Origin of the sequence: Streptococcus sp. HMSC074F05 (assembly GCF_001808725.1) — a bacterium.
Classification (GTDB): Bacteria; Bacillota; Bacilli; order Lactobacillales; family Streptococcaceae; genus Streptococcus; species Streptococcus parasanguinis_I.
This window is the reverse complement of record NZ_KV794409.1, coordinates 109,148-202,304: the sequence shown is the minus strand read 5'-3', so window position 1 is coordinate 202,304 and position 93,157 is coordinate 109,148. Positions and strand designations below refer to the sequence as shown.

General features: G+C 43.6%; 81 protein-coding genes, 1 tRNA gene, 1 other RNA gene and 1 pseudogene. 65 read left to right on the top strand and 19 right to left on the bottom strand.

Annotated features, from left to right (window positions below):
• Positions 1-38 precede the first annotated feature (38 nt).
• From HMPREF2685_RS03245 to HMPREF2685_RS03235, 3 genes are all read right to left on the bottom strand, one after another.
• Positions 39-111 (bottom strand) — tRNA-Lys (locus tag HMPREF2685_RS03245).
• A gap of 5 nt (positions 112-116) precedes the next feature.
• Positions 117-309: non-coding RNA, 6S RNA (ssrS, locus tag HMPREF2685_RS03240), on the bottom strand.
• 66 nt (positions 310-375) lie between these two features.
• Entirely contained in the window at positions 376-1,647 is a 1,272-nt protein-coding gene (locus tag HMPREF2685_RS03235) for a replication-associated recombination protein A (RefSeq protein WP_037608262.1), read from the bottom strand.
• Positions 1,648-1,761: 114 nt separating this feature from the next.
• On the opposite strand from HMPREF2685_RS03235, the gene HMPREF2685_RS03230 reads away from it, so the two are divergent.
• From HMPREF2685_RS03230 to dtd, 7 genes are all read left to right on the top strand, one after another.
• Positions 1,762-2,232 carry a DUF3013 family protein gene (locus tag HMPREF2685_RS03230; RefSeq protein WP_003009881.1) on the top strand — a complete coding sequence of 157 codons (471 nt, stop codon included), beginning with the start codon at positions 1,762-1,764 and terminating at the stop codon, positions 2,230-2,232.
• A 12-nt stretch (positions 2,233-2,244) separates the two neighbouring features.
• Entirely contained in the window at positions 2,245-2,685 is a 441-nt protein-coding gene (locus tag HMPREF2685_RS03225; RefSeq protein WP_070465238.1) for an NUDIX hydrolase, read from the top strand.
• Positions 2,682-3,155 carry a GNAT family N-acetyltransferase gene (locus HMPREF2685_RS03220; protein ID WP_070465236.1) on the top strand — a complete coding sequence of 158 codons (474 nt, stop codon included), beginning with the start codon at positions 2,682-2,684 and terminating at the stop codon, positions 3,153-3,155. The genes HMPREF2685_RS03225 and HMPREF2685_RS03220 overlap by 4 nt, the downstream gene beginning before the upstream one ends.
• A 137-nt stretch (positions 3,156-3,292) precedes the next feature.
• Positions 3,293-4,243, top strand: a complete 951-nt coding sequence (gene prmA / locus HMPREF2685_RS03215) for a 50S ribosomal protein L11 methyltransferase (RefSeq protein WP_148130441.1) — start codon at positions 3,293-3,295, stop codon at positions 4,241-4,243.
• 1 nt (position 4,244) lies between these two features.
• The gene (locus tag HMPREF2685_RS03210; protein WP_070465233.1) at positions 4,245-4,988 is read left to right on the top strand and encodes a 16S rRNA (uracil(1498)-N(3))-methyltransferase; all 744 of its coding nucleotides are present in this window, start codon (positions 4,245-4,247) and stop codon (positions 4,986-4,988) included.
• A gap of 162 nt (positions 4,989-5,150) precedes the next feature.
• Positions 5,151-7,370: a RelA/SpoT family protein gene (locus HMPREF2685_RS03205; RefSeq protein WP_070465231.1), complete on the top strand. Its 2,220-nt coding sequence runs from the start codon at positions 5,151-5,153 to the stop codon at positions 7,368-7,370.
• 349 nt (positions 7,371-7,719) lie between these two features.
• Positions 7,720-8,163, top strand: a complete 444-nt coding sequence (gene dtd, locus HMPREF2685_RS03200; RefSeq protein WP_003004672.1) for a D-aminoacyl-tRNA deacylase — start codon at positions 7,720-7,722, stop codon at positions 8,161-8,163.
• A gap of 21 nt (positions 8,164-8,184) precedes the next feature.
• Here the strand turns inward: dtd and HMPREF2685_RS03195 are convergent, their stop codons facing one another.
• Positions 8,185-8,838 (bottom strand): metal-dependent transcriptional regulator, encoded by a 654-nt coding sequence (locus tag HMPREF2685_RS03195; protein WP_070465229.1) that lies wholly within the window; start codon positions 8,836-8,838, stop codon positions 8,185-8,187.
• Between the two features lie 124 nt (positions 8,839-8,962).
• On the opposite strand from HMPREF2685_RS03195, the gene HMPREF2685_RS03190 reads away from it, so the two are divergent.
• The gene (locus tag HMPREF2685_RS03190; protein WP_061455732.1) at positions 8,963-9,988 is read left to right on the top strand and encodes a DUF3114 domain-containing protein; all 1,026 of its coding nucleotides are present in this window, start codon (positions 8,963-8,965) and stop codon (positions 9,986-9,988) included.
• Positions 9,989-10,022: 34 nt separating this feature from the next.
• Here the strand turns inward: HMPREF2685_RS03190 and tpx are convergent, their stop codons facing one another.
• From tpx to HMPREF2685_RS03170, 4 genes are all read right to left on the bottom strand, one after another.
• Positions 10,023-10,517, bottom strand: coding sequence for a thiol peroxidase (tpx, locus tag HMPREF2685_RS03185; RefSeq protein ID WP_070465226.1), 495 nt, complete (start codon positions 10,515-10,517; stop codon positions 10,023-10,025).
• 87 nt (positions 10,518-10,604) lie between these two features.
• Positions 10,605-11,534, bottom strand: a complete 930-nt coding sequence (gene fimA / locus HMPREF2685_RS03180; protein WP_061455730.1) for a metal ABC transporter substrate-binding lipoprotein/fibrin-binding adhesin FimA — start codon at positions 11,532-11,534, stop codon at positions 10,605-10,607.
• Between the two features lie 11 nt (positions 11,535-11,545).
• Positions 11,546-12,388, bottom strand: coding sequence for a metal ABC transporter permease (locus HMPREF2685_RS03175; protein WP_003004302.1), 843 nt, complete (start codon positions 12,386-12,388; stop codon positions 11,546-11,548).
• Complete coding sequence (locus tag HMPREF2685_RS03170) at positions 12,385-13,107, bottom strand: metal ABC transporter ATP-binding protein (RefSeq protein WP_023919584.1); 723 nt, start codon at positions 13,105-13,107, stop codon at positions 12,385-12,387. Before HMPREF2685_RS03170 ends, HMPREF2685_RS03175 begins: the two co-directional genes overlap by 4 nt.
• A 192-nt stretch (positions 13,108-13,299) precedes the next feature.
• Here HMPREF2685_RS03170 and HMPREF2685_RS03165 point away from each other — a divergent pair, with 192 nt between their 5' ends.
• Both HMPREF2685_RS03165 and HMPREF2685_RS03160 read left to right on the top strand, forming a co-directional pair.
• A complete protein-coding gene (locus HMPREF2685_RS03165) occupies positions 13,300-15,195 on the top strand; it encodes a M13 family metallopeptidase (RefSeq protein WP_070448923.1) in 1,896 nt (631 codons plus the stop codon).
• Positions 15,196-15,563: 368 nt separating this feature from the next.
• Positions 15,564-16,655 carry a glycerol dehydrogenase gene (locus HMPREF2685_RS03160; protein WP_031574902.1) on the top strand — a complete coding sequence of 364 codons (1,092 nt, stop codon included), beginning with the start codon at positions 15,564-15,566 and terminating at the stop codon, positions 16,653-16,655.
• A gap of 315 nt (positions 16,656-16,970) precedes the next feature.
• Here the strand turns inward: HMPREF2685_RS03160 and HMPREF2685_RS03155 are convergent, their stop codons facing one another.
• The gene (locus tag HMPREF2685_RS03155; protein ID WP_070465223.1) at positions 16,971-18,293 is read right to left on the bottom strand and encodes a DUF1958 domain-containing protein; all 1,323 of its coding nucleotides are present in this window, start codon (positions 18,291-18,293) and stop codon (positions 16,971-16,973) included.
• 165 nt (positions 18,294-18,458) lie between these two features.
• Here HMPREF2685_RS03155 and HMPREF2685_RS03150 point away from each other — a divergent pair, with 165 nt between their 5' ends.
• The 3 genes from HMPREF2685_RS03150 to HMPREF2685_RS03140 all read left to right on the top strand — a co-directional run bounded on the left by HMPREF2685_RS03150 (position 18,459) and on the right by HMPREF2685_RS03140 (position 23,733).
• On the top strand, positions 18,459-20,435 hold the full coding sequence (locus HMPREF2685_RS03150) for a peptide ABC transporter substrate-binding protein (protein ID WP_070465221.1): 1,977 nt from the start codon (positions 18,459-18,461) through the stop codon (positions 20,433-20,435).
• 123 nt (positions 20,436-20,558) lie between these two features.
• Positions 20,559-23,060 (top strand): leucine--tRNA ligase, encoded by a 2,502-nt coding sequence (leuS, locus tag HMPREF2685_RS03145; RefSeq protein WP_070465219.1) that lies wholly within the window; start codon positions 20,559-20,561, stop codon positions 23,058-23,060.
• A gap of 259 nt (positions 23,061-23,319) precedes the next feature.
• Positions 23,320-23,733 (top strand): YjdF family protein, encoded by a 414-nt coding sequence (locus HMPREF2685_RS03140; RefSeq protein WP_049491036.1) that lies wholly within the window; start codon positions 23,320-23,322, stop codon positions 23,731-23,733.
• Positions 23,734-23,787: 54 nt separating this feature from the next.
• On the opposite strand, the gene HMPREF2685_RS03135 is transcribed toward HMPREF2685_RS03140, so the two are convergent.
• From HMPREF2685_RS03135 to cbiM, 3 genes are read right to left on the bottom strand one after another with little or no spacing between them, the layout of a single operon-like run.
• Positions 23,788-24,513 (bottom strand): energy-coupling factor ABC transporter ATP-binding protein, encoded by a 726-nt coding sequence (locus HMPREF2685_RS03135; protein ID WP_070465216.1) that lies wholly within the window; start codon positions 24,511-24,513, stop codon positions 23,788-23,790.
• Between the two features lie 12 nt (positions 24,514-24,525).
• Positions 24,526-25,314: an energy-coupling factor transporter transmembrane component T gene (locus HMPREF2685_RS03130; RefSeq protein ID WP_070465213.1), complete on the bottom strand. Its 789-nt coding sequence runs from the start codon at positions 25,312-25,314 to the stop codon at positions 24,526-24,528.
• On the bottom strand, positions 25,307-26,290 hold the full coding sequence (cbiM, locus tag HMPREF2685_RS03125) for a cobalt transporter CbiM (RefSeq protein ID WP_061591278.1): 984 nt from the start codon (positions 26,288-26,290) through the stop codon (positions 25,307-25,309). Before cbiM ends, HMPREF2685_RS03130 begins: the two co-directional genes overlap by 8 nt.
• A 256-nt stretch (positions 26,291-26,546) precedes the next feature.
• Between cbiM and HMPREF2685_RS03120 the strand changes: the two genes are divergently transcribed.
• From HMPREF2685_RS03120 to glmS, 7 genes are all read left to right on the top strand, one after another.
• Positions 26,547-26,996: a MarR family winged helix-turn-helix transcriptional regulator gene (locus HMPREF2685_RS03120; protein WP_061591279.1), complete on the top strand. Its 450-nt coding sequence runs from the start codon at positions 26,547-26,549 to the stop codon at positions 26,994-26,996.
• An 18-nt stretch (positions 26,997-27,014) separates the two neighbouring features.
• A complete protein-coding gene (locus tag HMPREF2685_RS03115; RefSeq protein ID WP_061591280.1) occupies positions 27,015-27,869 on the top strand; it encodes an SDR family oxidoreductase in 855 nt (284 codons plus the stop codon).
• Positions 27,862-28,590 carry an ATP-binding cassette domain-containing protein gene (locus tag HMPREF2685_RS03110; RefSeq protein WP_070465210.1) on the top strand — a complete coding sequence of 243 codons (729 nt, stop codon included), beginning with the start codon at positions 27,862-27,864 and terminating at the stop codon, positions 28,588-28,590. Before HMPREF2685_RS03115 ends, HMPREF2685_RS03110 begins: the two co-directional genes overlap by 8 nt.
• Positions 28,583-30,103, top strand: a complete 1,521-nt coding sequence (locus HMPREF2685_RS03105; protein WP_070465208.1) for an ABC transporter permease/substrate-binding protein — start codon at positions 28,583-28,585, stop codon at positions 30,101-30,103. The genes HMPREF2685_RS03110 and HMPREF2685_RS03105 overlap by 8 nt, the downstream gene beginning before the upstream one ends.
• A gap of 179 nt (positions 30,104-30,282) precedes the next feature.
• The gene (locus tag HMPREF2685_RS03100; protein ID WP_070465205.1) at positions 30,283-30,978 is read left to right on the top strand and encodes a gamma-glutamyl-gamma-aminobutyrate hydrolase family protein; all 696 of its coding nucleotides are present in this window, start codon (positions 30,283-30,285) and stop codon (positions 30,976-30,978) included.
• Positions 30,979-31,112: 134 nt separating this feature from the next.
• Positions 31,113-32,498 carry a glycoside hydrolase family 1 protein gene (locus HMPREF2685_RS03095; protein WP_070465203.1) on the top strand — a complete coding sequence of 462 codons (1,386 nt, stop codon included), beginning with the start codon at positions 31,113-31,115 and terminating at the stop codon, positions 32,496-32,498.
• A gap of 373 nt (positions 32,499-32,871) precedes the next feature.
• Positions 32,872-34,680 carry a glutamine--fructose-6-phosphate transaminase (isomerizing) gene (gene glmS, locus HMPREF2685_RS03090; protein WP_070465199.1) on the top strand — a complete coding sequence of 603 codons (1,809 nt, stop codon included), beginning with the start codon at positions 32,872-32,874 and terminating at the stop codon, positions 34,678-34,680.
• A gap of 58 nt (positions 34,681-34,738) precedes the next feature.
• Here the strand turns inward: glmS and HMPREF2685_RS03085 are convergent, their stop codons facing one another.
• A complete protein-coding gene (locus HMPREF2685_RS03085) occupies positions 34,739-35,596 on the bottom strand; it encodes a 5'-nucleotidase, lipoprotein e(P4) family (protein WP_003004374.1) in 858 nt (285 codons plus the stop codon).
• A gap of 427 nt (positions 35,597-36,023) precedes the next feature.
• Between HMPREF2685_RS03085 and HMPREF2685_RS03080 the strand changes: the two genes are divergently transcribed.
• The 19 genes from HMPREF2685_RS03080 to HMPREF2685_RS02990 all read left to right on the top strand — a co-directional run bounded on the left by HMPREF2685_RS03080 (position 36,024) and on the right by HMPREF2685_RS02990 (position 53,159).
• On the top strand, positions 36,024-37,034 hold the full coding sequence (locus HMPREF2685_RS03080) for a uroporphyrinogen decarboxylase family protein (RefSeq protein ID WP_398578090.1): 1,011 nt from the start codon (positions 36,024-36,026) through the stop codon (positions 37,032-37,034).
• Between the two features lie 17 nt (positions 37,035-37,051).
• Complete coding sequence (locus tag HMPREF2685_RS03075; RefSeq protein ID WP_003004502.1) at positions 37,052-37,252, top strand: hypothetical protein; 201 nt, start codon at positions 37,052-37,054, stop codon at positions 37,250-37,252.
• A 99-nt stretch (positions 37,253-37,351) separates the two neighbouring features.
• Positions 37,352-38,353, top strand: coding sequence for a uroporphyrinogen decarboxylase family protein (locus tag HMPREF2685_RS03070; RefSeq protein ID WP_070465197.1), 1,002 nt, complete (start codon positions 37,352-37,354; stop codon positions 38,351-38,353).
• A 26-nt stretch (positions 38,354-38,379) separates the two neighbouring features.
• Positions 38,380-39,258, top strand: a complete 879-nt coding sequence (locus tag HMPREF2685_RS03065; RefSeq protein ID WP_070465195.1) for a transporter substrate-binding domain-containing protein — start codon at positions 38,380-38,382, stop codon at positions 39,256-39,258.
• Positions 39,259-39,324: 66 nt separating this feature from the next.
• The gene (locus HMPREF2685_RS03060) at positions 39,325-40,017 is read left to right on the top strand and encodes an amino acid ABC transporter permease (RefSeq protein ID WP_003004525.1); all 693 of its coding nucleotides are present in this window, start codon (positions 39,325-39,327) and stop codon (positions 40,015-40,017) included.
• 3 nt (positions 40,018-40,020) lie between these two features.
• On the top strand, positions 40,021-40,707 hold the full coding sequence (locus HMPREF2685_RS03055; protein WP_023919541.1) for an amino acid ABC transporter permease: 687 nt from the start codon (positions 40,021-40,023) through the stop codon (positions 40,705-40,707).
• Positions 40,708-40,726: 19 nt separating this feature from the next.
• Positions 40,727-41,491 carry an amino acid ABC transporter ATP-binding protein gene (locus HMPREF2685_RS03050; protein ID WP_003016067.1) on the top strand — a complete coding sequence of 255 codons (765 nt, stop codon included), beginning with the start codon at positions 40,727-40,729 and terminating at the stop codon, positions 41,489-41,491.
• Between the two features lie 107 nt (positions 41,492-41,598).
• Positions 41,599-41,997 carry a DUF1310 family protein gene (locus HMPREF2685_RS03045; RefSeq protein ID WP_045759050.1) on the top strand — a complete coding sequence of 133 codons (399 nt, stop codon included), beginning with the start codon at positions 41,599-41,601 and terminating at the stop codon, positions 41,995-41,997.
• A 186-nt stretch (positions 41,998-42,183) separates the two neighbouring features.
• On the top strand, positions 42,184-42,579 hold the full coding sequence (locus tag HMPREF2685_RS03040; RefSeq protein ID WP_070465194.1) for a DUF1310 family protein: 396 nt from the start codon (positions 42,184-42,186) through the stop codon (positions 42,577-42,579).
• Entirely contained in the window at positions 42,569-44,164 is a 1,596-nt protein-coding gene (locus HMPREF2685_RS03035; protein WP_070465191.1) for a lipase family protein, read from the top strand. The genes HMPREF2685_RS03040 and HMPREF2685_RS03035 overlap by 11 nt, the downstream gene beginning before the upstream one ends.
• Entirely contained in the window at positions 44,143-44,523 is a 381-nt protein-coding gene (locus tag HMPREF2685_RS03030; RefSeq protein ID WP_070465190.1) for a type III secretion protein, read from the top strand. The genes HMPREF2685_RS03035 and HMPREF2685_RS03030 overlap by 22 nt, the downstream gene beginning before the upstream one ends.
• An 18-nt stretch (positions 44,524-44,541) precedes the next feature.
• Complete coding sequence (locus HMPREF2685_RS03025; protein ID WP_070465187.1) at positions 44,542-44,841, top strand: hypothetical protein; 300 nt, start codon at positions 44,542-44,544, stop codon at positions 44,839-44,841.
• A gap of 355 nt (positions 44,842-45,196) precedes the next feature.
• A complete protein-coding gene (locus HMPREF2685_RS03020) occupies positions 45,197-47,326 on the top strand; it encodes an AAA family ATPase (RefSeq protein ID WP_070465186.1) in 2,130 nt (709 codons plus the stop codon).
• 225 nt (positions 47,327-47,551) lie between these two features.
• On the top strand, positions 47,552-47,797 hold the full coding sequence (locus HMPREF2685_RS03015; RefSeq protein ID WP_003009969.1) for a hypothetical protein: 246 nt from the start codon (positions 47,552-47,554) through the stop codon (positions 47,795-47,797).
• 156 nt (positions 47,798-47,953) lie between these two features.
• On the top strand, positions 47,954-48,280 hold the full coding sequence (gene yajC / locus HMPREF2685_RS03010; RefSeq protein WP_003004444.1) for a preprotein translocase subunit YajC: 327 nt from the start codon (positions 47,954-47,956) through the stop codon (positions 48,278-48,280).
• A 154-nt stretch (positions 48,281-48,434) separates the two neighbouring features.
• Positions 48,435-49,184, top strand: a complete 750-nt coding sequence (locus tag HMPREF2685_RS03005) for an isoprenyl transferase (RefSeq protein WP_070465184.1) — start codon at positions 48,435-48,437, stop codon at positions 49,182-49,184.
• A 9-nt stretch (positions 49,185-49,193) separates the two neighbouring features.
• Positions 49,194-49,997 (top strand): phosphatidate cytidylyltransferase, encoded by an 804-nt coding sequence (locus HMPREF2685_RS03000; RefSeq protein WP_023919527.1) that lies wholly within the window; start codon positions 49,194-49,196, stop codon positions 49,995-49,997.
• A gap of 36 nt (positions 49,998-50,033) precedes the next feature.
• Positions 50,034-51,293, top strand: a complete 1,260-nt coding sequence (gene rseP, locus HMPREF2685_RS02995) for an RIP metalloprotease RseP (protein ID WP_049523159.1) — start codon at positions 50,034-50,036, stop codon at positions 51,291-51,293.
• Between the two features lie 15 nt (positions 51,294-51,308).
• Positions 51,309-53,159 carry a proline--tRNA ligase gene (locus tag HMPREF2685_RS02990; RefSeq protein WP_023919525.1) on the top strand — a complete coding sequence of 617 codons (1,851 nt, stop codon included), beginning with the start codon at positions 51,309-51,311 and terminating at the stop codon, positions 53,157-53,159.
• A 54-nt stretch (positions 53,160-53,213) separates the two neighbouring features.
• Here HMPREF2685_RS02990 and HMPREF2685_RS02985 read toward each other — a convergent pair whose 3' ends face one another.
• Positions 53,214-53,765 carry a hypothetical protein gene (locus tag HMPREF2685_RS02985; protein ID WP_023919523.1) on the bottom strand — a complete coding sequence of 184 codons (552 nt, stop codon included), beginning with the start codon at positions 53,763-53,765 and terminating at the stop codon, positions 53,214-53,216.
• Positions 53,766-54,242: 477 nt separating this feature from the next.
• Between HMPREF2685_RS02985 and HMPREF2685_RS02980 the strand changes: the two genes are divergently transcribed.
• The 16 genes from HMPREF2685_RS02980 to HMPREF2685_RS02910 all read left to right on the top strand — a co-directional run bounded on the left by HMPREF2685_RS02980 (position 54,243) and on the right by HMPREF2685_RS02910 (position 78,378).
• The gene (locus tag HMPREF2685_RS02980) at positions 54,243-54,530 is read left to right on the top strand and encodes a WXG100 family type VII secretion target (protein WP_049474440.1); all 288 of its coding nucleotides are present in this window, start codon (positions 54,243-54,245) and stop codon (positions 54,528-54,530) included.
• Positions 54,531-54,661: 131 nt separating this feature from the next.
• On the top strand, positions 54,662-57,685 hold the full coding sequence (esaA, locus tag HMPREF2685_RS02975; protein ID WP_070465181.1) for a type VII secretion protein EsaA: 3,024 nt from the start codon (positions 54,662-54,664) through the stop codon (positions 57,683-57,685).
• Positions 57,682-58,137 carry a type VII secretion protein EssA gene (gene essA, locus HMPREF2685_RS02970; protein ID WP_070465180.1) on the top strand — a complete coding sequence of 152 codons (456 nt, stop codon included), beginning with the start codon at positions 57,682-57,684 and terminating at the stop codon, positions 58,135-58,137. Before esaA ends, essA begins: the two co-directional genes overlap by 4 nt.
• Positions 58,138-58,380, top strand: coding sequence for an EsaB/YukD family protein (locus tag HMPREF2685_RS02965; protein WP_013904565.1), 243 nt, complete (start codon positions 58,138-58,140; stop codon positions 58,378-58,380).
• A gap of 1 nt (position 58,381) precedes the next feature.
• Positions 58,382-59,671 (top strand): type VII secretion protein EssB, encoded by a 1,290-nt coding sequence (gene essB, locus HMPREF2685_RS02960; RefSeq protein ID WP_070465178.1) that lies wholly within the window; start codon positions 58,382-58,384, stop codon positions 59,669-59,671.
• A 3-nt stretch (positions 59,672-59,674) separates the two neighbouring features.
• Positions 59,675-64,075, top strand: a complete 4,401-nt coding sequence (gene essC / locus HMPREF2685_RS02955; protein ID WP_070465175.1) for a type VII secretion protein EssC — start codon at positions 59,675-59,677, stop codon at positions 64,073-64,075.
• 16 nt (positions 64,076-64,091) lie between these two features.
• Positions 64,092-64,460, top strand: a complete 369-nt coding sequence (locus HMPREF2685_RS02950) for a hypothetical protein (protein WP_024054634.1) — start codon at positions 64,092-64,094, stop codon at positions 64,458-64,460.
• Between the two features lie 7 nt (positions 64,461-64,467).
• The gene (locus HMPREF2685_RS02945; RefSeq protein ID WP_070465170.1) at positions 64,468-66,528 is read left to right on the top strand and encodes a tachykinin family protein; all 2,061 of its coding nucleotides are present in this window, start codon (positions 64,468-64,470) and stop codon (positions 66,526-66,528) included.
• Positions 66,529-66,530: 2 nt separating this feature from the next.
• Positions 66,531-67,463: a hypothetical protein gene (locus tag HMPREF2685_RS02940; RefSeq protein ID WP_024054636.1), complete on the top strand. Its 933-nt coding sequence runs from the start codon at positions 66,531-66,533 to the stop codon at positions 67,461-67,463.
• Positions 67,464-67,484: 21 nt separating this feature from the next.
• Positions 67,485-67,874, top strand: a complete 390-nt coding sequence (locus HMPREF2685_RS02935) for a hypothetical protein (protein ID WP_024054637.1) — start codon at positions 67,485-67,487, stop codon at positions 67,872-67,874.
• Between the two features lie 272 nt (positions 67,875-68,146).
• Positions 68,147-68,701 (top strand): hypothetical protein, encoded by a 555-nt coding sequence (locus HMPREF2685_RS02930; protein WP_070465167.1) that lies wholly within the window; start codon positions 68,147-68,149, stop codon positions 68,699-68,701.
• A 3-nt stretch (positions 68,702-68,704) separates the two neighbouring features.
• Entirely contained in the window at positions 68,705-69,250 is a 546-nt protein-coding gene (locus HMPREF2685_RS02925; protein ID WP_315940844.1) for a DUF3592 domain-containing protein, read from the top strand.
• Positions 69,251-69,449: 199 nt separating this feature from the next.
• Positions 69,450-73,844, top strand: a complete 4,395-nt coding sequence (locus HMPREF2685_RS02920; RefSeq protein ID WP_070465163.1) for a PolC-type DNA polymerase III — start codon at positions 69,450-69,452, stop codon at positions 73,842-73,844.
• 17 nt (positions 73,845-73,861) lie between these two features.
• A complete protein-coding gene (locus HMPREF2685_RS10430; protein ID WP_003010006.1) occupies positions 73,862-74,011 on the top strand; it encodes a hypothetical protein in 150 nt (49 codons plus the stop codon).
• Positions 74,012-74,183: 172 nt separating this feature from the next.
• Positions 74,184-77,036, top strand: coding sequence for an AAA family ATPase (locus HMPREF2685_RS02915; RefSeq protein WP_070465246.1), 2,853 nt, complete (start codon positions 74,184-74,186; stop codon positions 77,034-77,036).
• A gap of 100 nt (positions 77,037-77,136) precedes the next feature.
• Entirely contained in the window at positions 77,137-78,378 is a 1,242-nt protein-coding gene (locus tag HMPREF2685_RS02910) for an aminopeptidase (RefSeq protein WP_049507627.1), read from the top strand.
• Positions 78,379-78,690: 312 nt separating this feature from the next.
• Here HMPREF2685_RS02910 and def read toward each other — a convergent pair whose 3' ends face one another.
• Together def and HMPREF2685_RS02900 are read right to left on the bottom strand one after the other, a co-directional pair.
• Positions 78,691-79,305, bottom strand: coding sequence for a peptide deformylase (gene def, locus HMPREF2685_RS02905; RefSeq protein WP_031576207.1), 615 nt, complete (start codon positions 79,303-79,305; stop codon positions 78,691-78,693).
• A 60-nt stretch (positions 79,306-79,365) separates the two neighbouring features.
• On the bottom strand, positions 79,366-80,052 hold the full coding sequence (locus HMPREF2685_RS02900) for a cyclic nucleotide-binding domain-containing protein (RefSeq protein ID WP_031576205.1): 687 nt from the start codon (positions 80,050-80,052) through the stop codon (positions 79,366-79,368).
• A 145-nt stretch (positions 80,053-80,197) separates the two neighbouring features.
• On the opposite strand from HMPREF2685_RS02900, the gene HMPREF2685_RS02895 reads away from it, so the two are divergent.
• The 8 genes from HMPREF2685_RS02895 to trxA all read left to right on the top strand — a co-directional run bounded on the left by HMPREF2685_RS02895 (position 80,198) and on the right by trxA (position 88,733).
• Entirely contained in the window at positions 80,198-81,361 is a 1,164-nt protein-coding gene (locus HMPREF2685_RS02895) for an MFS transporter (RefSeq protein WP_070465160.1), read from the top strand.
• A gap of 105 nt (positions 81,362-81,466) precedes the next feature.
• On the top strand, positions 81,467-82,618 hold the full coding sequence (locus tag HMPREF2685_RS02890) for an MFS transporter (protein ID WP_070465158.1): 1,152 nt from the start codon (positions 81,467-81,469) through the stop codon (positions 82,616-82,618).
• A 2-nt stretch (positions 82,619-82,620) separates the two neighbouring features.
• Positions 82,621-83,349 carry a pseudouridine synthase gene (locus tag HMPREF2685_RS02885; protein ID WP_070465155.1) on the top strand — a complete coding sequence of 243 codons (729 nt, stop codon included), beginning with the start codon at positions 82,621-82,623 and terminating at the stop codon, positions 83,347-83,349.
• A 220-nt stretch (positions 83,350-83,569) separates the two neighbouring features.
• On the top strand, positions 83,570-86,257 hold the full coding sequence (locus HMPREF2685_RS02880; RefSeq protein ID WP_070465152.1) for a Cna B-type domain-containing protein: 2,688 nt from the start codon (positions 83,570-83,572) through the stop codon (positions 86,255-86,257).
• A 401-nt stretch (positions 86,258-86,658) separates the two neighbouring features.
• Entirely contained in the window at positions 86,659-86,928 is a 270-nt protein-coding gene (gene rpsO / locus HMPREF2685_RS02875; protein WP_003004251.1) for a 30S ribosomal protein S15, read from the top strand.
• A gap of 421 nt (positions 86,929-87,349) precedes the next feature.
• Positions 87,350-87,994, top strand: a complete 645-nt coding sequence (locus HMPREF2685_RS02870) for a CadD family cadmium resistance transporter (protein ID WP_070465150.1) — start codon at positions 87,350-87,352, stop codon at positions 87,992-87,994.
• A 187-nt stretch (positions 87,995-88,181) separates the two neighbouring features.
• A complete protein-coding gene (locus HMPREF2685_RS02865; protein ID WP_070465147.1) occupies positions 88,182-88,406 on the top strand; it encodes a DUF4649 family protein in 225 nt (74 codons plus the stop codon).
• A 12-nt stretch (positions 88,407-88,418) separates the two neighbouring features.
• Complete coding sequence (trxA, locus tag HMPREF2685_RS02860) at positions 88,419-88,733, top strand: thioredoxin (RefSeq protein WP_023919472.1); 315 nt, start codon at positions 88,419-88,421, stop codon at positions 88,731-88,733.
• A gap of 165 nt (positions 88,734-88,898) precedes the next feature.
• On the opposite strand, the gene HMPREF2685_RS02855 is transcribed toward trxA, so the two are convergent.
• Both HMPREF2685_RS02855 and HMPREF2685_RS02850 read right to left on the bottom strand, forming a co-directional pair.
• Complete coding sequence (locus HMPREF2685_RS02855; protein ID WP_070465143.1) at positions 88,899-89,690, bottom strand: DUF2785 domain-containing protein; 792 nt, start codon at positions 89,688-89,690, stop codon at positions 88,899-88,901.
• Between the two features lie 11 nt (positions 89,691-89,701).
• Positions 89,702-90,034, bottom strand: a complete 333-nt coding sequence (locus tag HMPREF2685_RS02850) for a winged helix-turn-helix transcriptional regulator (RefSeq protein WP_006595586.1) — start codon at positions 90,032-90,034, stop codon at positions 89,702-89,704.
• 148 nt (positions 90,035-90,182) lie between these two features.
• Here HMPREF2685_RS02850 and HMPREF2685_RS02845 point away from each other — a divergent pair, with 148 nt between their 5' ends.
• Positions 90,183-90,572 carry a nuclear transport factor 2 family protein gene (locus HMPREF2685_RS02845; RefSeq protein WP_070465139.1) on the top strand — a complete coding sequence of 130 codons (390 nt, stop codon included), beginning with the start codon at positions 90,183-90,185 and terminating at the stop codon, positions 90,570-90,572.
• Between the two features lie 41 nt (positions 90,573-90,613).
• On the opposite strand, the gene pepF is transcribed toward HMPREF2685_RS02845, so the two are convergent.
• Positions 90,614-92,404 carry an oligoendopeptidase F gene (gene pepF / locus HMPREF2685_RS02840; RefSeq protein ID WP_070465136.1) on the bottom strand — a complete coding sequence of 597 codons (1,791 nt, stop codon included), beginning with the start codon at positions 92,402-92,404 and terminating at the stop codon, positions 90,614-90,616.
• A 154-nt stretch (positions 92,405-92,558) separates the two neighbouring features.
• On the opposite strand from pepF, the pseudogene HMPREF2685_RS02835 reads away from it, so the two are divergent.
• A pseudogene (locus tag HMPREF2685_RS02835) lies at positions 92,559-93,157 on the top strand (hypothetical protein); the annotation flags it as partial.

Genomic DNA, 93,157 nt, shown 5'->3' with positions numbered 1-93,157 from the left:
AGCCTTATAAATCAAGGCTTTTTCCTGTTGTATGTAGATGCCCCCTACAGGGCTCGAACCTGTGACCCATAGATTAAGAGTCTACTGCTCTACCAACTGAGCTAAGGAGGCAAATATAAAAAGCTGTATTGGTGCCGATACTTCACGATTTGTATTGAACCCGCGCAATTAAGCAGGTGGGCAACTCGCTCTGACTTAGCTGCTTCCGCGTGAAACGGCCTGCATACTGCCAGAAGTCTTTTGTTTCCCTAATAATACAAAAAATAGTCGGTCAACACTTAAGTGTGAAGTCGTACACCACAGCGTTTCTATATGTATATGATACCACATTTTGAAAATATTTCAAGGAAAAATCTCAATTTTTTGAAACCGATGTCACTTTTTCTTAAATTGATCAATCTTCTCCTTGGTGGCTCCGAGAGCACGCTCGTACTTGCCATTTTCATTGGGAATAAAGTAGGAAGCGTGTTTGAGCTTGTCTGGCAAGTAGTCCTGATTGACCCAGTTGCCAGGGTAGTTGTGAGGGTATTTATAGTTTTGCGCATTTCCCAGTTCCTTGCTTCCAGCATAATGACCATCGCGGAGGTGGCGAGGAATAGGAAGGTTGCCAGAACTTCTAAGATCAGCCAGCGCCTTGTCCATGGCAACGTAGGCTGAGTTGGATTTCGGCGAAAGGGCTAGATCGATGACGATGTTGGCGATGAGAATGCGGGCCTCAGGAAAGCCGATGCGCTCAGCTGCTTGTAACGCTGTCACGGTATGAATCTGCGCATCTGGATTGGCCAGACCGATATCCTCATAAGCGATGACAGTCAAGCGACGAGCTAGGCTGGGTAGATCTCCGGCTTCGATCAAACGAGCTGCATAGTGGAGACTAGCATCGACATCCGAACCACGGATAGATTTTTGCAGAGCAGAGAGCACGTCGTAGTGGCCGTCTCCATCTTTGTCCATGGTGATGTAGCTGCGCTGGAGACTGTTTTCCATGATCTCTAGCGTAATATGGCGAATTCCTTCTGCATTTTCAGAGGTCGACAGCACCGCCAGATCGAGAGAATTAAAGGCAGAGCGAAGATCTCCATTGGTTGAGGTAGCGATGAAATCCAAAGCGTCCTCATCGAGCACGACTGGAAAATCAAAGCCACGGTCGGGATCGTCCAGCGCCGTTTTTAGAGCTTGCTTGACCTCCTCCGTCGTCAACGGTTCCAGCTCAAAGATTTGTACGCGGCTACGAATAGCGGGTGTGACAGAGAAAAAGGGATTTTCAGTCGTTGCACCGATCATGATGACCAGACCACTTTCGAGCAAAGGCAGGAGAAAATCTTGTTTAGTTTTATCGAGGCGATGGATCTCGTCCAAGAGCAGGACCAAGCCACCAGAAAATTTGGCCTCCTCTGCGATTTCTTGTAGGCGTTTTTTACTGTCAACTGTTGCATTAAAGGTCCGAAAAGCATACTTGGTCGTTCCTGCGATCGCAGAAGCAATACTGGTTTTTCCGATCCCCGGAGGTCCATAGAGAATCATAGAGGACAGACGATTGGCCTCGACCATGCGACGAATGATTTTGCCTTCTCCGACCAGGTGCTGTTGACCGATGACTTGATCGATCGTTCGTGGTCGCATACGGAGTGCGAGATTGTCGGGCATTTCCTTCTCCTTTCTAGCTTTGTCTCCTTTCAAAGAGGCGTTTTTTATGGTAAGATTGTAGTAACTATTGTATCATATTCCGCTCTAATAGTGGGAAATTAGAAAGAGGACACTATGTCTAAATACGGATTTTTGGATGTTTTAGAAGAGGAGATGGACAAGGTTTTTCCCTTTGATTTTGAGATCAATTGGGATAAGAAAAACCATGCGGTAGAAGTGGCTTTTCTCTTGGAAGCGCAAAACACAGGCGGGGTTGCACTGGTTGATGAAGCTGGCGAAGAATCTGATGAGGATATTTTCTTTGAAGAAGCCGTGCTCTTCTACAATCCAGCCAAGTCTCATGTGGAGGAAGATGCCTATTTAACAGCGATTCCTTATGAGCCTAAAAAAGGTTTGTCTCGTGAGTTTCTAGCCTATTTTGCGACTTTCCTTAGAGATACAGCCGAGCTGGCCTTGGATGAGCTCATGGATTTCTTAGCAGACGAAGAAGCAGAGAGCTTTGAGATCGTCTGGAACCAAGAAGTTTTTGAAGAAGGCAAAGTTGGCCTAGAAGAAAGCACCTTTTATCCTTATCCGAGATATTAGGAGGGAAAGCTCATGCTTGAGGATTGCTTAGAAGCACGATTCGAATTTACGGGTTGTAAAATTGCTTTGATTTGTGAGGGGCAAATTTTGACCATCTTGCGCGATGATAAAGAAACGATTCCTTACCCTAATATGTGGGACTTGCCAGGTGGTGGTCGGGAAGGAAATGAGACACCTTTTGAGTGTGTGGCGCGTGAAGTCTATGAAGAATTGAGCATCCAACTGTCGAAAGAGGAAGTCATCTGGTCTGGGATCTATCCAGGCATCTTGGATGAGAAGAAACAGTTCGTTTTTCTAGTTGGCAATCTAGCCCAAGAAGAGTTTGAACACATTGACTTTGGAGACGAGGGCCAGGGCTATAAGTTAGTGAGCTTTGAAGAGTTTTTAACTTCGGATCGGGTAGTTCCCCAATTACAAGAGCGAGTGAGAGATTATGTGGAGAAAAGTTTATGATAACACTTGAACGAGCAGGAGCAGAGGATTTAGAAACCATTATTGCCATTCAAAGAGCTAGTTTTAAAGCGGTTTATGACAAATACCAAGATGAATATGATCCCTATCTAGAAGATCGCGAGCGAATTAAGTGGAAACTAGTCCAGCGTCCCAATAGCTATTACTACTTTGTAAAAAAAGATGAAGAAAACATCGGATTTTTACGAGTTCAGACCAATGAAGAGTTAACGAAAGCTTGGTTGGGAACGGCAGCGATTTTGCCCCAGTATCAAGGAAAAGGTTATGGCTCTGAGGGATTGCGCTTGCTAGAAGAGGAATTTCCAACCATCACACAATGGGATTTGTGTACGGTATTACAGGATGCAGGCATGGTCGCCTTTTACGAGAAAAACGGCTATCGTCAAACCCATATCGAGCCTGAAAAAGAAGGCATGGATATGGTCTACATGAAAAAATTGATAGAGAAATAGAAAGGATGGTTCGGTTAAATTTCTAAACTGAACCCGCCCTAAACACTGTGCCAAAAAGATAAACTTCTCTTAGACACAAGCGTCTTCAGAGAATTTCCTATTTTGGCTTTATGTTTTACGGGCTTGGTATCTTAATGATGGAAACATGGCAAGAGTTAAAAGTTACAGTCAAGCGTGAGGGAGAGGAGCTGGTCTCTAATCTCTTGATCGAGTTAGGTGCCCAAGGGGTCGCAATCGAAGACAGCATGGACTATGTGGGCAATGTGGACCGCTTCGGTGAGATTTTTCCTGATGTCGAGCAGCAGGAGGAAATCGTGGTGACGGCCTACTACCCGGAAACGGTTGATGTAGCAGCGGTTGAAGCGGACTTGCAGGCTCGCTTGGCAGAATTGACGGATTTTATGGATCTGGGTGAGGTCAAGATGGGGACGACTGCTTTGGCTGAGGAAGACTGGGCCGACAACTGGAAGAAATACTATGAACCAGCTCGCATCACCCATGACTTGACCATCGTGCCGTCATGGACAGACTATGAGGCGACTGCTGGAGAAAAGATTATCAAGCTAGATCCTGGTATGGCCTTTGGAACAGGAACCCACCCAACCACTAAGATGAGCCTCTTTGCCTTGGAACAGGTCCTTCGTGGTGGGGAGACAGTGCTAGATGTGGGGACAGGTTCAGGGGTTCTTTCCATTGCTAGCTCTCTTCTGGGTGCCAAGGAAATCTTTGCTTATGACTTGGATGATGTGGCAGTTCGTGTGGCTCAGGAAAATATTGAGCTCAATCCGGGAATGGAAAACATCCATGTAGCCCCAGGCGATTTGCTGAAAGGCGTGGAGATTGAGGCAGATGTCATCGTGGCCAATATCTTGGCAGATATCCTTATCCATCTGACAGAGGATGCTTATCGTTTGGTCAAGGACGAAGGTTACCTGATCATGAGTGGCATTATCAAGGACAAGTGGGACATGGTGCGTGAGTCGGCTGAATCGGCTGGATTTTTCCTTGAAACCCACATGATCCAAGGGGAATGGAATGCCTGTGTCTTCAAGAAGACCAAGGATGTCTCCGGTGTGATTGGAGGCTAGCATGCAGCAGTATTTTGTAAAAGGATTGGCTAGCTCACCTGTCACCATCGAGGACAAGGAAACCAGCAAGCACATGTTTCAGGTCATGCGCCTGAAAGAAGAGGATGAAGTGACCTTGGTCTTTGATGATGGGATTAAACGATTGGCGCGCGTGGTAAATGTAGAAGCCCGTAAGTTGGAGCTAATCGAGGAATTAGCTGACAATGTGGAACTGCCAGTCCAAGTGACCATCGCATCAGGCTTTCCCAAGGGAGACAAGCTCGAGTTCATCACTCAGAAAGTAACGGAACTCGGTGCCAGCCAAATCTGGGCCTTCCCTGCAGACTGGTCCGTTGCTAAGTGGGACGGCAAGAAATTGGGTAAAAAGGTCGAGAAACTAGAAAAAATCGCCCTCGGAGCAGCCGAGCAGAGTAAGCGAAATCTGGTCCCAAGCATTACCCTTTTTGAGAAAAAGGCAGACTTTCTGGCTCAGTTCGACCAGTTTGACCGGATCGTGGTGGCCTATGAAGAGTCAGCTAAAGAAGGCGAGGCGGCCGCTCTGATTCAGTCGCTGACAGGCTTAGAAGCTGGATGTAAACTACTCTTTATCTTTGGACCAGAGGGCGGTTTATCCCCTGCAGAAATTAAAAGTTTTACAGCTAAAGGAGCAGTCCTTGCAGGACTTGGGCCTCGCATACTTCGAGCAGAAACAGCGCCACTCTACGCCCTCAGCGCCGTGAGTGTTGTCACAGAATTAATGAACTAACGAAGTGAAGGAATCGCTTCGTTAGTTTTTTTACAAGAATGATGAAAGCAAGGTGGATCCCAGAATGATCTTCGAGAAGTATCCGTATATTAAAGTAGCTTCATTGGTTCCCATCTGCTTCTAAAAGTGTTAAAATAGTATCCAAGAAACTGGAGAAAATACATGCCGAAAGAAGAGAATTTAACAGGGGACCAAGTCGTTGCCCTTACAAAAAAATATTTATCACCTGAAGATGTTGCTTTTGTACAAAAGGCTTTGGTCTATGCGGTTGATTGCCATAATGGGCAATTCCGTCAGTCTGGCGAGCCTTATATCATCCACCCAATTCAAGTAGCAGGGATCCTTGCCAAGCTGAAACTGGATGCTGTGACGGTCGCCTGCGGCTTTTTGCATGATGTCGTGGAAGATACGGATGCGACTTTAGATGATTTAGAGCGCGAATTTGGTCATGATGTGCGCGTGATTGTCGATGGGGTGACCAAGCTCGGGAAGGTCAAGTACAAGTCCCATGAAGAGCAGTTGGCGGAAAACCATCGCAAGATGCTCATGGCCATGTCTCAAGATATCCGCGTGATTTTGGTTAAATTGGCTGACCGCTTGCATAATATGCGTACCCTCAAGCATTTGCGCAAGGATAAGCAAGAGCGCATTTCGCGTGAGACCATGGAGATCTATGCGCCACTCGCCCACCGTCTCGGGATTTCCAGCGTCAAGTGGGAGCTTGAGGATTTGTCCTTCCGTTATCTGAATGAAGTTGAATTCTACAAGATTTCGCATATGATGAAGGAAAAACGTCGCGAGCGAGAAGAGTTGGTCGAAGAGGTTGTCCACAAGATCGAGACCTATGCTGGGGAACGCCATCTGCATGGGAAAATTTATGGTCGACCAAAGCATATCTATTCGATCTATCGCAAAATGCAGGATAAGAAGAAACGCTTCGATGAAATCTATGACTTGATTGCCATCCGCTGCATCCTGGACACTCCAAGTGATGTTTATGCCATGCTGGGCTATATCCATGAGCTCTGGAAGCCAATGCCGGGTCGATTTAAGGACTATATTGCCAACCGGAAGGCCAATGGCTATCAGTCCATCCATACGACTGTATACGGCCCTAAAGGACCGATTGAGTTCCAGATCCGAACCAAGGAAATGCATGAGGTTGCTGAGTACGGGGTTGCGGCTCACTGGGCCTATAAAAAAGGGATCAAGGGTCAAGTTAACAGCAAGGAATCGGCTATTGGGATGAACTGGATTAAGGAGATGATGGAACTCCAAGACCAGTCAGGCGATGCCAAAGAATTTGTTGAAAATGTAAAAGAAGACATCCTGGCAGAAGAGATTTACGTCTTCACACCAGATGGAACCGTGCGCTCGCTTCCGAAAGATTCTGGGCCGATCGATTTTGCCTATGAAATCCACACCAAGGTTGGGGAAAAAGCGATTGGTGCCAAGGTCAACGGCCGGATGGTGCCCCTTAATACCAAACTTCGGACGGGAGACCAGGTGGAGATTATCACCAATGCCAACTCCTTTGGTCCGAGCCGTGACTGGCTGACCCTTGTTAAAACTAGCAAGGCGCGTAACAAGATCCGTCAGTTCTTTAAAAATCAAGATAAGGAATTATCGATTAACCGGGGTCGGGACCTCTTGATGGCCCAATTCCACGAGCATGACTTGGTAGCCAATAAGTTCATGGACAAAAAGCACATGGACAAAGTGCTACAAAAATCAAGTTACAAGACAGAAGAAGCCTTGTTTGCGGCGATTGGTTTTGGAGAGATTGGGGCTATTACCATCTTTAACCGCTTGACGGAGGATGAACGCCGGGAAGAAGAACGGGCTAAGGCACGCGCAGAAGCAGAAGAGCTAGTCAAAGGTGGCGAGGTCAAGGTTGAAAATAAAAAAGACACCCTCAAGGTCCGTCACGAAGGTGGCGTGGTCATCCAAGGTGCTTCTGGGCTCTTGATTCGGATTGCAAAGTGCTGTAACCCAGTTCCAGGTGATGAAATCGTCGGCTACATTACCAAAGGGCGCGGTGTTGCGATTCATCGTCGAGACTGTATGAACCTACGTGCCCAAGACAACTACGAGCAACGCTTGATTGATGTGGAGTGGGAAGATAACAACACGACCAAGGACTATATCGCTCACATCGATATTTACGGGCTCAACCGTGCAGGCCTTCTGAACGACGTGCTCCAAGTCCTCTCCAATACAGCTAAGATGATCTCAACTGTTAATGCCCAACCAACCAAAGATATGAAATTTGCCAATATACACATTTCCTTTGGGATTCCAAACTTGTCTATGTTGACAACAGTTGTGGATAAGATTAAGAGTGTGCCGGAGGTGTACTCTGTTAAGCGTACCAACGGCTAATTCGGCTGCTCAGAACTCTTTTATTGCTTGGTTAGCTCGTCTCGCCGTACTTAAGTACTGTCTTCGTCTCGCTGCCTTGCACTAAAAGCAACTGAACAGCCTTTACTTTTCAGATAGTGTGCCTGCGTCTCACTGCCTTGTCTGGAGCCGATTTTCTTTGAAGTAAGTAAGAACATGGTCAGAATTCTTTTATTAGTTGGTTAGCTCGCCTTGCTGCCTTGCTCTAAAAGCAACTGAACAGCCGTTGCTTTTCAGCTAGTCTGCCTGCGTCTCACTGCTTTGTCTGAAGTTGATGTTCTTTGAAGGTTAGTAGTGAATGCCCAATAGATTTATAAAATAGGATAGTAAAATGAAATTAGTGATTCAACGGGTTAAGAGTGCCTCAGTTTCCATTGATGGTCAAGTCTACAATGCGATCCAGCAAGGCTTGTTGCTCCTAGTGGGAGTGGGGCCTGAGGATGACCAGAAGGATTTGGATTATGCGGTCCGCAAGGTATCGCAGATGCGGATTTTCTCAGATGAGGAAGATAAGATGAATCTTTCGGTCAAAGATGTCCAAGGGGAAATCTTGTCGATCTCTCAATTTACCCTCTTTGCGGATACCAAAAAAGGCAACCGTCCTGCTTTTACAGGGGCTGCCAAGCCAGATATGGCCAGTCAGTTATATGATGCCTTTAATGATCAATTAGAAAAAGAAGTCCCTGTCAAACGAGGGATCTTTGGGGCCGATATGGCGATTGAATTGATCAATGATGGTCCAGTGACGATTTTGTTAGATACAAAAAATCCATAAGTAAGAAAACATGCAGTCGGTTTAGACTGCATGTTTTTCGATATAGAGTTGTTGGGCGATCACTTGGTTGATAGAAATTTCTTGTCCTTGGATGACTAAGTGATAGAGGCCTGTGTAGTCATCATATCGTTGAAACGCGATAGTATCCCCAATCTGGAGATGGATCTGGTCTATGAATTTTAACAATTCATAGGTGTCATGGACCCTTTGCAGAATATACAGACCAGGTTGGGTCGCTTCGCTGAGACGGTCTTGGTAGGCTTCGACAAGCCTTTCGCCTTTCTTTGGAATTGTCCCACCGTGAGGGCAGGTCTTAGGAGTTCCAAGCATGTGATCCAGCTGGTCAATGAAATGTTCAGAAACGGTATGCTCGAGAACTTCTGCCTCTTCATGGACTTCTTCAGTTGTATAGTCAAGTTTTTCCAGAAGAAATACTTCGATCAAGCGGTGCTTGCGGTAGAGATCAGAGACCAACTGCGATCCTAGATCCGTTAGTAGATACCCATGGGTCTTATCCTTCACCAAGAGACCCTCTGAGATCATGCGCTTAATCATCTCGGTCACAGCGGGTGGAGAGACCTGCATGCGACTCGCGATTTCCTTGTTGCTAATTTTTTCTACTTCTGTGCCAATTTCATAAATGCACTTGAGGTAATCTTCTTTGTTTGGTGTCATGCTTTCCTCTTTTCTTCGCTCACTTCTAGTATATCAAAAATCTCCTCAAAAACGCTAGTGGAGTAATGAGAATTGTCTCAAGATCCAAAAGATGGTAGTATAGAAGCATAGAAAGGACGGCACTATGAACAGACGGGAATTAGTGAGATTAGGCTGGAGAGAGAGTAGTTTAGCCTATCTAGAGAAGCACTTGCAGGGATTGAAAGATCCACAAGCCTACCAAGAACAATACCAGTCTGTCTTTTTCTTTGCCAGTCCTCTGTTTCAAAATATGTGGTTTCAAGAGATCAAAGATCTAACGGAAACGGCTGCCCAAGACTTGCTGAGGGGAGTCATGAAAATTCTTCTTATGCCAAGTGACCTGTCCGGAACTTGTGAAGAAACAGCCTTTCTTCTGAGTAGGATGGCTCCAGATTGTCCGCCAGGTTCCGACTTTTGGAAGGCTTTTTCACACGTCGTGCAAATCGCCTTTGAAAAGGATCCCTTAGCAGATCAGTCGGGAGATCAGCTCTTGAAACGCCAGGTTCACCAGTTACGCTACCTACTTTCAAGTTACCAAGCCCAGTGGATTCGGACGCATGAGGCCAGAGCTGGACAGACTGACGAGGAGGCCTTACAAGCTTACCTACAGGAGGCTAGAGCGGTCACGGTGGATGCTTATGCGGCTGCTCGCCTTCACAATAAGGTCTCCCTAGGGCCAGATGGTCACCTTCATTATCCATCAGGGACCTCCCAACAAGTCAATTTCAAGGTCTTGTTAAATTTCCATACGGAGTATATTCTCGATCAAGCCGGGCGTTTTCTCAATGAAGTCGATCCAGTAGAAGTTTCTGAAAATGGCATTGTCAATGGGGCTAGTTTTAACTACGGGCTGGCTAGGGGACGGACCCATAAGGACTTAGATATTGACCCCGTCAAAGCTTGGGATCCAGCCTTTCGCAAGCATGTCCTCTATCAGCAAGATGTTCGCTATCTAGCCCCTAAAAATGATCGCAGTGTCGAAGGCTACTGGAGTCGAAAAGGAGTCTTTGCACAAGGAGGCAAGAGCTACAAGCAACAAGTGGCACAGCGCGTGCGGAGTTTCCTCAGAGGCATCCCTCGCTTACGCTGGCGCGTCCTCCTACAGAATGGACTTCATCGGATTTTATAGCAATGGAAAAGAGGTCGCAGACCTCTTTTTTCATTTATCCAAGCGCATTGACGGCTTCGATTGCAGCGTCGTAATTTGGTTCGCTGTTGATATTGTCTAGGTATTCAACGTAAGTAACCTTGTTATCCGCATCTAAGACCAAGACAGCGCGTGCGAGTAGGTGCCATTCATTGATCAAGAGGCCGTATGCTTTCCCGAAGGAATGGTCGTAGTAGTCTGAGAGCATGATGGCATTGTCGAGCCCTTCAGCAGCGCACCATTTACTTTGAGCAAAAGGAAGGTCGACAGAGACCGTCAAGACGACAGTGTCTTCCATATCCGATAAGGTTTGATTGAAGTGACGTGTTTGCATCGAACAGATACCTGTGTCGATGGATGGGATAATGCTGAGGACTTTTTTCTTGCCAGCAAAATCAGCTAAAGATTTCTTCTCAAGAGCTGGAGTGATCAATGAAAAGTCATGAGCAGTATCGCCAACTTGAAGTTGAGATCCGGTAAAGGTAACAGGGTTTCCTAAAAATGTTGTCATAGCAAAGACTCCTTTTTTCTTTTCATTGTACATCAATGAAGGGGGAAGAGCCACTGATTTGTTTGAGAATCTAATCAGTTTGGAATCTTATTTGTTCAAACCTTCTGCGATCTTGTCTAAGTTCCATTTCATCATGCTGTAGTAGCTATCACCTTTTTCTCCCTCTTTGGCAATGGAATCAGTGAAGATCTTTGCATAGATCGGGATATTGGTATCTTTAGACACAGTTTTCATAGGACGTTCATCGACGCTAGATTCAACAAAGAGGGCAGGCACCTTGGTTTGCCGGAGCTTTTCTACCAGCGTTTTGATTTGGTCAGGTGTGCCTTCTTCTTCCGTATTGATTTCCCAGATATAGGCGGATGGGACGCCGTAGGCTTTGGAGAAGTATTTGAAGCAGCCTTCGCTGGTTACAATCATCTTCTTCTCTTCTGGGATATTGTTGAATTTTTGTTTGGCTTCTTGGTCGAGCTTGCTGAGTTTTTCAGTATAGGCAGCTAGATTTTTTTCGTAGAAGTCCTTGTTTTTGGGATCTTTTGCGATCAATTGTTTGGCAATGTTTTTAGCGTAGAGGATCCCGTTTTCGAGATTGAGCCAAGCGTGAGGGTCTTCTTTTCCAGCTTGGTTTTGGCCTTCCAAGTAGATGACGTCGACTCCGTCGCTAGCTGCGAAATAGTCTTTGTTTTCAACTTTATTGGCATTTTTGACCAATTTAGTAAACCAAGCATTGCCACCGGTTTCGAGGTTGATCCCGTTGTAGAAGATGAGGTCTGCTTGCGAAGTCTTTTTGACATCTTCTGGAAGCGGTTCGTACTCGTGAGGATCTTTGCCGACAGGAACGATACTGTGCAGCTCGATCTTATCCCCAGCTATATTTTTGGTGATATCTGCAAGGATGGAGTTGGTGGTGACCACTTTCAATTTATCAGAAGCTCCAGAAGAAGAGCCTTTGCTACAGGCCAACAGACCAAATAAGAGTGCCACAAAGAGGGCGAGGATAGAAGCGGTTTTTTTCATGTGTTTCTCCTTTAATGAGATGAAAGAGCGTGCTTATTCTTTCTCTGCTTAGGAGCGATAAAGAAGCTGATGAGAAAGAAGACAGCAGAAGTGAGGACAATACAAGACCCGACGGCGATGTTTAAGCTATAGCCAATAAAGAGTCCCAGGATGGATGCAAGAGCACCTAATCCGGATGAAAGGAGCATCATGGACCAGAGACTATTGGTATAGAGATAGGCCGTCGCAGCGGGTGTAATGAGCATGGCGACGATGAGAATGGTTCCGACACTCTGCATAGCAGTGACAGAAACCAAGGTCAAGAGCACCATAAGGAGGTAGTGATAGACCTTGACCCGGACGCCCATGGATTGAGCCAGAACAGGATCAAAAGATGTGAGCAGTAAGGGTCGAAAGAGTAGGACAATCACCAGCAAGACTGCAGCACCAACACCGATGGTTATCCACATATCCCGGTCTTGGACGGCCAAGATATTCCCAAAGAGGATGTGGAAAAGGTCGGTGGAACTTTTAGCGACTCCAATCAGGATGACTCCTAAGGCGAGGAAAGAAGAAAAGGTAATCCCAATTGCAGTGTCGCTCTTGATGATGGAGTTGCTCTTGATATAGGTGATAAGGACGGACGCCAGGAGGCCAAAGACAATAGCGCCAATAAAGAAATTGATGCCTAGGATAAAGGAGAGAGCCACACCAGGAAGAACTGCGTGTGAGATAGCGTCTCCCATGAGAGACATGCCTCTTAAAATAATGAAGCATCCAACGGCTCCAGCGACAATCCCGATGGCGATGGCTGTGATCAGGGCATTCTGTAAGAAGTGGAATTGCTGTAATCCATCGATAAATTCTGTAATCATCCGACGCCACCTCCTATAAAGAGTTCATGCCCATAGGCTGCATGCAGATTTTCTTTGGTAAAGGTTTCCTCTGTTTTCCCAAATGCAATCAGTTTACGATGAAGGAGGAGGACCTGGTCGAAATAAGCTGGGACCTTGCTGAGGTCGTGATGGACGATCAGAATGGTCTTGCCTTCTTGTTTCAAGGTCTGGAGGGTCTGCATGATGATGTCTTCGCTGACAGAGTCAATCCCTGCGAAGGGCTCATCCAAAAAAATGACATCCGCTTCTTGGACCAAGCAGCGGGCGATCAGCACCCGTTGGAATTGCCCTCCTGAAAGCTGGCCGATCTGGCGATCCGCTAGATCAAGAAGATTGACAAGTTTCAAGGCATTTTCCACTTTTTGGAGATCTTCTTTGCTTTTTCTCTTGAAGATAGAAAGGTGGGGATAAAGACCCAGTGAGATGCACTCTCTCACCGTGATGGGAAAGTGGAAATCAATAGCGGATTTCTGTTCGACGTAGGCCACCCGTTGAAGAACTTGGCTGAGATCTTTTTGATCGAGCTGGACCTTTCCCGCATGAGGGAGAAGTCCTAGCATGGCCTTGATTAGGGTTGATTTTCCAGCCCCATTGGGGCCAAGAATGCCTAGGATGGTTGGACCCTGGATGGTGAGGGAAAGATCCTCCAAGGCCAGTGTTTGCTGGTAAGCAACACTGAGATGTTCAATTTGAATCATGATTTTGCTCCTTTACCATTAATATACATGAATAAAAAAATTAAGTCAAGTTAATTTTTGAAATAATTATACACGAATAAAAAGTTAAGTCAAGTTAATTTTTAAAATAATTCAACTTAAATCTCTTGAAATCATTGAAAAAAGTTCCTATTTTTGATAAGGTTATTACAAAAGAATGAAAGCGAGAAGATCATGGTACGTTTACAAGATGATTTTTATGATTACGTCAATGGGGCATGGGCTGAGACAGCTGTGATTCCAGATGACAAACCGTCAACCGGTGGTTTTATGGACTTGATCCAAGATATCGAAAACTTGATGTTGGATATTACCGGAAAATGGCAAAGAGGAGAAGAATTGCCTGAAGATAGCATTCTGCAAAACTTTGTCAAATACCACAAAATGGTGGCAGATTTTGATGCACGGGAAGCAGCTGGTGTGGCTCCAGCTATGCCCTTGATCAACGAAATCAAGGCCTTATCTTCCTTTGAAGACTATACCAGCAAGTTGGGCACCTATGAGCTAGCTGGCAAACCAAATCTCTTGCCATTTAGCGTGTCACCAGACTTTATGAATGCCCAAATGAATGTCTTGTGGGGAGAAGCACTCGGTTTGATTTTGCCTGATACAACCTACTATGAAGAAGACAATGAAAAAGGACCAGAGTTATTAGCTGTTTGGCGTCAAATGGTTGAAAAACTCTTGGCAAAATTCGATTTCTCAGAGGAAGAAATCAAAGATATCCTAGATAAGGTCATTGCGGCTGATGCAGAATTGGCCAAATATGTCTTGTCAAACGAAGAAAAATCAGAGTACAACAAACTCTACCATCCTTATGAATGGGCAGATTTCAAGGCCTTGGTTCCAGAATTGCCACTCGATACTTTCTTTACAGAAGTGATCGGACAAACGCCAGATACTATCATCGTGCCAGAAGAGCGGTTCTGGAAGGAATTCGCACCAACATTCTACTCAGCAGCCAACTGGGAAACCCTTCATGCTAAATTGAAACTTGGTGCAGCTTTAGATTGGACGTCTTTCTTGACGGAAGAAATCCGTGTCTTGTCTGGTGAATATGGACGGATGATCACGGGGATTCCAGAAGCACGTCCGAAAGAAAAAGCCGCTCTGGCCTTGGCAGAAGGACCTTATAGCCAAGCACTTGGACTCTGGTATGCGGGCGAAAAATTCTCACCAGAAGCAAAAGCAGACGTAGAGCATAAAGTAGCGACCATGATTGACGTCTATAAGGAGCGCTTAGAAAAAGCAGACTGGCTCGCTCCTGAAACTCGTGAAAAAGCCATTGTCAAACTCAATGTCATCACACCACATATCGGCTACCCTGAAAAATTACCAGAAACATACGCCAAAAAGATCATCGACGAAAGCAAGACCTTGGTTGAAAATGCTCAAGCCCTTTACGAAATTTCCATTGCCCATACTTGGAGCAAGTGGAACCAACCGGTTGATCGAAGCGAATGGCACATGCCAGCCCACCTGGTCAATGCCTACTATGATCCGCAACAAAACCAAATCGTCTTCCCAGCAGCGATTTTACAAGCACCTTTCTATGACCTTCACCAATCATCATCAGCCAACTACGGCGGAATCGGTGCAGTCATTGCCCATGAAATCTCCCACGCCTTTGACACCAATGGTGCTTCCTTTGATGAGCACGGTAGCTTGAAAGACTGGTGGAAGCCAGAAGATTACGAAGCCTTTACCGCTCGGACTCAAAAAGTCATCGATCAGTTTGAAGGACAAGACTCTTACGGTGCCAAGATCAACGGGAAATTGACCGTTTCTGAAAACGTAGCAGACCTCGGTGGTATCGCTGCAGCCCTTGAAGCCGCTAAGAAAGAGGAAGATTTCTCAGCAGAAGAATTCTTCACCAACTTTGCTCGCATCTGGCGCATGAAAGCTCGGACAGAGTACATGCAACTCCTCGCAAGTGTCGATGTCCATGCACCAGGAAAACTTCGCACCAATGTCCAATTACCAAACTTTGACGAATTCTTTGAAACCTTTGATGTCAAAGAAGGCGACGGCATGTGGCGCGCACCAGAGGATCGTGTGATTATTTGGTAAACTAAGATAGGAGAGACGATTCGGTTTACCGAAACTTCCTGCAGAAAAATAGGAAATCAATGCCGCATTCCCTGAATGCCAATTGATTTATCTTTTTTCCAAAGGAAGTAGTCTCGACTTCAGTTAAGCAATTGATTGATTTTCTCAATACTTGTAAAAAAATAAAAATCCCCAAAGTCAAGTTTCAACCTACTGAAACTAGCTTTGGGGATTTTTGATAATAAGATTCATCAAATAAAAACGAAGCGCTTCCAATGACTGCGTGAACAGATAAATTTAATTGAGTGGTGCCTTGTATAATTCTTTGAATTTCATAGAAATAAATGCTACTATAGGTGTGAACTAAATAAATTTTAAAGGAGCAGACTATGAGAAATTTTGCAAGTCCGTCACGTTACATTCAAGGTGAGAATGCCTTATTTGAAAATGCACAATCTATTTCAGAATTAGGGAATCACCCTGTTTTGCTATGTGATTCAGTGGTCTATGATATCGTAGGGAAGCGTTTTGAAGAATACCTTGGTCAAAATGGGCTCACGGTTTTGCCAGTCTTCTTCAATGGAGAAGCTTCTGACAACGAAATCAATCGTGTGGTTAGTCTGGCAGAAGAAAATGGCTGTGATTTGGTCATTGGACTTGGTGGAGGAAAGACCATCGATAGTGCAAAAGCTATTGCTGATCTTCTAAAATCACCAGTTGTGATTGCTCCGACCATCGCCTCTACAGATGCTCCCGTTTCCGCCTTGTCGGTTATCTATACGGATGAGGGTGCCTTTGAGCGCTATATCTTCTATTCTAAGAACCCAGAATTGGTCTTGGTGGATAGCAAAGTGATCTCTCAAGCACCAAAACGTTTGCTCGCCTCTGGTATCGCAGATGGATTAGCGACTTGGGTAGAAGCGCGTGCGGTGATGCAAGCGAATGGAAAAACCATGTTGGGTCAACGACAAACCTTAGCGGGTGTCGCCATTGCACAACGTTGTGAAGAAACCTTATTTGCAGACGGTCTTCAAGCCATGGCTGCTTGTGAAGCCAAAGTTGTAACACCTGCTCTTGAAAACATTATTGAAGCTAATACCCTTCTCAGTGGTATTGGATTTGAAAGTGGGGGATTAGCTGCTGCCCATGCCATCCATAATGGCTTTACAGCCCTTACTGGGGACATCCACCATTTAACTCACGGTGAAAAAGTAGCCTACGGAACGCTCGTTCAATTGTTCTTGGAAAACCGTCCGAAGGAAGAATTGAATAAATACATTCGTTTCTATCAACAAATCGGTATGCCAACAACTCTGAAAGAAATGCATCTTGAAACTGCAAGTTATGAAGATCTTCTCAAAGTTGGTCAACAAGCCACCATCGAAGGAGAAACCATCCATCAAATGCCATTTGAAGTGAAGGCTTCTGATATTGCCCAAGCCATCGTAGCAGTAGATGCCTACGTTCAAGGTTTAGACTAAATCAATATCTGTCATTCACAGATAATGTAGACAAACTGATTTTTTACATCAAACAAACTAATGGATGCCTAAAAAATTAAAATTAGATACTTTTTAAGGCTCATTAAAAAATACTTAGGAACTTTCCGCCGTGAGAAAAGTGCCTGAAAACAATTGTTTCAGGCACTCGGGAGTTTTGAGACCTTAGGCTCAAAACTAAGTCATGGAACTTCTTCGAAGTTCGCTGACGTCCGTACTCACCTAAGGAAAGTTTCTAAGATGACTTTGTCAACAAACCAAGAACTCCCATACCTTATGGTAATGGGAGTTCTTTTTCTATTTTCTTCTTTTTGGATCGGTTTGTTTAAAGATCAGGTATAAAATTCCGGCAGGCAGGAAGCAGAAGAGCCACATAACATCTAGTCCCTTGCTTTTACTGCTAAAGGTCGTTGTTTTAGACTCATTGACGGTCACTCCCGCTTTAATACTTGGAGATACCTGTTGCAAGCCGTTCTGAACGACTAGGCGGTTGTCTTCCAGTTTAAGGGCTGGCTTCGTCCCCTTCTTAACGGTCGCATAGAAGTCTTGCTTCAAGTGAATGGTCTGCCCGTCGATGGTATGATCGCCTCCAGAAAGGATTTTTTTATACTGGTAGTCTGCGAACATTTTCTCAGCCAAGGTATTCCCGATTTGATTGCGGTAACTTTCGGCGATCTCGACATCGTAGTTTCCAACCCCCAAAATGACTTCGATAATCCGCTGTTTACCCCGCTTGGTTGTCGCGGTGTAGTTGTAGTCAGCAGTCGGGCTGGATCCAGTTTTGAGTCCATCTGTTCCTTTAAGGGCGAATTTTCCACCTTCGAGGGAAGTATTGTAGTTATCGTAGCTTTGCTCGTAGGGTGTTCCTTCCATGATCGTAGTGTGAGCTTGCTTGGTGTATTCCAACATTTCTGGCAGGTCGTTTACGATGTGATAAGCCAGAATAGACATGTCCCGCGCTGTGATTTCGTTATTCGCATTGACATCGTAGCGCTGAGGATTGTAGTAGCCCTGAAGGACCGAGATCATCGCCCCATTTGGATTGTGCCATTTGGTATGGCTCATCCCCATTTCTTGCGCGTACTGATTCATTAAGTCCAAAAACTTATCGGGATCATTGTCAGTGACGGCGTTGGCGAGCATAATCACGGCCGCACTGGAAGATGGAACAAAGAGCATCTTGATCAATTCCGATACCTTGTAGTCTACACCAGCTACAATAGGTGAATTACTTAAAAGGTTGTTTTCTGAGATGGCTTGGTCTGCCTCTGTTGCTGTGACCACGGTATCGTACTTGATCTTGCCTTCTTTGAGGGCCCGAAAGACAACATAGGCACTCATGAGCTTGGCCATGCTTCCTGAGTCCCGGACCGTGTCGATATTGTCTCCGTACAAAATAGCTCCAGTATTGGCGTCGATGACGATATCAGCCTTAGGCTTGTAAAAATCATCCAATACCAGTCCAGCATCAGCTGCGATTTTCATGACATCTTCTTGCTGGTAGATGTCGTCCGCAAAAGCAGTGGAAATAGTGCCAAATGCCAAGACTCCTACAAGGAGGGACAAGAGGCTGTGTTTTAGTCGTTTGTGTAAATGTCTCCTATAATTCATAGATTCCATTATATCATACAGGCCAGGGATTCAACTTGAAAAAATTCTAGAAAAAGAAGAAATTGAAAAAATAAAGAAGAAATAGAATAATTTCACAGTAAAAGCGTTTACATTTCCCTAGAAAGTGCTATAATTTAAATTGAGTATAACATTTTTTACAATGAGGTGATTTATATGAACAAAGGGAAGGTACTCTTAGCTACCAGCGCTCTGCTTTTATCAGCTGGTGTACTGGCAGCCTGCTCAGGAGGGAAATCTAGTAGCTCTGGTGGTCAGACCTATAGCTATGTCTATACCCAGGATCCAGATACCTTAGACTACTCGATTTCTAATAAAAAATCGACTTCCGAGTTTACAGGAAATGCGATAGATGGCTTGTTGGAAGTGGACAAGTACGGGAACTTGATCCCATCGCTTGCTAAAGACTGGACTGTTTCCAAGGATGGCTTGACCTATACTTATAAACTCCGTAAAGGGGTCAAATGGATGACTTCTGAAGGGGAAGAATATGGAGAAGTCAAAGCCAAAGACTTTGTCACAGGCCTCAAACACGCGGCAGACAAGAAATCACAAGCGATTTACTTGGTCCAAAAATCTGTCAAAGGCTTGGATGATTATGTTTCAGGGAAAACATCTGATTTCTCAACTGTTGGAGTAAAGGCTATTGATGATTATACCGTTCAATATACCTTGAGCCAACCAGAAAGTTTCTGGAATTCTAAGACTACGATGGGGATCTTGATGCCGGTTAACGAAGAGTTCCTGAAATCTAAAGGAGATGACTATGGTCAAGGAACTTCTCCGTCTAGTATCCTCTACTGCGGACCTTATTTGATCAAATCCATTACTTCGAAATCTTCTGCGATATTAGAAAAAAATCCAACCTACTGGGATGCGGAAAATGTCAAGATCAGTAAAGTCAAACTGACCTATTATGATGGTCAAGACTCCGAGTCTCTGATCCGTGGATTTGATAACGGTGACTATACAGTTGCCCGTGTTTTCCCAAATGGTTCCAACTATAAGAGTGTAGAGAAGAAGCATAAGGACGACATCGTCTATACTGACCAAGGTTCCTCAACCTATAACCTTTCCTTCAACATTGACCGTCAGGCCTATGAAATCACAAAGAAGACCACGGATGCTCAAAAGGCCTCTACCAAGAAAGCAATCTTGAACAAGGACTTCCGTCAAGCTATTATGTTTGCCTTCAACCGCAAGGCTTATGTAGCGCAAACTAACGGGGAAGCGGGTGCCAATAAGGTGATCCGTAATACCTTTACGCCACCAAACTTTGTCCAAATCGATGGCAAACAATTTGGTGATGCAGTAGAAAAAGATTTAGAAGCTTATGGGGATGAATGGAAAGGGGTCTCTGTCGCAGATGGAAAAGACACCCTCTACAATCCAAGCAAGGCCAAAGAAGAGTTTGCCAAAGCTAAGGCAGAATTGCAGTCTCAAGGAGTTGAATTCCCAATTCATTTAGACCTTCCAACTTCTTCGACTTATACGGAAGGAATCAAACAAGCCCAATCCTTCAAACAGTCGATTGAATCTACATTGGGAGCAGAAAATATTGTCATCGATCTGAATATGGTTTCTGAGGATGATCTTCAACGAGTGACTTACTTTGCTGAAAATGCTTCCCAACAAGACTGGGATCTAAACAATAACTTGGGCTGGGGACCAGACTATACGGACCCATCTTCTTACATCGACATCACCAGTGGTAAATCTGGTGAAAATGCCAATTCTTACTTTGGATTCGATGCTGGTACGGATAATGCGGCGGCAAAAGCAGCTGGCTTTGATGAGTACAATCAATTAATTGAGGACGCTCAAAAAGAAAACACTGATGTGAACAAGCGTTATGAAAAATATGCTGCGGCTCAGGCTTGGTTGACCGATAGCGCCCTCTTGATTCCGATTCATTCGGATGGGGCTTCTCCAGTCGTTCGTAAGACTGTACCATACTCTGCAGCCTTTGCTTGGACAGGCCACAAGGGTCAAACCTTTAACTATAAGTATTTAGAAGTTCAAGACAAGGTCGTAGCGGCGAAAGACTACGACAAAGCGCGTGAACAATGGAAGAAAGAAAAAGAAAAATCCAATAAAAAAGCGCAAGAAGAACTTGAAAAGCATGTGAAATAGACTTTTCTTGGAGAAAACAGGAAAGACAGGTCCCATATGGGACCTGTCTTTTTCTTCGTCTGAACCTTTAAAAATCGCCTAAAAATGGTATAATAGGAGCATCACGAAAATTGGAGAGACGCTATGAGTTTTTACAATCATAAAGAAATCGAGCCTAAGTGGCAAAAATACTGGGCTGACCATCACACCTTTAAGACAGGAACAGATGCTTCAAAACCTAAGTTTTATGCGCTGGACATGTTCCCTTATCCATCTGGAGCGGGTCTTCACGTAGGACACCCAGAAGGCTACACAGCAACAGATATCCTTAGCCGTTTCAAACGTGCCCAAGGTTACAATGTCCTTCACCCAATGGGATGGGATGCCTTTGGTTTGCCTGCAGAGCAATACGCTATGGATACAGGGAATGACCCAGCGGAATTCACAGCAGAAAACATTGCTAACTTCAAACGCCAAATCAATGCGCTTGGCTTCTCTTACGACTGGGATCGTGAAGTCAATACGACAGATCCGAACTACTACAAGTGGACGCAATGGATTTTCACTAAGCTTTACGAAAAAGGCTTGGCTTATGAAGCTGAAGTGCCAGTAAACTGGGTTGAGGAACTAGGAACAGCTATCGCCAACGAAGAAGTTCTTCCAGATGGAACATCTGAGCGTGGTGGCTATCCAGTTGTCCGCAAACCAATGCGCCAATGGATGCTTAAAATCACTGCCTATGCGGAACGTTTGCTCAATGACTTGGACGACCTTGATTGGCCAGAGTCTATCAAGGACATGCAACGCAACTGGATTGGGAAATCAACTGGTGCCAATGTCAACTTCAAAGTAAAAGGAACAGACAAGGAATTCACCGTCTTTACAACTCGTCCAGATACCCTTTTCGGGGCGACCTTCACTGTCTTAGCTCCTGAGCATGACTTGGTTGACGCTATTACAAGCCCAGAGCAGGCTCAAGCTGTGGCTGACTACAAACACCAAGCTAGCCTTAAATCAGACTTAGCTCGTACTGACCTTGCCAAGGAAAAAACAGGGGTTTGGACTGGTGCTTATGCCATCAACCCTGTCAATGGCAAAGAAATCCCAATCTGGATTGCGGACTACGTTCTTGCTAGCTACGGTACAGGTGCTGTTATGGCCGTACCTGCCCACGATGAGCGTGACTGGGAATTTGCAAAACAGTTTGGTCTTCCAATCGTAGAAGTCTTGGAAGGTGGAAATGTAGCAGAAGCTGCTTACACAGAAGATGACCTTCACGTCAACTCAGACTTCTTGAACGGTCTTAACAAAGAAGAAGCAATTGCTAAAATCGTGGCTTGGTTGGAAGAAAAAGGCTTCGGTCAAGAAAAAGTGACCTACCGTCTCCGCGACTGGCTCTTTAGCCGTCAACGGTACTGGGGTGAACCAATCCCAATCATTCATTGGGAAGATGGAACTTCGACAGCCGTTCCAGAAAGTGAATTGCCACTTGTCTTGCCAGTCACCAAGGACATCCGCCCTTCAGGTACTGGTGAAAGCCCACTAGCTAACTTGACAGACTGGCTGGAAGTGACTCGTGAAGATGGTGTCAAAGGTCGTCGTGAAACCAACACCATGCCACAATGGGCAGGTTCAAGCTGGTACTACCTCCGCTATATCGATCCACATAACACAGAAAAATTGGCCGATGAGGACCTCCTCAAACAATGGTTGCCAGTCGATATCTACGTGGGTGGTGCAGAACACGCCGTTCTTCACTTGCTTTACGCTCGTTTCTGGCATAAATTCCTTTATGATATCGGTGTTGTACCGACTAAAGAACCGTTCCAAAAACTCTTTAACCAAGGAATGATCTTGGGAACTAGCTACCGTGACCATCGTGGAGCTCTTGTGGCAACTGACAAGGTTGAAAAACGTGATGGTTCCTTCTTCCATGTGGAAACAGGGGAAGAGTTGGAGCAAGCACCAGCCAAGATGTCTAAATCTCTCAAGAACGTGGTTAATCCAGATGATGTGGTGGAACAATACGGTGCTGATACCCTTCGTGTCTATGAAATGTTTATGGGACCACTCGATGCTTCAATCGCTTGGTCAGAAGAAGGTCTGGAAGGAAGTCGTAAGTTCCTCGACCGTGTGTACCGTTTGATTACAAGTAAAGAAATCGTTGCGGACAACAATGGTGCTCTTGACAAGGTTTATAACGAAACCGTTAAGGCTGTCACAGAGCAAATCGAGTCGATGAAATTCAACACTGCTATTGCTCAGCTCATGGTCTTTGTCAATGCAGCTAACAAGGAAGACAAACTCTATGTAGACTACGCCAAAGGCTTTATCCAATTGATCGCCCCATTTGCCCCTCACTTGGCAGAAGAACTCTGGCAAACAGTCGCAGCAACAGGTGAGTCTATCTCTTACGTAGCTTGGCCAACATGGGACGAAAGCAAATTGGTTGAAGACGAAATTGAAATCGTCGTTCAAATCAAAGGAAAAGTCCGTGCTAAACTCATGGTCGCAAAAGACCTTTCTCGTGAAGAATTGCAAGAAGTCGCTCTAGCTGACGACAAAGTCAAGGCAGAGATTGATGGCAAAGAAATCGTGAAAGTGATTGCGGTACCAAATAAATTGGTTAATATTGTTGTAAAATAACCAATTTATTTGCTGATTTCCAACCTCAAACAGTTTCCCAAACTGTTTGAGCCAACCAAGCTTGTAAATATCGTAACGAAATAAATTTAAAAGTCCTTCAGAGCTAAGCTCTGGAGGATTTTTGTATTGCTATATGCTATAATAGTTCCAACTAAGATAAAAACACAGTTCTGGTTGGTAGTCCAGACGTAGGCAAGCCTATCAGTAACCTTCCTCCTTGGTTGTCCATTCTTAGGGATAGATTTAAGGAGGTGCTGTCGTGGAAACAATTTCAATTGGATTGACAGTTTATTTTGAAGATGGATTTTGGCATGGTTTGTTCGAACAAGTGTATCGAGAAACTTATCAAGTTTGTCGTGTGACATTTGGTCAGGAGCCAAAAGATGATGAAATTCTAGAGATCTTACAGACTCAGTTTACTCAATTATCTTTTAGTCCAGAAGCTATAGTTAAGCAACATGTAAAAATCAAGAATCCTAAACGATTACAGCGAATGGTGAAGAAACAAGTAAATCAGAAAGTTTCTTCCAAGTCGAAAGAACTATTGCAGTTGCAGTATGAGGAAAGGAAAAAGATTTCAAAACATCAATCTAGTGTCCAAAAACAATTGCTAAAACAAGAGAAATTCGAACGCAAACAGCAAAAACGAAGAGAGAAGCATAAAGGATATTAACCCTTATCTCTTTCATCAAAAAAGCCTCGGTAGGAAGAACCCTACCGAGGCTTTTTAACATGTTGAAAACGATTGTTGAATATCTGGATGATTTTCCCAATCAGCTCGATTGTAGCTTCCTGTAATGGTGTGCTCTTCAGAAAAGAGCAGAACCCGTTCCACAATCGGAGCGATTTGCTCGAAATGGTGGGAGGAAATCACAATCGTTTTTCCTGCTGTTTTGAGTTCTTGGAGCAAGGCGACAATCAGCTTCTGGTATTTTGGTGAGAGACCGTTAAAGGGCTCGTCAAATAGCAAGAGACTAGGATTCATGGTGAGGACACTAGCGATAGCGACTAGCTTCTTTTCCCCTCCGGAAAGATGGTAGGGAATACGATCTCTCAGGTGCTCAATCTCTAAAAGAGTGAGTGTATCATTGACGCGTTGTTCGATTTCAACTGCCGATAAGCCGAGTTGACGTGGGCCAAAAGCCAGTTCATCATAGACGCTTGTATTGAACAATTGGGTATCGCTGTTTTGAAAAATGAGTCCAACCTGCTGGAAGAGTTGCCCAGCACGATGGGGATCTTTCAAGAAGTCTTTGTCAATGGTCCAATCCTTGAAGTGGTACTGACCAGAAGACAGGGGCAAGAGCCCAACCAGAATTTTAAAGAGGGTCGATTTTCCAGCTCCGTTTGGGCCCATCAAGCCCACGGTTTCCCCTTTTTGAATCTGGAGTTGAATATCGTGGACACCAGTTTCTTCGGTATAGTGGTAATTTCCATCCTGAATGGTAATCATAGGGCTTCCTTTCTAGCCAAGTAAGGTCGTGAAGGTCGTGAGAACCGCCAATTCCAATAGGAAAAAGACGTCTTCCTTCTTCCAGTGGAAGGCTTCTTTGCGCTTTGTATCCATACCGTAGCCTCTCAGCAACATGGCCTCGTAGACCTCTTTGGTATGGTTCTTCGTTGATAGATACAAGAGACCCAGAAGAGAGCCAAAGAGATGGAGGTTCACTTTTTGACCAACTGTCCGGAGTTGGACGCACTCAATTTGTTGGTGAAGGTGTTTTCCCAAAATATAACTATATTTCAGTGTAATATCAATGGTCTGGACAAAGGTCTTGGGGACATGTAGCTGCCTTAGGGCCTCAACCAGTTGGATGCTTGTGGTAGTGGCTAAAAAGAGAGAAATATTGAGGACAATTATCCCTGCGCGTAGCAAAAAGAGTCCTCCATTTTGAAATCCTTGAAATAAGATGCTAGGCAATATCACAATTGTTGAAATCAACAGCACCTTGAACAGGACCTTAAAGAGGTGGAGTAGGACCTCTCCAGGAAGCATGGCAATGTGCATTAACAAAAGGATACCGATCAACCACAGTTGGATGGGATGGTGGGCAGTCGTAATGAGAATGGCTAAAATTAAGAAGGAAACGAGCCGCATCCAAGACGAAGTTTTGGCCTTGAATGCGGGCGTCGTTTGTTTCATTTTGCCAAGAAAGTGGCGCAATGTTTGAAGATTCATTTGTAAATAGTGATGGCTTTTGGATGCTTCAAGAATCGCTTGCTCTTGATGAAGCCAGTCAGGGAGTTTACGCATGAGAAGTCTTTTCTCCGTTCATTGATCGAATGATTTTACTGATGATATAGAAAATGAGAACAGCTGTAATGGCTGATAGAATATAGCCAATCGCAATTTTTGTTCCAGGAATGGTGTAATCATTGAACAAGGCTTCAAAAGAGAATCCATTTTTGATCCCTGTTGGGACTTTGCCATGAAGCAGGCTACCCAATTCTTCAGTAGACCATTCACCAAAGGCTGTCCCATCTGCGAGAAGTCCAAGTGGGCTGAGGATGATCAAAGCAAGGAGTACCCAGCGAATTTTTTTAACAAATGAAGTTGTATTGACTGTACTTGGTGTGTACAACTCTGTAGGAGCGACTTGTTTGACAAAACGGTAAATCACAACGGTGAAGAAGACTTCGACCCAACCTGCGACAAGGAGGTGAGCACCCAACATAGCAGGCACCGTGATACTCAATCCATAAGGATTATAGAGTGGCTGACCAGCTTCTGACGCGATGAGGGGTTGCAAGCCCAATTCAACACCAGCTAAGAAGGCAGCAGCATTGATCGAAAGGAAAGAACCGATAATAACGCCAAGCGTTTCCTGATGGTGCTTGCGGAACAAGTTATAAATAGCATAGCCAACAAAAGGCATCACAATGGCCATGTTGAAAATATTGGCCCCAAGAGCGAGAATGCCTCCATCTCCAAATAAGAAGGCCTGTAGGAGTAAGGCGACCGTCAGCGCTAGAGAAGCCGCATAGGGACCTATGAGAATGGCAAGAAGGGTTCCTCCGACAGCGTGAGCGGTCGTTCCACCAGGAACAGGAACATTAAACATCATCAATAAGAAGGACAAAGAAGCAGCGATCCCAAGCATCGGAGCTAGCTCTTTGTTTTCTTTTAATTGGACCTTGACTTTTTTGACAGACAAGACAATAACAGGAGCAGCAGCAACCGCTAAAACTGCACAACTTGCAGGACTAAGGTAATTATCTGGTATATGCATAACAAATTCTCCATTAGTATGATTTAATTTCGTTAACAGATTACCACATTATAAAATCAGGTGTCGTTGCAAAACGAGTCCAACATTTGTTACACTTGCTAGAAAGAGGGAGAAAAAACTAGTTTGAAGGGATAGAAAGGCTTTTTAAGGTGAATTTAGATAAAATTATTGGTTCCATATCGAAGCAGTTGACAGATGTAACGAACAGTGATACAATGGCTGTGATATTTCGATATAGAAATAAAAAGGAGACGAAATGGACAAGATGCAAGGGGGCTACCAAGCTTTACAAATACGCTTGTTAAATGGGCGTATCTTTCAAAAACTGCTGAGCAAGGAACCAGATGCCCAATACCGAAGTGAACAGGGGAAAATTTTAACGATTTTGTGGAAGCAAGAGTTGGGGTGCGCTACTGCGACCGATATCGCTCTTGCGACTGGATTAGCTAATAACACCTTGACCAGCATGGTTAAAAAATTGGAAGAACAAGGCTTGGTTACGATTCAACCTTGTACGCAGGATAAAAGGAAAAAATATATTTCTTTGACAGACCTCGGTTGGGCACAAAAGGAAATCGGAGACCGTGTCAGCAAAGAACTGGGAGAGATTTTCTATCAAGGATTTTCGGATCAAGAAATCCGAGAATTTGAGGCCTATCAAGAGCGGATTATCACAAATCTAAAAGCTAAAGAGAATGACATCTAGGGAAAGGAAGTAACAGTTATGATTGGTATTACAGGGGTAACAGGGAAATTAGGTTCTTATGTGGCTAATCTTGTAGATAAGAAAGGAATCGCTCCAGTTCATCTAGCACGAAGCCCAGAGCGTGCAAAAATCTATGCGTCAGCGGAAATTCGTAAAATAGTGTATGCCAATACACCAGAGGTGGTTGAGGCCTTAAAGGGTATTGATATCTTGTTGATGGTTTCTGCTCGGGAAAATCCAGAGCGTGTCAAGGAACACAAGGACTTTTTAGATGCTGCAAAGCTAGCAGGGGTAGAGCATATCGTCTATACCTCCTTTTATGGGGCAGATGAGAAGGCAACTTTCACCTTGTCTCGAGATCATGCCCAGACGGAAGCCTATATCAAGGAGTTAGGGTTCACCTACACTTTTTTGAGAGATAATTTTTACTTGGACTTCCTGATTGATATGGCGCTTGAAAATGGAGAGATTCGTGGTCCGGCAGGCAATGGTCTTGTGTCAGCTGTTGCCCGTAAGGACACATCTAGGGTTGCAGCAGAAATTCTTTTAAATCCTAAGGAGTGGGAAAATCAAACCTTGAATCTGACAGGGCCAGAGGATCTTTCCATGGAAGAAATCGTAGCGCTTCTCTCAAAAGAGACTGGTGACGCCATCGCGTATGTGGATGAAACAGTAGAAGAAGCTTATGAGTCACGGAAAAAATGGCCAGCACAAACTTGGGAGTACGATGCCTGGGTCAGCACTTATACAGCGATTAAAGCTGGGGAACAAGCTGGGGTTTCAACAGATATCGAAAAAGTCCTAGGGCATCCGGCAAGTAGCCTATTGGATACTCTTAGAGACAGAAAACTTATTGAGGAAGAATATGATTGAATATAAACATGTAGCCTTGCGCTACACGGATAAGGACATTTTAAAAGATGTCAATCTCCGTATTGAAAATGGAGAATTTATGGTGCTAGTAGGTCCTTCAGGATCTGGAAAGACCACCATGATCAAGATGATTAACCGTCTTTTGGAGCCAACTGATGGCAATATCTATATGGATGGAAAACGCATCAAGGACTATGATGAACGTGAATTACGTCTGTCTACTGGTTATGTGCTTCAAGCCATTGCTCTATTTCCTAATTTGACAGTTGCGGAAAATATCGCTCTCATTCCTGAGATGAAGGGCTGGGGCAAGGAGCGAGTGGCTTCCAAAACAGTCGGACTTTTAGAAAAAGTAGGTCTTCCAGCTTCTGATTACGCCGATCGCAAACCCCATGAGCTATCTGGTGGGGAGCAACAACGGATTGGCATTGTGCGGGCCATCATTGCAGAGCCAAAAATCTTACTGATGGACGAGCCCTTTTCAGCCTTGGATGCCATTTCCCGCAAACAGTTGCAGACTCTCACCAAAGACTTGCACAATGAATTTGGTATGACGACTATTTTCGTGACTCATGATACGGACGAGGCCTTGAAATTAGGCGATCGGATTGCGGTGCTACAAGAAGGAGAGATTGTGCAGGTGGCGGATTCTGAGACCATTTTAGCCAAACCAGTCAACGACTTTGTGGCAGATTTATTTGGAGGTGCTCACCATGTCTAAACTATTTGCAACCTTTCAAGAACGCTTTGGAGACTGGCTCACTGCATTAGGGCAACATTTGCAACTGTCGTTACTGACCTTGCTCCTTGCGATTTTTCTGGCGGTCCCTCTGGCTATTTATTTAAGTACACGCAAGAGAGCCAGCAACTGGGTTTTACAGGTAGCTGGAATCTTCCAGACTATTCCTTCCATGGCCCTTTTGGGGCTCTTCATTCCCATCATGGGAATTGGAACACTTCCGGCCTTGACAGCTCTCGTCATCTATGCCATTTTCCCCATCCTTCAAAATACCATCACCGGTTTACAAGGGATTGATCCAAGTCTAGAAGAAGCGGGAATCGCCTTTGGGATGACCAAGTGGGAGCGACTCAAGAAGTTCGAGATTCCCTTGGCCATGCCCGTCATTATGTCTGGGATTCGGACAGCAGCTGTGATGATTATCGGGACGGCTACCCTAGCCGCCTTGATTGGAGCAGGGGGACTCGGTTCCTTTATCCTTCTAGGGATTGACCGCAATAATGCCAGTCTGATTTTGATCGGTGCCCTATCTTCTGCCTTCTTAGCCATCGCCTTTAACCTTCTTCTTAAATGGATGGAAAAGGCCAAATTGCGGACCATCTTTGCTGCCTTTGCTGTCATGGTCCTGGGATTAGGATCTTCTTATACACCAAGTCTTCTTTCAAAACCAGAAAAAGAAAACCTGGTCATTGCTGGGAAGTTAGGACCAGAACCCGAAATTCTAGCTAATATGTATAAGATCTTGATCGAAGAAAATACAGATATGACAGTGACCGTCAAGCCGAATTTTGGAAAGACTACTTTCCTCTATGAAGCCCTGAAAAAAGGGGACATCGCTATCTATCCAGAATTTACAGGTACGGTGACCGAAAGTCTCCTCAAGCCAGCACCACAAGTTGGTCATGATCCAGAAACGGTCTATCAAGCTGCCCGAGATGGGATCAAGCAACAAGACGACCTAGCCTTGCTCAAACCCATGGCTTATCAAAACACCTACGCTGTCGCAGTGCCTAGGAAGATTGCCCAGGAGTATGGCCTTAAGACCATTTCAGATTTGAAAAAGGTGGAAGGGCAACTCAAGGCAGGCTTTACCTTGGAGTTTAACGACCGAGAAGACGGAAACAAGGGCCTGCAGAAGGTCTATGGTCTTCATCTACAAGTCTCCACCATGGAACCAGCCCTTCGCTACCAAGCTATCCAGTCTGGCGATATCCAGATAACAGATGCCTACTCAACAGATGCCGAGCTGGCTCGCTATGACCTGGTGGTCCTTGAAGATGACAAACAACTCTTCCCACCTTATCAAGGGGCGCCCCTCATGAAAGAAGCTCTTCTTAAGAAACATCCCGAATTGGAAGGTGTGCTTAATAAGCTAGCTGGTAAAATCACTGAGAGCCAGATGAGCCAGATGAACTACCAAGTCGGAGTAGAAGGCAAGCCTGCTGCTAAAGTAGCGCGTGACTTTTTGGTAAAAGAAGGGTTGATAAAAAATTAACAAACCATTCTCAAGTCTTTGCACTTGAGAATTTTTTAATAGAAAGCAATTTTATATCCTTTCAGCAAGCTTTTGGGGTAGAGGGAAAGACCTTCTCTTCAAAAAAATCTCCATTGAGTCTGGCTTGAAATTGTGTTACAATAAGCCTTGAAGATGAATGAAAGAATATGGAAATAAGCATGAAAATAAGACCAGTGATTGGAATTACAGGAAATGAAAGACCCTTCCCAGATGATCCAGACGCGAACATGAGCTATGCGGCGACTGGTTTTGTCGAAGCGGTCAAAGAGGCAGGAGGGATTCCCTTGATCTTGCCGATTGGAGATGCGGCCTTGGCCAAAGACTACATATCGATGATTGATAAGCTCATCATCACCGGTGGACAAAATGTCTTGCCCAAGTTTTACGGAGAAGAAATCACCATCGACAGTGATGACTACCTCTTGAAACGCGATCTCTTTGAGTTGGCTTTGATTGAAGAAGCGCGTGCGGCTAAAAAAGCTATCTTTACCGTCTGCCGTGGGACCCAGCTCTATAATGTCGCTCTAGGGGGAACTCTGCATCAAGACATTGAACACCACTGGCAGGACAATCCAGGTCAGTACACCAGCCAAGAGTTGGTGACCAAGGATCAGACGATCCTGCAAGAGATCTATGGTAAGAACAGTCGCATCAATTCTTTCCATCATCAAAGTATTAAAGACTTGGCAGATGGCCTAGAAGTGATCGCGCGGGATCCTAAAGATGACATCATAGAAGCTGTTCAATCCACAGATGAGAGCCGTTTCCTCGGCGTTCAGTGGCATCCAGAACTACGTTTTGACAAGAGCCCAGCAGATCGCAAGCTCTTTGAATATGTCGTGACTCAATTGTAAAGAGGACCAGCTCCCTTAGGAATTTTTCCTAAGGGGCTTTTTCTTTAATCTGCGTAAGAAAGACTGTAAATTGTGCCTAGGTTTTGGGGGAGGATGCGCTACAATAGAGCTAGTAGAATGAGGAGGATTAGGACATGTATCAATTTCCAAAGGATTTTTTATGGGGGAGTTCGACCTCGGGCCCTCAGACGGAGGGACGTTTCGCCCAAGATGGAAAGGGAGACAATCTCTGGGATTACTGGTATAGGATCGAGCCCAACCGCTTTAATCAAGGGCAAGGACCAGAGAAAACATCGACTTTTTATGAACACTGGGAAGAAGATCTGGACCTCTTGTTAGAAACTGGGCACACCGCCTTTCGAACCTCTATTCAGTGGTCACGTATTTTCCCAGAAGGACGAGGGGAAATCAATCAAGCAGGTGTTGATTTCTACCGCCGTGTCTTTGAAAAGATTAAAGAAAAAGGGATTCACCTCTTGGTCAACCTCTATCATTTTGATTTACCGATGGCTCTTCAAGAGCAAGGGGATGGTTGGGAAAATAAAGAAACCGCCTATGCTTACCAAGAATATGCGCGTTTTTGTTTCAAGACCTATGGAGATCTGGTCGATCAGTGGATCACCTTTAATGAACCCATTGTCCCTGTGGAGTTTGGTTATTTTTATGATGCCCATTTTCCTCATAAGGTAGACGCAGTAGCAGCAGTTAAAGTAGCCTACCACACCCAGTTAGCAAGCTCTCTAGCAGTGAAGGCCTGTCACGAGGTGGATCCTAATTTCCGTATCGGAATTGTGCTCAATTTGACACCAGCCTATCCTCGGAGCCAGCATCCAGAAGATGTGAAAGCCGCGCGCATTGCCGAGCTCTTTCAAGCCAAATCCTTCTTAGATCCATCTGTTCTTGGTCATTATCCTGAAGAATTAGTGGAGATCCTACGGGAGCGTGATCTCTTACCGGATTATGATCCCTTTGAATTGCGCTTGATCGAGGAAAATACGGTGGATTACCTAGGGGTTAACTATTACCAACCACTCCGTGTGGCAGCTCCTCGTTATGCTCCAAATCCAGCATCTCCCCTACTCTTTGAACAATTTTATGAACCTTATGTTATGCCAGGCCGCAAGATCAATCCCCACCGTGGTTGGGAAATCTATGAGCAAGGCTTGTATGACATTGCCCAAAATATCAAGGAAAACTATGGCAATATCGAGTGGATCCTGACCGAAAATGGGATGGGGGTTGAAGGAGAGGAAAAATTCCGCAAGGATGGCGTGATCCAAGACGACTACCGGATTGACTTTGTCAAAGACCATCTTCGTGAGCTCCACCGGGCTATTCAAGATGGTGCTAACTGTAAAGGTTATTTGATCTGGACCTTTATTGACTGTTGGTCATGGCTCAATGGCTACAAGAACCGCTATGGCTTGGTTGAATTGGATCTCGAGAGTCAAAAACGTACCCTCAAAAAATCCGGCCATTGGTTTAAAGAACTAAGCCAAGCCAATGGATTTGAAGACTAAATCAAAATCCGCAGCCTGTGTTCAATTCGTATGGAGACTCCTCAAATCGTCATATTAAAGCTTGGAGTCAAATAGTTCCCCGGACGATTTGACTCTCAATCATTCCGAATGTCTGAAACCATTATGTTTCAGGCATTTTTCTTACAGTGGAAATTTTCTCAAATGACTTCGTCTTCAATCTTAACGCTAACTTAACTAGACCAATTTTCTTGAATTTCCTAGTTGACAAACTAGAAGAAGCATTGTATACTGACTCCGCTGGTTGCTTTTTGGTCAAATTAGACTAGACCAATTTTAAAGTAGCTGAGAAATCGACCATGGGTCGTTTGACTAAGTAAAGGGGAAAGTATAGCAAGGCTATATCGTAAAAATTATGTGCGGAATCGTTGGTGTTGTAGGAAATACAAATGCTACAGATATTTTGATTCAAGGACTTGAAAAACTCGAATACCGAGGCTATGACTCTGCGGGTGTTTTCCTGGCTAGTGAAGGCAAGAGCCAATTGGTAAAGGCAGTTGGCCGCATTGCAGAATTGTCGTCTAAGGCAGAAGGTGTCGAAGGAACAGCTGGGATCGGACATACCCGCTGGGCCACTCACGGAAAACCAACTGAGGACAATGCTCACCCACACCGCTCGGAAACAGGTCGCTTTGTTTTGGTCCACAATGGGGTCATTGAAAATTACCTTGAAATCAAGGAAGAATACCTAGCAGGTCACCATTTCAAGGGGCAAACAGATACAGAAATTGCTGCCCACTTGATCGGAAAATTTGCTGAAGAAGATGGCTTGTCTACGCTCGAAGCCTTCAAAAAAGCCCTCCACATCATCCGTGGGGCCTATGCTTTTGCTTTGATGGATGCGGAAGATCCAAGCACCATCTATGTGGCAAAAAATAAATCACCACTCCTGATCGGTCTTGGTGATGGCTACAATATGGTCTGTTCTGATGCCATGGCCATGATTCGTGAAACTAACCAATATATGGAAATCCATGACCAAGAGTTGGTCATTGTCAAGGCTGACAGCGTTGAAGTGCAAGACTATGATGGCAACGTCAAAGAACGGGATAGCTACACGGCTGAACTCGACCTTTCTGATATTGGAAAAGGGACTTACCCATACTACATGCTCAAGGAAATCGATGAGCAACCAACTGTCATGCGTAAGTTGATCCAAGCCTATACAGATGAATCTGGACAAGTAGTGGTAGATCCAGCTATTATCAAGGCTGTTCAAGAAGCAGATCGAATCTATATCCTTGCGGCTGGTACCTCTTACCATGCTGGATTTGCGTCTAAAAAAATGTTGGAAGAGTTGACAGATACTCCAGTAGAACTCGGTATTTCATCTGAGTGGGGCTATGGTATGCCACTTCTCAGCAAGAAACCACTCTTCATCTTTATCAGCCAATCTGGTGAAACAGCCGATAGCCGCCAAGTATTGGTCAAAGCTAATGAAATGGGCATCCCAAGCTTGACAGTGACCAATGTTCCAGGTTCAACTCTTTCACGTGAAGCAGACATGACCATGTTGCTCCATGCTGGTCCTGAAATTGCGGTAGCTTCTTCTAAGGCTTATACGGCTCAAATCGCAGCCCTTGCCTTTCTGGCGAAAGCTGTTGGGGAAGCTAATGGCAATGAGAAGGCCAAAGCCTTTGATTTGGTGCACGAATTGTCTATCGTTGCCCAATCGATCGAATCAACCCTTTCAGAAAAAGAAGTGATCGATGAAAAAGTTCGTGGCTTGTTGGAAACAACCCGCAATGCTTTCTATATCGGACGTGGCCAAGATTACTATGTTGCCATGGAAGCCAGTCTGAAATTAAAAGAAATTTCTTACATCCAATGTGAAGGCTTCGCTGCGGGTGAGTTGAAACACGGTACCATCGCTCTGATCGAAGAGGGTACACCGGTCATCGCCCTCTTGTCAGATCCAGTCCTAGCCAGCCACACACGTGGGAACATCCAAGAAGTGGCAGCACGTGGGGCCCATGTTTTAACCATTGCAGAAGAAAATGTCGCTAAAGAGACAGATGATTTGGTCTTGACAGCGGTTCACCCTTACCTCTCTCCAATCTCAATGGTGGTGCCAACCCAATTGATTGCCTACTTTGCAACCCTTCATCGTGGGCTCGATGTTGATAAACCACGAAACCTTGCTAAGTCTGTAACCGTTGAATAAAATTATCTATATAGAAAAAAACATCCTCGTTAGGTTTTTCCTAGCGAGGATGTTTGCTTTATTTGTCAAAACCTTGCAAGGCTTTGAGGCGTTCTTCTGTTTGTCCCTTGGCATCTAGTTTTTTACCTTGGTAAACAGCAGATTCCCATGATCCATACATTGGATTTGGGAAGATGATGAATTTTTCACCAAATTCTTTTTGCAATTCGTCCAATTTCTTGTCGCGATCAGCTTCAGAGGTCTTAGAGAAGTCTGCAAAGTCGACCAGGTTGTCCCCGAAGAGCAAGACAAGGTTGGTCTTTTCTTGTACAGCTTGGCGACGGCCTTCTTTTGATTTGACGCCATCTTCTAAGAACATGAGGTGGTCACGTCCTTGAACAGGAATGCCTTCTTTTTCAAGGTTTTTGATGGTATCATCTACTTGAGAGGTTGTACGGTCAGAAATGTAGTAGATTTGAACCCCGTTTTGATCCGCATATTGAAGGAAATCTTTGGCACCTGGCACCGCTTTTGCGGCTGCTTTTTTTACCCAAACATCCCAATCTTTAGGATTGAAGGCCGTACCATCTTTGACGTTTTGAACTTGGTAAGGGCTGTTGTCTAAAACAGTTTCGTCCAAATCCAAGACGATGGAATAAGGCTTATCAGAAGGAGTTTGGAGGATCTCTTTCAAACGGTCAGTAGCGACATTGTAGCCTTGTAAATACAAAGCCTTGGTTTCTGCTGCCTTTTGGTACCAGAGAACAGACATGGTATTTTCTTGTGAGCGCTGTTGATCATAGGTCATCGTCACCTGATTTTTAGTGCTGCTTGCTTTTGTCTCTTGCGTTTTAGTGGTGTTGCTTCCACAACTCGTCAGTAAAATGACAGAAGCAAGAGCAGAAACGATGGTAAAGGTGGTTTTTGTTGTTTTCATAAACCGTACACTCCTTAAAATTATTCTACAAAAATTATACTCCTTTCAATCTTGCCTGACAAGAAAGAGGAGAAGGGGATCCAGGGAATGGTAAAATGAATAGGAAGAAAGAAATGTTGATATGAAGGGCTTTTTCACCTCAATAGATGCCATTTTTCAGCTTAAAAGAAGGGGTATAGTTTTATGCTATAACCGGATCAAGAAAAGATCAAAGTAGCCTTTTTCTTCTAAAATGAAAGAATAAAGAAAGATACTCGCAAGTCCCTATTTTCAAGGACTTGCGTTTTTTTGATGCCTTTCTCAATAAAGAAATTTTAAGGCCTTGATAGGGAAAATATATTAGTCAGCCACTTTTCGAGGTGATATCATGGTTACAAATTCCAGAAGGGAAGTAGTCAATCTTTCTGTTGGAGAAATATTGAGGAGGATGTACAGTATGAGTAAAAAAGAATTGGTTCTTCGTGCCATTCGAGGCGAAACAGTAGAGCGAATCCCTGTAGGATTTTGGCTCCATTATGTGACCCAAGAAGAAAAAGAATTGGGTCTAGACAATCCGGCTGTAGTAGAAAAAAGTATTAAGGGCCACCAACACTATGTAGAAGAAATTTCACCTGATTTTGTCAAGATCATGAGTGATGGCTTCTTCCGCTATCCGAGTGCTCTTTATTCGAGAGAGATCAGATCGATCCGAGAATTGAAGGATATTCAACCGATTGGAGAGCATCATCCATGGATTGAAAAACAAATCGAGGTGGTCAAGGAAATTTGTTCTCATTTCCATGAAGAGATTGCTTCTTTCTACAATATCTTCTCGCCCATTTCTTATTTGAAACGCTGGTTCCGTACGGATCAATCTCGTGGAGACCAAGTGATTGCAGACTTTATCAAGGAAGATCCAGAAACTTTAGCTCATGTCCTTGACGTGATTGCAGGAGACATCGCTACTTTAAGTCGTCGCTTGATCCAAGAAGCAGGTATTGAAGGTATTTACTTTTCAACCCAGCAGATCCAAGATGAGCGTGTGACAGATGAAGAATACCGCAAGTTCATTGAGCCTAGCAGCATCGCTGTCCTAGAAGCAGCCAATGAAGCTGGAGGCATCAATATCCTTCATATTTGTGGTTTTGAAGGGGCCAGCAATGAAGTGGAGCTCTTCAAGGATTATCCAGCCCAAGTCATTAACTGGGCGACCCATCATGAAGGCCTTAGCCTAGCCGCAGGTCGTAAACTTTTCGGCGATCGTGCCGTCTTGGGTGGCTTTGTCAATGGCAAGAAAGGTTTGCTCTACCAAGGGGAACGAGAAGCTATTGAGCAAGAAACGCGTCGCTTGGTGGCTGAAGCCGGAAGTCGTGGTTTGATTCTTGGAGCAGACTGCACCGTGCCAGATGATTTCCAATTGGAACGCTTAGATTGGGTGCGTCAAGCAGCCGTATTGTAAAAAGAAAGGAGAGGGAGATGAAAAAGATCAATGTATGGTGTATCCTGGTAACCGTTTTGTTTTTGCTTCTCGGGCTTAGTAAAGTTGCTCTAGCAAGTAGTCAGGGGAAAGCAAAAAAAGATCCAGATATGGCAAGACTGGAGAAAATTCCTGCCCATAGTCTCTCCCTCCTTCGCCCATCTGACCTAGCAGGAATTCTACTCCTTGAAGATCAGTGATAAAAAAAGATGAAGAGCTTGATAAAAAATATATATTAGTCAAACAATTATCGAAGTGATAAGATAACAAACAAGAAAAGATTAGAACGAGGTAAGAACATGTCATCAAAAAGAGAATTAGTGTTAAAAGCTTTCAAAGGAGAAGCAGTCGACCGTGTGCCAGTTGGATTTTGGCATCATTTTACAACAGAAGAAGAATGGTTGAAAGGATTTTCAAATCCGGAAATTATTGAAAAAAACCTCAATGGCCATAAAAACTTCCTTCACAAGGTCAAACCAGACTTTGTCAAACTCATGAGTGATGGTTACTTTGCTTATCCAAATCCAGCCATTCACAAAGGCCTTGAAAATATCTCTGACTTAGCAGGGATTGAACCACTCGGAGCAGATCATCCATGGATCACAGAGCAAGTAGAGCTCGTTAAAAAAATCCGTGCTGGTTTTGAAGAAGACATTGTGGCTATCTACAATATCTTTGCTCCAGTGACCTACTTCAAATGGTTGGTCGGAGAAGTTTCAGGAGGAGATGACTTGATCGCAAACTTTATCGATCAAGATGCAGCCACTCTTAAAAAAGTATTGGATACAATTGGCCAAGATATTGCAAGTTTGAGCCAACGAATCATCAATGAAGCAGGAGCAGACGGGATCTACCTCAGTGTTCAAAGTATCCAAGATGCGCGTGTCAGTCAGGAAGTTTACAAACAAGTCATCGCGCCTAGTGAACTCCATGTCTTAGAGACAGCTAAGGAAGCCGGTGGCGTAAATATTCTTCATATCTGTGGCTACGAAGGAGCTCGCAATGATATCCATCTCTTCACAGACTATCCAGCCCCAGTCATTAACTGGGCAGTCGGACCCGAAGGGATTAGCCTAGCAGAAGGACGCGAAATCTTCGGTGGACGCACGGTTCTCGGTGGTTTTGAAAATGGCAAAACTGGTCTTCTCTACACAGGAGACAAGGCTGCCATCCAAGCAGAAACCAAACGCATCATCGCAGAGACAGGAACCACAGGCTTGGTCATCGGTGCCGATTGTACCATTCCAAGTGACATTGATGAAGAACGAATCGAATGGGTTCGTGAAGCTGCAGCAGAATAAGGAAAATAGAAAAGGGAGAACAGAGTATGAGTAAAAAAACATGGATTATCGGTGGGGTAGCAGTACTTGCCATTGCAGGTGCAACCATTCTTGGACGGAGCTTGAACCATGCAAACGACAGCAAAGGCTCAACAGGAACGAACAAGGTAACAACCTTGAAAGTAGCCCACACTCAAAACTATGTACCGTATGATTTCGTTGATGAAAAAGGGGAATCAGATGGCTATGAAGTAGCTGTGCTCAAAGCTATTGACGAAAAGCTACCAGACTACAAGTTTGAGTATACTGGAACCAGTGACGACGACCTCTTGATTGGTCTAGAATCTGGTAAATACGATATTGGAACCAAAGGAGCTTGGTATACCGAAGAACGCGCCAAGAAATTTATCATTCCAAAAGAACCAATCGGAGCCAGTATCATCGGATTTACCGTACGGAAAGAAGATGCGGATAAATACAAGAACATCGATGACTTCGCTAAAGAAAAAGGAAAATTGGTTCCAATTTCACCACAAAATGCGCAGTGGAATGTTATTAAAGAATACAATGAAAAGCATAAGGACCAACAAATCGAATTAACAGCTGCGGAATCTTTCAAAGTCGCAGATGCCTATGCTTGGGTTCTTGAAGGACGTTACGATGCCTTCTTTGACATCAAACTTTCCTTTGAAAAAGCTGTCACAGATAAAGATGGTTCTTACCACCAATATGCGGACAAACTGAGCTGGTTTGCCTACAAAGGAATTCCAACTTACCCATTGATCCACAAGGATAAGAAAAACGAAAAATTTGCGGAAGAATACAGCAAGGCCATCAAAGAATTAGAAAAAGATGGCACACTTGCTAAATTGTCGAAAAAATATTTCGGTGAAGATGTCTTCAGTTATGTAGATAAAGAGAAATAAGATAGAACTGGGTGCGCATAGCCCCAGCTTCCTTATTTCTATACGGATACAGAAAGGAAAAGAAACATGGTCTCATACGACATTTCCAAGGTCTGGTCATTTCTTCCAACCTTGGTCCAAGCTCTACCAGCGACCCTAGCTTTGATGGTTTTAACGACGGTTCTCGGTTCTGCATTTGGCTTGGTTTTGACCTGGGCACAAGTATCAGAAGATAAGGTAGGAGCAGGTCTGGCAAAAGGTTATGTCTTTACTTTACGTTGTACCCCTCCGATTGTCTTGCTCTTTTTGGTCTTTTATGGACTTCCCCAATTTTTGAACTGGTGGTTGGGCATTGACATTGACCACTGGTCCAAGTTTGTCTTTGTCCTTGTTGCCATGTTTCTTCTCTTTGCCGCTATGATCTCTGAGGTCTTCAAGGCAGCCTATTTGGCCATTCCAAAAGGTCAGATGGAAGCGGGCTTGAGTATCGGCTTGACGCCAGCTCAAACCATTTGGCGGATTGTCCTTCCCCAAGCCTTTCGCGTAGCTCTTCCAAATATGACGACTGCCATCTTGAACCTCATGCGCGATGCCGCTTTGGCTTATACCATTGGCTTTATCGATATCATGGGAGCAGGCAACAACTTGATCAGCCGCAATCTTGGGAATTATTCCCTCGAAACGTATACAGCTGTCGCAGTGATCTACTGGGGAATTGCCCTTGTGATCTCCTTCTCCGCTCAACTCCTTGAGAAACGACTCAGTGTAACAGAAAGGTAGCTTATGGATTTCAATTTTATTAGTAAAGCATTTCTAGCCACCTTGGGTGGTGTTCCAGTGACCCTTCTGATCATGGTCGTATCGATTCTCTTGAGTTTCCTTCCAGCCCTCTTTTTGGCGCTCGGTCAGATCTATAAGGTCAAAGGGGTTCGCAGTTTCTCAGTGATTTACTTAGCTTTTATCCGCGCGACACCTCCGATTCTCTTGATTCTCTTCTTTTATAGTCTCTTTCCCAGCCTCTTAAATAGCTTTTTTAAGAGTATTGGCAGTCACTTTAATGTCTTTGAGATCAATCCCATTTACTATGCCTTTATCATCTTTAGCTTGATGACAACAGGGAGCCTGGCTGAAATTCTACGGTCAGCCATTCTGACGGTGGATAAGGGCCAGCTAGAAGCAGCGCAAGCCATTGGTTTGACAAATCGCCAAGCCTATATCCGCATTGTTTTTCCACAAGCCTTGCGTGCGGCCCTGCCCAATCTGTGTAATCTGGTTATCAACTTGGTCAAAGGAACCTCCCTTGTCTTTGTCATGACCATCAAGGATATCACCGCCATTGCCAAGGTCGAAGCCTCTTATGGCTATCAATATTTTGAATCCTATCTAGTGATTTTTATTCTTTATATTGTCATTTGTGGGGTGATTCAGTGGGGATTCAACCTCTTAGAAAAACGCCTGACACTCGCATAGAAGAAGGAGAAATAAGAAGATGTTAGAAGTAGAACACGTATCGAAAAAATTTAAGGACCACCAGGTCTTGGTAGATGTTAATCTCAAGGTCAACCAAGGGGATGTGGTCGTTATTTTGGGGCCATCTGGATCAGGAAAAACAACCTTCCTTCGCTGCCTCAATCACTTGGAAAAGGCAGATACAGGTCACCTCACCCTAGGTGGAAAAGAGTATGACCTCTCAAAACTCAGCAAAAAAGAGATTCTAGAAATCCGGCAAAAGACAGCCTTTGTCTTCCAGCATTACAATCTCTTTGCCAACAAAACAGCGCTTGAAAATATCTTAGAAGGCCTGGTTGTGGCCCGTAAGATTCCAAAAGAAGAAGCCATCCAACGGGCAGAATCAGCCCTTGAAAAAGTTGGTCTCCTCGCTTATAAGGATTACTATCCTTCTCAATTGTCAGGTGGCCAGCAGCAACGGATCGGAATCGCGCGTGCCATCGCAGTGAAACCAGATGTGATCTTGCTAGACGAGCCGACTTCAGCGCTAGACCCAGAGTTGGTCGGTGATGTATTAGATGTCATGAAGCAACTGGCCCAAGAAGGAGTGACCATGGTTGTGGTGACGCATGAGATGGGCTTTGCGCGTGATGTGGCCAACCACGTTATCTTTATGGATGGCGGACACATCATCGAAGAAAACGAACCGCATGAATTCTTCAACAGTCCAAAAGAAGAACGAACCAAACAATTCCTCTCACGGATTTTATCCGACGCCACTTATAGCGTTGAATACATGATTTAACAGGAGACACACCCAGTAAGGGTGTGTTTTTTAGGATCTGGAAAAAATTTTTAAAAATTGGGTCATTTTTTAAAAATCATTACGAATAATATAAGTGAGAGGGAAATATGACTGATAAAAAACAACGATTTGTACTACTATTCTTACTGACTTTGTTTCTAGGAGGTTGCAGTCTTTTTACGGATAAAGCTGCTGAGAGAAGGGAAATGATTCAGATCGCAGAGAGTACGAAAATGGAGCGAGCGATAAAACACTTGTTAATCAGTATCGATCCGAAAGCTTTCACTTCAGAAGGAATCATTCACTCCTATACCCTGATAAAAGGTGAATTGGAATACAATCCAATGGGAGGGATGAATGTCACTCTCGTTATCAATGGCGATAAAAAGTTAACGATCGATACGACTGTTCAAATGGAAGATTCAGGACAGTTCGAAGCAGGTAGTTACGGTATTTCAGCAAAATTAAGTGATCTGTTAAGTAAAGCAGAAGAGACTGGGAAATAAACTCATTTAGATAAATACCCCTAATATAGGAAAATAGAAATATTTCTGGATCAAAGCTGGTATGTTACATTAATAGCTAGTGCTTGTAACGATTTGGCAACATTTTTTAACAAAAGTAACATTTCAGGTATGAATAGAATTTTGTATAATAAATTCTAAGAAACCTGAAGAAAGAATGGGAAGAAGATGAAAAAAAGTAAATTTATTGTGTTGATAATGGTAGTATTTAGCCTGAGCTTAGGAGGCTGTAGCTTTTTTAATGGACAATCTGCCAAGAAACAAGAAATGATTCAAATCGCAGAGAGTAAGAAGATGAAAGTAGCGATTGAAGAATATCTAAAAAACCTGGACCCGGAAGCACTGACTCCAAATGGGAAAATAAAGACTTATAGGATTTTAAAAGATAAATTGAAATATAATCCAATGGAAGGGATTAATATTGAGATTGTTATTAATAATGATGATAAGTTGATTGTTGATATGGTAGTAATAGAAAAGGAATCAGGATTATATCATGTTGCGGCATCCAGTACACCTACAGAGTTGGACGAACTTTTAGAAGGGAAAAATTATGGACAATAATTCAATAGATTCAGATTATCTACATAAGGAGGTGGCTTTATTAGAATATGTTCCATCAGAAATTGGGAAAAAGCAAACTATTGAAAATGGAAAATATTATATAGGCCATACCGCTCACATCTATGATAATGTAAATGACAATGAGGAGCAGGTCTTCGTTCTTACTAACAATGGTCAAGGTGAAAAACAAAAAGCAGTCCCCTATACTGCTTCAGATGATGCGCGCGCCCAGATCCATGACGTGACAGTTTTGATGAAGGGATCTGAAACTGAAATAAGTACACAAAAATTACTCCATGATACGTTTACGGATTGGGTAAAGACAGATTTGCCGGCAGCTTCCAATATTTTGAACCCTGGTGGTGCGAGCGAGTATGCAACAGAATATGCGAAGAATTATGCGCGAAATAAGGCTAAAGATGGTTTTAACAATGCTGTAGAAGCTCTTGAAGATGCAATTATTCCTACATCAGTTAATCTTCCACCGGAGGCCACTCCCGTTGGCAGGTTCATACAAAAAGCGATGGACAATCCTTTCAGCAATTTCGTACAGGAAAAAGCATCAGATATGGTCGGATTTTTTGCAGAAAGGACAGCCGAAGAACAGGTTAGATTTCCTACTTTAATAGGAGCTGCTTTTTTAAAAAAATACAATGACGAAAACGGTACTTTCCCACCTCCGCAATTTAAAGATGCTGCAGCTCATTTGAAAGAGGTGATCCGAAAATACCCCAATGCCAAGATTGATCTATATGGTCACTCTCTGGGATCTATGAATATTCAGTATGCTCTTGCCTGTTTGACGGAAGAGGAAGCTTCTCATATTGGGACCGTCCATCTATACAATGGTCCTAATGCCTACTCCATCTTAACACCAGAGCAAAAAGCGCGTATAGATGCGCTGAAGTATAAGATCTACAACCACATTGACCATAAAGATTTGGTTAGTTTGGGCTATCCAGATTCTGGAAGCAAGGGTGCCAGTGGGATTGTTAAGCACCTCAAAACGAAGAATTTGAAAAATATTGGCCTGCAACACATGATGCATGGTTATATCTATGATAAGGATGGGAATTTGGTTCTTGAAAAGGGAACGGAAGCCATCACTCGGAAGGAAATCATTGAAGAGCGGATGAAGGTTTACTATCGCCTAAAGGATAAATTACAAAAAACAGGTGGTGGACTGAGTTCAAGTGAACAAATCTATCTCGATGCTTTGCAGGCGCGCTTGGCTTCTGATGAGCTGATTCGAGTAGTGGATGAAGGGCTGGAGCAAGCTCAGAAATCTAAGTCACAACTGGATGCGGATTTAGAAGCTTTGGAGAAAGTCTTACAGACCGTTCCGAAAGGCTTCATTCTCAATCTTGCGGAAGTAGAAGAGGCCTATGCACAGGCTGGTGCGACAAGGCAAACAGTTGTCACTGAAGTAAGAGAAAGATTCGACAATCGTTTGGCTGCATATCAGTCCTTATCGAATGAATTCCATGCTTTAAACGAGCAAGTGAATGCAGGAATTGAGCTCTTAAAAGCAAAAGATCAAGAAATTGCAGGAGAAATGAATCAATGGGAACAACTAGCTTATTAATGTCATCTACTCCTTCGAAAAGGGAAAAGCAACTAGATCACTTGGAAAGAGAATTTCAAAAAGCGCGCTTGGAGCTAGATGAAAAGCGTTGCTTAGTAGAAAGAAAACAGCAGCTCTTCACCCAGATGCTGGAAGAAGAGTATGCGATGGCAGCTTCCTTTTTACAAAAGCAGGAGGTTGATGTCAGTTGTGCATGGGAGTCCCTCCATCGCTGTATAGAAGAGTATGATCTCGAAGCTAGAGATGCAGCGCAAGTAGCCATAAAACAGATCGACACTGAAGAAGAGAATTTATGGCAATCCTACCGTAAAGAGAGATGCCAGTTGGAAGAGGAAATTGCACAAGATAAAGTTTCATAGTATAGAAGAGGAGGAAGTATGGGTGATAGTCCTGTCAAAGATTTCTTTGATTTAGATATGAAAGATAAGATGAGGATCATCGAAAGCAGAAAGAAACTTGAAAAAGAATTAATACGGGTTGTCTATGCCCCCATTTTATTGACCTGTAAGGCAGGAGTCGAGAAACGCTTCAATGATGAATTGACTGCGATTGCAACAGTAGCTGAAGAAGACGTCCAAGTAGTCGGAAAGCAACTGGACCAATCCATGGTGGGGCAATTTGCTAAAAATGTACAGACGGCTATTCAAGAAAACGCTGGGGAATTTAAATCTATCTAGCCAAGAACTTCTATAAAATGTGGAATCTGGAATGACATCCAGATTTTTTTATGAATTTTAAAAAATTATGTAAAAAAGTGTTGACAAAGAAATCAGTCTGCGTTATAATAATTTATGTAAACAAAAAGAGGTTGGAAAATCTCAAGAGTTTACAAGATCAATAGTGGAAAGGAGATGGTAATATGCTATTTCCAGAATTAAGACAACTAATTGATAAAAGGGAAAATAGAAACTGTTAGCCTGTAGGGCTATTATTAAATCAATGAATTAAAATTATGTAAAAAACCAAACAGCAGCCAATTGGTCTGCTAATTTTCAAGAATGAATTAAAATTATGTAAAACGAGGTAACAACTATGAACAACAACTTTAACAATATGGATGATCTTTTCAATCAACTAATGGGCAACATGGGTGGTTTTCGTTCTGAAAGCCGTCGCTACATGATTAATGGTCGTGAAGTGACACCAGAAGAATTCGCTATCTACCGTCAAACTGGTCAACTTCCAAATGAAGGAAGTGAGCAAGCGCAACACCATCAAGGTAAAGGAATGAAACAAGATGGGATCCTTGCAAAACTTGGTCGCAACTTGACCGAAGAAGCACGTGAAGGAAAATTGGATCCGGTTATCGGACGCAATAAAGAAATTCAAGAAACGGCTGAAATCTTGTCTCGTCGTACTAAGAACAACCCTGTCCTTGTAGGGGATGCCGGTGTTGGTAAAACAGCAGTTGTAGAAGGTTTGGCACAAGCTATTGTGAACGGGGACGTTCCAGCTGCCATCAAGAACAAAGAAGTCATCTCCATTGATATTTCTGGTCTTGAAGCAGGGACTCAATACCGTGGTAGCTTTGAAGAAAATATTCAAAATCTGATCCAAGAAGTCAAGGCGATGGGAAATGTCATTCTCTTCTTTGATGAAATCCATCAAATCCTTGGTGCAGGTAGCACAGGTGATGGTCAAGGATCTAAAGGTCTTGCGGATATCATCAAACCGGCTCTTTCACGTGGGGAATTGACAGTCATTGGTGCAACTACTCAAGATGAATACCGTAACACCATCTTGAAGAATGCGGCTCTTGCTCGTCGTTTCAATGAAGTGAAGGTTAATGCTCCATCAGCTGAAGATACGTTCAAGATTCTTCAAGGGATCCGTGATCTTTATGAAAAACACCACAATGTCATCTTGCCAGATGAAGTTTTGAAAGCAGCGGTTGATTATTCGATCCAATACATTCCACAACGTAGCTTGCCTGATAAGGCCATTGACTTGCTCGATGTAACAGCTGCTCACTTGGCAGCCCAACATCCAGTAACAGATGTTCATGCTGTGGAACATGAAATTGAAGAAGAAAAAACCAAACAAGAAGAAGCTGCGGCTAAAGAAGATTACGAAGCAGCTTTGAAAGCAAAAGTTCGTATCGAAGAACTTGAAAAGAAAATTGAAAACCATACAGAAGACCATAAGGTAACTGCAACAATCAACGATGTGGCTGAATCAGTAGAACGGATGACTGGTATTCCAGTGTCACAAATGGGTGCAACTGATATCGAACGTTTGAAAGATATGGGTCACCGTTTGCAAACCAAGGTTATCGGTCAAGACAAGGCTGTTGAAGCAGTGGCACGTGCTATCCGTCGGAACCGTGCAGGATTTGATGAAGGAAACCGCCCAATTGGGAGCTTCCTCTTTGTAGGTCCGACTGGTGTCGGTAAGACTGAGTTGGCTAAACAATTGGCTCTTGATATGTTCGGAACCAAAGATGCCATCATCCGTTTGGACATGTCAGAATACAGCGACCGTACAGCTGTTTCTAAATTGATTGGTACAACAGCTGGTTATGTTGGTTATGATGACAACAGCAATACTTTGACAGAACGTGTTCGCCGTAACCCATACTCAATCGTCCTTCTTGACGAAATTGAAAAGGCGGATCCTCAAGTGATCACCCTTCTCCTCCAAGTTTTGGACGATGGTCGTTTGACAGATGGTCAAGGGAATACGGTCAACTTCAAGAACACTGTAATTATCGCTACTTCAAACGCTGGATTTGGTTACGAAGCTAACTTGACAGAAGATGCGGATAAACCAGAACTCATGGATCGTTTGAAACCTTACTTCCGTCCAGAATTCTTGAACCGTTTCAACGCTGTCATTGAATTCTCACACTTGAGCAAGGAAGACCTTTCTAAGATTGTTGATTTGATGTTGGTAGATGTCAATAAGACCCTTTCTAAGAAAGAAATCGACTTGGCAGTGAGCGATGCAGCTAAAGAATACATGACTGAAGAAGGTTATGATGAAGTGATGGGTGTTCGTCCACTCCGTCGGGTAGTTGAACAACAAATCCGTGACAAAGTCACAGACTTCCACTTGGATAACTTGGATGCCAAACATCTCGAAGCAGACATGGAAGATGGTGTGCTTGTGATCAGAGAAAAAGACACAAAGAAGGAAGAAAACACTGATAAACAAGCAGATTAAGGCGAATTAGTTTGTGAAAAATAGAGACTGCTATAATATAGCGGTCTTTATTTTTTCTTCCCACCTGGGGGAAATTATTCGCCGTATAAGGCGAAAAAGACCCTATTTGGGGTGAAAAAACATCAATAATTAGTGAAATTAATCCAATTTGAGCAAAATTATTAATAAATAAAGAAAATAAGTATATAATCTATACAAGAATAAAATTTGAGGAATGGAAGTAAGATGAGCAATACAATTGATATCTACTCAACTCCCGAATACAGAAAAGTGGAAGCCGTTGTTCAACTGATGGTTGACGGTCGCTTGACGAGCTATCGTGTCGCAACTGAAACAAACATCAGCAAAATGAGCTTGGCGACTTTGACGAAGGGAACGAGTAAAATCAAAAATATTACCTATCAAACGGCTTTGGCCTTGATTGATTGGTATGATGAGAATCATGAAAAGTATGGCATTACGATTGACTAGTCAGTAGCCCACTTTTCGTGGTTTTTTTCTTTTTCATCAAAACTTGCCTCCTCTCTGAGACTGAGGTCTGATTTTGCTTGAAGAGGATGGGGAAACTTGAAAAGACGGGCGAAATTTGATATAGTATAGCATATATGAAAATTAAAGGAGAAACATATGCAAGGCGGAAGTTTGCTAATTATGCTCGTTCTTATGGTCGGTTTGATGTACTTCATGAGCCGTAGCCAAAAGAAACAGTACCAAAAACGGATGGAAAGTTTGAATAAACTTCAAAAAGGAAATGAAGTCATCACGATTGGTGGCTTGTACGGAACCATCGATGAAGTCGACACAGACCGCAAGACCGTTGTCTTGGATGTTGATGGTGTCTACCTGACCTTTGAATTGGGAGCGATCAAAACAGTTCTTCCTGTATCAGAAGGAATCTCAGCTACTGCGACAGAAGGTGCTAGCTCAGATGCTGATTCAGCCATCGAAGAATAATCATCAAAGAAGAGGCAAGGGCCTCTTTTTTGGTGGGCAAATAGGACGATGTGATGAAGGAAAGTCCTGCTGGTTCAAAAAAGAGGCCAGAGTCCCTATTTTATGGGGATTTATGGTATAATGAAGCGATAAATATTGAAATAGGTAGAAAAACATGTTTCGTTTTAAGAAAAAAGAAAAAATCGATATACCTTTAGAAGTCCCGAAACACATTGGGATCATTATGGATGGCAATGGTCGCTGGGCGAAAAAGCGGATGCAACCGCGCGTCTTCGGTCATAAGGCGGGGATGGAAGCTCTCCAAGAAGTGACGATTGCAGCAAAAAATATGGGGGTTCAGGTCTTGACTGTCTATGCCTTTTCTACGGAAAACTGGACACGCCCTGAAGATGAGGTCAAGTTCATCATGCACTTGCCGGTCGAGTTTTATGATCGTTTCGTCCCCGAATTGCATCGCAACAATGTCAAGATTCAAATGATCGGTGATACCAAGAAATTGCCAAAAGAAACGCTGGAGGCTTTGGAAAGAGCAGAAGCGATGACCCATCTCAATACAGGTTTGATCCTGAATTTCGCACTCAATTATGGTGGACGTGCTGAGATCACTCAGGCTGTGAAGCAGATCGCCCAAGAAGTCTTGGATGCGAAGTTCAGCCCAGAAGATATCACAGAAGAGATGATCGCAGATTCTCTCTATACCGAGAGTTTGCCACGTGTCCTAAGGGACCCGGATTTGATTATTCGTACCAGCGGAGAGATCCGTTTGAGTAATTTCCTTCCTTGGCAGGCTGCTTATAGTGAGTTGTATTTCACAGATGTGATGTGGCCAGATTTTGGAGAGGAAGCACTACGAAGTGCTGTAGTAGAATATAGCCATCGCCACCGGAGATTTGGCGGTGTTTAGGAGAAGATGATGACGAAAGATTTACAAAAACGTGTGATTTTTGGAGGAATTGCCCTGCTCTTTTTCATTCCAACAGTAATGGTTGGAGGGGTATTCTTTCAGATTGTGATTGGCTTGATCGCCATGCTAGGGGTTCATGAATTGCTCAAAATGAAGGGGCTTGAGACAGCGACCTTTGAAGGAGCGCTAGCCATGTTAGCGGCCTTTGTCCTGACTTTGCCGATCGAGGACTACCTCCCTTACCTTCCAGCAGATGGCAATATGATTGCTTATGGTTTGGTTGTCTTGATTCTCATGGGAACAACTGTTCTTGCTCAGAATTACAATTATGAAGATGTGGTCTATCCCATTGCGTCTAGCTTTTATGTTGGACTTGGTTTCCATTCCTTAGTAGATGCGCGAATTGCTGGTATTGACAAGGTCTTATTGGCCCTCTTTATTGTTTGGGCTACAGATTCAGGTGCTTATCTAGTAGGAAGTCGGTTTGGGAAACGCAAGCTCATGCCTGCGGTTTCTCCTAATAAAACGATTGAAGGCAGTCTTGGGGGAATCTTGTCTGCAGTTGCGGTAACTGTGATCTATATGATCGTGGATCGTTCTGTGGCGGGTGGACATGGTTTTCTTGCTATGATCTTCTTTACCATCCTCTTTAGTATCGCAGGTCAGTTTGGAGATCTGGTAGAGAGTGCGATTAAACGCCACTTCGGTGTGAAAGATTCTGGGAAATTTATTCCAGGACATGGTGGTGTTCTAGACCGCTTTGATAGTTTGATCTTTGTCTTTCCCTTGATGCATTTCTTGGGCTTGTTCTAAGACAGAAGAGATAGAAAGGAAACCACGTATAGAACGATGCAGTTTATTGCCTTTATTGTTATTTTTGGAGTGATCGTTCTCGTTCACGAGTTTGGTCATTTCTATTTTGCAAAAAAATCGGGCATCCTGGTGCGAGAATTCTCGATTGGGATGGGTCCCAAGATCTTTGCCCATATTGGTCAAGATGGAACAGCCTATACGATTCGCATTCTACCTTTAGGTGGCTATGTTCGTATGGCTGGCTGGGGTGAGGATACAACTGAGATTAAAACCGGAACGCCTGTTAGCTTGACGCTAAATGAGGCTGGCAAGGTCGTCCGGATCAATCTTTCAGGAAAGAATCTGGATCAGACAGCCCTTCCCATGAATGTTACCCAGTTTGACTTTGAAGACAAACTGGAAATTACGGGTTTGGTTCTCGATGAGACCAAGACTTATAGTGTTGATCATGATGCGACCATCGTTGAGGAAGATGGGACGGAAGTGCGGATTGCGCCGAGAGATGTTCAGTATCAGAATGCCAGCATTTGGGGACGGTTGATCACCAACTTTGCGGGTCCTATGAACAACTTTATCCTCAGTATTGTCGTTTACTCACTTCTAGCTTTTATGCGTGGTGGTGCGATTGACTACTACAGCAACAATGTTCAGGTGGCACCCGATGGGGCGCTGGCTAAGGTCGGTGTCAAAAGTACTGTTCAGATCCTTCAAGTCAACAACGATACCGTTAGCAACTGGGATGAGCTGACAGATGCTGTTGAGAAAGCAACTAAGGACAGCAAGACGGCTCCTGAATTGACCCTGAAAGTCAAAACAGACGGCCAAGAAAAAGAAGTCAAAGTGAAGCCAACCAAGTCAGGGAATCGTTACTATCTGGGTGTGACAAATGGCCTCAAGACAGGATTTGTGGATAAACTCTTGTCTGGTTTTACAGATACCTGGAATACAGCGACACGGATTCTGGGAGCTTTGAAAGATATCATTTTCCACTTTAGTCTCAATAAACTGGGTGGTCCGGTTGCCATCTACAATGCCAGCTCACAAGCTGCTCAATTAGGGATTCCGGCAGTCTTATCTCTTATGGCCATGCTCTCTATTAATATTGGGATCTTCAATCTAATCCCGATTCCAGCTTTGGATGGAGGAAAAATCTTGATCAATTTGATCGAGGTCGTCCGGAGAAAGCCACTGAAACAGGAAGTAGAAACCTATATGACGCTTGCAGGTGTAGCTGTAATGGTTATTTTGATGATTGCTGTCACCTGGAATGATATTATGAAATTATTTTTGAAATAGAAAAGGATATTGTCCATGAAACAAAGTAAAATGTTGATTCCAACGCTTCGCGAAATGCCAAGCGATGCCCAAGTCATTAGCCATGCTTTGATGTTGCGTGCAGGTTATGTTCGCCAAGTATCAGCTGGTGTCTATTCTTATCTGCCGTTAGCAAATCGAGTGATTGAAAAAGCAAAAGGCATCATGCGCCAAGAATTCGAAAAAATTGGAGCAGTTGAAATGCTTGCTCCAGCCCTTTTGAGTGCGGATCTCTGGCGTGAATCTGGTCGTTACGAAACTTACGGGGAAGACCTCTATAAGTTGAAAAACCGTGAAGGCTCTGACTTTATCTTAGGTCCGACTCACGAAGAAACCTTTACCGCTATTGTGCGCGACTCAGTAAAATCTTACAAACAATTGCCGTTGAATCTCTACCAAATTCAACCAAAATACCGCGATGAAAAACGCCCACGGAACGGTCTTCTGCGGACCCGTGAGTTCATCATGAAAGACGGTTATAGCTTCCATGCCAACTACGATAGCTTGGATGTCACTTATGATGAATACAAGGCAGCTTATGAGCGGATCTTCACCCGCAGTGGCATCGACTACAAAGCCATCATCGGTGATGGTGGTGCCATGGGCGGAAAAGATAGCCAAGAGTTTATGGCTGTTACACCTGCTCGTACAGACTTGGATCGTTGGGTTGTTTTAGACAAATCAGTAGCTTCCTTTGATGAAATTCCAGCAGAAGTCCAAGAAGAAATCAAAGCAGAATTGCTCAAATGGATGGTCTCTGGTGAAGATACCATTGCCTATTCAAGTGAATCCACCTATGCTGCCAACTTGGAAATGGCTACTAACGAATACAAGCCAAGTAACCGTGTTGTAGCGGAAGAAGAAGTGAAACGCGTGGAAACACCAGGTGTCAAATCGATTGATGAAGTAGCTGCATTCTTGAATGTTCCAGAAGAAGCTACTATCAAGACTTTGGTTTACATCGCAGATGGTGAGCCTGTTGTTGCCCTTCTCGTAGGTAATGATCAGCTCAATGAAGTGAAGTTGAAAAACCACCTCGGCGCAGACTTCTTTGAACCTGCAACCGAAGTGGAAGTGAAAGAATTATTAGGAGCTGATTTTGGCTCTCTCGGTCCAGTTGATCTTCCTGAAAATGTTAAGATTATCGCAGACCGCAAGGTCCAAGACAGCCGTAATGCAGTAGTCGGTGCCAATGAAACAGGCTACCACTTGACTGGTGTCAACCCAGGACGTGACTTTACTGCAGAATACGTCGATATCCGTGAAGTTCGTGAAGGCGAAATCTCACCAGATGGGAAAGGGTTCTTGAACTTTGCACGTGGGATCGAAATCGGTCACATTTTCAAACTCGGTACACGCTACTCCGCTAGCATGGGAGCAGATGTCTTGGACGAAAACGGTCGTGCAGTTCCGATCATCATGGGCTGCTACGGAATCGGTGTCAGCCGTCTTCTTTCAGCTGTTATGGAGCAACATGCACGCCTCTTTGTCAATAAGACTCCAAAAGGGGAATACCGTTACGCTTGGGGGATTAACTTCCCTAAAGAATTGGCGCCATTTGATGTGCATTTGATTCCAGTCAATGTCAAGGATGAAGCAAGCCTTGCTTTGACCGATCGGATCGAAGAAGCTTTGGTGAATAAAGGCTACGAAGTCTTGGTGGATGACCGAAATGAACGCGCTGGTGTCAAATTCAGCGATAGTGATTTGATTGGACTTCCAATCCGCGTAACAGTTGGTAAGAAAGCAGCTGAAGGCATCGTTGAAGTGAAAATCAAAGCGACAGGAGATACCATTGAAGTTCATGCGGACAATCTCCTTGAAACTCTTTCAATCTTGAACAAATAAGAAAAAGCTTTCTGAGCTCTCACCAGTGTGGTGATGAAACTCAGGAAGCTCTTTTTATTTTTCTTCTTTGAGGCCTTGATCTTTGAAATAGGTAAAGAGATCTTGAGGTTTGCCATTGAGGTATTTCTTGAACTCGGCTCTTTCTTCCTCCCCTTGATCCCCGTAGATGGAAGCAAACTCATCTTTCTTGATTTTTGAGAAGTCAGCTTGTAAGACCTTGGCATAGGATTGTTTATCTTTCGAAATTTGAATGCGGAAGCTAAGACCAGGCTTGCCATTTAAGCTTTTATAGATATCGCTATGTTCTAATTCTTCTTGGTAGATTTCCTTTAACTCGGAAAGATCCATGTCTTGCAAATCTGAGGAAATGGGTTCAAAACTAAGAAAAGTAAAAGAGACAATTTCATCTTTTTTGTAGCCGATTTGAATTTTGTTTTGGTGGTGATCGCCGAGGTCACTAACAAAGGTCTTGTTTTGGACTTGCTCCTTTTTGGTTTGAGTGGCCTCTTGCTTGGAAGAAGCGTTAGTAGTCCCTTTGCCTTGTTGGCCTTGGCTACAAGCGGTAAGAGCTAGTAGACAGACAGAGACAAGTAGAAATTTTTTCATATATACTCCTTATAGGTTAATGGTGTTCGATCTTGTATGAAACAAGTTTTGAACAGGTTTCATTATACCATAAAAGTTTTAAAAATGAAAAAATATACAAAAGTCATCGAAATTTGCTTTTAAAAACACCTAAAATCAACAACTTTTATCTATGTGTTGAGTTAATATAAAAGGACAGAGTGTCTTCTTTTCTTTCCAGAAATAATACTAGTTGGAGACTATTAGGGCAAGGAATTCAGGAAATATATTACGATTTTATGACAAAATGTTACACATCTGTAACAAAGTTACAATATTTTATCAGTTACCCCTCTAAACTTGACATTCTGGCAATATTTCATTAAGATACTTTTAAGTAAATAATACAAAAAGGGAGCAAAAGGTAAAATATACAGTTATCTGGCATTTTACTAATTCGTACTAAAATGTATTGTTTATGAAAAAAATATAAGGGTATCAGCCCAAAAGGAGAAACACATGGCTCAAATTAAATTAACTCCAGAAGACCTACGTCAATCAGCACAACGCTATGCACAAGGTTCTCAAGACATCGATCAAATCCTTACTACTTTGACTCATGAACAACAAGTCATCGACGCAAACTGGGATGGATCTGCATTTGATAGCTTTGAAGCACAATTCAACGAATTGTCTCCAAAAATCAAACAATTCGCTCAATTGTTGGAAGACATCAACGGTCAATTGATCAAAGTTGCTGATATCGTTGAACAAACTGACCAAGATATCGCTGCACAAATCCACTAAGATAGTCTTGGAGGTGATCTTACTTCTTGTAGGTAGATCACCCTTTTGTCTTTTGATATATAGAAAATAGGGGTTAGATTCTTAATTCCTAACCCCTATTTTGTATCTATGAATTAGAAAAAGGAAAAGGTATGGAAGTTAAAAATAAAAAATGGTTAAAATACATTGGTCAGAGCGCAGTTGTGCTCCTTTTGATGGGATCTGTAGTGGGTCTTTATACGACGGTTCAAAAGGACCAAAAGCAAAACGAAGCCAAGACCGTACAAACGACAGAAAACACCAAGCTCAATATTGCGGTGGTCAATGAAGACAAGGCGGTTAAACTGAATGATAAAGAATACAACCTTGGGGCTAGCTATGTAAAGAATATCGAACGGGATAATTCGCAAAACTGGTCTGTCCTCCCTCGTGGAGCCGCTGAGTCAGGGCTTGCAGATGGCAAGTACCAGTTGATGATCGTCATTCCAAGTGACTTCTCAGAGAAGGTCTTGGAAGTGAACGCAGTCAATGCAGAGAAGACAACTGTGACGTATAAGGTCAATGCGGCTGGGAATTCTCAGGTTGAGAACGAGGCCAATAAAGTCGCTAAAGATATCGTTTCAGACTTGAATAGCCAGTTGGTTGATATGTATATGGTCAGTATTCTAAGCAACCTTTATACAGCTCAGAAAAACGTGGAGACAAGTAACAAGATCCAATCGACCAACATTGGTTCTTACCGAAGCAACTTGCTGGATTCGGCTTTAGATTCCAAAAATATCTTCCCGAGTCTCTATAGCTTGTCGACATCATCTGTCGAGTCGAATAATGCCTTGAAGACAGTTCTTGAGTCTTATACCCAGGCTTTTGATCAGTTGACCCAATCTCAGGATCAGTACGGTCAAAACTTCGACACATTGATTAAGCAACGCTCTGAGGACAAGATCAGCCATGAAGAGTTCATGAACCAGCTGATGTCTATGAATCAGTCTGTTGTCAGTGAAAAGACGCAAGAGTTGTATAAGAATTTACAACAAAACCAAGAAGCGATTACCAAGCAATTGAGTCAACCAGCTGAAACAGAAGGAGATGCTTCAGGTACCAAGACCTATGCAGGCTTGACCAAAGATGTGAATGATCGTGTGGCAGACCTCGAAAAAGGGATCAAGGCAGAACGTGACAAATTAGATGAGCACGAAAAGAACATCGAGTCTACTGTAAAAGCGAAGATCCTTGACTACTATGGTCTAAAAGAAGGAGACAAAGTCACCCTTCGTACCTTGATTGGGAAGACAAAAATCGAAACTCTCAGCAATGCTCGTAATAAAGCGGATGATGACATTCGTCAAGCAATTGAAAAACTTCCGTCTTTAGATCCAGCTAGTCTTAATCTGAATAAATATGGCAACCTCAATTCAGCAATTAATTTTGATAGTACTTTTGCTGGGACGATGGCGAAAGCAAATGGAAATGCTGATGAATTAAAAACTTTGGCTGCAGAAGTAGATGCCAAATCAACTGCAGTTGCCGATGTCCTCAATGCTAAATCTGGAAAACAGAAGGTTAGCATCCAAGTACCAGCAGGAGTCAAGGTTGATACTTGGACCTATGATGGACATACTTATGCAGGTAGTGGCGAGCAGGAAGTCGAACTGAAAGATGGCAAACAAATCCAAATTCACCTCGCTGAAGATGGAGGAGCTATGCCAAGCGCGATTGATGTTGAAGTTCTTGTGAATGGGGTTTCTTCAACCAGTGTGACCGTATCTGCAGAAGACTTGAAAACAGCTGTTGCTAACTATGCGTCGAAAGCTAGTGAAATCGCCTTGGATTATCAACGCGCAGGAGCATTGATCGATGCTTACTATCCAAAAGATGACAAGGGAGATCGTCAATCGCTCTATGATCCAATCGAAGATATGGATTTGACGGAAGCCTTGGTCAATGTCGTGAAATCCGCGGTTACAAGCAATATCAATGACTACCGTAAGAGTATTGAAACGGATGAATCTGGGGATGCAACGAAGAGTGTGAAAGCCCAGTTAGATGGTACCCTTAAACAGTTGCAAGACTTGGGACCACAATTGCAGGCTAATCTTCAAGCCATCGAAAACACCAACAAGGATCTAACCCAAAATATCAACGATCAATTGAAGCAGTATGCAGACCTTCAAAAACGCCTAGAAGAGATCTCAAAAGCGCAAGAAACAGTGACACAGGCTCAAACCAAGACCGATGCAGACTTGTCAGCTCTTGGTTCTGAATACACCTCCTTGTTGACTTCGACAGAAGGTGTTAAGAGTTCATCTCGTAGCAATGTGGACGCTGCCAACTCTACCAATGAAATCTTTAGCCAATTGAACAAAGAATTGGAAAGAGCCCAAGGCAATACAGAGAAATTGTCTAGCAATGCAGAGAGCTTGATGGGTGAATTCGATAAGGAATTGTCTGAAAATGGAAACTTCGTTGAAGCCTTCCGCAAAGTCTTCAACAATGCTTACGAAAATGGTGTGCCAAATGAAGTCTTGCTCGACTTCTTGTCAAATCCAGTTGCAGAGAAATCTTCTTCTGTGAAAGCGACCATCAACGTCTACCGTCCATTTATCTGGATCTTTATGCTAGAAATCTTGAGCCTCTTTACAGCTTATCTCTTTGCGACTCAGCCAATCATCCGTAAGGTGAAAGATCGCTTCAAATTAAATCGCTTGCAAGAATCAGATCTCTTGTCTGTCGGTGTCCTTGTGGGACTTTCTCTCATCCTTGGACTGGTGATCGGAATGATTTCAAGTATTCAACTCTCTGTTGGTCGTGAATATGTACCTTCATGGGTATTCTTAGCGGTTCTAGCAAGTTTTGTCTTGGTACAACTGCAATACCTCCTCTTGAAACACTTCCGTGTGATTGGAATGGGACTGGCCTTCTTCATGTTGATCAGCTATGTCTACCTATCAAGCGCGATCGGAACGACCGCGACCTTGTCAGGCCTTCCAGCACTGGTGAAAAATGTCAACCTCCTTTCTATTTTAGAAGGACAGTTTGCGGGTTACTTTGATGGACAAACAGCCGGTATCGGCGTCTTCTTCGGATTGTTGGTCTTCTTCGGTCTTTTGGCGGTTGCCAATATCTTCATTCCAAAGAAGTTTACTCAAACAAAGGAAATTGAATCAAGCTTATGAAAAAAATGATGTATCTTCTCTTTGTCTTTAGTCTCTTGCCAGTAGTTGTTGTTTCTGCAGATGATTTTATCGATAATCGTCTGCAGGTCAACAACTCACGTCTTGAGACAGAGCAGGAAAAGACACTCGGGGGCCAATTGGATGCGACTGAGTCTCTTTTCAATGAGAAGGATCAGAAAAAATTAGCAGATGAAAAACGCAAGCAAGAGAAACAATTGACCGATTCAGACGGCCAGTTGTTTTCTGCTATAAAGGGAAAGAAAAAAACAGGGCCTGAAGCGGACCTGTTCCAGCCTGAAAATCAAAAATTATCTAAATTCGAGTCCAATGTGGAGGACAATTCGGCCAGCTTGTCGGATTTTATTCCAGCCTTGCAAATGCTGGCTTGGAGTGCCCTTCTCTTTGGGATTGCTGGCTATATTTCCTATCGAATCTATAGAAAAGAGGCCTAAATGGAGCAACATATCAATGTCACCTTCCGTATGAATGGTGCAAGCCATGATCTCCGAATCCCAACACGGATGGAGGTGCGACGCTTGATTCGGGAATTGGATCAGATCTTTGGGTCTGCCATGGAACCTAGAAGCAAGTATCAGTTGCGCGTGGTAAATAAGGGCATCTTGCTGGATGAAGGCAAGGTGGTACAAGAGTATCCGATCACGAGTGGTGATCTGATCGAGATTGAGGAGTGGTAAGGTGAAAGAAGAACAATTTACACTGGAAGAACAAGTCTTCCGTTTTGAAAAAGAAGACACGAGCTGGCAGCTGGACCTCAAGCGTTCAGAAGTGGATAGCCAGGATTTACGCAATTTATGGATTTTGGATCTCCATCATCCCTTGTTTTTAGAGCAGAGCATGACAGCGGATCAAGACCAGATTCATCTGACCTATCAGACAGATGCTCTGGGCTTGAGTGCAGAAGAAATCCAAGAATTACCGGTTTCAGACCGTCTACGTCTAGCTATTAATGTCTTAGATTTGGCGCCAGCCTTGGAGCTTCCGGTGACCTTTATGTTGCATCCCATCAATTTGTTTGTGACCAAGGATGCGCAAGTCAAGATCGCTTACCGCGGGGTTCCGGGAATGATGGTGCCACGCAAGTGGGATCAGGTTGAATTCTTGCGCCAGGCCAAGTGTTATGCGGTCACTCTTTTTGGGGACTGGGATTTCATGGAGCTCTATCAAGGCACGCTCGAATTAGAAGATCTGCCAGATTTCTTGGTGGAAATCCGTGATGCTGCTAGCTTAGAAGAGATGAAAGCTCTCTTAGAGAAAGCCTACCAAGAACGCAAGGAAGAGGAAGAAAAGACCTTGACCTTGGTCTCAAGCCGTCAACACCGAATCTTTAAGTTGGCAACCGTATGGCTTTCCGCTGTAGTGGCCCTCTTACTCTTGCCTTTGATCTATTTGGTCTTTTTCCAAGCACCCTTTAAAGAAAAGTTGCTTCAAGCGGATACAGCCTATCTCAAGGTAGACTATACTGGTGTGATCGATGAGCTAGAGGGAGTAGCTCCAAGCAGTCTTCCAACGACACAGAAATATGAGTTGGCGACGTCTTACTTGCAAGGCTTGAATTTCTCAGAGGACCAAAAGAAGGTCATCCTCAACAACGTCACGCTCAAATCAGACAGTCTCTATCTCCACTACTGGATCTATATCGGCCGTCATGACTTTACCCAAGCGCTGGATACAGCCAAACGAATCGACGATTCAGACTTGATTATCTATGCCCTTCGGAAGGAAATCAAGGCGACACGTGATAGCGAAAAACTCTCTGGTGAACAGCGCGAGAAAAAACTCTCTGAGCTAGAGGGCGAATACAAGAAATACTGGGATGCCCGCTCTAAACTCTTGGAAGCAGAGACAGATGAAACCAAAGCTTCCACTAGCAGCTCAACAACGGCTTCGTCTACAGAAAGTTCCTCAACAGAAAGCTCGTCTTCTACAACTGCAAGCTCGACTGAGTCTAGCGAACACAAGGAGTAGTCTATGAAAAAACGTATCATACTCTATAAAAAAGGTTTTCGCTATGAGCTAGCGCTAGAAGAGGGAAAGACAGCCACCGTATCGAATCAAGAAACAGCTCAGTTGACCCTGGCTTCGCAAGAAAATCCCCTTCATTTCCAATGGAGTCAAGGAGAAATCTTCTACCAGTATGGTGAAGACAAGGGTGTGCTTGAAAATAGCAAGATCCTTGGGGATGTAGTCTGCTACTTGGCGACAGGAGAAGTCCATACCTATGAACTGTTAGACAAGGAAGAAATTCTAGTAGCAGATGAAAAGGGTGCGGATGTGCGCTTGCACTATCCAGTACGCTTTCTTCTTGTGAAAAAAGAGCAGACTTGGACTTGCCAGCTCTTATCCGGAAAACTCTACCATAACCATAAACTCGTCAGTGAAGCGACTTTTCCACTGGCCTTTGGGGATGAGCTTGCCATTGGGGATGTGACCTTTAAGCTCTATCCAGAAGAATTTGGCGTGGAAGGAACTGTTGAAGTAAGTCCTTATCTGGTGCCTCGCTTGCATTCGCGTTACGACTTCTACAAGGACTACCCAGAGTACCACCGGTCTCCGCGGATCATCTACCGGAGTTCGGAAGACAAGATCTTGATCAATCCTCCGGGTGCGGAGCCTCAAAAACCATCCGATGAACTCTTGAAGTTGATCATGCCACCCCTCATCATGGTTGGGGTGACCCTCTTGATCACTATTTTCCAACCGCGGGGTCTCTATATCATCGCGACGGTATCCATGTCTGTGGTCAGTGTGATCTTTTCGGTACAAGGATTTTTCAAGAATCGTAAGAAATATAAAGAAGACAAGAAAGAGCGCGTGGAGCTCTACCATCTCTATCTCAAGGACAAGGCCAAGGACTTGGAACAGCTCTCTCGGAAGCAACGAGAAGGCATGTTTTACCATTTCCCAGCGATTGCAGACTTGACTAAGATGGTCAAACGCTATGACTCGCGGATCTACGAAAAAACACCGCTTCATCTTGACTTTTTGGCCTATCGTTTGGGCTTGGGCAAGGTCCCAACCAGCTATGAGCTCAAATATGGTCAGGAAGAACGCAGTGGGAAGAAAGATGCCTTGGAAGAAGAAGGCTATGCCCTTTTCCAAGCGCATCAAAAGATCGACAATCTTCCGATTGTAGCCAGCCTCAATCGGGGACCGGTTGGCTATGTCGGCCCTCGTCCTATCGTGCTCGAGCAGCTGCAACTCCTGGTTGCCCAATTGGCTGTCTTTCACTCTTACCATGATCTGACTATTATTCCGATCATTCCAGAAGAGGAAAAAGAAAGCTGGGATTGGATGCGCTGGTTGCCTCATGCGACCTTGCAAGACATGAATGTCCGTAGCTTTGTCTACAATCAGCGGACACGCGATCAGGTCTTAAATAGTCTCAACCAAATCCTCAAGCTCCGCAAGGCGCAAAAAGAGGAAGAAAAAGCCAATGACACCAAGATCTTCCACCCTCACTATGTGGTGCTCATCACCGATGAGACCTTGATTTTGGACCATGTCATCATGGAGTTCTTCCGTGAGGATCCGACAGAGCTGGGCTGCTCCATCATCTATGTGGCAGACGTGCTCTCATCTCTTTCTGAGAATATCCAAACCGTTATCTCCATCAAGGACCGCAACCAAGGGCAATTGCTCTTGCAAGAAGGGGTTCTTCGCGAGCTCGACTTCCAATTGGACCACTTCCCTGAAGGTTATGACAAGGAAGCCATCTCGCGTGGCCTTGCCCCCCTCAAGCATATCCAACAGCTTAAGAGCTCGATTCCAGACTCAGTGACCTTCCTTGAAATGTATCAAGCGGAAACTTTCAATGATCTCAAGGTCTTGAGTCGTTGGGAGAGCCATGCCCCTTACCAAAGTTTGGCCGTGCCGATCGGTCTGCGCGGGAAGGACGATTTGGTTTACCTCAATCTTCATGAAAAAGCTCATGGACCACACGGTTTGATCGCAGGGACAACTGGTTCTGGTAAGTCTGAGACTATTCAGTCTTATATCCTGAGCCTTGCCGTCAACTTCCACCCACATGATGTGGCTTTCCTCCTCATCGACTACAAGGGTGGGGGAATGGCCAATCTCTTCAAGGATCTGCCTCACTTGCTTGGGACCATCACCAACTTGGATGGTGCCCAGTCCATGCGGGCCCTAGCCTCTATCAATGCGGAGATCCATCGTCGGGAGCGCCTCTTTGGTCAATATGGGGTCAACCATATCAACCAATACCAAAAGAAATTTAAACTCGGTGAAGCGACCGAACCGCTTCCTCACCTCTTCTTGATCAGTGATGAGTTCGCCGAACTTAAGGTCAACCAGCCAGACTTCATTAAGGAATTGGTCTCTATCGCGCGTGTCGGGCGTTCCCTCGGGGTACACTTGATCCTTGCGACGCAAAAACCTTCTGGGGTCGTGGATGACCAGATCTGGTCCAACTCTCGCTTCAAGCTAGCCCTCAAGGTAGCTGACCGTGGAGACTCGATGGAGATGCTGCGGACGGCAGATGCGGCTGAGATCACTCAGACTGGTCGTGCCTACCTCCAAGTCGGGAACAACGAAGTCTATGAACTCTTCCAAACCGCTTGGTCAGGTGCAGACTATCAGCCTGAGAAGGACCAGCTAGGGATCGAAGACCATACCATCTACTTGATCAATGAACTGGGCCAATACGAAGTCCTCAACCAAGACCTCTCCGGTCTGGATATGGCAGAAGAAATCAAGGAAGTGCCGACAGAGCTGGATGTCATCGTGCAAGAAATCAACCACTTGCACCAACAAGAAGGCATCGCAGCTGTGGCCCAACCATGGTTGCCACCGCTTAAAGAGCGGATCACGCTGGATGAGTTGGACAAGGTCGTGCCGATCGAGGCTTGGCAAAAACGGACAGCTCCAAGCGTCCTGATCGGGGTCGCCGATATCCCGCAAGCGCAAAAGCAAGAAGCTGTCGCCATCGATCTGTCAAAAGATGGCAATATCCTCCTTTACGGAAGTCCAGGTACAGGAAAGACGACTTTCCTACAGACAGCCGCAATGGATCTGGCCCGCAAGCAGAGTCCAGAAAATCTGACCATGTATCTGCTTGATTTCGGAACTAACGGTCTAGCACCCTTGAGCCAATTGCCACATGTGGCCGATAGCCTGCTGCTCGATCAGACGGAGAAAATCCAGAAATTCATCCGGATCATCAACCGCGAGTTGGATCGTCGTAAGAAGCTCCTCTCTGAGCATGGGGTCGGCACCATCGCCCTCTACCGTGAAGTGACCGGTAAGCAAGAGCCAACCATGGTCATCCTCATGGATAGCTATGAGTCTATGAAGGACGAGCCTTATGAGACAGACCTCTTCAAGCTCTTCATGCGGATCTCTCGTGAAGGTCTCAGCATCGGTGTGCACTTGATCATCACAGCTAGCCGTCAGAACAACCTACGGGCTCAGCTCTATTCCAACTTCAAGCACCAGCTGACCTTGCCACAAAATGATATCTCTGAAATCCGCGGTATCGTGGGAGCAACCCCACTTGCGGCTACCATGGAAGACATCAAGGGACGCGCCCTCATGAAGCGTGACGAAGTCGATGTCGTCCAATTCGCTCTACCAGTCGCAGGAGACAATGATATCCAAATCATCAACAATCTCCGTGATCAAGTCCAAAGCCTCAAAGAAATGTGGACAGGCCGCACCCCAGCAGGCATCCCAATGGTCCCAGATGAGTTGACAGAAGCAGCCTTCTACGGCCGTGAGGATGTAGCAGCTTTACTGAATGAAGGAAAGGTACCACTCGGATTGGATCTGGAGACGGTTGAGCCGGTGACATGGGATCTCAAGAAAGGCAACCTTCTCTATCTGACAGACAAAGAAGAGCAGATGACTCAATTCGTCAAACAAATTGCTCGTAGCAAGCAGAAGGTGATTGTGTTGGCGCCGAAGTATCATAAACTACCAAATGCAGATAATTTATTTGTCTTTTCATCGGCTGAGGAAGTTCTAGAATCTCTTAAAGATATGAATAAGCGTATTGATGAGAGATTGGAGAAACAGTTGTTTTCTCATGATGCTACTATTATTATATATAATATGATTGATCTACTGCAGGAGTTAACACAAAATGGTATTGACTACTTGACGTACTTATTGGAAAAAGGTTTGAAGGTTGGATACGGTGTTGTTGTTATGACTTCGGCTTCTATAAGTCGCAATATTGATTCAGCTTCGAAACAAGTAAGAGCATATAAACAAGCTTTCTTAGCAATTAGATTTAATGATCAAACTATGTTGAATGCAGTCAATAAGCCACTAAGAGAAGGAGTGTTAGAAAAACAATTACATTATTATGTAGTTGATAATCAACTAAGAATAATCAAGGTTTTGATATCGTAATATTATAGGAGATGTAATGGGAAATAAATCTGAATTAATCCAACAGTATAATGAAATTAGTGCTAAGAGTAATGCATTAAATGCAAAAATCGCTGAGTTATCAGAAGCTTTAAAGAATTTAAATAATGTTTCAACTACAGTAGATTATATTCTTAAAAATCATGAAAATATAAAAAATAATTATAATTTGGCTGGAACAGCATATAAAAATGAAACAGAAGCAGAACAAACAACTGTAAAGATAGCTTCGGAGAAATTTTCAAAATATAAAGAAGATATTGCAGGGGAACTCAATGCTAAAATATTATTTCTTGGCTTTGAGGCTGCTGCATGTAGAACGTCAATGAATACATTATCTATACTTATAGATATGGCGAAGGAGTGATAGTTTTATGAGTGACATTATCAAGATACATAATTTACCTGGTATAGATGATTTTGGAAAGTCTATTTCAGAATTTTCAAAATCATATTCAGTTGCTGTTAGTGATACAGAAAGAAAGTTTTCTATTAAAAAAAATAATTCAGAATTAGATGCGTTAGAAGCTTTTTACAAAAAATTAAACATTTTACAAGAAAAAGTTTTTCATAAAGTACCTGAAGAGTTAGAAAAATATTCTACACTCAATATCACGTTTAGTTCAACTATTAGGGATGCTGGATTTGATGTCAAAGCTTGGACTTCAGAAAGCGGGAAAAATACTGTAACACAGACTTTGACAGGTGATCAGTCAACTGCTGTTGAAGATGTCAAGTCTAAATTGCAACCTGCGTTGGATACTGCCACAAGATTATTAGAAATTGATAGTATAAATTTGACCCCTATCCAAACAACAGCACAGCAAGAATTATTAACTGAGTCTACGAATAGATCAAATACACATGATGCGATCGAAGGAGCACACAAAACATTTGTACAGGGGTTGGATGAAATAACGAAGACAATAAATCTGCTTCAAATAGAAGTCAATCATGCAAAGTCGATTTTAAGGATGCCTGCAGATTTTATTTTGGATAGTATTAGCCATAAAATTTTAACGAAGGATAAAATGTATTATCTTGATTCTATGTCAAGCGATGTTGATGCAACAGTAGTAAAAGATATCCTTAGTGAATCTCCTGGAAAAATAATGAAGCAACGACCTGAGGGGATTAGTGGTGGTACATATAATGTACTTTCCGCAGAAGTTACGGATTGGATAGTGCGTGGGAAAAATGGAGATAAACTAGCAGTAAAAAAATTAAATCATCTAGTAGATGCGATGGGGAGTGAGTCGATTGACACTGTATCTCAGTTTACAACTTCAATGATAGAAGCCGGTGATAGAGAAGCTTGGTTTCTAATTGGAAATATGAAAAAGAACCATTCAGAAAATCCGAATGATTCTAAAATTGGTAGAGATCAGAATCGATTAAATAACGTGAATGATTTCATTGGTTTGATGCAGTCTATTAATTTAATTGGTATCGGAGAAGATATAGAAAGATTAAATTATGGTGAATACACTGAGCCAGAAACTAAAATGACCAACAAACAAATGAAAGACATACAAATAACAAGTGATGGAATTTCTTTCTCTGTAAAAACAGATTTTAAACATGTAATACATAAAAATGTTTTGGGAATGGTCAAAGTAGATCAAATTATGACTGCCACTACAACAACGGAAAATTATAATAGTAGTACAATGGCTGGAGCAGGTGCAAATTTGATCTATAATCAAGAAAGGGCATCTAAACTTAAGAAAGCTCGAAAAGAAGCGTTGGAAGAATTTCAGAAAGAAATGGGTAAAGCTATTGGGCAAGGCTTATTAAATAGTCTTATTCCTGGTTCTGGAACAGTCATGGAGCTTTTAGGATCGTTTGCTGGAGATGACAAGGAGAAATCGGATGGTATTAAATCACTTAGTGATTATATTCCAAATAAATACGGGAAGAATGCACTGAAGGTTATTGGTAACATTGCTAAAGACCATTTTGAGTTTAGTAGTAAGATAGAGAAACTGTCAAAAGAGGAATTAAGTAATCAACAAAAAAGCATAGGTGAGTATTTGAAAAAAGGGACTTGGTATCTCAAATCGAATAAAGATACTTATACAGACTCTTCTGTTTACTATGACTTTAATGCAACTCTTCGAGCGGAAGAAATGGACGATAGAGGTATGAAAGGCTATGTAGAAGAAAAAATTCCAGAAGCTACTCGCAATGGTTTAACTCCGGAACAGTGGATAGAAAACCAAATTAAAAAGAACGAAGTTAAAGTTGATAATGATACCAAGAACTATCTTATGGGAGTATCTGATAAAAAAATAACAGATATGAAGCAAGAGGAAATAGATAAACTTACAAATGCTTTAAATGCTATCATTCCGCAGAATGAAAGTACGGGAAACAGAGGCGTAGAAAGGTATATTTTATACCTAGATGAGAAATTTGAATACAAGGAGAGATAAGTATGACTTTTAAAAAGTTTGCAATACTTTCAACGATTTTTGTCGCAATTTTAGGATTTTTTGTCTATAAATACTACCAAGATAAACAAGAAAAAGAAGATTATTACAATAATGTGTACACTTATAGTGGTGACTACGAAATTGGTGATTATGAATTTCTAGGAGATAAGGGTATCGTAGCAAAGTGGGTTAGTAAAGATCCGGAAGAAGATAAACAAATTCGTAAGCACCTTAAGAACGATCCACAAAGTAAAGTTGAATATCATAACAATGATGTTATCATGGCAGGTAAACGTTTTATCATTAGAGAGAATTTTAAAACGATGTCGCGCAAAAAAGGTGGAAGTACCTATCGTTTATTAATCTATGATACAAAAGATCAAACTTTAAAAAAGAAAGAGGTTGATGTATTAAAATGGCTTCGAGAAAAAGGTGAAGGCTGGGGATTAAGTACAGTTGGTCCATCTTTAAATACACTACCTAGCGGAAAGGAAGTGTTGTCTGTCAATATTCAAAAGAGTACAGAAAAAAAGGTAAATGGTATTCCGGTCTCTAAGACAGAAATTAAACCATATTATTTAGATTTGGAAACGGGTAAATTCATTGATTATCAGAAGGAAAGCAAAAAATTAGAGGGATTATATTCTTCAATCAATGAAAATTACCAAGGGGATTCTTTACCAGGAGATGAATTATTACATTATGGTCTTGATTTAAACTATAATACTGTAAACATCAAAAAAGAATTATTTGAACAAAGTAAAGATCTACCAATTCAGAAAGAATATCCGAAGGCTTACAAAATTTTAAAAGAAAATAATAGCGCTTATTATCCAACTTTTAATAGCGATCGAAGTCCAAAAGAAATTTTAAATCATTTATCTCCTCTTATACCAGAAGGTAGTGACATTTTACAAGATACAAGGATTCAATAGTTAAATAAGAAAGGAGATAAAATGGGAACAGGTACTAAACGAATTAGCTCAGAACATATAAAAGGAGTTAAAGCAAGTTTTAAGGTTGCGGATGAACATTTATCAGATAAGTCCTCTGACTTGATAGAATCAGATGCAACAGAAAAATTATCAGCAGCAACAAGCTCCATTAAACAAATGATTACTGATTTGAGTGATACTGTGGAAAATCTTGATCAGTATTTAAATTCAATAGCGGATGCTTTTGATAGAGTGGATGGCGATTTAGCTGAAGCGATTAAAAATAATATAAGTGAATCATTTTCAAATGGGAAGTCGACCAAGCAAATGCAGTCAGAAGAAGAAAAACGTCAAAATGCAGAGAAAAAACAAGAAACAACAAAATCTAAGAAAAAAGTTCAATATCCATAAGTGTCTTATTGTATTTGAGAAAATTTATTGTTTATAGCTGATTTTATTTTAATGAGGAAGTCGTTTATAAATTGGGAGAACCAAATATGAACTGCGATCAAAAAGTTAGACAGAAAAAATCAAACTTTTGGTGTCAGTACACAGGTTCTCTCTTTTTTCATCCCCTCAGCTCTCTCCACCTAGTGACGAACTTGCTCTTCAAACTAATTTCCGGTATGATAGTAGAAAATGTTTTTGAATCTAACTCAATTATAAAAGAAGGGAAATGATCCATGAAAAAGATGATGGTATTACTGGCGAGTGTGTTTGTATTAACAGCTTGTGCTCAGCCGAAAAAAGAGGTCAAGGAGGCGACTGCAAAGAAAACTGAGCAAACTACAAAAGCCTCCTCGTCTGCTAAAGAGGAACAGGGGTTGAAATTTGTAGTGGCACCTCAGTATGAAGGAAAAACATCTGACTTGATCGAACTAGGGAAGAAGTTAGTTAAAGAGCATCCGGAGGCTGGCAAGCAAGGTGAGATCACTTTGTATTATACAGGGAGTACCTATACTTTGAACCAACAAGAATATGTAGTATTTATGTTGGTCAACAAAACGACAACGAATATTGATCATGATGCAGAATATAAGCTCAATTGGAGTTATGATGGACAATCTATATATCAAAATCAGTTAGTTGAGTATAGTATTTCTGAAAATGGCACATTACCAACGCAATCGGCAACGATCTTTTTGCTTCCTTTGACTAAGGAGCAACAATCAATTGTCGAAAGTATAACAGATGGAACGAAGATGAGTCTTAGTATGTCAGATCTGATGATGAAGTAGGTGATGGGTATGCCCGATATCAGAATACTTCTAGTCATTGCTGTGGCTGTTATTGGATTTCCTTTATTTGAAGTACTCTTTTTTGGATATTTTTATAGAAGAGAAGTTAGGATTAAGACCCTCTCGTCAAAGAGCGTTGAGGGAGTGGTAATTGGCTATAAGAGGGCACAAATTGTAGCGGCTCCGATTGTAGAATATAGAGTGGATGGTCAGACCTATCGAAATAGCCTGAAATATTATTGGGTGATGCGGGCAACACTTCCTTGGAAAACGAATCAAGCGGCTAGCGACATCGATTTGATGGCGCAAAGGATAACTATCTACACCAATTCTACAGTCTCCAAGGGCAATCTTTTTCAAGATGCTTTTCCATTGGGATCGAGCATGACGGTCTGGTATAATCCAGCTTGTCCAAAAGAATCATACGTTGAACGCTATAGTGGGCTAGATAAATTTTATAAGAGGGAAATGTGGATTGGAATCTGGATGTTGATATTATTGCCGATTTTAGCAGTTGTGGCCATCATCATGGGGATGAAGTATAAATGATGGATCAGCCCTAACTGAATAAATGAAACATGAAGAGAAATCACCAACCTATCGGTGATTTCTTTGTCTTCACTTCTCCCTCGAATTAATCCTTAAATTGTGATAAAATAAGGGTTACGAATGTTTTTGAACGGTCTGTTTTTGCTTAGATGCGGGCTACTCAAAAGCGAGCAAAAGAATCAAGATCAAGGGAGAAACAATGTCCAACACCTTTGAAATTTTAATGGATCAGCTGGATATGCCGCTGGAGATGCGATCTTCCAGTGCCTTTTTGCATGCGGAGATTCAAGAAGTCGTGGTGCATAAGGTTAGTCGGGTCTGGGAGTTCCGCTTTGCCTTTGCGGAAGTCTTGCCCATTGCTTTGTTTAAGGAATTGAGCCAGCGCTTGAAGGACGAATTTTCAAAGACGGGAAACCAAGCGACCTTTACCATCCAAGTGGCCAATCAGGACTTTTCTGATGATTTATTGCAGGCCTACTATCGGGAGGTCTTTGAGGATGGACCTTGTGCTAGTCAAGGATTTAAGGGACTTTACCAAGACTTGCAGGTGCGTGCGGAAGGGCAGGAATTGATCATCTCAGGGCCTTCTTCGGTTGATACGGAGCATTTTCGTAAGAATCATTTGCCCAATCTTGCCAAGCAGTTGGAAGCCTTTGGTTTTCCGCATTTCACCTGTCGGGTGGAGTCTGATGAGGAGTTGACAGAGCAGGAAGTGGCGCGCTTTGAGCAGGAAAATGAAAAGATCTTCCAAGCAGCCAATGAAGAGACCTTGCGGGCTATGGAATCCTTGGCCCAGATGGCTCCGCCACCAGCGGTTGAAGAAAAGCCAGCCTTTGATTTCAAGGCTAAGAAGGCTGCGGCTAAACCTAAGCTAGACAAGGCTGAGATCACTCCGATGATCGAGATCACAACAGAAGAGAATCGGATTGTCTTTGAGGGTGTGGTCTTTGACGTGGAGCACAAGGTGACACGAACCGGTCGGGTCTTGATCAGCTTTAAGATGACCGACTATACCTCGAGTTTTTCCCTTCAGAAATGGGTCAAAAATGAGGAAGAAGCTCAGAAGTTTGACATGATCAAGAAGAACAGCTGGCTCCGGGTGCGGGGAAATATCGAAATGAACAATTTCACGCGCGACTTGACCATGAATGTCCAAGATATCCAGGAAGTCGTGCATTATGCCCGCAAGGACCTGATGCCAGAGGGTGAGCGCCGGGTGGAATTCCACGCCCATACCAATATGTCGACTATGGATGCCCTGCCGGAAGTCGAAGAGCTGATCGCCAAGGCAGCTGAGTGGGGCCACAAGGCGGTGGCCATTACCGATCATGGCAATGTGCAGAGCTTCCCACATGGCTTTAAAGCAGCCAAGAAGGCTGGGATCCAGCTGATCTATGGGATGGAAGCCAATATTGTAGAGGACAAGGTGCCGATCACCTATAACGAGGTGGATCTGGATCTCAATGAAGCGACCTATGTGGTCTTTGACGTGGAAACGACGGGACTTTCAGCCATTTACAATGACTTGATCCAGGTTGCCGCTTCTAAGATGTACAAGGGCAATGTCATTGAGGAGTTTGACGAATTTATCGATCCGGGCCATCCTCTGTCTGCCTTTACGACCCAATTGACAGGGATCACCAATGAGCATGTCCGGGGGGCTAAGCCCTTGGTGCAGGTCTTGAAGGAGTTTCAGGCCTTCTGTGAGGGAACCGTTCTTGTCGCCCACAATGCCACCTTTGACGTGGGCTTCATGAATGCCAACTATGAGCGTCATGGTCTTCCCAAGATCACCCAGCCGGTCATCGATACCCTGGAATTTGCCCGCAACCTCTATCCAGATTTTAAACGGCATGGTTTGGGGCCATTGACCAAGCGCTTTGGAGTAGGCTTGGAGCACCACCACATGGCCAACTACGATGCGGAAGCAACGGGGCGCCTGCTCTTTATCTTCATCAAAGATGTCGCTGAAAAGCATGGGGTGACCAATCTTAAGGATCTGAATATCGATTTGATCGATGAGAATTCTTATAAGAAGGCGCGGGTCAAGCATGCGACCCTCTATGTCAAAAATCAGACTGGCCTTAAGAACATGTTTAAACTGGTTTCACTTTCTGGGACCAAGTATTTCGAAGGAGTCCCACGGATTCCAAAGACTGTGCTGGATGCCCACCGCGAGGGCTTGATCCTTGGATCGGCCTGCTCAGAAGGGGAAGTCTTTGATGCCGTCATGTCGCAAGGTGTGGATGCGGCAGTCGAAGTGGCCAAGTACTACGACTTTATCGAGGTGATGCCACCGGCTATCTACGCACCTCTCATTGCCAAGGAGCAGGTTAAGGACATGGATGAGCTCCAGACCATTATCAAGAGCTTGATCGAAGTGGGAGATCGCCTCGGCAAGCCCGTTCTTGCGACAGGAAATGTCCACTATCTGGAGCCGGAAGATGAGATCTATCGGGAGATCATTGTCCGTAGTCTCGGTCAAGGGGCTATGATCAACCGGACCATTGGGCACGGAGAAGATGCCCAGCCAGCGCCACTTCCTAAAGCGCATTTCAGAACCACCAATGAAATGCTGGATGAATTCGCCTTTTTGGGAGAAGACTTGGCGCGCAAGATTGTTATTGAAAATACCAATGCGCTAGCCGAGACCTTTGAGCCAGTTGAAGTGGTCAAGGGCGACCTCTATACGCCATTTATCGACAAGGCCGAAGAAACGGTTGCGGAATTGACCTATCAGCGAGCCTTTGAGATCTATGGTAATCCGCTCCCTGATATTGTCGATCTGCGGATTGAAAAGGAATTGACCTCTATTTTGGGGAATGGCTTTGCTGTGATTTATCTGGCCTCGCAAATGCTGGTGCATCGTTCCAATGAGCGGGGCTACCTGGTTGGATCGCGTGGATCCGTTGGATCCAGCTTTGTGGCGACTATGATCGGGATCACAGAGGTTAATCCGCTCTCGCCTCACTATGTCTGCAGCCAGTGCCAATACAGTGAGTTTATCACGGATGGTTCTTATGGATCAGGATTTGATATGCCCAATAAGGACTGTCCAAACTGTGGACACCAACTCAGCAAAAACGGCCAAGATATTCCCTTCGAGACCTTCCTTGGTTTTGATGGGGACAAGGTACCCGATATCGATTTGAACTTCTCTGGGGAAGACCAGCCGAGCGCCCACTTGGATGTTCGGGATATATTTGGGGAAGAATATGCCTTCCGGGCAGGAACGGTAGGTACCGTCGCAGCTAAGACCGCCTACGGCTTTGTCAAGGGCTATGAGCGTGATTTTGGCAAGTACTACCGAGATGCCGAGGTCGAGCGCTTAGCTCTCGGTGCCGCTGGGGTTAAACGGACGACCGGTCAGCACCCGGGGGGAATCGTTGTTATTCCAAACTATATGGATGTCTATGACTTTACTCCGGTCCAGTATCCGGCAGATGATGTGTCAGCTGAATGGCAGACCACCCACTTTAACTTCCACGATATCGATGAGAACGTCCTCAAGCTCGATGTGCTGGGACACGATGACCCGACCATGATTCGCAAGCTCCAGGACTTGTCAGGCATCGATCCAAACGATATCCCTATGGATGATCCAGGTGTCATGGCCCTCTTTTCTGGGACCGATATCCTAGGGGTCACACCGGAGCAAATCGGGACTTCAACTGGTATGCTGGGGATCCCAGAGTTTGGGACCAACTTCGTTCGGGGCATGGTGGATGAAACCCATCCGACGACCTTTGCGGAGCTCTTGCAGCTCTCTGGTCTGTCTCATGGTACCGACGTGTGGTTGGGAAATGCCCAAGACTTGATCAAGGCGGGTATTGCCGACCTATCGACCGTTATCGGCTGTCGGGACGACATCATGGTTTACCTCATGCACGCAGGGCTCGAGCCTAAGACGGCCTTTACCATCATGGAGCGCGTGCGGAAAGGCATGTGGCTCAAAATCTCAGAAGAAGAGCGCAATGGCTACATCCAAGCCATGAAGGAAAACAATGTCCCTGAGTGGTACATCGAGTCCTGTGGGAAGATCAAGTACATGTTCCCCAAAGCCCATGCGGCGGCCTATGTTATGATGGCCCTTCGTGTGGCCTACTTTAAGGTGCATCATCCTCTCTATTATTACTGTGCCTACTTCTCGATTCGGGCCAAAGCCTTTGATATCAAGACCATGGGTGCAGGCCTTGAGGCCGTGAAAGCTCGGATGAAAGAAATCGCTGAAAAACGCAAGAACAACGAAGCTTCCAATGTGGAGATCGACCTCTACACGACCCTTGAAATTGTCAATGAGATGTGGGAGCGGGGCTTCAAGTTTGGCAAGCTAGACCTCTATCGCAGTCAGGCGACAGAATTTTTGATCGATGGGGACACCCTCATTCCGCCATTTGTCGCGATGGATGGTCTGGGAGAGAACGTTGCCAAGCAGATCGTGCGGGTGCGTGAAGAAGGAGAATTTCTCTCTAAGACCGAGCTCCGCAAGCGCGGCGGTGTCTCCTCAACCCTGGTTGAAAAGATGGATGAGATGGGCATTCTTGGCAATATGCCAGAAGATAACCAGCTCAGCCTCTTTGATGATTTGTTCTAGAAACAAAGGAGGAAAACATGAAGGTAGAAATTTTTGCAGAAGACAAACCAGCTGAAAAAGTCTTTGAGTACAAGCTAGAAGTGGCAGACAATGTCCTGCTCCTTTCCACCGCCATGCTCTCAGGAGCGATTGCTCTAGCCGGCTTATTTTCAGCCTTGAAAGATTAACGGACAGCCTCTATTTTCCTGTTGAAAATAGAGGTTTTTCAGTCCTTTCAGATCTGATAAGTGTTTTCTTTGGACCTAGATTGTGTTACAATTTTTAGTAACGATTGTTTGTGACAAGGAAACAGAAAAACAATGGATGTTCTTTCAAAAAGATGAAACAAAGGAGAAGCGCGTGGCAAGATATTTAGTAGGGCCTTACAACAATAGTTGGAACTTTATGGATGCGGTTGAAAAAGCGCAGGATGGGGATACCATCGAGTTTGAAAATGGGTATGTCTTTCAATGGCCGACAAATAAAGTGATCGAGATCGACAAGAACCTTCATTTTGTGGGGCATGTTGTCCCAAATCCAAATGGCAATGGGCGCATGTTTAACAACATCATTGAGGCTTCCTTCCGATTTGTAGAGGGAGCTCAGGTGACATTTGAAGATCTGTGGTTTAAAGTTGGTGGGAATTATACTACCTTGCTCTTATGGAATAGCTCAGATATCACCTGTAAACAGGTCTATTTTGAAGCAACCACTCCAACAAATAATGAATTTTTTATCTATATGGATACGCATTCGAAGTTGACACTGGAAGGAGTCGGGATGAAGGTTCCGGAAAAACACCAAAGTGCCATCGGAATGTCAGCATCAGAATTGTCCATTCGCAATTCAACGATTTTTTCTAAGATAGATCTGTCAGAAGGATCTAAATTGACCTTAGAAAATGTCCATATTGAAAAATTTGGGAATAATACGATCCATGCCAAGGACTCAGAAGTGATCGCAAAAAATTCAACGATTACAGGCGGGGATCTGGAAAAGGATTTTCCACCAGTTTGGTTGAGGAATGTCATCTGGGAGTCTGAAAACTGTAAAATTGAGCTACCTACCGGTACTGGGGTCTGTCTTGATAATAATGTTCAATTCAATTCGGATTCGGATCGTATAACCTCCATCAATTCATTCAATAGTATGATCCGAGCTCACCAGGCTACATTTACAGAATTTTTATGCGTCTATGAAGAGTCCTTTGCTTCCCTGACTGGAGAAACAACCTTCTTGAATGAGAATGCCGAAACCATTTCATTTGGCGTTTTTGATGATGGTGTGCTGATGGCTGAGCATATGATTTGTCATAAGATTGCGGATCCTAATATACGGCTTCAAGGTGGAGCCTTTGCGAAGGTGGGCACCATGACCTATAAGCAAGGGGATGCGCGTGATCTGACCAAGGAAATTGAGGATGACTGTGATTATCTTGTCGGTAGAGAAGTGGCGAAGGGCAATGTGCAAGTCGTTCCTACGGGACAGGCGACGGATGCAACGGTGGCTCCAACAACTGCAAGAGACTCTGGACCAGAGAAGAAACAAGATGCTCTTCAAGAACTCAATAGCCTGATTGGTCTTGAAAAAGTCAAACATGAGATCAAGAAAATGATCAACATGGTGGAATTTAACAAGAAACGAATCGCCAGTGGCAAGGCTCCTGAAAAGCAAACTTTGCATGCTGCCTTTATGGGAAATCCTGGTACAGGGAAAACCACTGTGGCCCGTCTGTTGGGACAAGTGCTCTTTGATGCGGGTGTCCTCTCAGGGGAGGAATTCCGTTTTGTGGAAGCAACGGAGTCCGATCTGATTTCTTCGAATATTGGAGGAACAGCTGAACAGACCCAAGCCCTGCTTGAAAAAGCGCGAGGAGGCATCCTCTTTATTGATGAAGCCTATAGCTTGGATAAAAAAGATAGCGGTGCGGACTTTGGGATCGAGGCGATCAATACCATCCTCAAATTTATGGAGGACAATCGTGACGACATCATGATAATCTTTGCCGGCTATACCAAGGAAATGGAGGAGTTCTTAAAGACCAATCCAGGCCTTCGTTCTCGGGTGCCAAATAATTTCATCTTTGAAGATTTCACAGGAGATGAGATTGTTCAACTAGGTGAAATGATCCTAAGCAAAGGAGACTATAAACTAGAAGACCGGGATTACTATGCGCGGCATGTTAAGCGGGCTTATGATGGCTCGCTAGATAAGAGCAATGGTCGCTGGATCCGTAACCTGGATGAGCAATTGACCAAGACCATGGCAGATCGGGTGGTGGCCCAAGGTTCTGACGATATTGAGACCATCCTCAATAGCGATATCGATGCTGTCCTTAACCAAGGTAAGTATCAAGCAGGAGCCGACAAGGAAGAAGATGGGATGGCTGCCCTCAACCGATTGGTTGGAATTGCTAAGGTGAAAGAGCAAGTCGAACAATTCGTAGCCATGGCTGAGTTCAATCAAAAACGGGCTGAACAAGGTGGCATCGTCGAAGACACGACCCTGCACTCTCTCTTTCTTGGAAATCCTGGTACAGGAAAGACCACCGTGGCCCGCATTTTGGGCAATATCCTCTTCCAAAAAGGAGTTATCAAGCAGAAGAAATTCATCGAAGTATCGCGGAGCAATCTGGTTGGAGGCTACCAAGGTCAAACAGCTTTGAAGACGCGCGAAGTCCTAGAAAGTGCACTGGGTGGAGTCCTCTTTATCGATGAGGCCTATACCCTCTTTACCGGTTCAAATGATGATTTTGGGAAGGAAGCTTTGGATGAAGTCCTCAAATTTATGGAGGACCACCGTCGTGATATCGTCATTATCTTTGCTGGTTACACGAAAGAGATGCACGACTTCTTGCAGGTCAATTCAGGTCTGCAAAGTCGGATCCCGACTACCTTTGACTTTGAAGACTACAGCCCAGATGAGATCGTCGAGATCGGTCTGTTAGGATTGCGTAAGCAAGGTTACCAAGTCAATGAAGCCCTTTACGGAGAGATTGTGAAAGAAAATTATATGCGGGCCAATGACCATAGTAATGGTCGCTGGGTTCGTAATCTTAATGAAAAACTCTTGCGCCAAGTATCGACTCGGGTAACCCGTGAAGGTAGTACGGATTACAATTCGATTTTGGATCAAGATTTGGAAGCCTTGAGAGAGAATGGCAATTCTGGGCATCCCCATACAGTGGATGATCAAGGCTATGTTCTTACTTAAGTTAGAAGGAACAAGAAAAAGGATTCTGCAGGAGCGGAATCCTTTTTGCATGGACTTATGGTATACTAGGAAGAGATCATTCACTTATGAAGGAGAAAAAATGGTTTTACCAAATTTTAAAGAAAACCTCGAAAAATATGCCAAATTGTTGGTGGCGAACGGTATCAACGTGCAACCTGGTCATACCTTGGTCTTGAACATCGATGTGGAACAAAGAGAATTGGCCCACTTGATCGTGAAGGAAGCCTATGCCTTGGGGGCACATGAAGTCATTGTCCAATGGGCAGATGATTTTACTACCCGGGAGAAATTCCTCCATGCACCGATGGATCGCTTGGACAATGTACCTGACTACAAGATTGCAGAGATGAACTACCTCTTGGAACACAAGGCTAGTCGTTTGGGTGTGCGTTCGTCTGATCCAGGTGCCTTAAATGGTGTCGATGCAGAGAAATTGTCTGCCTCTGCCAAGGCTTTGGGCATGGCCATGAAACCAATGCGCATCGCCACTCAATCCAACAAGGTCAGCTGGACAGTGGCTGCAGCAGCAGGACTAGAATGGGCGAAAAAGGTCTTCCCAAATGCGGCGAGCGATGAAGAAGCAGTAGATCTCCTGTGGGATCAAATCTTCAAGACTTGCCGAGTGTATGAGGAAGATCCCGTCAAAGCTTGGGAAGAGCATGCAGCTATTCTCAAGAGCAAGGCAGATACACTGAATAAGGAACAATTCTCAGCTCTTCATTACACAGCCCCAGGAACTGATTTGACTCTTGGTTTGCCGAAAAACCACGTTTGGGAATCTGCTGGAGCTATCAATGCCCAAGGCGAAGGCTTCTTGCCAAACATGCCGACAGAAGAGGTCTTCACAGCTCCTGACTTCCGTCGCGCAGAAGGTTATGTCACTTCTACAAAACCGCTTAGCTACAATGGGAACATCATTGCAGGCATCAAAGTGACCTTTGAAAATGGAGAAATCGTAGATATCACAGCTGAAAAAGGCGATCAAGTCATGAAAGATTTGGTCTTCAAAAACAAGGGAGCGCGTGCCTTGGGTGAATGTGCCCTCGTACCAGACCCAAGTCCAATTTCACAGTCAGGCATTACCTTCTTTAACACCCTCTTTGATGAAAATGCATCAAACCATTTGGCCATCGGGGCAGCCTATGCAACCAGCGTAGAAGGGGGCGCAGAATTCACAGAAGAAGAACTCGAAGCAGCCGGCCTCAACCGCTCAGACGTCCACGTCGACTTCATGATCGGCTCAAGCCAAATGGATATCGACGGTATCCGAGAAGACGGTACCCGCGTCCCAGTCTTCCGTAACGGAGATTGGGCAATATAGGGAGCAGGACAGAAATCGGTAGACGCAGTCTCGATTTCGTAGTCCTGCCCCCGCACAGTTGATTAGGAAGTACGAGTACCGAAGGTAGGAGTAGTTCCAATCAACCACTGCGCCGAGAGACAGAAATCGGTAGACGCAGTCTCGATTTCGTAGTCCTGCCCCCGCACAGTTGATTAGGAAGTACGAGTACCGAAGGTAGGAGTAGTTCCAATCAACCACTGCGCCAAGAGACAGAAATCGGTAGACGCGGTCTCGTAAAAAAAGTAAGGTAGTAGTGATGATTCACTACTACCTTACTTTTTGTCATTTACGCTATTCTAAAATCAAGAGTCCTTCTTTGATTTCAAATGGGTTGTTTGGGTTGATGCGGTCATAGAACATGATGCCGTTGGTGTGGTCGATTTCATGTTGAACGACGATGGAGTTGTATCCTTTGAGTTTGATGCGTTTCTTTTCCCCATCTTTTGTGAAATACTCAACCGTCACGCGGGCATGGCGAACCACATAGCCTGGTACGTTGCGGTCTACTGAGAGACAGCCTTCCCCGTCGCCAAGAGCTGCATCTTGAACAGAATGGGCGACAACCTTTGGATTGTACATGACTTCTTGAAGGCTATAGGCTTCTTTTGGTGGGTTACCATCGGCATCTTCTGGATTGGGAACCAAAACAGCGATAATCCGTTTCGAGATATCCAACTGTGGTGCTGCGAGTCCCACTCCTCCACGGAGGCCAAGTTTTTCAGCCATAACAGGGTCTTGAGAATGGTGCAAGAATTGCATCATTTTTTCACCCAGGATAATTTCCTGATCAGATAAAGGGAAGGTCACGTCTTCTGCAACCGCTCGAAGTGTTGGATTTCCTTCGCGGATAATGTCATCCATATCAATCAAATGGGACGCTCTTGTAATTTTTTCAATTGCTTTCATCGTTTTACTCTCACTTTCTTTCTACCCTCCATGATAACACAAAAGAGCCTAAAATTAAAGTTATCTGTCGACGGTTTCCGCATGTTTGATGGACAAATCATTCATCCTTTTTGCATCTAAAATCGTATAGATTCGTCCTTCTCTTTGGACTAAGCCCTCTTCAATCATCTGCTTGATGACGCGGCTAAGGTGGCGGTAGCTGATCCCAAAACGCAGGGCCAGCTGATTCATCTTGGGCTTGAGGGTCCCATTTTCATCGCAATGCTCCAGAAAATGCGTAGCGAGGCGTTCCTTGACCGAATAATGAAAGTTGGCAGGAGCCAAATAGTTGATCTGGTGCAATTTCTCAGCCAAGGTCTTGGCCGTAGAGTGCAAAAAGGTTGGATCAAGCAGGAGGCGCTTCTTAAAGTGCTGGGCTGGGAGCTGAACGACTAGCGAGTCTTGGTCTGCAATGACCGATGTGATACAGACCCGATCGAGCAGGAGCTCAATCTCTCCTAAGAGTCCAGGTTTTTCTTGGATTTCAAGGATGGTGTCGCTGCCATTCTCAAGACTGTGGATAATCTTGAGCCGACCTTTGAGAAAATAAGGAATGACATCTTGTTCAGAACCCTGACGGCAGATATAATCTCCAGCCTGATAGAGAACGAGGTCCAGCTGGCTAAGACAGTCGCCTGGAAAGATCTGGTCCAATTGGTAGTCTGTGATGATTTCCTTGAGTCTTGTAGATGGGGAAATTTTTTTCATCTCAATCTCCTAAAATAGGACAAATGTCCTGTTTTTCTATTTCTAAATTGATTATACTAGGATTCTATTGAAAATACTAGTTTGAATCTTTTTTGAAAAAACTAGTAAAATCAAAATGTTACCAGTAAAGTGTAGGAAATAAAAAATGAAAAAAACAATGGAAAGAATCAGTCTCTTGAGCTTGTCGCTCATGCTGATCTCATCCTTTTCAATTACAGCCGGTTTGCCGGCTATGAAGGCTTATTTTAGCCAATTTGGCTATACAGCAAGCCAGGTGGAACTCTTGGTTTCCCTGCCAGCCTTTGCGGTCGTGGCCATGCTCTTTTTAAATAGCGTGATCGAGCGGTGGATGAGTGAGCGCCAGATGATTGTCGCAGGGCTCTTGCTCTTTTCAACTAGTGGCCTCTTGCCTTTGGTCGTACAGGACTATCCTCTCATCTTTCTAAGTCGTCTGATCTTTGGCTTGGGGACAGGAATGATCAATGCCAAGGCCATTTCAATTATCAGTGAGCGCTACTCAGGCAATGACAAGACCCGGATGCTGGGCTATCGGGGGTCTGCTGAAGTAGTGGGTTCTGCCATCTTGACCTTTATGGTGGGACAACTCTTACCCCTAGGCTGGCCAGCGATCTTTGCCGTATATGGTGGTGGTTACTTGATTTTACTCCTCTATATCCTTTTTGTCCCTTATCCTAAGGAGAAAAAACAGGCTAGCTTGAAGGTGAAAAAGTCAGGATCCGTCCGCCTTCGCTCCCCTCAATGGCGTTTTAGTCTAATGCTAGCTGTGATTGCTGGTATCATCATTTGCTTCAATTCTATTATTAGCTTGCGCGTGCCGGATATCATCGTTGATGCTCGTTTGGGAACGGCGACAACAGCTGGAACCGTCTTGAGTCTGATGCAATTGACAGGGATTGTAGCAGGAGTGGGCTTTGCCAGTTTGACACATGTTTTCAAAAAGAACTTGCTCATGATCATGTGTTTTGGTTTCGGACTAGCTCTGGCCTTGATTGGCTTGTCCGGACAGCTGTGGAGCCTGGTTTTAGGAACCCTTTTAGCAGGATTTACTTACAGTACAGGGGTCACCAGTATCTTTTATCACTTATCTGAAAAAATCCCGACCAATCTCCTGAACCTTGCGACCTCGCTGGTCTTGATTGGTTGCAATCTCGGATCAGCCCTCTCTTCTTTCTTCATCCAGTTGGTGACGCCACTAGCTCCTTCCAATCATCTGCTCTTTGTCTTGATTGGTGTTTTGATGCTCCTAACAGGAGTCTTCGCCTCACAATTACTAGCACGAACGAAATGATGGAGAAATCATTTCGTTTTTTTAATTCAATCTATTGCGTCCTGTCACTAGCTCGTGTTATTATAGGAGGAGTGTGAAAAAAAGATTAGTTTAAAGGAAAAAATAATGAAAAGAATCATGGAGAAAGTGAGTATTCTCGCGCTTTCATTTATTTTGACGACCTCGTTTTCGATTTCGAGTGCGCAGTCGGCCATGTTTGCCTATTACAAGGGAATTCCTCACAGCATGATTGAGCTCTTGGTCTCGCTTCCTTCTGCAGGGATCATGGTTTCACTCATTTTCAATAAATGGATTGGACGCCTATTTTCAGAGCGTCAGATGATTGTGATAGGCCTAGTCGCTTACGCTCTATGTGGCTTTATTCCCTTAATCAGTCCAGCTTATCCGGTTGTCTTTTTGTCTCGGATTATTTTCGGGATGGCGGTTGGCTTACTCAATGTTTCTGCCATTGCCATTATCAGTGAGCGCTATAAAGGAAAAGAACGCGTCCAAACTCTTGGTATTCGTGGTTCTGCAGAAGTTGTTGGGACGGCCGTTTTGACCTTTGGAGTGAGCCTTTTGATTCGCTTTGGCTGGCAGGCTGCCTTTCTCGTTTACGGCATCAGCATTCCTATCTTACTTTTGTATCTCTTATTTGTGCCTTATGGATCTAAGACAGAAGCAGTGGAGGAAAAACACCGGGATGTCAAGATGACGGGGGGACAATGGCGGACTGCGCTCGGCTTAGCGGTCGTTGCGGCAGCTATCGTCTTGTCCAATGTCATGATCACCGTTCGGATTCCAAGTGTGGTAGAACAAGTTGGACATGGCACTGCCCAAACTGCTGGGGTTATATTAGCAGCCATGCAATTTGTTGGGATCTTGGCAGGTTTGGCCTTCTCGCCCTTGACCTATCTATTCCGTGATCGTTTATTATTGGTTTCGGGAGTAGCTTATGGTGTGGCCCAAATGTTGATAGGGGTCTCTCCAAATCTCTCGATTCTTGCCCTTGTAACCATTGCTTCTGGCTTCGCCTACAGTGTGGCTTTGACAACAGTTTACAATGTCTTATCTGATAAGATGCCAGCAGGGGTCTTGAGCCAGGCAACGTCCATTGCGGTTTTGGGATGTAGTGCAGGTTCGATCGCAACGACCTTTGTCCTTAGTCTATTAGGGACGATCTCATCTGCTCCAGTCTTCATTTTTGGATTTTCTGGTATCCTCATGATCCTGGTTTCCTTTTTTGGTCTTTGGATTGTACGAAAGAGCGGGAAGTAATCATGCGACTAGATAAATTTTTAGTGGATTGTGGCGTGGGGAGCAGGACCGAGGTCAAGCAACTCCTCAAGCAAAAGAAAATCTCAGTAAATGGAAAAAAAGAGACAGCAGGAAAACTACAGATTGATCCAGACAAGGATCAGGTGACCTTTATGGGAGAAGACCTGGTCCATGAAACCTTTGTGTATTATCTGCTTAATAAACCAGCTGGGGTCATCTCAGCGACAGAAGATGATCACCACCAAACTGTGCTAGATCTATTGGATGAGACAGCCCGTCACAAGGAAGTCTTTCCTGTCGGGCGCTTAGATATCGATACCCATGGCTTGCTCCTTTTGACCAATAATGGCAAGCTCGCCCATGCCATGCTTTCGCCGAAGAAGCATGTGTCGAAGATCTACTGTGCCCAGGTGGCTGGGATCATGGATGAGGTAGATGTAGCCCGTTTTGAAGCAGGCATTGACCTCAAAGACTTTACCACCCTGCCCGCGAGATTGCAGATCGTAGAGGTGAATGAGGCAAATGCCAGCTCCTACGTCGAAATCGAAATCGCTGAAGGAAAATTTCATCAGGTCAAGCGCATGGTCGCTGCCTGTGGTAAGGAAGTGGTGGATTTAGAGCGGATCTCTATGGGTCCTCTAACGCTAGATCCAAGCCTGAAATTGGGAGAATGGCGGAGACTTCATCCTTCTGAACTCAAGTCCTTAGAGGTCTTCGGAGTTCCCTTATAAGCAAAAAACCAAGCAGTCTGATTTATACAGGCTGCTATTTTTTATTTGTATCAAGAAAATGAACTGAAAAGACAAAAAATGATTTTAATTGCTTGTACTATCAAAGCAAATTGTTTATAATGAAAAAAGATAGGTTGTGTATAAAATCACAATATGTAGTGATAATTTTTCGACTCACATACCTTATCTAGTAAACGTAGAAAAAGGAGAAAAATCGTTTATGAAAAAGTGGCTCTATTCTGTTGTGACAACAGTTGCCCTATTTTTACTAGCGACTTTAGGATTTGCCAAACCCAATAGTCCAGCTAAAGTCCATGCCGATACGATCAATGATGTTGTGACATCTGTAAACATCTCGAAATCAACTGGTGGAGCGATTACAGATCCACTCGGTGTTTGGGAGAGTTTTCAAGTTGAAGCAAACTTTGTGTTGCCGAATGGTCGTGTAAAAAAGGGAGATCAGACCGTTATCCAACTTGGAGATGACTTTAAGGTCTTTGAAACGGACACCATTGACCTGCTGGATCCAAGTGGTCAAAAGGTTGCGACAGCAACGGTAGATGATCAAAGAAAGGTCATCACCGTAACCTATACGGACTATCCTGAAAGAATGGCTAATGTGACAGGGAAACTGCGTTTCTTTGCGCGTGTAGACCACCAAGTCGTCAAAGGACAAAAGACACTTGATTTTACTCTTACGATCGATAAGAAAGTGATTTCGGGTGGGAATATCGATTACAAAGGGGTCAATCCAGGTGAGAATCCTCCTACTCCAGAAGTCTTTAGCAAATGGGGCTGGACTAACTCAGATGATAAATTAAAATTGACCTATACCTTGAACATCAATCAAGGTCACACTGCCCTTCATAATATTGATATTAAAGACCAATTGGCCTTTACAGATGGAAAAATCAAAGCAGATTCTGTCAACATCCATACAGGAACTTGGCAGGTCAGTGACGAAGATGGGGCTTATCACTTAAGAGACACCACCAACGTCACCAAGAATTATTCCCCTGTTGTCAGCGCTGATGGTCGTTCTCTAACGGTTCATATTGGAGATCTAGCTCCTGAACAAGGGATGACTGTTCGTTATGATGTCTATCTGGACAAGGTCCCAGCCATCAATACATCCTACAAAAACAATGCGACAATGACAGCTACAGAAATCAAGGAGCAAAATAAGGTAGCAGACGTTCTGTATCAGTTCCTTGATGGAAAATTCAATGGTGAGAAATATTCCTTCACGATTCACAAAAAAGGTGAAAATGGTCAAGCGCTTGCCGGTGCCGTCTTTGCTGTGACAGCAGATGATACAGGTGAGCAAGTGGGAACCATTACGACAGATGAGAATGGTGTTGGCACCATTACGGGCTTGATCAAACAAGCTTATACGGTTCAAGAAATTCAAGCTCCAACAGGCTATGTTCTCTCTGAAGAACCTATCAAGATTAGCAAGGATGATTTTGGAAATGACCTTGCGATTTCTCGTGATGTTGTGAACCAAAAAGAAAAAACAAGTGTCTCTGGCCAAAAGACATGGAATGACAATGACAACCAAGATGGCAAGCGTCCATCAAAAATCACAGTCAATCTCCTAGCAAATGGTGTCAAAGTCGCTTCTAAAGAAGTGAAAGCAGATGCTACAGGAACTTGGGCTTATCATTTTGATAATCTCGATGTGGTCGATGATGCTGGCAATGTCATTGCCTACACTGTTTCAGAAGAACCTGTTGAAGGCTATGAAACAACTATTGAGGGAACCAATATTACCAACACTCGTACACCAGAAGTTGTTGAAATTCCAGTAACGAAAGTTTGGAAGGACAATGACAACCAAGATGGCGTTCGTCCTGACAAGGTTACTGTTCGTCTCCTTGCAGATGGTACAGAAGTAGCTAGCCAAGAGCTAAGTGCAGCGACTGATTGGAAGACAGTCTTTACCAATCTTCCAAAATACAACCACGGCAAACAAATTGTCTACACAGTCACAGAAGACACAGTAGCCAATTACTCTGCTACTATTGATGGAACAACCATTACCAATAGCTACAAGCCAGGTAAAACCAGCGTCACTGTTACAAAACGTTGGGAAGACAACAATGACCAAGATGGCAAACGTCCAAGCGCCATTAAGGTACAGCTCTATGCAGATGGCAAAGCTCAAGGAAAAGAAGTGGAACTTTCTGCTAAAAATAACTGGACTCATACCTTTAGCAATTTGCCTCTAAAAGCGAAAGGCAAAGAGATTCAGTACCAAGTGAAAGAAGTTGGAACAGTCAAAGGCTATACTAGTACGGTTGATGACAGTAACAAGGGAAATGTAGTGATTACCAATAGTCGCACACCAGAAGTAACGGAAGTAGCGGTCAAGAAGATCTGGGATGATGCAGACAATAAGGATGGTCTTCGTCCTGAAAAAATCACAGTTCGTCTCCTTGCGGATGGTCAAGAAGTAGCTGTAAAAGAAATCACAGCTACTGATAATTGGCAAGCAAGCTTTACGGATCTACCCGTATACAAGGAAGGTAAGAAGATTGCCTACACGATTACAGAGGATCCAGTAGCAGGTTATACAAGCAACATTGATGGTTTCACAGTAACCAACCGTCATACGCCACCAACAACACCACCTACCACTCCACCAAGCACACCGCCAACGACTCCGCCTACAACCCCACCAACGACACCGCCAACAACTCCTCCTACAACTCCACCGACGACACCACCAACAACGCCGCCAAGCACACCGGAAAAACCAGAAACTCCAACGACACCAAAAGAAGGAAAGAAAAAAATTCTTCCATCAACTGGTGAAGTTGTTGCTTACGGGTTGACCATACTCGGTGCACTCTTAGCAATTTTTGCTTTGGCTTTGCTCTTGCGTGGTAAACGGAAAGAGAAATAAGCTTCATACCGATAAAGAGGCTGGGACAAAAGTCCTAGCCTCTCAATTATTTTTGGATTGTCGAGCAAGACGCAGTGGTTGAGTGGGCTCTACTACGCTGATTTCATCAGCTTTTACAGCCCTACTCAACTGTGCGGAGGTGGGACGACGAAATCGAATTCTAACGAATTACCGATTTCTGTCCCACTCTCTTTTGAATAAGTTGCTTGAAGAATGCTCCATCAAACCGTTCAAATTCTTGAGGTTCATCTTAAAAATCCATCTTGAAGGAAACATAAGTGTTTGACAGAAAGATGAAATCTTGGTAGAATAAGAAGGTCGAATAGACAACTAACTCTTTCTTGGTAGCAGGATATGCCAAACCTGCCACTCGGATAGAGCATAAAGAAAAGGAGCTTATCATGGCAATCTCAAAAGAGAAAAAAAATGAAATCATTGCACAATACGCACGTCACGAAGGTGACACTGGTTCAGTAGAAGTACAAGTTGCTGTCCTTACTTGGGAAATCAACCACTTGAACGAACACATCAAACAACACAAAAAAGACCACGCTACTTACCGTGGTTTGATGAAGAAAATCGGTCGCCGTCGTAACTTGTTGGCTTACCTTCGTACAAACGACGTTAACCGTTACCGTGAGTTGATCAACTCTCTTGGACTTCGTCGTTAACCTTGCGTCTAAAACGTTTCTATACTTCGTTGACTTCGCCTCGATGTACCATCAGTACAATCTTCGGCTCGGCGCCTTGTCTAGAAACGTTTTATCCAGCAAGAATGGAGCCTTCTGAATTCAGGGGGCTTTTTTATTGAGTTTTATCGGCCACAATTTTGGAGACTACAAAAACCTCAAATGGTAGCAGTCTGCAAGCCCCCTCGGAGAGCCCACACTTTACGAAGTAAAGTATAGTGGGTTATACTTTACATGGAAGTAGTCACCGAATTCCAGTTAGAAATTACTTTGTAACTACGTTTTGAGGAGGAGTAAAATGCTTTCCTACGTTCGACATTACCCACTAGCGATAGCTAAATTAATGTGTCTGTGCTTCCCTAAAATCTGCTGATTTATTACTGACTAATACAGGAGTTTTTTTATGGGACAGACAATCATATCTGCTATTGGTGTTTATATTTCCACCAGTATCGATTATTTAATTATTTTAATTATTTTATTTGCACAGCTATCACAGAATAAACAGAAGTGGCATATTTATGCAGGGCAATATCTAGGCACAGGCTTACTTGTAGGGGCGAGTTTATTTGCTGCTTATGTCGTCAATTTCGTGCCTGAAGCATGGATGGTTGGATTGCTTGGTTTAATCCCTATCTATTTAGGGATTCGCTTTGCAATTGTTGGAGAAGGTGAGGAAGAAGAGGAAGAAATTATTGAAAGATTTGAACAAAGCAAGGCAAATCAACTGTTTTGGACAGTTACATTGCTAACAATTGCGTCTGGCGGAGATAATTTAGGTATCTATATACCTTATTTTGCTTCGTTAGATTGGTCACAGACACTCGTGGCGTTGCTTGTGTTTGCAATCGGCATAATTATCTTTTGCGAGCTTAGTCGTGTGCTATCCTCTATGCCGTTAATTTCCGAGACAATTGAAAAATATGAGCGAATCGTTGTGCCCTTAGTATTCATTACACTTGGACTATACATCATGTATGAAAATGGCACGATAGAGCCTACAATCTTCAGTTCGTCGCCTTTTCTAGAACGGTTTTATCCAGTATAATCTTCGGCTACGGTTCCTAGCATCGTAAGGTAAAATAGACCAGAACTATCTCCCTTCGGGGAGGTTTTTTGTTTTGTTGTCTTTTCCTTATCGCACAAGATCCATCATTCTTAGGAAGTCGTTTTGTTTGACAGATGTAATAAACGGAGTTACAATGGATACATCTTAAGAAATAGAGGTTATCGCTATGATTGATATTACATATCTAGATGGTGCAAAGCAAGAAAGAGTCATGCATTTTGATTCCTATGAAGAGTTTGAACGATCCCAACAGACCTGCTTGATTGGTGTAGCGGATTACTATCCCGTACAAAAATTGACCTATAATGGGCACGAACTCGATTACCAAGGCACTTACGGAGATGTCTTCTTCTATTTGATGAAGCAAGACCTAGATCAATACAAAAACTAAAGGAGAAAAACAATGGTAAAAGCAATTACAGATGCAACATTTGAAGCAGAAACTAAAGAAGGATTAGTCTTGGTAGACTTTTGGGCAACCTGGTGTGGCCCATGTCGCATGCAAGCTCCTATCTTAGAAAAATTATCGGAAGAACTTTCGGAAGATGAGTTAAAAATCCTGAAAATGGATGTGGATGAAAATCCTGAAACAGCGCGTGCTTTCGGCATTATGTCCATCCCAACCTTGCTCTTTAAAAAAGATGGACAGGTGGTCAAACAAGTTGCAGGGGTACACACTGCAGCACAAATTAAGGCCATTGTGGCTGAGTTGAGTTAAAATTAATAGCACTCCCAATAGTAAGATAGGAGTGCTATTTTATATTCAAAGAAAGAGCACTGTTCTTTTAAATGAGGAACAAGGCTCTTTTATCATCAATAATTCTTCTGTTTCGAGAACAGTAACTTGAAATTTTTGGTGAGTTTTACCTTCACTGTGTCACCATTAGTATTGAAAAGATTGAATAGCTTCTTTCAAGTCAGCTTGTAAAATGTTTCTCTGGTCGAGTTGGACATAGACTTCCAATAGGCAGGATCTGAAGTTGGAAAATTTATAAAAGTCTTCCCTTTCTTCTATTGGGAAATCAACAGCTTTTATCCAAGAAGCTACCTGCTCTTGATCTAACTTTCCCTGTAAAATAGGTTCATAAAGCACTCTCGCCAAGCGCCAATCCTCATCATCTGTAAAACGAATCGAAATTCTTTTAAAGATTTGGCCAAGTATGTCCAATCCGTCAAGTACTCTATTTTTAGGAAAGCCAGGATGACAAACCACTTCTGTCAAGAGGTCAGCTCCATGCGCAAAAGCGTGAACCCAACCATACCGACTGGAAAAACCTGTTGTATCCTTTTCTTTTTCAAGATAATGTAAACCTTGATCCAGTAAAATATATCTTATATCGGCTTTTAATCTTTGATAAAAAATTGATTGCGGATTGGCATCTGCAGATAGGAGGTTGGCATAAACAAGGGCTTTAAAAGAACGCTCAAGTGTTGATAGCCCAATCTTATCAATCTCTTTTTCTACTCCTTCATTGGACGAGATCGTCTCAGCAATGAAATGAAATTGTTCCTGTGTAAACAGTTCTTCTTGAATCCCTCTAGCCAAGCTGGTAAAAACGAGATCATCGCGAATTTCGGGCGAGGGATCTCCCAAATGTTCTAGCAACCACTGGATTTCTTCTTGACGATAGCTTGGTTTTTCTTCTGTTATTTTTCTAAGTAACTCTTGATACATGGTCAATACCTCTACATTTTTAGCAACTTGATATAGTCCAGACCCCAGTTCTCAACAGCATCTAAGACAACTTTGAATTCCTGCCCTATTTCGGTTAAGCTGTACTCAACTCGTGGGGGAACTTCCGCATAGACCTTTCGTTGAATAATCTTATCCTTTTCTAATTGACGGAGATGACGTGTCAAAATAGTTTGAGTAATCCCAGGCAATAATCTCTGCAATTCTTTAAATCGTTTAGTACCCGTACTCAACTGATAAATGATTACCAGTGCCCATTTCCCTGTTAAAACCCTCTGCGTTGTCGCAAATGGACAAATACCATACTCACTCACTTTATTTGGCATAAAACATCTTCTTTCTATTTTTAAAAAAAATTATCCTTTATTAGCAACAATAGTATTGATTTTGATACCAGCTATCAAAAAAGTGTCTACTTGTTTTTTTGTTTGTAACTGTTAAAATTATATCATAAAAATGAAATGGAGAATAGATATGTCAACAAACTTAGAAATTTTCAATACTTATAACCAAGCTTTAATTGCTGGTGACTTTCCTGGTGTCTTTGAAACGATGGCAGACGATATTGTCTGGCATCAACCTGGTACTCATAGTATATCTGGTACAGTTGTTGGTAAGGACCAACTAGGATCTCACCTAGCTACATTTGCTGAGAAAACTAATGGAACCTTTAAGGTGATAACAAATTGGGTTTCTGATAATAAGGATTTTGTCGCAGCTAATGTTACTTTTCTTGGAACACGGGCTGATGGTACTGAACTCAATATGAACGGGATTGATCTCTTCCGTATTGAAGATGGGAAAATCAAAGAAGTTTGGCTCTTCTCTTCAGATCAAGCTGAAGAAGATAGCTTTTGGGGATAAGCAAAACAGATTGGAAAAATCCAATCTGTTTTTGCTTATACTCATAACTCAGCACTGTAGGCAATGATTTGATCGACAGTGTCTGAAAGGAATTGGATGGTATCGCGGAGTGGTTTATCCGTTGAGATATCTGCTCCGATAATCATGGCTGACTCATGTGGGGTCTTGCTACCGCCTGATTTAAGGAGATCTAGCCAATCTTTGGCTCCGTTTTCGGAGTTCTTCAAATGCAGGTAACCAGCGGTTGAGATAACTAGGCCAGCTGAGTAGGTATAGCTGTATAGTCCCATGTAGTAGTGGCTTTGGCGCATCCAGGTCAAAGCTGCATCGTCATCGATTTCAACGGCGTCTCCCCAGAATTCGGTCAAGACTTCCTTCATGATGCTATTGAGCTTGCTAGCGCCGAAGGTTCCACCTTCTTCAATCAGGGTGTAGACCTTGCGTTGGAAAGCCGCTTCCAGCAAGTGGGTGATGAAGTTGTGGAAGTAGGTATCTGTCAAGCGGTGAGCTAGGGCAAAGCGTTTTTGACGAGGATCGTCAAACTGGTGTTCCAAGTAGTCGCTGAGGAGGAGTTCGTTAAAAGTAGAAGGAGCTTCCACATAGTAGGTCGACATGTGGGCGTTGAAGTAGCTTTGGTTGTTATCTGAGAAGATGAATTGACCAGAGTGTCCGATTTCGTGGATTAAGGTATAAACATCGCTCATCCGTCCTGTCCAACTCATCAAGACATAAGGATGGACACGATAGGGGTCAGCTGCATAACCACCGGAATCCTTGCCTTCATTGGCAGCAAAGTCGACCCAACGTTCGGTTTGGTAGCGGGCAATTTCGCGGGAATATTCTTCGCCAAGAGGTTCCACAGATTTCATGACCAAATCATAAGCATCATCAATGGTAACATCTGGGTTGAGCGCACTGTCCAAGTCCAACTTCCAATCAGCAAAGGTCATTTTCTCAAGGCCGTTGACCTTGGCCACGTGTTTGAGGAATTTTTGAGCTACTGGAGCGAAGTCCTTCATGATCAGGTCAATCTGACGATCAAACATGGCACGATCCACTTCCTGCTCAGCTAAGAGATAGTCAAATACGGAATCGTAGCCTCGCATATCTGCAATCAGTTTTTCAGACTTGACTTGAGCTAGATAGGTAGCAGCAGCCGTGTTTTGGTGCTTGCGAAGACCTTCTGAGAAAGAACGAAAGGCTTTTTCACGAACTTCTGCATTCTCATGGTTTTGGTAGAAGTTTTCATAGGTGACAAAACTATTTTTGTAGACTTTTCCATCCACTTCAAAATCAGCCATTTCAAAGTCGCCTGCCCGCATCTTGGTATAGATGTCTTGTGGTCCGTAGAAGACTTCACCAAGGTTGGTCAAGGTCTTTTCCACATCAGCTCCCAAGTAGTGAGCTTTCTTGATTTTGGCTTGGCGAATGGCAAAAGTGAGGTGAGGAAGTTGTCCCAGGCGTTCGAGGACATCTTCATCCGCTTCTACCAAAGCATCATCAAAGAAGGAAAGTTCGACGCTGGCCCAAGTTTCGAAATCCATCCCTGCTTGGGCAATCTCTGCGAAAGCTTCGTCGCCGAAGTCAGTCGTTTGGGGCATAAAGCTGTAGTTGCCAATGTGGCTGAGTTGAATCTGAATCTGTTCAAAGATGGTAAAGGCAGCTTCGAAGTCTTCAAAGGTGTGGAGGTTACCCTTGTAGTTACGGACAAATTCATTGATTTCTTCGCGTGTTTTTTCGATGGCGCGTAAGAAGTCTTCCTGGTCTTGGTAGAGGGCTGTGAGGTCCCATAGTTCGTTCTCAGGAAATTCAGAACGTTTTTTTAATTCCATAATGTTCTCCTTTTGATCGGTATTCTTCCTTAAGTATAGCAGAAAATAGGACAGAAACATAGAGGGAGAGGGGAAAATGCTTGTTTGAAAATCTTGAAAGAGCTGGAAAAATTGACCATTTTTGATATACTAGGATAGAAATGAGGAGGTTTTTATGAAAAAGGTTATGATTTCACTACTGGCGGGTGCGTCCGTTCTAGCTCTGGTGGCTTGTACGCCCAAACGCTATGAACGCCAAAGTAAACCAAAGACAGCAACGTCATCATCGGTTAAAAAAGAAAAGAAGGATACGGGTCAAAAGTATTATCAAGAGGTTTTGGAGCGGTATGCTAAGTATGATACAGCTCTTAAAAATGGCGATAAGTCAGGCCTGTTTGCGGAATTAGGTAAGATAAAATCTGGCTCAGAAGAAAGCATCTATCTAGATGCTTTGGAGCGCTTAGGAACTCCGGTAACCTTCCAATACGCTTTTACAGACTTGAACAAAGATGGTGTGGATGAGCTCTTGGTGTCCAATCAATACACGGGAAACAAACAATATGTTTCTGCCATCTATTACCTCAAGGGTCAAGAAGCCGAATTGCTCCATACAGCTTATACAGCTGCGGTTGGTGGCTATCGCTCCAGCCTAGACCTTTTTGATAATGGGCAAATTGTCTACGCCACTTGGCAATCTGTGAACCCAGACCGGGAATTGACCCTTTATTCGCTAGGAAAAGGGGAAGCCAAGGAAGAAAAGAAAGCAACCATTCA

Coding starts and splice junctions, on each gene's coding strand:
- HMPREF2685_RS03000 (WP_023919527.1), top strand. CDS start 49,194: ATGACGAAAGATTTACAAAAACGTGTGATTTTTGGAGGAATTGCCCTG.
- HMPREF2685_RS02900 (WP_031576205.1), bottom strand. CDS start 80,052: ATGAAAAAAATTTCCCCATCTACAAGACTCAAGGAAATCATCACAGAC.
- HMPREF2685_RS03105 (WP_070465208.1), top strand. CDS start 28,583: ATGTCTAAACTATTTGCAACCTTTCAAGAACGCTTTGGAGACTGGCTC.
- HMPREF2685_RS03160 (WP_031574902.1), top strand. CDS start 15,564: ATGAGAAATTTTGCAAGTCCGTCACGTTACATTCAAGGTGAGAATGCC.
- HMPREF2685_RS03110 (WP_070465210.1), top strand. CDS start 27,862: ATGATTGAATATAAACATGTAGCCTTGCGCTACACGGATAAGGACATT.
- HMPREF2685_RS03035 (WP_070465191.1), top strand. CDS start 42,569: ATGGACAATAATTCAATAGATTCAGATTATCTACATAAGGAGGTGGCT.
- HMPREF2685_RS02865 (WP_070465147.1), top strand. CDS start 88,182: ATGATTGATATTACATATCTAGATGGTGCAAAGCAAGAAAGAGTCATG.
- HMPREF2685_RS03050 (WP_003016067.1), top strand. CDS start 40,727: ATGTTAGAAGTAGAACACGTATCGAAAAAATTTAAGGACCACCAGGTC.
- HMPREF2685_RS03135 (WP_070465216.1), bottom strand. CDS start 24,513: ATGATTACCATTCAGGATGGAAATTACCACTATACCGAAGAAACTGGT.
- HMPREF2685_RS02885 (WP_070465155.1), top strand. CDS start 82,621: ATGCGACTAGATAAATTTTTAGTGGATTGTGGCGTGGGGAGCAGGACC.
- HMPREF2685_RS03150 (WP_070465221.1), top strand. CDS start 18,459: ATGAACAAAGGGAAGGTACTCTTAGCTACCAGCGCTCTGCTTTTATCA.
- HMPREF2685_RS02950 (WP_024054634.1), top strand. CDS start 64,092: ATGGGAAATAAATCTGAATTAATCCAACAGTATAATGAAATTAGTGCT.
- HMPREF2685_RS03065 (WP_070465195.1), top strand. CDS start 38,380: ATGAGTAAAAAAACATGGATTATCGGTGGGGTAGCAGTACTTGCCATT.
- essA (WP_070465180.1), top strand. CDS start 57,682: ATGAAAAAAATGATGTATCTTCTCTTTGTCTTTAGTCTCTTGCCAGTA.
- HMPREF2685_RS02990 (WP_023919525.1), top strand. CDS start 51,309: ATGAAACAAAGTAAAATGTTGATTCCAACGCTTCGCGAAATGCCAAGC.
- HMPREF2685_RS03235 (WP_037608262.1), bottom strand. CDS start 1,647: ATGCCCGACAATCTCGCACTCCGTATGCGACCACGAACGATCGATCAA.
- HMPREF2685_RS02940 (WP_024054636.1), top strand. CDS start 66,531: ATGACTTTTAAAAAGTTTGCAATACTTTCAACGATTTTTGTCGCAATT.
- HMPREF2685_RS02965 (WP_013904565.1), top strand. CDS start 58,138: ATGGAGCAACATATCAATGTCACCTTCCGTATGAATGGTGCAAGCCAT.
- HMPREF2685_RS03230 (WP_003009881.1), top strand. CDS start 1,762: ATGTCTAAATACGGATTTTTGGATGTTTTAGAAGAGGAGATGGACAAG.
- HMPREF2685_RS03115 (WP_061591280.1), top strand. CDS start 27,015: ATGATTGGTATTACAGGGGTAACAGGGAAATTAGGTTCTTATGTGGCT.
- leuS (WP_070465219.1), top strand. CDS start 20,559: ATGAGTTTTTACAATCATAAAGAAATCGAGCCTAAGTGGCAAAAATAC.
- HMPREF2685_RS03015 (WP_003009969.1), top strand. CDS start 47,552: ATGAGCAATACAATTGATATCTACTCAACTCCCGAATACAGAAAAGTG.
- HMPREF2685_RS03175 (WP_003004302.1), bottom strand. CDS start 12,388: ATGATTACAGAATTTATCGATGGATTACAGCAATTCCACTTCTTACAG.
- trxA (WP_023919472.1), top strand. CDS start 88,419: ATGGTAAAAGCAATTACAGATGCAACATTTGAAGCAGAAACTAAAGAA.
- HMPREF2685_RS10430 (WP_003010006.1), top strand. CDS start 73,862: ATGAAGGTAGAAATTTTTGCAGAAGACAAACCAGCTGAAAAAGTCTTT.
- HMPREF2685_RS02980 (WP_049474440.1), top strand. CDS start 54,243: ATGGCTCAAATTAAATTAACTCCAGAAGACCTACGTCAATCAGCACAA.
- HMPREF2685_RS02895 (WP_070465160.1), top strand. CDS start 80,198: ATGAAAAAAACAATGGAAAGAATCAGTCTCTTGAGCTTGTCGCTCATG.
- HMPREF2685_RS02880 (WP_070465152.1), top strand. CDS start 83,570: ATGAAAAAGTGGCTCTATTCTGTTGTGACAACAGTTGCCCTATTTTTA.
- dtd (WP_003004672.1), top strand. CDS start 7,720: ATGAAATTAGTGATTCAACGGGTTAAGAGTGCCTCAGTTTCCATTGAT.
- HMPREF2685_RS02925 (WP_315940844.1), top strand. CDS start 68,705: ATGGGTATGCCCGATATCAGAATACTTCTAGTCATTGCTGTGGCTGTT.
- HMPREF2685_RS03210 (WP_070465233.1), top strand. CDS start 4,245: ATGCAGCAGTATTTTGTAAAAGGATTGGCTAGCTCACCTGTCACCATC.
- HMPREF2685_RS02920 (WP_070465163.1), top strand. CDS start 69,450: ATGTCCAACACCTTTGAAATTTTAATGGATCAGCTGGATATGCCGCTG.
- HMPREF2685_RS03060 (WP_003004525.1), top strand. CDS start 39,325: ATGGTCTCATACGACATTTCCAAGGTCTGGTCATTTCTTCCAACCTTG.
- HMPREF2685_RS02945 (WP_070465170.1), top strand. CDS start 64,468: ATGAGTGACATTATCAAGATACATAATTTACCTGGTATAGATGATTTT.
- HMPREF2685_RS03055 (WP_023919541.1), top strand. CDS start 40,021: ATGGATTTCAATTTTATTAGTAAAGCATTTCTAGCCACCTTGGGTGGT.
- HMPREF2685_RS03005 (WP_070465184.1), top strand. CDS start 48,435: ATGTTTCGTTTTAAGAAAAAAGAAAAAATCGATATACCTTTAGAAGTC.
- HMPREF2685_RS02930 (WP_070465167.1), top strand. CDS start 68,147: ATGAAAAAGATGATGGTATTACTGGCGAGTGTGTTTGTATTAACAGCT.
- def (WP_031576207.1), bottom strand. CDS start 79,305: ATGAAAGCAATTGAAAAAATTACAAGAGCGTCCCATTTGATTGATATG.
- HMPREF2685_RS03080 (WP_398578090.1), top strand. CDS start 36,024: ATGTACAGTATGAGTAAAAAAGAATTGGTTCTTCGTGCCATTCGAGGC.
- HMPREF2685_RS02850 (WP_006595586.1), bottom strand. CDS start 90,034: ATGCCAAATAAAGTGAGTGAGTATGGTATTTGTCCATTTGCGACAACG.
- HMPREF2685_RS03220 (WP_070465236.1), top strand. CDS start 2,682: ATGATAACACTTGAACGAGCAGGAGCAGAGGATTTAGAAACCATTATT.
- HMPREF2685_RS03040 (WP_070465194.1), top strand. CDS start 42,184: ATGAAAAAAAGTAAATTTATTGTGTTGATAATGGTAGTATTTAGCCTG.
- HMPREF2685_RS03100 (WP_070465205.1), top strand. CDS start 30,283: ATGAAAATAAGACCAGTGATTGGAATTACAGGAAATGAAAGACCCTTC.
- glmS (WP_070465199.1), top strand. CDS start 32,872: ATGTGCGGAATCGTTGGTGTTGTAGGAAATACAAATGCTACAGATATT.
- rpsO (WP_003004251.1), top strand. CDS start 86,659: ATGGCAATCTCAAAAGAGAAAAAAAATGAAATCATTGCACAATACGCA.
- HMPREF2685_RS03030 (WP_070465190.1), top strand. CDS start 44,143: ATGGGAACAACTAGCTTATTAATGTCATCTACTCCTTCGAAAAGGGAA.
- yajC (WP_003004444.1), top strand. CDS start 47,954: ATGCAAGGCGGAAGTTTGCTAATTATGCTCGTTCTTATGGTCGGTTTG.
- HMPREF2685_RS03130 (WP_070465213.1), bottom strand. CDS start 25,314: ATGCGTAAACTCCCTGACTGGCTTCATCAAGAGCAAGCGATTCTTGAA.
- HMPREF2685_RS03155 (WP_070465223.1), bottom strand. CDS start 18,293: ATGGAATCTATGAATTATAGGAGACATTTACACAAACGACTAAAACAC.
- HMPREF2685_RS03205 (WP_070465231.1), top strand. CDS start 5,151: ATGCCGAAAGAAGAGAATTTAACAGGGGACCAAGTCGTTGCCCTTACA.
- fimA (WP_061455730.1), bottom strand. CDS start 11,534: ATGAAAAAAACCGCTTCTATCCTCGCCCTCTTTGTGGCACTCTTATTT.
- HMPREF2685_RS03195 (WP_070465229.1), bottom strand. CDS start 8,838: ATGACACCAAACAAAGAAGATTACCTCAAGTGCATTTATGAAATTGGC.
- tpx (WP_070465226.1), bottom strand. CDS start 10,517: ATGACAACATTTTTAGGAAACCCTGTTACCTTTACCGGATCTCAACTT.
- HMPREF2685_RS02870 (WP_070465150.1), top strand. CDS start 87,350: ATGGGACAGACAATCATATCTGCTATTGGTGTTTATATTTCCACCAGT.
- essC (WP_070465175.1), top strand. CDS start 59,675: ATGAAAAAACGTATCATACTCTATAAAAAAGGTTTTCGCTATGAGCTA.
- rseP (WP_049523159.1), top strand. CDS start 50,034: ATGCAGTTTATTGCCTTTATTGTTATTTTTGGAGTGATCGTTCTCGTT.
- HMPREF2685_RS03120 (WP_061591279.1), top strand. CDS start 26,547: ATGGACAAGATGCAAGGGGGCTACCAAGCTTTACAAATACGCTTGTTA.
- HMPREF2685_RS03095 (WP_070465203.1), top strand. CDS start 31,113: ATGTATCAATTTCCAAAGGATTTTTTATGGGGGAGTTCGACCTCGGGC.
- pepF (WP_070465136.1), bottom strand. CDS start 92,404: ATGGAATTAAAAAAACGTTCTGAATTTCCTGAGAACGAACTATGGGAC.
- cbiM (WP_061591278.1), bottom strand. CDS start 26,290: ATGCATATACCAGATAATTACCTTAGTCCTGCAAGTTGTGCAGTTTTA.
- HMPREF2685_RS02845 (WP_070465139.1), top strand. CDS start 90,183: ATGTCAACAAACTTAGAAATTTTCAATACTTATAACCAAGCTTTAATT.
- HMPREF2685_RS03165 (WP_070448923.1), top strand. CDS start 13,300: ATGGTACGTTTACAAGATGATTTTTATGATTACGTCAATGGGGCATGG.
- HMPREF2685_RS03045 (WP_045759050.1), top strand. CDS start 41,599: ATGACTGATAAAAAACAACGATTTGTACTACTATTCTTACTGACTTTG.
- HMPREF2685_RS03225 (WP_070465238.1), top strand. CDS start 2,245: ATGCTTGAGGATTGCTTAGAAGCACGATTCGAATTTACGGGTTGTAAA.
- HMPREF2685_RS03070 (WP_070465197.1), top strand. CDS start 37,352: ATGTCATCAAAAAGAGAATTAGTGTTAAAAGCTTTCAAAGGAGAAGCA.
- prmA (WP_148130441.1), top strand. CDS start 3,293: ATGGAAACATGGCAAGAGTTAAAAGTTACAGTCAAGCGTGAGGGAGAG.
- HMPREF2685_RS03190 (WP_061455732.1), top strand. CDS start 8,963: ATGAACAGACGGGAATTAGTGAGATTAGGCTGGAGAGAGAGTAGTTTA.
- HMPREF2685_RS02910 (WP_049507627.1), top strand. CDS start 77,137: ATGGTTTTACCAAATTTTAAAGAAAACCTCGAAAAATATGCCAAATTG.
- HMPREF2685_RS03085 (WP_003004374.1), bottom strand. CDS start 35,596: ATGAAAACAACAAAAACCACCTTTACCATCGTTTCTGCTCTTGCTTCT.
- HMPREF2685_RS02985 (WP_023919523.1), bottom strand. CDS start 53,765: ATGAAAAAATTTCTACTTGTCTCTGTCTGTCTACTAGCTCTTACCGCT.
- HMPREF2685_RS03025 (WP_070465187.1), top strand. CDS start 44,542: ATGGGTGATAGTCCTGTCAAAGATTTCTTTGATTTAGATATGAAAGAT.
- HMPREF2685_RS03075 (WP_003004502.1), top strand. CDS start 37,052: ATGAAAAAGATCAATGTATGGTGTATCCTGGTAACCGTTTTGTTTTTG.
- esaA (WP_070465181.1), top strand. CDS start 54,662: ATGGAAGTTAAAAATAAAAAATGGTTAAAATACATTGGTCAGAGCGCA.
- HMPREF2685_RS03170 (WP_023919584.1), bottom strand. CDS start 13,107: ATGATTCAAATTGAACATCTCAGTGTTGCTTACCAGCAAACACTGGCC.
- HMPREF2685_RS02935 (WP_024054637.1), top strand. CDS start 67,485: ATGGGAACAGGTACTAAACGAATTAGCTCAGAACATATAAAAGGAGTT.
- HMPREF2685_RS02855 (WP_070465143.1), bottom strand. CDS start 89,690: ATGTATCAAGAGTTACTTAGAAAAATAACAGAAGAAAAACCAAGCTAT.
- HMPREF2685_RS03020 (WP_070465186.1), top strand. CDS start 45,197: ATGAACAACAACTTTAACAATATGGATGATCTTTTCAATCAACTAATG.
- HMPREF2685_RS02890 (WP_070465158.1), top strand. CDS start 81,467: ATGAAAAGAATCATGGAGAAAGTGAGTATTCTCGCGCTTTCATTTATT.